Origin of the sequence: Burkholderia sp. AU18528 (assembly GCF_002223215.2) — a bacterium.
Lineage (GTDB): Bacteria > Pseudomonadota > Gammaproteobacteria > Burkholderiales > Burkholderiaceae > Burkholderia > Burkholderia semiarida.
Map to the genome: position 1 here is coordinate 2,000,365 of NZ_NKFC02000006.1, position 115,343 is coordinate 2,115,707.

Genomic DNA, 115,343 nt, shown 5'->3' on the forward strand with positions numbered 1-115,343 from the left:
CCGACGTGAACACCGGGCCCGCGCTCGTGTACGACAGCGTCGCCTGCTTGACGTCGCCGTTCTGCTTGAACACGAGCGTCTTGCCGTCCGTGCTGAACTTCGGATCCTCGTTGCGCGTGGCGCCCGTGCTGTGCGTCATGTTGACGGGCGGCGTGCCCGCGCCGAGCTGCAGCATGAACACGTTCCATGCGCCGTTGCTGATGCCCATGAACGCGAGCCACTTGCCGTCAGGGCTGAACACGCCGTTCATCGGATCGGTGATGCCCCACGCGCTCTTGCTGAGCTGCGTCAGCGTATGGGCCGAGAAGTCGTAGAGGAAAAGCTGGCTCGTGCCGTCGCCGTACTTGACGTAGCTGTGATAGACGAGCTTGCCGGTGAGCGCGGCGGGGAACGTCGCGTTCGGCTGGGCGGCGGGATTGTTGACGCAGGCTGCGGCTGCGACGCCGCCGAACAGGTTGAGGGCGATGCCGGCCACGAGGCCGGCGACGAGGGTCTTCAGTTTCACGCTGGATGCTTTCGGGTAAGGTAAGGACGCCGCAGAAAAGGACTCGCGCGACACGCGCGGGCGTCACGGATTCGCGGTCGGGCAGCGTGAATTCCGTATCGGTCGGACAGCGGGAACAAAGCTTGCGAGAGGATGCCCGCTTGTCAGACGAAAGAACAGGATCAGAGCGCTCACAAAACATGCGGATCAGCGATATGGGGCGCGCTTGCACGTGACGGCTGCCGTACTACTCTTTGTCATCGAGGTCCAACGGCCGGAGGGCACGCATGAAGCGCTATGCGGTGCTGGCAAAGACGATCGCCGACGCCATCCGGCGCGGCGACCTGGCGGCCGGCGCGCGCATCCCTACCGTGCGCGCGGCATGCCGCGCATATCGGGTGAGCCCGTCCACGGTGTTTCGTGCGTACTACGCGCTCGAAAGCGAGGGCCTGATCGTCGCGCGGGCGCGCTCCGGCTATTTCGTCGCGAATCTCGCGGACAAGCACGTACGGTTCGGCCGCGATCCGCCGCGCAAGCCGGCCGCCGTGCAAGCCGACGACGATGACGCGCTGCCCCGCCTGCTCGATTCGCTCAAGTGCGACGACATCGTGCCGCTCGGCTCGGCATTCGCGAGCTATTCGCTGTTTCCGATGAGCAGCCTGTGGCGTCACGTGGCGTCGGCCGCCCGCCACATGGATCGCACGAAACTGCTGGAGGGCCTGCCGCCCGGCTACGACCCGCTGCGCCGTCAGATCGCGTTGCGCTACCTGAACGCGGGTGCGTCGCTGCCGCTGGAGGAAATCGTCATCACGACGGGGGCGATCGAAGCGCTGACGCTCAGTCTGCAGGCGCTGACACGTCCGGGCGACATCGTCGCGATCGAGCGGCCGGCATTCCACGCGGTGTTGCAGGCCGTCCAGTGCCTGCACCTGAAGGCCGTCGAGATTCCGGTCGACCCGCGCACGGGCCTCGACCTGGACGCGCTCGCCGAGGCGCTCGATACGCATCCGGTGCGCGCGTGCTGGTTCATGACGTCGCTCCACAATCCCACCGGCGCGACGCTGACCGACGAGCGCAAGCGCGCGCTGATCGACCTGCTCGCGTCGCGCGGCGTGCCGCTGATCGAGGACGACGTGTATGGCGAACTGCAGTTCGGCACGGCGCCCACACGCCCCGCGAAACTGTATGACGATAACGGGCTCGTCCTGCATTGCGGGTCGTTCTCGAAGTGCCTCGCGCCCGGCTTCCGGATCGGCTGGGTCGCGGCCGGTCGCTTCGTGGGGCAGATCCGGCAGGCCAAAGGCGCGAGCGCGCCGGCCGCCGACGTCCCCGCGCAGATGGCGATTTCGAGCTACCTGCGCGACGGCGCATACGACCGGTTCCTGCGCAAGCTGCGGCGCAATCTCGCCGCGCACCAGGCGCAGATGTTGTCGGCCGTGCGCGCGTATTTTCCGGCGGACACCGAAGTGTTCGCGCCGCGCGGCGGGTATTTCCTGTGGATCGAGTTGCCGCCGCACGTGGATGCGATGCACCTGTTCGGCGATGCGATGGAAAGCGGCGTCAGCATCGCGCCCGGGCCGCTTTTCTCCGCGACCGGCGGCTTTCGCCGCTATGTGCGACTCAACTACGGACGACCGTGGACGCCGGGCGTCGAGCGCGCACTGGAGACGCTCGGCACGCTCGCGGCGCGGCAGCGGCACGGCGGTTAGCACGAAACGAGCGGCACGCGACGCGCGAGAAGCGCCTTGCGTTTCGCGCGCGAGCGACAAACAATGAAGCGGAAGGCAGCCGCGGACGAACGGTTCCAAGCGTCCGATGTTATGGAGAATCTCATGAACGCCGCATGCGAACGACCGTCGATGTGCAGCCTGACGATAGCGTTCATCGGTTGCTGACGATGCGCGTCCTGCCCAATCGAAGCGTCCGCGCGCGCGATGCGTGGCGTGCCGTGCTGAATGCGCGCGCCGAATCGCGGCACGCGACGTGCTGCCGCTGCCGCGAATGCGGCTTCGTCGCGTTCCGCGCACTCGAGCACTGCCCCGTCTGCGGTCAATGGAACGGGCCGTTCGAGCCGATCGATCGCCGACCGGCCGACGCACACGCCGCGCATGCGCCGCGGTCATTCCACACGTGGTCGTCGCGCGTCGCCCGCGCGCTGCGCAACGCGGCTTTCCAGCGGCCGCGCGCGTCGAGCGCGCCGATCCTGAGCATCCTCACGCTCGTGCTGCTCGTCGGCGGCTATGTGACGGTCGACCAGACCTGCAAGGCCGATCCCGTTTGTCGCGGGTCCGGTGCGCCGGCCGCCGTCGCGACCGAAACCGGGTTGCCCGCGTCGAGCGATCCGTTCCTGCCCGTCTTGCCCGCACCCGTCTACCCGTTCCATTCGCCTGATGCAACGCAAGTGGCGGCCGATCCGCAACACGGCGCCCCGGTCGCCGTCAAACCCACTCGCCCGATGGCGGTTGCGCAAGCCGCGCCGTCGTTGCGCGTGCCTGACCGGACGCGCACCGGCGCAGTCCGCGAGGCCGACTGGAAAGGCAACCGCGACACCGCCCATCGCACGCGCGCGATCCGCCGCGTCAGCGCGCACACCGGGCGTGCACGTCGCGCCGCGGCCAGCCACACCGAAATCGCGAAGCTCTATCGCGGTCACTGAGCGTGGCCCGGGCCCGCGCGCGACGATTCGCTTTTCCCGGCCGCTCTTCATACAACGGCGTTCGTGACCTGAGCGTGTGCGCGCGGATCCGGCCGCACGGTAATGAACGGTTCGTCAGCGGGCGACGACGATCGCCGCGACGCCGCACGATCGGGGTCGCCGGTCGCCGCGTTGCGCTGCCCTTCGCTCCCGCAACGAAAAACGGGCGGTCCGTTTCCGGAGCCGCCCGTTCTCGCGTCACGCGTCGCGTGTCGAACGCCAGCGCATCACGCCGCCAGCAACCCGTGCGGATCGATCACGAATTTGCGCGGCGCGCCGCCGTCGAACTTCTTGTAGCCTTCCGGCGCCTGGTCGAGCGAAATCACTTCGACGTTGACGATCTTCGCGATCGGCAGCCGGTCGAACAGGATCGCCTGCATCAGGTTGCGGTTGTACTTGAGCACCGGCGTCTGGCCCGTGAAGAACGAATGCGACTTCGCCCAGCCGAGGCCGAAGCGGATGCTCAGGCTGCCGTGCTGCGCAGCCTTGTCCTTCGCGCCCGGATCGTCCGTCACGTACAGGCCCGGGATGCCGATCGCGCCGGCCGGGCGCGTGATCTCCATCAGCGAGTTCAGCACCGTCGCGGGCGCTTCCTCCGAATGGCCCGACGAACCGTGGCCGTGCGCCTCGAAGCCGACGCAATCGACCGCGCAGTCGATCTCGGGCACGCCGAGGATCTGCTCGATCTGCTCGCCGAGCGACGCGTCCTTCGACAGGTCGACCGTCTCGAACCCCATCGCCCGTGCGTGCGCGAGGCGTTCCGCATTCATGTCGCCGACGATCGTCACGGCCGCGCCGAGCAGGCGCGCCGATGCGGCCGCCGCCATCCCGACCGGGCCCGCGCCCGCGATATAGACCGTCGAACCGGGCTTCACGCCCGCGCTCACCGCACCGTGATAACCGGTCGGCAGAATGTCGGACAGGCAGGTCAGATCGCGGATCTTCGCCATCGCCTGGTCACGATCCGGGAATTTCAGCAGGTTGAAATCGGCATACGGCACGAGCACGTATTCGGCCTGGCCGCCGATCCAGCCGCCCATGTCGACGTAGCCGTACGCGCCGCCCGCACGCGACGGGTTCACGTTCAGGCACACGCCCGTATGCGTGTCCTTGCACATCGCGCAGCGGCCGCACGCGACGTTGAACGGCACCGACACGAGATCGCCGATCTTCAGCGTCTCGACGTCGCGGCCCACTTCGACCACTTCGCCGGTGATCTCGTGACCGAGCACGAGGCCGATCGGCGCGGTCGTGCGGCCGCGCACCATGTGCTGGTCGGAGCCGCAGATGTTCGTGCTGACCACCTTCAGGATCACGCCGTGGCCGATCGCGCGGCCGGTCGGGTCGACCATCTTCGGATAATCGATTTTCTGGACTTCGACCTTGCCCGGCCCAAGATAGACGACACCTCGATTGCTGCTCATCGTATTGTCTCCATGTCTCGTTGGATGGCGCGGCGGCGCGCCGGCTCATGCGGCGCACACGCAACGTGCTGTTCGAGAGTAGTCCGGGAGGCAGGGGCGCCGATGTCTCAAACGCGACACGCGTTTGATCGGCGCCGACATCGATGGCGGAAATACGAAAGTCGGGCGGGAAACGACGGGGACGCCCCAGGTGAGAAACGCACCGGGGTCGGACCAGCCCTCGCGGCCGGCTGCCGCCGCGACGGCGGGCGCTACCCGCGCTGATTCTCGCGGATGATCGCGGCGGCGGCGGCCTCCGCGTCGCTCGCGACGCCGTCGTGCACGCGCGTGCTGACGGCCGGCGTCGGCGGCTCGCTGTCGAGCGCGTGGCCGTTGCGGTCGTGCGTGTCGACCGTCACGCGCATCGACAGCCCGACGCGCAGCGGATGCGCGGCGAGGTCGCGCGGATCGAGCGCGATCACGACCGGCACGCGCTGCACGACCTTGATCCAGTTGCCGGCCGCGTTCTGCGACGGCAGCATCGAGAACGCGCTGCCCGTGCCCGCCGAGAAGCCCTGCACGCGGCCGCGGTAGGCGACGCGCGAGCCGTAGAGATCCGACACGACCTCGACCGGCTGTCCGACGCGCATGTGGCGAATCTGCCCTTCCTTGAAATTCGCCTCGACCCACAGCCGGTCGAGCTGCACGATCGACATCAGCGGGACGCCGGGCCCGACCTGCTGGCCGACCTGCACCGAGCGCTGCCCGATCGTGCCGTCGACCGGCGCGACGATCGTCGTGCGCTTCAGGTTCCGGTACGCGAGCTTGAATTGCGCGGCCGCCTGCACGACGGCCGGGCTTTCGTCGACGGGAAGCTTGCTGCCGAGCGCGCGCGCCGCGTCGAGCTGCGCCTGCGCGGCCGCGAGGTTCGCCTGCGCGCCGGCCACCGCCGCGCGGGCCCGCGCCAGTTCTTCCGGCGCGACGATTTCGACCGATGCGCCCGAGCGCGCGGCCAGCGCGCGCTGCGCCAGCGACAGGTCGGCGCGGCGCGCATTCACGGCCTCGACGTACATCGTGTTCGAGATTTTCGCGTTCGCGACCTGCCGCACCGCCTGCGCGAGCTGCGCCTTCGCCTGCGCGAACGCGACGGACGCCTCGGTGTCATCGAGCTTCACGAGCGTCTGCCCCGCGCGCACGGCCTGCGTATCGGCGACCTGCACGTCGGTCACGGTGCCCGGAATCTGCGCGGCGACCTGCACGATGCTGCCCGCGACGTACGCGTCGTCGGTGTCTTCGTCATAGCGGGCGCTCGACAGCCAGTACGCGACCCACGCGATCGCGGCCAGCAGCACGATCGCGACGGACACGGTGAAGCGCTTGCGGCGCGTCGCGCGGCGTGCATCGAGGGCCGGGTCGTTCAGCGCGGCCGGCGGCGCGGCGGAATGAAGGTTGTCGTGGTGCATCAGTTCATCAGTCGCTCTGCGTGACGATCAGACGATCGTGCTGGAACACGGGAATCGCGGGCATCGGCGCGGGGTCCGGCATCGGGCTCGCCGATGCCGTACGTGCGAGAACGGGGGTGCCACGCGGCGTCGCGTCGGAGTGGGTCGCACCGACCGTGGACGGGCGCGTGGTGTCGTCGCGTCGTGCGGATTCAGGCGTGGACACGGCCCTCGTCGTGGCGGCGGCCGGTGAAACCGTGGCGCTCCGCGCGGGCGAGTCGTTCGACGGGCCGGCTACCGCTACCCGGTTCGCGGCCACGGCGGCCGGCGCGCCGCGTCCGGCCGCCGCCCCGCTGCGCGCCCGCCGCACGGCCGGCGCTTGCGCCTGCGCGACCGTTGCGCCCGCATCGAACCCGCCGCCCAGCGCGCCGATCAGCCCAACGCGCAGCGTCCGCTGCTTGCCGAGCAACGCGATCATCTGCGCGCGCTCGTCGATCAGCGTGAGATCCGCGACATCGACGTCCTTCTGCATCAGCACGCCGCGCCGATGCCGGTCCGCCGCGATCTGCACGATCTTCTGCGCGGCCGCGACCGCATCCTGCTGCTGCGCGACGAGCGTCTGCGACGTCTGCAGCGACGTGACGAGTTGCGCGACCTGCCCGAGCGCGTCGTCGACGGTCTTGTTGTACAGCCCGATCGCGACGTCGGCCTGCGCGACGTCCGCGCCGAGCTTCGCCTTCAGCCGGCCGCGATCGAAGATCGGCAGCGAGATCGCGGGGCCGACGGAGCCGGCGAGCGAATCGCGCGAGAACAGCGACGCGGGCGTCAGCGCGAACACGCCGCCGAGCGCGACGAGGTTCACATCCGGATAGAACTGCGCGCGCGTCGAATCGGCGTTCGCGAACGCGGCCTCGACCCGCAGCCGCGCGGCGACGATGTCGGGCCGGCGGCCGAGCAGATCGGCCGGCAGCCGGGCGGGCAGCGCGCCGCCCGCGAACGCGCCCACGCGCGGCCGCTGCAGCGCGAGCCCGCGCTCCGGGCCGCGGCCCGACAGCACGCCGAGTTGCAGTTGCGCGAGCTTGATCTGCTCGTCGTTCAGCGCGATCTGTTCGAGCAGGCGGCTGCGCTTGATCGCCGCGTCGCTCGCGTCGTACGCATTGTCGAGGCCACGCGCGGTGCGCTCGCGCAGCACGGCCGTCACGCGCTGGCTGATCTTCAGCTTCTGCTGCAACAGGTCGCGCACCGCGTACGCCTGATCGAGCTGGCAATACACGGTGACGATCGCGACGGCCAGCGTGAGCCGCACCTGTTCGGCCTCGACGCCGGCGGCGTCGCGCAACGACATCAGGCTCTTCGTCGCCGCGCGGTTCTTGCCCCACAGGTCGAGCTGGTAGTTCAGTCCGACGAAGATCGACGACGGCGACACGTTCGGATCGCCGAAAATCTGCACCGGCACGCGATAGCCGCCGGCCGTCACGTCGGCGATGTCGCCGGGCTTCGGCATCCGCGCGCGGCTGATCGTCGCGCCGGCCGTGCCCGTCAGCCCGGTCAGCGAATCGAACTGCTGAAGCTGCGCCTGCGCGATGCGCAACCGCGCCTGTGCAACCTGCACATCGGGACTGTTCCGCGACGCCTCGGCCACCAGGTCGTCGAGCTGCGGATCCTGTAGCTGCTTCACCCAGTCGGGCGCCGGCCACGCGCCGTTTGGGCCGGGGCCGGCGGTATGCACGAGCGCATCGTCGGCCGGCGCGCGCAGCGACAGCGATGGCAGGAAGCCCGACGGCACGCATCCGCTCAACGCGAGCAATGCCGCGGCGGCCGCGATCATCGCGCCGCCCTTCACGCCACGCGGCGAACGCGCCGCTTGCTTCATCCGACGCATCGTCACCCCTGCCGAACGCGCTGCGCCCGCGCGGCCAGACGCGGCCGCGTGCGCTCGAGCGGACCGAGCCGGCCGAACAGGCCGTCCGCGACGCCGAACAGGATGCCGGCCAGCTTCGCGCGCTTGTCGCGCTCGACGAGCGCGATCTGCACCACCTGCCACACGGTCAGCAGGTTCGGCACGAGCGCCACCGGAAAACGCAGCCCGTACTGCATCCCGAGCTGCACCGCATTGCGCGCGCTGTAGTAGCGCCGTTGCCATGAATGGTTCATCGACGTCATTTCAAAAGGGCCGATCGCATGCCGCCGTTTCGCGCCGATCCGGTGCGACAGCACCAGCGACGGCACGACATAGAGCGGCACGTTGCGCGACAGCGCGCGGAAGCTGTATTCGGTATCGACGTGATCGATGAACAGCGTCTCGTCGAAGCGGCCAAGCACGTCGAACGCATCGCGCGACACGACGCAGCCCGACGAAATCAGGAACGCGCAGCGCTGCATCGGCGCGCCCGGTTCGATGCGCAGGCGGCGCAGGCCGATGCCGTTCGTCGCGAGTTCCGGCAGGAAGCTGCGCGCGTTCTCGTCGAAGATGCGCGGGCCGGCGAGGAACGCGCGCCCGCCAAGCCCCGCGCAGACCTCGCGCATCGTCGGGAAATACGCGGCCGGCACCGACGAATCCTGGTCGAACAGCGCGACCGCATCGACGCGGTCGCGAAACAGCGCCGCGAGCCCCGCGTTGTACGCGCCCGCGATGCCGCCGCGATTGCCGTGATGCAGCAGCGCGATGCCTTCACGCGCGCACAGGTCGCGCACCCGTGCATCGGCCTGCGGCGTGTTGTCGACGACGAGCAGCGCATCGCACGCGTGCCGCCACGCGCGCAGCGCGTCGAGCTGTGCGTCGCTAGGGTGATACAGGATCACGAGTGCACCGAGTGTCGTCATGGTCTCTTCTCAATGTCCGAACGATGCGGCCGCGCCGCGTTTCGGCCGCGTCAGCCACATCATCGCGGCGAGCGCGAGACACGTCATGCTCGCCATCCAGAACATGTCGTTGGTCGCCATCATGTAGGCCTGCTGCATCACGACGTGATGCAGCGTCGTCAGCTCGCGCACGCCGTCCACGCCCATCGCGTTCAGCGCATGCACGAAGCGGTGCGTGTTCGCCGACGCATGCGTGACCGATTGGGACACGACGTCGTAGTGATAGGTGGCGCGGTTGTCCCACAGCGTCACGCTCATCGCGGTGCCGAACGCGGCCGACAGCGTGCGCAGGAAATTCGACAGGCTCGACGCGGCGGCGAGCCGGTCGTCCGGAATGCGCGACAGCGTCGCGGCGGTCAGCGGAATGAAGAAGCACGGCAGCCCGATCCCCTGGATCAGCCCGGGTGCTGCGATCTGCGCGAACGTCATCTTCAGCGTGAAATGCGCGTCCCACGCGAGCACGGCCGCGAACACGAGAAAGCCGAACGTCGCGAGCACGCGAGCGTCGAAACGGTGCGCATGCAGCCCGACGAGGATCGAGAACACGAGCGCGAGCACGCCGAGCGACGCGGTCGCGAGCCCCGCATGAAACGCGTTGTAGCCCATCACGGCCTGCATCCACAGCGGAAACACCACGCCGACCACGGAGAAGCTCATCATGCCGAGCGAGATGATCAGCACGCAGAACGAGAACGTGCGGTCGCGAAACAGGCTCAGGTCGACCACCGGATGCGCTTCGCCCGCTTCCCAGATCAGCAGCGACACGATCGCGAGCGCCGCCACCACCGCGAGCGTGACGATCAGCGGCGAATCGAACCAGCCGCGGTCGTGGCCGAGATCGAGCATCGCCTGCAGCGAGCCGACGCCGATCACGAGCAGCACGATGCCCGGCACGTCGATCGGGCCGGCCGCGCCGCGCTGCGCGTCGGGGCGCAGCATCGCGGTGCACACCGCGAACGAGAACAACCCGATCGGCAAGTTGATCAGGAAGATCCACGGCCACGAAAAGTTGTCGACGATCCAGCCGCCGACCACCGGCCCGAAGATCGGCGCGAGCAGCACCGTCATCGCCCATAGTGCGAGCGCGATCGTACGTTTGGCCGGAGGAAAGGCGCGCAGCAGGATCGTCTGCGACAGCGGCACCATCGGCCCCGAACACAGGCCCTGCAGCGCGCGGCAGATCACGAGCACGTGCAGGTCGCGCGCGAGCCCGCACATCAGCGACGTCAGCGTGAACAGCAGCACCGCGCCGACGAACAGCCGCAGTTCGCCGACGCGGCGTGCGAGCCAGCCGGTGAGCGGCACGGCGATCGCGGCCGCGACCGAATACGAGCTGATCACCCACGTGCCCTGGCTGTTCGATACGCCGAGACTGCCGGAGATCGCCGGCACCGCGACGTTCGTCACGGTCGAGTCGAGCACTTCGATGAACGTCGCGAGCGACAGCGCGAACGTCAGCAGCGCGAGCCGGATGCCGCGCACCGGCTGCGTGGCCGGCTGCGCGGCCGTCGCGGGCGGCACGTCGAACGCCGGCGGCGCGGCGGCCCCGTCGTGAAGCGGCGACGCGGCGCTCATGCGCCGGCCACCGCGACATCGGCCCGCGCGGCCGCTCGTCCGCGCTTCGGCACGAACCGTTCGATGAAATCGGCGGCCGCGCCGCAGCCGTCCGGCGCGGCCGCGAGCAGCGCACGCGTGCGCTCCGCATGCACCGCGAACGCGGGTTCGTCGAGCACGCGCGCGAGCGCCGCGCCGAGCCGCGCGCCGTCGAGCGCGCCGTCGACACGCACGCCGCAGCCGTTCGCGACGACGCGTTGCGCGTTGTCGAACTGATCGTGCGCGAACGGCGTGACGACCTGCACGATGCCGGCTTCGCACGCGAGCGCCGCCGTGCCGATCCCGCCGTGATGCACGAGCGCGCGGCAACGCGGCAGCAGCGTGCGCATCGGCACGAAGCGGCGCACGAGCAGCCGGTCGCCGTCCTGCGCCGCATCGTGCGGCGTCAGCAGGATCCCGCGCGCGCCGGTCGCGCGCAGCGCCTGCGCCACCGCGCGCGCATAGGCCGCATGATCGACGAGCGTCGAACCGGCCGTGAACACGACCGGGGCTTCGCCGGCCGCGAGAAACGCATCGAGTGCCACATCGTCGTCGGGTGTCGCGATATCGTTGAACAGCGGAAAACCGCTTTGCAGATGATTCGACGGCCAGTCGGGCTGCGGCGGCGCGAACCAGCCGGGAAACAGACACAGCACGCCGTCGGTCGAATGCAGCCAGCGGCCGAGCACGCGCCGCGCGGGCGCCAGCCCGAGCCCGCGGCGCACCGCGTCGAGCGCCGGGCCGCACACGCGGTCCAGCACCTGGCGCTCGATCAGCGTCATCAGCGCCGATTTCACCGGCAACGGCCAGCGCGCGGGTATCGTCAGGCGCGGGTGGGTCGGCGGTGCATGCGCGGACAGCAGCGTCGACGGCGACACCTGCACCGACACGTACGGCGTGCCGTGCAGCTCCTGCATGAAGCGCGCGGAGAACGCCCACAGCGTGCCGACCAGCACCGTGTCGGCATCGGTCAGCGCGCGCAGCGTGTCGTAATGCGGGCGCAGCGTCGGCGCGATCACCTGCCACAGCGTGCGGAACGACGTCCGCGGATCCCACAGCGCCGGGTTCGCCATCGCCGCGTCGTAGTCGGCCGCGGTGCCGACCGGCACGAACGCGAAGCCGCAGCGGCGCACGGCTGCCTCGAACGGCGCATGCGTGCAGAACACGACCTCGTGGCCGCGCGCGGCGAGCGTGCGCGCGATGCCGAGCAGCGGATGCACGTCGCCCGCCGAACCGATCGCGGTCACGATCATCTTCGCCATCGCGCGCCTCGCGGGGTCAGTAGAAGCCGGGGATCAGCGCCGCGACCTCGCGGCGGTACTGCGTATAGGCCGGCCCGAAATGCCCGGTCAGCCAGCTCTCCTCGACGCGCACCTTGTACGCGAGCGACGCGAACACCAGCAGCACGCCGATCGCGCCGCGCCATTCGCCGCCGATCAACGCGGCGCCGACCAGCGCGATCAGGCAGCCGGTGTAGATCGGGTGACGCACGAGCGCATACGGCCCCGTACGGACGAGTTCGTGGTTTTCCTTCAGCGTGACCGACACGCTCCAGTTCGTGCCGAGGTGCAGCCGCGCCCACACCGAGAACAGCAGGCCGGCCACCAGCACCGCGAGCCCGCACTGCGCCTGCAGCCCGAAGCGCTGCCAGTCGGGCGTGAGCGCCTGCCACGACGGATCGGGCAGGATGATCAACGCGCCGCCCACGATCAGCGGAATCGACTGCAGCGTGCGCGAGCGCGACGCCTCCTTGCGCACGGTCGTCTTGACGCCCTGCGACGTGGCGATCCAGTACGCGAGCCACGCGGCCCACGGAACGACGATGGCGATGGTCTGAACGATATTCACGGCTGGCCTGCCTCGTTGGGATGGGAATTCGGATGCGCGGGACGCGCCCGCTGCACGACGGATGGCGTCACGACGAAAGCGCATGCATCGGCGCGGGCACGCACGCGTGCGCGGCGGCACGCGCGACGCCGGCCGCGGCAGATGCCTCGCCGCAGAAGAACTCGAGCAGCGCGGTACGGGTGGATTCGCGCTGCGCCCGGCCTTCGATGTCGAGGAAGTGGCCCGCGTCCGGCACCGTCGCGAACCGCGCGCGCGCCACGTGCGCGCCGAGTTGCCGCACGTCGGCCGGCGTCGTGTATTCGTCGCGCTCGCCGTTCAGGAACAGCAGCTCGCAGCCGATGTTCGCGAACTCGCTGAAATAGCGCTCGGGCTGCAGCGACAGGATCTGGTCGACGTGGAACGCGACCTGGTCCTGCTCGTCGCGCGGCAGGCGCGTGAGATACCGGTAGTTGTACAGCTTCATGATGCGCGGCAGATAGCGGCCGACGGTGTCGTTCAGCAACTGCGCGGCCTTCAGGTTCTCGCCCGCCGCGATGTGATCGCGGGCGCGCGTCACGTAGTCCACCATCGCGTCGTTCAGGAACGGCGAGAACGAACAGATCGCCGCGCGCCGCACGCTCGGGCAGCCGCGCGCGAGCGCGAACAGCGACGCGACGCCGCCCCACGACACCGACACGAGGAACGCCGGCGCGAAGCGCTCGACCAGGTACTGGAGGATCGCGGCTTCGTCGTCCTTGGTCAGGATGGAGCAGCCGGGGTTGTGCTGCCGCGACTGCCCCGCATACGGCAAATCGAAGCAGATCGTGTTCATCCGCTCGCCGAGATACTGGACGGTCTGGCCGAACGACGCGGTCGTCGCGAGCGCGCCGTTGACGAGCATCGCCGTGTCGAAGGCCGGGTCGAACACGTTCCGTTCGACGTAGACCTTCAGACCATTCGGCAGCGGGACCACGTGTTTTTCGGTCGGCATCGTCGTTCTCCGGTGAGTGCGGCGTCTCGACGTCGCGGCATGCTGCAGGTGCACAATGGCCGGCGCCGGGTCCGTGCGCGATCGATCGCCGCGCGCGATTGCCGACGCACCGCGGCAATCGCGCGCGGCGCCATTCATTCCTCGTGGTGCGGCGCCATACTAATACGGCCCACATTGCCCACTCAAGTCATTCCAAAAATCCCTCTACTCGGCCATGAAATACGCCGAATTCAAATTGATTTATCGATTTCTATGGTATGCGGAATCCATCCGAGGACGATCGCAATCGTTTGCGCGCAACCCTCGATAGCGCTAAAAACGCAACACTTTCCTTTATTTTTCAACTACTTATTGAGTTTAAATCGCCGAATTCAAACGGCTTTCACAAAACCGCACGCATTCACAATCCGATTTGGCAATTTCACATCGTGAATAATATTACAGACCTCGACATTCTTTCGCCCTGTAATGAAATCGAGCGCAGAAACGGTCCTCCGCATTGCGTCATTTTTTCACGGCGCGTTTTAAACAGATTCAAATTTAATTAACCTTCTTTCAATGCGTTTTTCCGCACCCGCACATGGTTCCGGGCGTGACGAGTCGTTCCGTTTGGAACACGGCCCGCCGTTCAGCCCCGATTTTTTGTTGATTGAACAATCAATAAAAAACCGCTAAGCTCTCGACTTCCATCAACGGCCCGTCCGGGCGAAGGGGAGTCGCGATGCCGAAAGTCGGAATGCGGGAGATACGCCGCGCCCAGTTGATCGATGCCACGCTGCGCTCGATCGACGAAGCGGGCCTGCCCGGCACGACGCTCGCATCGGTCGCGCAACGCGCGAACATCTCGACGGGCATCGTCAGCCATTACTTCGGCGACAAGGACGGCCTGCTCGAAGCGACGATGCGGCACGTGCTGCGCGACCTGTGGTCGGCCACCACGCGCCGCCGCGCCGCCGCACGCAAGGACCCGCGTTCCCGGTTGCGTGCCGTCGTCGCCGCGAACTTCGACGACACGCAGGTCAGCGCGCCGGTGATGAAGACATGGCTCGCGTTCTGGTCGCAGAGCATGCACGACCCGATGCTCAAGCGGCTGCAGCACGTCAACACGCGGCGCCTCCATTCGAACCTGTGCGCCGAATTCGCCAAGGCATTGCCGCGCACGAAAGCGCGCGAAGCCGCCAGCGGCCTCGCCGCGCTGATCGACGGCCTGTGGCTGCGCGGCGCGCTTGCCGGCGGCCCGATCGACACCCGAGCCACGTTGAAGCTCGCCCACGATTACATCGACCTGCTGCTCGCGTCCGACTGACGCGCCACGCAGTCGCCTACCAGGAGATCCTCATGTCCGTATACGGTTTGCAGCGCCTCTACATCGGCGGCGGTTACGTCGACGCCACCAGCGGCAAGACTTTCGACACCTTCGACCCGGCCACCGGCGAGCTGCTCGCGCAGGTGCAGCAGGCGAGCGCGGCCGACGTCGACCGCGCCGTTGCGTCCGCGCGGGAAGGCCAGCGCGAATGGGCGGCGATGACCGCGATGCAGCGCTCGCGCATCCTGCGCCGCGCGGTCGACCTGCTGCGCGAGCGCAACGACGAGCTCGCGGCCATCGAAACGCGCGACACCGGCAAGCCGATCGGCGAGACGCTCGCGGTCGACATCGTCACCGGCGCCGACGTGATCGAGTACTACGCGGGCCTCGCGACCGCGATCGAAGGGCTGCAGGTGCCGCTGCGCGCCGAGTCGTTCGTGTACACGCGCCGCGAACCGCTCGGCGTGTGCGCGGGCATCGGCGCATGGAACTACCCGATCCAGATCGCCTGCTGGAAGACGGCGCCCGCGCTCGCGGCCGGCAACGCGATGGTGTTCAAGCCCAGCGAAGTCACGCCGCTGACCGCGCTGAAGCTCGCGGAAATCTATACGGAAGCCGGCGTGCCGGCCGGCGTGTTCAACGTCGTGCAGGGCGACGGCTCGGTCGGCGCGCTGCTCACCGGCCATCCGGACATCGCGAAGGTGTCGTTCACCGGCGGCGTCGAAACCGGCAAGAAGGTGATGTCGCTCGCCGGCGCATCGTCGCTGAAGGAAGTGACGATGGAGCTCGGCGGCAAGTCGCCGCTGATCGTGTTCGACGATGCGGACCTCGACCGCGCGGCCGACATCGCGGTAACCGCCAACTTCTTCAGCTCGGGCCAGGTCTGCACGAACGGCACGCGCGTGTTCGTGCACCGCTCGATCAAGGACGCGTTCACGCAGAAGGTGCTCGAACGCGTGAAGCGCATCCGCGTCGGCAAGCCGACCGACGCCGACACCAACTTCGGCCCGCTCGTGTCGGCCGCGCAGCTCGACAAGGTGCTCGGCTTCATCGAAAGCGGCAAGGCCGAGGGCGCGAAGCTGCTCGCGGGCGGCACGCGTCTGACCGATGGCCACTTCGCGAACGGCCAGTACGTCGCGCCGACCGTGTTCGGCGACTGCCGCGACGACATGAAGATCGTGCGCGAAGAGATTTTCGGGCCGGTGATGAGCATCCTCGATTTCGAATCGGAGGACGAAGTGATCGCCCGTGCCAACGACACGCACTATGGCCTCGCGGCCGGTGTCGTGACCGAGAACCTGTCGCGCGCGCACCGCACGATCCATCGCCTCGAAGCGGGCATCTGCTGGATCAACACGTGGGGCGAATCGCCGGCCGAGATGCCGGTTGGCGGATACAAGCAATCGGGTGTCGGACGCGAGAACGGCATCACGACGCTCGAGCACTACACTCGAATCAAGTCGGTGCAGGTCGAGCTCGGCCGCTACAACCCGGTGTTCTAATACAAGGAGAGCCGTCATGACGACACGCGAATACGACTACATCATCTGCGGCGCAGGTTCCGCGGGCAACGTGCTCGCGACGCGCCTGACGGAAGATCCGAACGTCACGGTGCTGCTGCTCGAAGCGGGCGGCCCCGACTACCGCTTCGACTTCCGCACGCAGATGCCGGCCGCCCTCGCCTACCCGCTGCAGGGCCGCCGCTACAACTGGGCATACGAGACCGATCCCGAGCCGCACATGGACAACCGCCGGATGGAATGCGGCCGCGGCAAGGGGCTCGGCGGCTCGTCGCTGATCAACGGGATGTGCTACATCCGCGGCAACGCGCTCGACTACGACAACTGGTCGACACACAAGGGCCTCGAGAACTGGACGTATCTCGACTGCCTGCCGTACTTCAAGAAAGCCGAGACGCGCGACGTCGGCCCGAACGACTATCACGGCGGCAGCGGCCCCGTGTCGGTCACGACCAGCAAGCCGGGCGTGAACCCGCTGTTCGAAGCGATGGTCGACGCGGGCGTTCAGGCCGGCTATCCGCGCACCGACGACCTGAACGGCTATCAGCAGGAAGGCTTCGGGCCGATGGACCGCACCGTCACGCCGAAGGGCCGCCGCGCGAGCACCGCACGCGGCTACCTCGACCAGGCGAAGATGCGGCCGAACCTCGAGATCGTCACGCATGCGCTCGCCGACCGCATCCTGTTCGACGGCAAGCGCGCATCGGGCGTCACGTACCTGCGCGGCACCGAGCGCGCGACCGTGCATGCGCGCCGCGAAGTGCTCGTGTGCAGCGGCGCGATCGCGTCGCCGCAACTGCTGCAGCGCTCGGGCGTCGGCCCCGGCGCATGGCTGAAGGAACTCGACATTCCCGTCGTGCTCGATCTGCCCGGCGTCGGCCAGAATCTGCAGGACCACCTGGAGATGTACATCCAGTACGAGTGCAAGGAGCCGGTCTCGCTGTACCCGGCGCTCAAATGGTGGAACCAGCCGAAGATCGGCCTCGAATGGATGCTGAACGGCACGGGCCTCGGCGCGAGCAACCACTTCGAGGCGGGCGGCTTCATCCGCACGCGCGACGACGACCCGTGGCCGAACATCCAGTATCACTTCCTGCCGGTGGCGATCAACTACAACGGCTCGAACGCGATCGAGATGCACGGCTTCCAGGCGCACGTCGGCTCGATGCGCTCGCCGAGCCGCGGCCGCGTGAAGCTGCGCTCGCGCGACCCGAACGATCACCCGAGCATCCTGTTCAACTACATGGCCGAAGCGCTCGACTGGCGCGAGTTCCGCGATGCGATCCGCGCGACGCGCGAGATCATGCGGCAGCCCGCGCTCGACCGCTATCGCGGCCGCGAGCTGAACCCGGGCGCCGACTGCAAGAGCGACAAGGAACTCGACGCATTCGTGCGCGCCCGCGCGGAAACCGCGTTCCATCCGTCGTGCTCGTGCAAGATGGGGTACGACGACATGGCGGTGGTCGATGAAGAAGGCCGCGTGCACGGGCTCGACGGGCTGCGCGTCGTCGATGCGTCGATCATGCCGATCATCACGACCGGCAACCTGAACGCCCCGACGATCATGATCGCCGAGAAGATCGCCGACAAGATCCGCGGCCGCACGCCGCTCGCGCGGGTCGACGTGCCGTACTTCGTCGCGAACGGCGCACCGGCGCGCAATGTCGCGAAGGCCGTGCGGCAACCCGAGACCGTCTGATCGATCCAGCGCCCGCGCCGGGCGCCGCGATACCCTCCCCCGCGGCTCGCGGCGTTCTCGCCCCGAGCCGCGTTTCATTGCGTCTTCCCGCTTGCGCCGCCTGCCCGGGTTACGGAAACGCCCCGCATCCGTTTCGCACGCACGATCGGGTTCCTGCGCGACGTCAGGCTCATCGCGTCGCGCAGGTGCTCGAATGCCGTATCGTCCTTCGGCCCGAAGCGGCTGACCGCCGGCCACGCGAGCACGTGATCAAGCCATTCCTGCCAGGTGTCGCCATGGAAGCCGCGGCCGATTTCCCGCACCGTATCCGGCGCGGCGATCATGACGCCCGCCAGCAGGTAGTAGGCCCAGAAACTGCCGGCGCCTGTCAGTCGATCGAGCCGGCACACGGATAGCGCGGCGAACAGCCCGTCCACCGACGCAAGATCGGCGCGGTGCGTGCGGATCGCCCGCGCGACGAGGTTGTGCCGGCCGCCGTACGCCTGAACCGAAACGCCGTTGCCTGCGGCTAGTTCTGCCGAAAACATCGCGAATGCGGCCATCTCGTCGATGCGCGCCGCGTCGTCGCGCGGGCCGCATGCGCGCAGCACCATCGCGTCGATGACGGCGCCGGGACGAGTCGGCGCTTCCGTGCTCGTTGCCACGACCGCGGCGAGCCTGTCTCTCAGGTTCTTCGCATTGGGTGTCTCGCGCTGCCCGTCGGGTTCGCTCGCGAGGCGTGCGCCCGCGTCTTCGCCGCTGCATTCGACGCCATCGGCAATCCGTTCGAGCGCGGCCCAGCCGACGTCCGGATCGTCGAATGCGCAGGCATCGATCAGGCCGTGCGCGGTGTCGAATACGGCACGCGAGCCCGGGCAGCGACGTTCGGCTTCGGCGAGTTGCCGGACGGAAGGCACGTGCGAGCACGCGCCGAGCGGATCGGCCGGGTCGCATGCGCAGCCGCCGCCATCGGTCGCGATCCACGGGACGAGCCGGTGCAGGACCGCGGTCGCTTCGCGGGACAGGCTCGCGCCAGTTCCCGCACGTCGCGCGTGCGACGCGACGACGGGCGGGTCGCCGGCGTCGCTCGCGGTCATCGCGCAGGCCGCCGTGTCGAGATGGTCGATCAGGTACTGCAGCCACGCGGCCGTGCGCAGCCGGTCGGGCGTCGCGCCGTGGGCATCGCCATACTTTGCTGGATCGGTAAGCATGGTTCCGGCCAATTGGAATAGTCTCGTTTCAATCGAATCGGGAGGCGCGGTGCGTCACGCCTGCCCTGCAGGTCCGCCCGTGCCGGATCTCGACACGGGCGGCCAACCGGTCGTCACGCGGATAAGCGCGACGACGCGAATACATCGAGGAAGCGAAAGCGACAACCCGCGTGCGAACCGCCCGATCCTCACGCACGGCCCTCCCGCGCGGCGGGTCCCCGCTTCGGTCGCGCGCCGCTTACTGCACGTGGAACTTCGGCGACGTCAGGATCGTGCCGCCCACCGTGCAGTCCGGCGTCAGCGTGGCGTTGTTGAACGTCAGCGACGAGTTCGCGTCGCTCCACGCCATCACGACCTTGCTCGGCCCGCACGTGCCGAGCAGCGTGACGTTCACCTTCACGTTGTTGATCGACAGTTGCGTCGTGCTGTCGGCCTGCCCCGTCCACGGCGACGTGCTGCTCGCGCTGCCGCTGATCAGGCCGCACGTCGCGCCGCCCGTGAACGTCGTCGAGGTGATGTTGACGATACCGGTCGACGTGATGGTGCCGTTGAACGTCGCATTGCAGGATGCGGTAATCGATCCCTTGCTGAGGTTCGTGAGCCCCGTCGCCGAGAACGGCTCGCCGTTCGGATTCATCGGTTGGCCGTCGGCGCGCGACACGGTGACGGCGAAAGCAGGCGCGGCCGAAACCGCGGTGAAAGCCACTGCAGCAACAAGCGATACGATTTTGCGAATGCTCATTTGAACTGCCCCCTCTCTTCACAAATGGCGGCACGCCGCCAGGAACGCGACCTTCCGGCCGGAATGATCCGGCCGGTTGGTCACAGGAAGCCGCCGGCACGCGTCATGCGCGCCGGTCGGCTCAGAACTTGTAGGAAATCCCGACGAAGGTGATCAACGGGTCGGCCTTCAACCGCGTGCGCGTGGTCGCGAGCGTCGATCCGTCGGCCGCCTTGATCACGAGCGACGAGTAGGTCTTCAGCGGCATGTACGTCAGCGTCGCCGTGAGTCCCCAGTGCTTGTCGATCGCGTAGCTCGCGCCGACGTTGTAGACCGGCGTGAACGACGACGACGCCTTGCCCTCCACCGACGTCGCGCCCGGCTTGCCGGCGCCGGCCGCGAGCACGCTGCCGAGGTTCTCGTTGATGTCCTTCGCGAAGTTGCCGTTCAGTTCGATGTTGCTGAACCAGCTGTAGGCCACGCCGATCCCGACGAACGGGCGAAACCTCGCCGTCGGCGAATTGAAGTAGTACTGCAGGATGATCGTCGGGCTCCACTGCCGCGCGTTCTTCACGGCCGGCTGGTTCGCCGACTTGTCCATGTCGACGTTGCCGAGCGCGCCGGCCGGGCCCGGCGGCTTGATCACGCCGTGGCCCGTCAGCGTGAATTCGGGCGGCACGCCGAGCACCGACGTCACCGCGATGTGGTCGGTGAAGAAGTGCGTGAGCGTGAGGCCGACCGTATCGGCGTTGTTGACCGTCAGGCTCGTGCCCGGCGACGTGAACGAACCGGGCAGACGCAGCGGCCCGTTGATCGGCATGTTCGCGAGATTCGTCGTGAGCCCGTTGGTCGAATCCTGCGGCATGATGTGCAGCCAGCCCAGCGTCGCGACGTTGTCGCCCGCCTGCTGGGCCGATGCGAGCGTCGACGCGCCTGCGACGACACCCGCGACAATCAGCTTCTTCATGAAGTCTCCCCCTCGTTCCGTCGGGGCGCCGCGTAGTCGCGCGCGGCGCCGCCATGTCTCCATCCACACGCGGTCACTGCACGAACGCGCCGACCGTGAAGTACGGGTTGCGCGTATCGGCCATGTCGAGGAACCCGAACACGCCGCCGGTGAACACGAACTTGCCGGTCGCCGGCCCCGACGCCGCGTCCGCATGCACGGTCGTCACGACGCCCGGCACCTTCTGCGTGTAGTCGAGGTTCAGCGCGCGCGTGAGTGCGGCCTGCGACGCGTTGAACGGATCGAGCAGCGTCGCCTGCGCACCGACGAGCGCGGTCGCGCGGTAGTTGAACGCGCTGTCCACGCCCGTGTACTCGCCGTCCTGCGAACCCTGCGCGATCGCCGTCCGCGGGCTCAGGAACGAGATGCCCGATTCGTCGTCCGCGCTCGGCGGGCCCTGCGTGAGGTCCGCGTTCGCGGCGCCGGTGCGGATGAAGATCGGCACGAGCTGGTTGCGCAGCTTGCCGACGATCAGGATCCCCTTGCCGGCCTTCGCCGGATCGAGCGCGGCGAGCGTCGGCGGAATCTGCGGCTGGTAGTTCAACGACTGGAACGCCGGCGCATCGGGGCGCAGCGTGAACGGCTGGTTCACGGTCGCGCTCGACGCAAGCGGCTGCCCGCCGTTCTTCTTGCCGAAGTTGTCGGTTTCCGTATAGCTGCCGTCCGCGTTGATCGTCACCGTCTGGTCGAGCGCCACCGGCTGGAAGTTCTGCGACGGCACCTGGTGATAGCCGAGCTGGTTGTACGTGCCGGCGATCTTCGTCAGATCGGTTTCCAGCGACGAGAAGCTGATGAACGGGTAGTACGGGAACGTCGTCTTCGGAATCTTGCCGACGCCGATCACGCCGTCGAACTGGATCGTCGCGCCGGGGATCGCGCCGCCCAGCACGCCTTCGCCGAGGAACAGCCGCGCGGGCCGGCTCGGGTCGAGGCTCGCGTTCTGCATCCGGAACGTGCACTGGTTCAGCTTCACCGTCGGCAGCCCCGTCTCGTCGGCCAGCGTGCCGTCGACCACGTTCGCCGGTGCGGTGTCCCGCGTCGGCTGCACGGTACCCGTGGTGGTCGGCACCGGCGATGCGAGGTAGGTCATCCGGTACGTCATCTTCGTCGTGTCGAGCTGTACTTTCACGAGCTCGCCTGACCCGGAGCCGCCGACGAACACCGTGTTGTAATCGATCGTCTGCGGGCACAGCCGGACCACCGGCGCGGGCGGCGGGTCGCCGTCTCCGCCGCATGCGGCCAGCACGGGCGCGAGCGACGCCGCGGCCATCCACTGTTTCACATTCATAGGAATCCTCTTGAAATTCGATTCGCCGGCGGCGACGCGTGCGCCGCCGGTGCTACGTGTTCAATGTGGGGTTACTGGACGAACGCGCCCACCGTGAAGAACGGATTGACCTTGTTGTTGTTGACGACCATCGCGTAGACGTTTCCGGCCGTCACGAGCCAGCCCGTGTCGCCCTTGCTGAAGATCGCCACGTTGCCGTTCGCGCCCTTCGCGTTGAAGTCCTGCGTAGCGGTCACCTTGATCTTGCCGGGCGTGGCCTGCGCATAGTCCAGCGCGAACTGCGAGGTGACCGACGACGTCTGCGGATCGATGAACGCCGCGGTATTGCCCTGGAACAGCGTGGACGTATAGTTCGCGGCCAGCGTCGACACGGCGGTACCGTCGTTGCAGCTTCCGGCTTCCGACATGAACACGCCGTTGACGAACGCACCAGGAAGGTCCGGGTGCGGGACGGACGGATCGAAGCTCGGCCGCGCCAGCGCGATCGCGTTCGGCTGCCCGTTGGAGGTCACGATGCCGCATGCCGATGCGCTGGTCGCGCCGATGTAGCCGCCCTTCAGCGAATTCGCCGCGATCGCGCTGGCCGACGACAGCATCGAGATCCCGACTTCGGCATCCGCGACCGACGCGAGCAGGTTGGTCGGATCGACGTGCGTGTAGCCGACACGAATCACGATCGGCACGCGTACGCCGTTCAGCTTGCCGACGATCATGATGCCCTTCGCCTGACTCGGCGCAATCACGAGCGATGCGCCCTGCCCCGCGACCGGATACACGAGCGTGCCGAACTGGTCCGGGACCGCGTTGCTCACGAACACGTTGTCGGCCGACCCGTCCGCGTTCTTGCGCAGCACCCACGGCGACCCGGTCGTCTGGCACGAGTAGTCGCTGCCCTGGGTAATCGTGCATGAGCCGTCCGCATTGAGCGTCTGGTTCCAGTTGACGACGTCCGGCTCCCAGCCGACCGGCCCGCTCGAGCTCTGGCCATTGCCGCCGAGCGGCGACAGATGAATGCCGACCTCGTTGTAGTTCCCCGCGACCTTCGAGAAGTCGGTTTCCGTTTCGACGAAGCCGATGAACGGATAGAAGTCGAACGTGCGCGACGGCACGGTGCCGAGGAACAGACCCGGTACGATCTCGATGCCCGGGAACGCGATCGTCGCCCCCGGAATCCCGCCGCCCACCACGCCGTTGCCCACGAACAGCATCGGCGGATCCGCACGGTTGATCGTCACCGCATACGCGCCGTCGCTCGTCGCGCCGCTGTCGAGCACGAACGCGCAGCGGTTCTGCTCGGCCGTCGGAAGATTGGTCGGATGGTGGAACGCGCCGCTGATCGTCAGGCCCGCGCGCGTGTCGTTGACTTGCCCTGCCGAGGTCGGCACCGACGATTCGATGAACTGCATCTGATAGGTGAGCTTCGTCGTGTCGAACTTCACCTTCACGTACTCGCCGCTGCCGGCGCCGCCCGTGTACGTCGTCGTGTAGTCGAGCGCGTCCGGACACAACTTCGTCACGACGGGCGGCGTCGTGTCGGCGCCGCTCGGCCCGCATGCGCTGCCCGAGCACTGCGGCACGGTGATCGGCCCCGGATCGTCGCCGCCGCCGCAACCGGCGACGAACGGCAGCGCCAGCACAGCACACGACAGGATCGCCTTCCGCCATTCAGGAATGCAAATCATCAACCCCTCCTTTTCAGGTACGACAAGTCTCGTCCGGCCGGGCTGCATGGCCCGCCGGTTGGTATCGCGCCGCCGCACGGACGCGCGGCGCATGATGGTGCGCGCATCGCCGCCGCGATGCCGTTCACGCACATGCGGCACACGCCGCGGCGGCGGACAAGCGCGCTCCCGCGGCGCCGTCATGCGGCACGGCGCCGTCGGAACGATCGAAACGGAAAGTGGCTTGGCCGCTGCGGCTTTGCCGCTACACGGCGAGGCGACGATGCAGGCACGCGATCCGCGGCGCGCCTGCATTCGGCGAAAAATCGGGAAACGGCAGTCCGGCTGGCCCGGCGGATAGGCGTCTCATGATGTGGTCTCCATACGTACGCTTGATTCGTTATCGTGATGCGTCGTTCGTCGAGACTATGATCGGACCATTCCCACAAGTAAATGGATGCAGAGTTCCAAACGAATGAACCCGCGCAATCCTAGCGTTTGTACGGTATTTAACAGATTTTCAAACGGCCTTCATTTTATTTGCTCAGACAAATACCCGGCCCGTGGAACGCGCGTTTGAACGGCAGCCGCCAATCCTCGCCGAGCCAAGCCGGCCGGCCCTGGGCGGCACGCACGCATGCTGCGGCGCAACCTCACACGTCGATGATCGCGAGCGTGCCGTGGCTGCCGGGCAGCACCGCGTGGCGCGTGCCGGCGTGCGCGAGGTACATCTGCCCGGCCCCGACCACGACCGTTTCTCCGTCGACCTCGAGCATCAGCGTGCCGTCGAGCACCAGCAGCCCCTCGTTGTAGTCGTGCACTTCCGCTTGGTAAGGCTGCGCATCCATGCGCAATACCTTGATCCGGGCCGGCCCCACTTCGCCGACGATCGTGGATTTCCATGCGGCGGCCTGTGCGTCCGCCACGGATTTGAAATCGACCAAGGACATGCGCGCCGCTCCCTATCACGATGAAAGGAACGCATTATCGCGAGCGCCGCATGTGCCGTCCCGGTACGGCGCGAGGGCCGGCAGGCAGCACAGTCGGTCGGCATGTCGGGCAGCCACGCCGGGCGCGGCCCGATACACGGAAAAGAACCCCGATTGTTCGCATCTTTCAACTAAAACATCGAATCATTGGGAAATCCGCACGTAATCCACGCAAATCCAGCACCGCCGCTGCCCGACTTTTCCATCAGAATGCATTTCGATGTGCCGATTGCTAATATGGCGGTCCCGCGATCCCGCACCACCCTGCCGTTCGACATGACGCCCGTTCGCCATGCCGTTCCCGGTCCCGGCCGCTGCGCAGCGGCGGCGGCGCCGGGCACGCGCGGCGCCCGCCGTCGCACCGGGCGGCCGTGCCATCCGTGAGCATGCAACCGATCCTTTCCGTCTCCGACCTCTCCAAGACTTACGCGTCCGGCTTCCAGGCGCTGAAGCACGTGACCCTCGACATCCGCCCCGGCGAGATCTTCGCGCTGCTCGGGCCGAACGGCGCCGGCAAGACGACGCTGATCGGCTCGATCTGCGGCATCGTCACGCCGACCGAAGGCCGCGTGACGGTCGGCGGCCACGACATCCGCGATCAATACCGCGCGGCCCGCGAGATGATCGGCCTCGTGCCGCAGGAGCTGACCACCGACGCGTTCGAAAGCGTCTGGGCCACCGTGTCGTTCAGCCGCGGCCTGTTCGGCAAGGCGCCCGATCCCGCGTACATCGAGAAGACGCTGAAGGCGCTGTCGCTGTGGGACAAGCGCGACAACAAGCTGATGACGCTGTCGGGCGGCATGAAGCGCCGCGTGATGATCGCGAAGGCGCTGTCGCACGAGCCGCGCATCCTGTTCCTCGACGAACCGACGGCCGGCGTCGACGTCGAGCTGCGCCGCGACATGTGGAAGCTCGTCGATTCGCTGCGCGAAAGCGGCGTGACGATCCTGCTGACCACGCACTACATCGAGGAAGCCGAGGAGATGGCCGACCGGATCGGCATCATCCTCGGCGGCGAGCTCGTGCTCGTCGAGGAAAAGCGCGAGCTGATGCGCAAGCTCGGCAAGAAGCAGCTCACCGTGCAGCTCGAGCACCCACTCGCGGAGGTGCCGCCCGCGCTCGCGCCGTTCGGGCTCGAGCGCGCGGAAGACGGCGCCGCGCTCGTCTATACGTACGATTCGCAGCGTGACGACGCGAGCATCGCGACGCTCATCAACGCGCTCGGCTCGGCCGGCATCGGCTTTCGCGACCTGCATACGACGCAGAGCTCGCTCGAGGACATTTTTGTCAGCCTGATCGACAACCGCCGCAACGGCGTGCAAGGAGCCTGACGCATGAACTGGCATGGAATCCGCGCGATCTACCGCGCAGAAATGGCCCGCACGCGCCGCACGCTGATGCAGAGCATCATCGCGCCGGTGATCTCGACGTCGCTGTATTTCGTCGTGTTCGGCTCCGCGATCGGCTCGCGCATCAGCGACGTGAACGGCATCGGCTATGGGTCGTTCATCGTGCCGGGCCTCGTGATGCTGTCGCTGCTGTCGCAGAGCATCTCGAACGCGTCGTTCGGCATCTACTTCCCGCGCTTCACCGGCACGATCTACGAGATCCTGTCCGCGCCCGTGTCGTACTGGGAGATCGTGATCGCGTACGTCGGCGCGGCCGCGTCGAAGTCGATCCTGCTCGGCGTGATCATCCTCGCCACGGCCGGCCTGTTCGTGCCGCTGCACATCCTGCATCCGGTCTGGATGGTGCTGTTCCTCGTGCTGACGGCCGTCACCTTCAGCCTGTTCGGCTTCGTGATCGGCATCTGGGCCGACAGCTTCGAGAAGCTGCAGCTCGTGCCGCTCCTGATCATCACGCCGCTCACGTTCCTCGGCGGCAGCTTCTACTCGGTCGACATGCTGCCGCCCGCGTGGCGCGTCGTCACGCTGTTCAACCCGATCGTCTACCTGATCAGCGGTTTCCGCTGGTCGTTCTACGGGATCGCCGACGTGCACGTGTGGATCAGCCTCGCCGCGACCGCGCTGTTCCTCGTGATCCTCCTCGCGGTCGTCGCGTGGATGTTCCGCACCGGGTACAAGCTGAAGAACTGACGCACGCGTGCGTCGCGCGCGCCGCCCGCCGATGACGCATTTCGGCAAGCGGGCGGCGCTTTTCCTCTGATGCGGCAGTTTGTGGTCGCGTCTACTGAACGTGAAGCATCGGGGCCTCGAGCATGCGCTGCGCGGCCCCTTTTTCATTTCAGAGGACGCCATGCCCGCCGCCACCGCTCCCGCCTCCGCCGCCGCCCGGCTCGAACGCCTGCCGTTCTCCGGCTATCACAAGCGCATCTTCTTCATCATCGCGATCGCGTTCTTCTTCGACTCGGTCGACCTCGGCACGATGACGTTCGTGCTGGGCTCGATCCGCAAGGAGTTCGGGCTGTCGACGGCCGCCGCCGGCCTCGTCGCGAGCGCGAGCTTCTTCGGGATGGTGCTCGGCGCGGCCGTGGCCGGCCTGCTCGCCGACCGGTTCGGCCGCCGGCCCGTGTTCCAGTGGAGCATGGTGCTGTGGGGCGCCGCGTCGTACCTGTGCTCGACCGCGCAGAGCGTCGACGCGCTGATCGTCTATCGCGTGCTGCTCGGCATCGGGATGGGAATGGAGTTTCCGGTCGCGCAGACGCTGCTGTCCGAATTCGTGCCGACCGAGAAGCGCGGCCGCCTGATCGCGCTGATGGACGGCTTCTGGCCGCTCGGCTTCATCACGGCCGGCATCGTCGCGTACTTCGTGCTGCCGCAGTTCGGCTGGCGCACCGTGTTCGCGCTGCTCGCGATTCCGGCCGTGTTCGTGCTGGTCGTGCGCCGCATCGTGCCCGAATCGCCGCGCTGGCTCGAGCATGCGGGCCGGCACGCGCAAGCCGACGCGGTGATGCAGACGATCGAGGCGAAGGTGATGCGCTCGGCCGGCGTCACGACGCTGCCGCCGCCGTCGCGGCTCGCCGAGCCCGCCGCCGCACGCGGGCGCGGCGCGCTGCGCGAGATCTGGAGCGGCGTGTACCGTCGCCGCACGGTGATGGTGTGGCTGCTGTGGTTCTTCGCGCTGCTCGGCTTCTACGGCCTCACGTCATGGCTCGGCGCGCTGCTGCAGCAGGCCGGCTTCGAAGTCACGAAATCGGTGTTCTACACGGTGCTGATCTCGCTCGGCGGCGTGCCGGGCTTCCTGTGCGCCGCGTGGCTCGTCGAACGCTGGGGACGCAAGCCGACCTGCATCGCGTCGTTGATCGGCGGCGGCGCGATGGCGTATGCGTACGGCCAGAGCGCGCTGTACGGCGGCAGCACGACGCTGCTGATCGGCACGGGCCTCGCGATGCAGTTCTTCCTGTTCGGGATGTGGGCGGCGCTGTACACGTACACGCCCGAGCTGTACGGCACCGGCGCACGCGCGACGGGGTCGGGCTTCGCGTCGGCGATCGGCCGCATCGGCTCGCTGATCGGACCTTACGTGGTCGGTGTCGTGCTGCCGGTGTTCGGCCAGGGCGGCGTGTTCACGCTCGGCGCGCTGTCGTTCGTCGCGGCGGCAATCGCCGTGTGGACGCTCGGGATCGAGACGAAGGGCCTCGCATTGGAACAACTGGCGGCAGGCGACGAAGCCGGCGGCGGCAGCCGGTATCCGGCGGCGGCGGCGGACGAGGCGTCCTGATCGTCGCGCGGGCTCTCGGCCCGTTTGGGGGCGGGCGGGTGTTCGGCGCCGTGCCCGGCCGGGCCGGTCAGGCGCCCGAGACGACGAACTCTTCGGCCGCCTTGCGCTGGACCGCGGCCATCACGGCCAGCTCGCGCTTGCTGCGTGCGTCGCCGGACACGACGCCCGTCGCATGCTTCGCCTTCGCCCCGAGCGGGAAAAACACGAACGATGCGCCGGCCGGGGCCGCCGGCTCCGCGCGCAGGCGTTTGTTCAGGATTTTCAGGTACTTCTTCTTCGAGACTTCCTTGACAGCCATGGCGCCCTCCGCATGAACGTGGTGCGGACCAGCATACCAGCTTTGCCGAGGCGCTCCGTGACAGTGGTATGCGCCGCCGCGCGCGCTCGTGCCCGTGCATGCCCGCAACGGGCCTGCACCGGCCTCACTGCCGAACTTTCCAAACAAGGGCACGGGCGAAAGGCGCGCTGTTCCGGACGCCGAGGACAAGACTGTCCCGCTGGAAGGCACCGCGAGAAACCGAAAGCAACCCGTTCAAGCGTCGCTGCCACGGCGCCCTTTCCGATCGAGCGTCAAGCAATCAGTTCAAGGTGCTTGGCGCCATTCGGCACGGCGTCGACGACCAGACGCCGATCAAAATTCGCCAGTTTGCCTTTGTGCGCGCGAGCCAGCGCCAGCAGGTACGTATCGGTCAATTGCGCGGACGACAGCAAACGGGTGGCGTCGACGTGCTGTTCGTCCAGCAAGCTCACGTCGTCCGGCCAGAAAGTGTGGCCGGCATGCGACCGCAGTTGCGCGACGAGCGGAGCTACGGACATATACGAGCCCATCGTATTCGTGTATTTCGGATTGCAGATGATCCGAATAACGCCGTTCTCGGTGAGCGGGCAGGTAGACCATGCCGAATGACCTACCCGTCCAAACCATGCATGTGCAGGCTCATGCTGAACATGCGCAGGATTCAGCAAGGCGATGAGGACGTTGACGTCGAGCAGGTAGGTCATCCAAGTGAATCGTCGCGAAGTTGATTAACGATGTCGGGCGTGACGGGACGTGCCGTCCCGGAGACCGGTATCAACGGCAAGCCGTTGCGGTTCGACTGGTTCGTCGTCCGCTGCAGTGCCGCGCGGGCGAGATCGGAAATAACCTTGCCGATACTCACGCCCGGCTTCGCGCGCTCCCGTGCGAAGGCGAGGACGTCGTCATCAATGTCCAGAGTGGTGCGCATGTCTCTCTCCTGATAGGCATCCAACATCAAGCATCACTATCATATGGCAGACGCATCAGACATCAAGCATCCCGCATCAGTGTTGTTGTAAACGTGACGGCGCGCAGCGAGCTTGCCGATCGGATCCACAGCGTGCCTGGTGCGCGTGCCGCCCGCGGCAAGAGCGGCGGCCGGCATCGCCGTTTCCATCGCGGATGAAAACTTTTTCCCGCGATGTCGATTCGCGTCGCCGCCGCGCGTCGTGTTGTCGTAACCCTGCGTTTGCCGCCTCCGGCCGGCAGACACCCTCGTTCCCTTTCAAGGAGATACGACAATGCGCGTCATGGTCATCGTCAAAGCCACCGCCGATTCCGAATCCGACCGGATGCCCGACACCGACATGCTGGCCGCGATGGGCCAGTTCAACGAGGACTTGGCAAAAGCCGGCATCCTGCTCGCCGCCGACGGGTTGCGCCCGAGCAGCCACGGCAAGCGCGTGCACTTTTCCGGCAAGAACCGCACGGTCATCGACGGCCCGTTCGCCGAAACGAAGGAGCTCGTCGCGGGCTACTGGCTGTGGCAGGTGAAATCGATGGACGAGGCCGTCGAATGGGTGAAGCGTTGCCCGAACCCGATGCCCGGCGACTCCGACATCGAGATCCGCCCGCTGTACGAGCTCGAGGATTTCGGCGACGCATTCACGCCCGAGCTGCAGGAGCAGGAAGCGCGCATCCTCGCGGACATCGACGCGCGGCAGAAGCCCTGAGCGGGGCAGGCGGGCGGTGCGGGCGAGCCTCGCATGCGCCCGAATGAGCCGGTTGACGAAGCCGGGCATAGTAACGTATCGTTTTGCACCGTTACGATGCCGAGCTTCGTCATGCATTCCCGTTTCGACCGTTTCCGCTTGACCGCACTCGGCGCGCAGCTCGAAGCGCTGATCGAGCAGCCCGAACGCTATCTCGAGTTCGCGGCGCTGTCGCGCGTCGGCGTCGCCGCGATCGGCGCGATCCAGGACGAGATCGCGCGCAAATTCCCCGAAGTCGAAGCCGACACGACGGCCCGCCAGTTCTGCGGCGCGATGGTCGCCGACGTCATGCGTCGCCGCGGCCATGAGGTCGTGCAGGCGCGCGGGCGGCTCGGCGGTGCGCTGTTCAGTTATGGCGCGGTGTTCAGCGCGCACCCGCAACGGCTGCCGTTCGCCGACGTCGTCGCCGCGCTGGCCCGCATGCCGGCCCGACTCGCCGCCTGCGCGGCGCATGTGCCGGCGGCGCTGGCCACCTGCCGCCCGGCCGGCACCGGCTTCTCGCTCGTCGAACATGCGTGCCACCTGCGCGATCTCGATGCGGTGTTCGCCGCGCGTATCGAGGCCATACGCACGGCCGAGCTTCCCGTGATCGAATCCGTCGACGGCACCGCGCTGGCCGCGCAACGCGACTATCTCGCGCAGCCGCTCGGTCTCGCCGTCGCGGCGTTTCGCAGCGGCCGTGCCGCGCTGTGCGCCGCCGCGGCCGCGCTGGAACCGTCGCAACTCGCGCGCTGCGGGCTGCGCGACGGCATCCGCCGCATGTCGCTCGACGAACTCGTGCGCGAGTTGCTCGACCACGACCGCACGCACATGCTCGAACTCGACGAACTGCTCGCCGAGCTCGAATTGCCGCCCCTGCCTTCAGCACACGGCGCATGATCACGCCCACGCCCGTCGTCTTCATTCACGGCTTCATCGGCACGTTCGACGTGCGCGGCTGGAGCGGCCCGCACCTCTGCCCCGACCTGCTCGGCTACGGCGCGCATCGCACCACGCCGCCCGACGCGATCTCGCTTGCCGCGCAGGTCGAGCATGTGCGGCACACCGTCGATACGCACTTCGGCATGGAGCCGGTCGACGTCGTCGGCCATTCGGTCGGCGGCGCGATCGCCATGCTGTTCGCGCACGCGCACCCCGAACGCGTACGGCGCATCGTCAACGTCGAAGGCAATTTCACGCTGGACGATGCATTCTGGTCGGCCTCGGTCGGCCGCATGACGCCCGACGAAGCCGATGCGATGCTCGACGGCCTGCGCGCGGCCCCGCTCGACTGGCTGCGCGGCGCGATCGACGACCCGTCGCCGGGCCAGCTCGCCGACGCACGCCGCTGGCTTGCGCATCAGCCGGCATCGACGCTGCGCGCGATGGGCCGATCGGTGGTCGAGACGACGGGCGCGGCGGGCTACCTGCCGGCGCTCGCGCAGGTGTTCGAGCGTCATCCCGTCTGGCTGATCGCCGCCCACGCGCTCGCCCGCTGCGCCGGCTTCGACACCATCGCCGGCTGCGGGCACCTGATCGCGGCCGAGCGGCCCGACGCGTTTCGCGCCGCCATCGCACGCATCGTATGCGAGCCGCCCGCCTGACAACCCGTAGGATTCGCCGAAATATGGTTGAAAGGCACGGTTGCTAGAGTCGCCGGAACAGGGTTTTCCCGGCACCCGGCCGGACTGGATCGACACATGCGAGGATCGATGAACCTGGCACGTACCTTCTGGCTGCTCCTGCTGCTCGCCGTCACGAGCCCTGCCTTCGCATTTCATGCGCGGGTCGTCGCGATTCCGAGCGCCGCGATGAGCGAAACGCTGAAGGCCACCATCGTGCTGCCCGACGATTACGCGCGCGACCACCACGGCGAACGCTATCCCGTCGTCTATCTGCTGCACGGCTCGGGCGGCGACCATACCGACTGGACGTCGAACACGCACATCGCCGCGCTCGCCGACCGCTACCGCGTGATCCTCGTGATGCCCGACGGCGGACACGAAAGCTGGTACATCGACAGCCCGTTCGATTCGGGCAGCCGCTACGAAACCTTCGTCGGCGATGAAGTCGTGTCCTATGTCGACCTGCATTTCCGCACGATCGCGGCCCAGCACGCACGCGCGATCACCGGGCTCAGCATGGGCGGCTTCGGCGCGCTGCGCATCGCGCTCGACCGGCCCGACACGTTCGGCGCGGTCGGCAGCATCAGCGGCGCGGTCGACCCGCGCTGCTGCGCGAACGAGCCGGGCATCGACCACGTGTTCGGCGATCCCGGCCGCCATCCGTCGTTCTGGAACCGCAACGTGATCGTCGAAAACGCGCGGGCATTCGTGCGCGCGCATCTCGACCTGACGATCGATTGCGGCCGCGACGATGCCTTCGTCGACTCGAACCGCACGCTGCACGAACGGCTCGTCGCGCTCGGCGTGCCGCACGACTATGCGGAGCGCCCGGGCGGTCATACGTGGGATTACTGGGCGAATGCGATCCGCTACCAGATGCGGTTCTTCGCGACCTCGTTCCAGCATCGCGGCTACGCGTCGCGCGCCGCGCCGTCCGCGCCGTCCGCACCGGACATGACCCGTGCGGGCCGACGCACGGCAACCGCTCAAGGCGGCTATCCGGCCGAAGGCCGCAAGGCCTGACATCGAGAATCGAAACGGGGTGACGAACCGGCATGCCGCGCAACGCGCCCGGCAGGAAGATGAACGCGCGTCGCACGACGCGCGAAAAAGAGAAACGACGAAGCCGTCAGTTGCCGTGCGCGGTATCCGCGCCGACGACGCGATCGAAGAATTCCTGTGCACGCGCCAGCTCGTCGAGCGCGCGATCGAGACGCGACATCGCGCGTGCGTAGTGGGCCGACGAGCCGTCGTCGTCGCTTTCGCCGCGCACGGCGCGAAACGCCTGATCGACGTTGCGCGTCGCTTCGACGAAGCGTTGTGCGGCCCGCGCTTCCCGCGAACGGATATGGGTCGACATCGACACTCCTCCCTCAGGATTGCAGTGTGAAGCACGCCGACGCCCAGTGTGCGTGGTACGCATGTCGGCGGCGTGAACCACGACCCGTCGCATGTCGACGCATCGGCCGCCGCGCCGCGCGCTTCGTGCCGATTGTCGCGCCGCGCTCGCCGATCCGCTACGGCGAGATTGCAACAAATTCTTGCGCGAACGGCTTCGCGTGGGTCGTCACGCGCGCCCGATGCGCGGATGCGCCAGCCCCGCGAACGCGGCCGCCTCGCCCGGCGACAGGTCGAACAGATCGCCGGTGAGATCGCGCGGATGCTCGACCGCCGGCCGGTGGCGCATGCGCGCGACATGCGTGGGCGCCACATACGCGGCCGCCGTTTCGAGCGGCGGCACGTCGAACAGATCGCGCGTGACGCCGCGCACGGCGTCCGTCGGCGAACGGCCGCGCAAGCGCGCGACCAGCTCGACGAAGCGATCGAAATCGCCCGCGCGCGTGGCCTTGTTCACTTCAGCGAGATCGCGCGCCTTCAGCACGCACGGCTGCGCCAGCCGCACGAAATACGGCGCTTCGAGCTCGACCGACAGCGCGAGCGGATAGCTCTTGCCCGTCTGCTCCTTCGCACGCCCGACGCAGTCGACCACGGCCGCACCCTGTGCGGCGCCCAGCGGCTTGCCGGTGCTCACGCTGCGCAGGTGATCGGGAAACACGCGCAACTGCGTGCCGACCGTCAGCGCGGTGGACGACGCGCACACGAGCGCGTAGTGCTGCTCGCGACGCCGGCCCGACGGCAGCGTCGAGCGGCTGGCGATGAACGTATGCGGCGGCAACGGCCGCACCTGCCCGCCTGCGTCGACCCACGCATTCCACAGCAATGCGTCCTTGCGCTCGCCCGCGCGCGGACGCGACGCGACCGGCGAGAACAGTGCGAGCAGCGAACCGGTGCGATGCGCGGCGACTTGCGCGCTGTTGCCGAGCGGCTGGTTGATGCCCCACAGAAAACGCCCGCCTCCGAGCCGGCGCTCCCATTCCTTGCGGAGTACGACGGTCGGCAGCTCCTCGCCGGACTCGGTGCCGATCTTGGTCCAGCAGAACGTGGGAGGGAGGTGTTTCAGTGTCATCAACTTTCTCGGGATACAGCCTCGCTGCTGACAGCAAGCCCATTCAACAGCCGTAACTGTATAGGTATAATGCATCGCATGGAAGCCCCGGACCAAGATTTTCCCGTTCAAGACCTGTTGCGCCGCCTGATGGCGGATACACGCTCGTCCAGCGAAATCGCGCGGCTTTCCGGGGTCAGCCAGCCTACCGTGTCGCGCCTTCGGTTGTCGAACGGGCGCCGGCTGCGCCGCAGCGCGCCATTCAATAAGCTATGCAGTTTCTATGGTGTCGATACGGAGCCGTCGCGCCGCCGGTACAACGACCTGCTGCGCGACGCGATCGTCGACGCGTGGGACGGGTCGGACGAGCACGGGCGCGCGCTGCTGGTCGTGATTCAGGGGCTGAAGGATTTGCAGGCGAAGGCGGATGACGGGTGATGGCGCGCGCGTGCGCGGTCATTCATCGAGATCGAATGCGGTGGGTACGCGCGCCCGCATCGGCGGCGGCGCGCCGTTTTCTCCCTGCGCGGCGCGGCGGCGCGCGAGCACCGCGTCGCGCGCCGCCGCCTTCGTCCTGACCGCGCGCCTCAGCGCTCGCACGCCGCGTCGCATTGCGCGAGCGAATTCTCCTTGCTGCGAAACACCAACGGCTGTTCGGCGATCGGCGCGCGACGTCGCGCGAACTGCACGGCCTGTTCGACCTGGCCGTGATGGGCGGACTTCGCGCACACCGGGTCGGCCTCCTTCGGGTCGCCGGCCAGCAGGTAGGCCTGACACCGGCAGCCGCCGTGATCCGTATGCCGCTCGTCGCACGTGCGGCACGGCTCGCGCATCCAGTCGTCGCCGCGAAACGCGTTGAACGCGTCGCTGTCGTACCAGATTTCCCGCAGCGACCGGTCGCGCACATTCGGCAACGCGAGCCCCGGCAGCGACCGCGCGGCATGGCACGGCAGCGCGGTGCCGTCTGGCGCGACACCGAGAAACACCGAGCCCCAGCCGTTCATGCACGCTTTCGGGCGGCGCTCGAAATAGTCGGGCACGACGAACAGGATCTTGCAGCGCTCGCCGATCAGCTTGCGATAGCGGTTGACCGTGTCCTCGGCCTCGCGCACCTGCTCGACGGTCGGCATCAGTTGATCGCGATTGAGCATCGCCCAGCCGTAATACTGCGTGTTCGCGAGCTCCAGGTAATCGGCGCCGAGATCGAGCGCCATCTCGATGATCTGCCCCACGTGCGGCAGGTTGTAGCGATGCAGCACGCAGTTGAGCACCATCGGGTAGCCGTGCGCCTTGATCAGCCGCGCCACGTCGCGTTTCAGTTCGAACGTACGCGTGCTGGTCAGGAAATCGTTCAGCTCGCGCGTCGAATCCTGCAGCGACAACTGAATATGATCGAGCCCGGCGGCCTTGAGCCGCTCGATGCGCGCGACGTTCAGCCCGATGCCCGACGTGATCAGGTTCGTATAGAAGCCGAGCCCGCGCGCATGCGCGACGAGCGTCTCGAGGTCGCCGCGCTGCAGCGGCTCGCCGCCCGAGAAGCCGATTTGCGCGGCGCCGAGCGCGCGCGCGTCGCTGATGACCGTGCGCCACGCGTCGGTGTCCAGTTCCGCGCCGTGCGTCGCGAAATCGACCGGGTTGTAGCAGAACGCGCAATGCAGCGGGCAGCGGTACGTGAGTTCCGCGAGCAGCCACAGCGGCGCGGACGGACGGGAAGTGTCGGGCGCCATGTCAGTCGAGCCAGCCGCGCAGTCGCGCATGATCGAGGAAGCGGTAGACGTCGGTCGCGAGATCGGATTGCATGAACAGGCGCTCGAGCTCGCCGATGATGTCGTCCAGTTCGCGCGTGCCGTCGCAGCGCGCGAGTATCTCCCCCGCGCTCGGATTGAGCTTGACCATGCCCTCCGGATAGAGGAGCACGTACGCATCCTGGGCCGCCTCCCATTGGAGGCGGTACATGCCCCTGAGGCAGGGGCGCAGCGGCACGCCGCTGGCGGCTTCGATCGCGTTCATAGCGGATAGGCCTTTTCGACGGCGTCGAGCATCGACCACAGGATGTCGAGCTTGAATTGCAGGATGCCGAGCGCGCGCTGCTGCGCGTCCGGTGTCGTGAAATGCTCCAACGTGACCGCGAGCCCGTGCTCGACGTCGCGTTGCGCGAGCGGCACGCGGCTGCGGAAATAATGCAGCCCGGCCGGCTCGATCCACGGGTAATGCGACGGCCAGCCCGCGAGCCGGTCGAGATGGATCTGCGGCGCGAACATCTCGGTCAGCGACGAGCACACGGCTTCCTGCCACGGCGCGCGCCGCGCGAAGTTCACGTACGCATCCACCGCGAAACGCACGCCGGGCAGCACGTGTTCGAGCGACCATAGCTCGTCGCGCGTCAGACCGCATGCCTCGCCGAGCCGCACCCACGCCTCGATGCCGCCTTCGTTATCGCCCTGCCCGTCGTGGTCGATCAGCCGCTGGATCCAGCGGCGCCGCGTCTCGCGGTCGGGACAGTTCGACAGGATCGCCGCATCCTTGAGCGGAATGCAGATCTGGTAATAGAAGCGGTTCGCGACCCAGCCGCGGATCTGCGTGGGCGAACAGGCGCCGCTGTTGAGCCGCCGGTTGAACGGGTGATGGATGTGATAGCGCGATTCGAGCGCACGCAGGCGCGCCTCGAATTCGGTCGCGGTCCAGGGCGTCGCGTGCAACGCCGTAGCGGGGATCGGTGCGTTCATCGTCAGACCTGGAATTGCATGCCGTCGTGCGCAACGTCGATGCCGTGCGCGCGCAGGTGCGCATGCTCGACGGAATGCGGATCGAGAATCGGGTTCGTGTTGTTGATGTGCGTGAGCACCTTGCGCGTGCGCGCGGGCAGCCGGTCGAGCCAGTCGATCATGCCGGGCCGCCCGTGTTCCGCGCACTGCGCGAGATGCCCCATGTCGGCCGCGTGCTTGCCCGACAGGCCGAGATCGATCATCTCGGTCCCGGTCCAGAACGTGCCGTCCACCAGCACGAGATCGGCGCCGTCCATGGCCGCGCGCACGTCGTCGGTGACCGACGCGAGCCCCGGCGCATAGAACGCGCGCCGCCCGCTCGCGACGTCCTCGATCGACAGCGCGATGTTGTCGCCGGGCGCGGCCGAAGCACGCCGCGGCGAATAAGGCGGCGGCTTGCTGTCGACGGCGATCGCGGTGAAACGGATCCCGCGCGCCGCGGGCACTTCGAATGGCTCGCCGGGCACGATCGTGTGCGCGGCGACGCCGCAGTAATGGCCGAGCAGGGGCACGAGCGGCAAGCCGGTCGACAGGTCGTCGAGCACCGGCGCGCTCGCGTACAGCGGCAGCGGCGTCGAGCGCTCGCGCAGCATCAGCAGGCCCGTCACGTGATCGATCTGCGCGTCGCACAGCACGACGGCGGCGATGCCGCTGTCGCGGATCGCGCGCGCCGGTTGCAGGTCCGGATCCGCGCGCAACTGCGAAAGAATGTCGGGCGACGCATTGACGAGAACCCAGTCGATGCCGTCTTCGCTGACCGCGATCGACGACTGCGTGCGCGGCACCACGTGGCCGCTTCCGCTGCGCGCGCGGCGGCAGTTCGCGCAATTGCAGTTCCATTGCGGCAGGCCGCCGCCGGCTCCCGAGCCGAGTATCTTGATCTTCATGGGCGTCAGCTCCCGAGGCCGCCCGCGCCGACCACGGCGAAACGGGCGGCACGCGCGGCGATCAGCGGTTGGCGATGTACATCGTGATTTCGAAGCCGAAGCGCAGGTCGGTGTATGACGGTGTCGTCCACTGCATGGTGTGTCTCCTGTTGAGTTGATGAATCGATGAGTCGATGTGTTGCTGCGTGAGTCGAACAACCGCGGTGATCGAGCGGTCGCTTCCTCTTCAGCAAGGAGCGTGCCGATGCGTTGCCTTCACCGCCAGGCAGCGGCATACGGCCGTCATCCGGGCATCGGGACCCAATCCTTACGAATGGCCGACACGATTCGCGCGAATGCACCCGGCCGGCCGGACGGCGCGAGGCGCCCGGGCGGTGACAGGTGTTGAATCGTTGAACACCGGTGTTGCAACTTGACACACCGGCTGTGACACGTTGCGCACCCGGCGCACCGGCCGGTGCGCCGTGGCTCGCGTATCAGCTTTCTTCAGACGGGTGGCGCGCCGCGTCGGCCGCGGGCATCTTCCGGTAGATCGTGTTGCGCGACACGCCGAGCGCGCGCGCGGCGGCGGACACATTGCCGCCGTGACGGGCCAGCGCGGCCGCGATCGCGGATGCCGCGACATCCTGCAGACGCGTGTCGGCGGGCGGGAAGGCGTCCGCGCCGCAGGGTCCCGCGCCCGCCACGGCAGACCGGGCGGGTGCGGCTGACGACGCGCACGCCTCGGAGACGGCCTGCACGACCTGCGCATCGCCGCGCCGCAGGTCGTCGAAGAAGTCGTCCGGCAGGTGCTCGCGGCGGATTTCGCCGTCGTCGTCGACCATCGCGGCCGCCGTGCGCAGCAGGTTGCCGAGCTGCCGGAAGTTGCCCGGCCACGTGCAGCGCACGAACAGTTCCATCACGTCCGGCGCGACCGACAGCGGCGGCCGGCCCGGGCCCGCGAACGCTTCGCGCTGCAGCATCTTCTGCACGACGACCGCGAGATCCGTGCGGTCGCGCAGCGGCGGCAGGCGCACCACGAGGCCGTTCAGCCGGTAGTAGAGATCCTCGCGGAAACGGTTCTGCGCGATCATGTCGCGCAAATCGCGGTGCGTCGCGCAGATGATCGCGATATCCACGGGGATCGTCTTCGTCGAGCCGAGCGGGTTGACGAGGCGCTCCTGCAGCACGCGCAGCAGCCGCACCTGCAGCGGATACGGCATGTCGCCGATCTCGTCGAGGAACAGCGTGCCGCCGTTCGCCTGCAGCAGCTTGCCGATCGCCCCCTTGCGGCGCGCGCCGGTAAACGCGCCCTCCTCGTAGCCGAACAGTTCGGACTCGATCAGCGTCTCCGGAATCGACGCGCAGTTGACCGCGACGAACGGCGCGTCGCGGCGCGGCGAGTCGTTGTGGATCGCCTGCGCGAGCAGTTCCTTGCCGGTGCCGGTCTCGCCGGTGATCAGGATCGGGATGTCCTTGCCGATCACCTTGCGTACCTTCGCGATCACGCTGGCGACCTGCGCGTCGCCGGTGTCGAGATAGTTGAGCCGCGACAGGCCGGCCGACGTGCTCGCCGCCGGCGCGGGCGCCGCGTTCGCGCGCGCGGCCGGCGCCCCCGCATCGTGGACGTCCGTCGGCCGGCTGCCTTCGGCGAGCGTCGCGCGGCGAAAGTGCACGCGCGCGCACACCACCGCGCCGTTGCCGAGATTGAGCATCAGGTGCCGGTCGGTGCTCGCGCGCATGCGGTCGATCAGTTGCGCACTGGTGATGTCGAACAGCGACGACAGCGTGTGCGCGCGCAGCGCGGCGAGCGGCATGCCGAGCTGGAACTGCGCGCTGCGATTGGCCGACAGGAAGCGGCCGTCGGCGGTGAACGCGACGATCCCCTCCATCAGCGTGCCGAGAAATTCGGGGCGGCCATGGAACGACACCTGCAGCGTTTCCTGAAAGGTCGTCGTAAACAGGTGATTCTCGATCATCTGCACCGACATCTTCGCGAGCGCCATCGTGTGCTGGTGATAGCTGCGGTGGTCGCCCGTCACGTCGAGCACGCCGATCGCGTCGCCGTACGGATCGAGGATCGGCACGCTCGAACAGGTCAGGAAGCGGTTCGCGGCCAGGAAGTGCTGGTCGCCGTGGACGACCATCGGGCACAGCTCGGCCAGCGCCGTGCCGATCGCGTTGGTGCCCTGCCGGTTCTCCGCCCAGTTCGCGCCCGGGCGCAGCGCGACCTTCTCCGCGCGGCGCAGGAAATCGTCGTCGCCGATCGAATGCAGGATCAGCCCTTCCGCGTCGGTCAGCACGATCATGCTCTGCGTGTTGACGATCTGCTCGTGCAGCGTTTCCATCACCGGCATCGCGTGCACGCACAGCACCCGGCTCTGCTCGCGCTTGAGCACCAGCGCCGCGTTCGACAGCACGTCGTAATCGGGGCGTGCCGATACCTGCAGGCCGAACGTCTCCGAGCGCTCATGGGCCTTCTGGATCGACGGTGCGGGCCAGCCAGCGGGATGCGCGGCCCGTGTCCCGGCCGCCTGCTCTACGTCATCGCGCATTGTCTCCTCCGGGGGATCCTTCCGGTCAACTGCCGGACTCTTTGCCGTCATTGCAAGCAAGCATCGGGCCACGCTGGCGCCGCGCAACCCGATCGAAAGGAGGATGTAATGAATCGCCCGGGCGCGGTGGCGCGCATCGCGTCGCGCGACGGCCTGTCTGCGTGATACCGCGATTTCCCGGCGCGTGACTACCCGTGCGAATCCGGATCTTCGCGGCTGGCGCGCTTCTCGCTTTGTCGCAGGGCGGGCCGGGCGACCGTCCGGCCGCCGACGATTACGCCTCCCGATTCCGCCCGAACCCTATCGACATGACGCGTCGCCCGATTCAATCCACGCCGCCGCCCGCCATGCGGGTCTTGCCCGACACGCCGGCGCCGCCGCCCACGCCCGTTCGCCGACGCCTGCGCCGCGATGCGCAATCGATCGCCTTCACCGTGGCCGGCGCCGCGCGCGGCCATCCGGTCGTCGTGCTGCACGGCGGCCCCGGCAGCGGCAGCCAGGCCGGCATCCTGCGGCTGTTCGACCTCACCCGCGTGCGCGTCGTGCTCGTCGACCAGCGCGGCGCGGGCGCGTCGACACCGCGCGGCGGCACGCGTCACAACGACACCGCGCGGCTGATCGCGGATCTCGAGGCGGTGCGCGAACAGCTCGGCGTGACACGCTGGGGCGTCGTCGGCGGATCGTGGGGCGCCGCGCTCGCACTCGCGTATGCGGGCACGCATCCGGAACGGGTGACGGGCGTCGTGCTGCGCGGCCTGTTCCTGACGTCGCGCCGCGAAGTCCGCGGGCTCTTCATGACGTCCCGCACGCGTGCCCCGCGCGAATGGCGGCGCCTCAATGCAGCGGCCGGGGGTGGCCGGCCGGATCGCCTGCTGTCGCGCTGCGCGCAGCGATTGCGCCACGGCGCGAGCGCGGCCCGGCAGCGCGCGGTGGCGCTCGCGTGGCACGCATACGAAAGCGCGATCCTCGCATCGGCACGCACGCGCCGCTCGCCCATGCGCGCGATCCGTTCGAACGAGACCGTCCGCCGGCTGATCGACAAATACCGGATCCAGGCGCACTACCTGCAACACGATTGCTGGCTCGGCGAGCGCCGCGTGCTCGCGCTCGCGCGACGGGCCGCACGGGCCCACGTGCCGCTGTTCGCCGCGCACGGGATACACGATCCCGTTTGCCCGGTCGGCAACGTCGAGCGCCTCGCGCGAGCCGTGCCCGAAGCGCGAATCGAATGCGTGAAGGCCGGGCATCTGGCAAGCGAGCCGGCGCTGGCGCGCAGCATCGCACGCGCGGTGAACGCACTGTTCGCGACAGCGCCGTTCACGTGACGGCCCGCGCGCGTTGGTGTCATGACGCGGCGACACGCTCAATCCCACGCATAACGCGCGCCGACCCACGCGCCGCGCGGTGCGCCCGGCCCGACGAACGGTTCGTTCACCGGGTTGGCGCCGTCAAACGTGTGGTTCGGTCCGTTGAAGAAATTCTGGCCGAGTACGCCGAAGCTCGCGTAGCGCTTGTCGAGCAGGTTCGTCACGCTCGCGAATACCTCGAACCGCTTCGTGACCCGGTAACGCATGTCGAGATCGACGAGCACGTAGCCCGCGATCCTGCCGTTCACGTCGCCGTTGTTCTCGTCGCCGCGCGCGTACACGCCGCTGCGCCACGTGACGTTCGCGCCGATGTCCCATGCAGGCGTTGCCGCATAGTCGAGCCGCAACTTCACCGTATGCGCGGGAATGCCGGGGATGCGGTCGCCCGGCTTGACCGTCACGTTGCCGTTCGCGTCGGCCGCCGAATTCGCCGGGCTGTGTTCCGTCCACGACGAACGGTAGGTCGCATCGACATGGCTGTACGACAGCCCGACACCGAGCGGGCCGAGCCGCGTGCGGCCGGCGAGCTCGATACCCTGCCGCCGCGTATCGCCGACGTTGCGGAAATAGCCCTGCGCGCTGGCCGGGCTGCTGATGAACTGGATGTCGTCGGTCAATGTCGTGCGATAGGCCGCGGCGCTCCAGGTCGTCGCGGCGCCGATGCGCCCGCGCACGCCGGCCTCGAACGTCCTTGAGATCACGGGTTTGAGCGCCGGGTCGGCGATGAAGTCGTTCGGCAGCGAACACGGCGCCGCCGGGTCCGCGCACGCGAGTTCGATCGCGGTCGGCGAACGCATGCCTTCGTTGTACGTCGCATACGCGGTAAAACCCGGAACCGGGTTCCAGTTGAGCCCGACCGCCGGGTTGAAGCGCGAGAACACGTGGTTGCCGTCGAGCAGCGGCTGCACGCCGCTCTCGTCGCCGATCTGCGCTTTCGACCAGTCGTAGCGGCCCGACAGCGTGAGCGTCCAGTGCGGCGTCAGCGACAGCGCGTCGCTCAGGTACACGCCGAAATTCGTGTTGCGCGTCTTGGCGCGGGTCTGCTGCACGAAATCGCCGATGCCGAGCGCCGCGCGCGCATCGGTGAAAGACGCGTCCTGCGACGACGCGACGTAGCTCGAGTTCGCGATATCGGCCGAGACGCCCGCGACCAGCCGGTTCGCCATCCCGCCGAGCTTGCCGAGCAGCGTGAGCTGCACGCTGCCGCCGTAGCTGTCGGTGACGATCGTCGATTGCGCGTTGCTGCCCTGCACCGTGTCGACCGTACCGTCCTCGTCCACCGATCCGTAATCCGTATTGTTGTTGCTGCTCGTGTTCGTGTTGCGCAGGTGCCGGTAGTACGCGTTGCCGCTCAATTCGACGTTTTCCCCGAAGAAGCGGTCGCCCGACAGCGTCAGGTAGCCGGCGCTGTTGCGGTTCCGGTCCGGATACGTATACGCCTGCTTGCGGTTGTCGAGGAACGAGCGCGGGATCGTCTGGGAGCCGGACAGCGTGTTGTCCGCGCCGCCCGCCGCGATCGACAGCGTCGTGTCCGCATCGGTGTAGCGCAGCTTGCCGAACGCCTGCCGCACGCGGCTCGCGTTATGGTCGGCCCAGCCGCCGTCGTTCGCGACGTTCGCGGTCGCGTAGTAGTCGAGGTTCGGGCCGATCGTGCCGCCCTGCTCGACGCTGGCGCTCTTGCGGCCCCACGCACCGCCCGACACCTCCGCTTCGCCGCCCGGATTCGACCTGCCGTCCTTCGTCGTGATCGCGAGCGCACCGCCGAGCGTGTTGAGCCCGTACACCGGATTGGAGCCCGGAATCAATTGCACGCGGTCGATCGCCTGCATGGGCAGGATGTCCCAGTTCACGACGTCGCCGAACGGCTCGTTCACGCGCACGCCGTCGACGAACACCGACAGCCCCTGCGGCGTGCCGAGCAGCGGCGACGCGGTGAAGCCGCGATAGTTGACGTCCGTCTGATACGGGTTGCCCTGCGCATCCGAGATCGTTACGCTCGGCAGGTTCGCCGCGAAGAAATCGGCGAGCGTCGCGCGGTGCTGCGCGTCGAGTTCCGCCGCACGCACCGTCTGCACGTTCGCCGGCACCTTCGACAGCGGCGTGCCGATCCCGAGCAGCGGCGTGGTGCCGACGACGACCACCGCGGGCAGCACGACGTCCGGCTCGAGCGCGGCCCCGTCCGCCTGCGGCTGCGCGCACACGCTGCCGGCCGGCAAGCCGACCAGCGCGAGCGCGCCGAGGGCCGTGCCGACGCATCGCGCACGCCGGCCGCGCCGCATCGCGGCGTCGCGCGCGGCGGCCTTTGGTCTCCTGATCATCTACGTTGTCTCCGCATTCATGTTCCGACGGCGCGTGCGAGGCATCGCGCGGCGACGGGTTGTCGCGAAGCCGGCGTGCGAGAACCGTGCCAGCGCCGCGAGCACGCGTGGCGCGCGCTGCGCCGCACATCGCGTCGGTACCCAATGTGGGCGACCGACTCGCCGCTGTTGCGCGGGCTGCGCCACCTGTCATGTTTGGCAACACTTCGCGCGCGACGGTGTACCTGAATGCAACACCTGCGTCGACGCGATGGCGCGAACCGCCCGTGCGTGCTTCCCCTGCGATACGCCGGTATGCCGCGTCATACCGGCATGCGACACCGATGGCATGCGACTTGCGTAACGGACAGTGCACTCGGCCCGGAAACCCCAACCGTGCCGGCGCGACGAATCGTTCGCGGCGGTGCGACCACAATGACTCAGGAGACAACCATGAAGAAACTCTCGGCTTCAGCGAGCCGGCTGGCGACGATCGGCATCGCGGCGGCGGCGGCCGTCGCGCTGAACCCCGGCCTCGTCGAAGCGGCCGCGGACTACCCGGCCGTGACCTACCAGCGCCTGACCGATGCGCACGGCGATCCGGGCTGGCTGACCTACTACCGCACCTACGACGGCCGCTCGCACTCGCCGCTCAAGCAGATCGACACGTCGAACGCGAAGGATCTCAAGCAGGTGTGGGCGTACAAGTTCCCCGCCGACCTGAAGCAGGGCTTCGAGGCCACGCCGATCGTCAACGGCAACTATCTGTTCGTGACGACGCCGAAGGACAACGTCTACGCGTTCGATGCGAAAACCGGCAAGCAGCTGTGGAAATACGAGCCGAAGCTCGGCGCGGCCTCGTTCAAGACCGCGTGCTGCGACGTAGTGAACCGCGGCGTCGCGCTGTACGGCAAGAACGTCTATATCGCGATGCTGAACGGCGAAGTCGCGGCGCTCGACGCGCAGACCGGCAATCTCGTGTGGAAGAAGCAGATGTTCGAGCCGGGCCTCGGCTACGCGTTCTCGCTCGCGCCGCTCGCGATCGACGGCGCGATCGTCGTCGGCACGTCCGGCGGCGAATACGGCATTCGCGGCTACATCGCCGCGCTGAATCCGGAGGACGGCTCGCAGGTCTGGAAACGCTACACGATCCCCGCCGCCGGCGAAAAGGGCGCGGAAACCTGGCCCGACGGCATGCAAAGCCATGGCGGCGGCGCCGCGTGGCTCACCGGCACGTACGACGCCGCGTCCCGCACGCTGTACTGGGGCGTCGGCAACCCCGGCCCGTGGCTCGCCGCGCTGCGTCCCGGCGACAACCTGTATTCCGACTCGCTGCTGGCGCTCGATGCGAAGAGCGGCAACCTGAAGTGGCACTACCAGTACACGAACAACGACACGTGGGACTACGACGGCGTGAACGCGGCCGTCCTCGCGGACATCAAGTACAAGGGCAAGGACTACGACGCGATCATCCACGCGGACCGCAACGGCTTCTTCCATGCGATCGACCGCACGACCGGCAAGCTGATCTACGCGACGCCGTTCGTGAAGGCGCTGTCGGTCACCGGCTACACGGCCGACGGCAAGCCGATCCAGGACGCATCGAAGTTCCCGAAGGCCGGCACGACGATCGAGACGTGCCCGAGCTTCCTCGGCGGCAAGAACTGGTGGTCGATCTCGTACGACCAGGAACGCAACATCGCGGTCGTGCCCGCGCTGCATGCGTGCATGAGCCTGACCGGCAAGTCGGTCAGCTACATGGAAGGCCTGCCGTATCTCGGCGAAGGCTTCGAGATCAAGCCCGAACCGGGCAGCGAAGGCTACGGCGAACTGACGGCCATCGACGTGAACACCGGCAAGAAGCTGTGGAGCCACTGGTCGAAGAAGCCGTGGAACGGCGGCGTCGCGACCACGGCGAGCGGCCTCGCGTTCAGCGGCTCGCTCGACGGCCACCTGTACGCGTTCGATACGGCGACCGGCAAGGTGCTGTGGGAAAGCCCGCAACTGGCGAGCGGCATCATTTCCCAACCGTCGGTGTACGAAGTCGACGGCAAGGAATATGTCGCCGTGCTCGCCGGCTATGGCGGCGCGAACCCGATCTGGGGCGGCCCGATGGCCGACATCGCGAAGGACGTTCCGCGCGGCGGCACGCTGTACGTGTTCGCGCTGAACTGAACACGCGCCACGCCCGAGTCGCGCCCGCATGCGCCCGATGCGGGCGCGACGTCCCACCTGCTTCAACCGGACATACGATCATGAATACTCGCCTCACTTCCGTTACCGTCGCCAGTCTGCTCGCCGTGGGCGTGGCGCTGACACCGGCAGCCGCGTCGGCCGGCGTGCGCGTCTGCACGCTGCCCGGCAGCCCGACCACCGCGCTCGACCGCTCCGTTGCGCGCGAAGTGTTCCGCGCCGCGGGCATCGCCGCGACCTTCAACAAACACGGCGTGGACGACAACGGCGACGACGACGGCATCTCCGCCAGCGAGCTGACGAAATCGCTCGAACGCGACTGCGACGTGATCGCCGGCTTCCCGCGTTCGGCGATCGCCGATGCGTCGGGATCCAGGATGACGTTCTCGCAGGGCTATCTGCGCTCCGGCTACGTCAGCGTGTCGCTGCGCGACGCGCCAGCGCCGACCGGCGCCAAGGAAACGATCGCGGCCACGTACGGCAGCCCGTCGCAACTGATCGCCGCGCAGCAGACCAACGCCCGCTTCGACCTCGAGAACACCAGCGAGAAAACGATCGGCGCGCTCGCCGCGGGCCGTGCACAGCGCGCGATCGTCTGGTATCCGAGCGTCGTCGCGTACGAGCGAGCCCATCCGAAACAACGGTTCCAGGTCGCGGCGACGTCGTCGCCGTACTCCGACTGGCAACTGTCGTTCGCGTTCGGGCCGGGCAAGGATGCGCTGCAAAAGCGCATCGACGCCACGCTGTCGCAGATGAGCGGCAACGGTCGTCTCGCGTCGCTCACGCGCGGCTGGACGCTGCCCGACGGCATCGCGCAAGCCGCCACGCGCGTGCCCGGCCGGTTTCTCGACGGCGCGCTCGCGTCCGCACAGCGGCCGGCAAGGAGCGGCTTCATCAAGGTGTCGACGAGCGAAGGCGGCGGCGTCCCGTCGTTCGATCAGGCGCAGGTGCAGCACGGCAAGAAGCTCTACGGCGATGCGTGCGCGAAATGCCACGGCGATCAGCTCGAGGGCAATACCGCGCCCGCGCTGAGCGGAGAATCGTTCGCGCCCGAGGGCAAGTCGCATATCACGGTCGGCGGCATCTTCCTGTACATGTCGAGCAACATGCCCGCCGATCGCCCCGGCAAGATGACCGCACAGGAGTACGAGGACCTGATGGCGTTCCTGCTTTACTCGAACGGCTACGACGCGTCGAAGAGCAAGCTGACCGCCGAGATCGCCAACGCATCGAAGGCGCCGCTCATCGCCGGACCGCGCAAGTAATCCGCCCGCCCACCTTCGTTTCGATCGACCGCCGCGCCGGGCAGTTTGCCCGGCGCGCGAGCCCGACTTTTCTTTTCATTTCATTCAGGATCCCATCATGATCTCCCGTCATCGCAGAACCTTCTTCGTTCAGGCCGCCGGCCTGTGCGCCGCGCTCGCGGCCGGCCCCCGTGCATTCGCGGCCGCCCCGCCCGTCGACGAAAACGATGCGACGGCGAAGACGCTCGGCTACCGCGCCAAGGCGGCCGCCGTCGACGCAGGCAAGTTCCCGAAGTATCAGGCTGGCCAGACGTGTTCGAACTGCCGCTTCTACAAGGCTGCCGCGGGCGAATCCTTCGGTACGTGCCCGATGTTCGCGGGCAAGACGGTTGCCGCCGAAGGCTGGTGCAACGTCTATGCAAAGCTCGCCTGACGCCGGGCCCGCTCGCGAGCGCGACGGCGTGTCGCGTCGCGGCGCGGCCCCCGATCGCGCCGCGCATCTGCATGCGCTGATCGCGCTGGGCATCGATCGCGGCTACGTGACGCACGGTGAAATCGCCGACGCGCTGCCCGACGATGCCGCCGACGGCGCGGATTTCGACGCAGCGGCGTCGATGCTGCGCGAGTTCGGCATCGACGTACGCGAGCATGCCGGCGCGCGCACCGCGTGGACGCTCGACGGCCATTTTGCGCAGGTGACGGAAGTCGCGTCGACGCTGGCCGACGCGTCGACGCCGCTCGCGGCCGACGACCTGCTCGCGGGCCGGACCAACGACCCGGTCCGGCTCTATCTGCGGGAAATGAGCGCGACGCCGTTGCTCGAACGCGACGAGGAAATCGCGCTCGCGCTTCGTCTGGAAAGCGGCCGCGCCGCATGCGTCGACGCATTGAGCCGCGATCCGGCGGCACTCGCCGCCGTCGCGGCGATCGCGGACGACGTCCGCGCCGGCAAGGTGGCGGCATCGGCTTACGTGACGGGGTTCGCCGGTGAAGCCGAGCCGCCCGCGAATGCGGCGACGATGTCGTCCGACGAGCCGATCATGGCACCGCCCGCGCCCGACGACGACGCCGGTCTTTCCCTCGACAGCCCGGCGTGGCGCGATACGGTCGTCGGGGCGCTCGAGCGTGCCGGTGCGTTGGCATCGGCGATGCAGCACGCATTGCGAGCGGACGGTTTCGAGTCGGCGACTTACCGCGCGCTGCTGCGCGACGCTGCCGCGTTGACCGGCAGCATCCGCTTCACCTCGCGCGCGATCGAACGCATCGGACAGACGAACCGCGAGCGCGCGACGCAAGCCCGCACGTTCGAAAAACGGCTCGTCGACACGCTGGCCGCCGCGGGCATACGCGTCGATTCCACGCGCCACGATCTATTCACGCGGTGCGACGACGTACGCGCGTGGCTACACGCATACAGCGCCGCGCACCCCGATTGCGCGCCGGCCCTCGCCCGCCACGCGCCGGCGTTGATCGACGCGCGCACCGCGCTCGCGCGCCTGGCCGCCGAGTCTCCGCTGCCGCTCGACATCGCGATTGCGCTCGATGCGCGGCTCTCGCGTATCGAGCGTGCGATGCAACCCGCGAGAACGAAGCTGTTCCAGAGCAATCTACGGCTCGTCGTGTCGGTCGCCAAGCGCTATGCCGATCGCGGCCTGCCGTTCCCCGATCTGATCCAGGAAGGCAATATCGGCCTGATGAAGGCCGTCGATCGCTACGACCACCGGCGCGGCTTCAAATTCTCGACGTATGCGACATGGTGGATCCGGCAGGCGATCACGCATGCGCTCGCCGATCTGGGGCGCACGATACGCGTACCCGCGCATACGGTCGATACGCTCAACAAGTTGTCGCGGCTCGCGCGAATCCACCGGCAACGGACTGGCGACGTCGCCGACGCGCGGGTGCTCTCCACGCAGATGCGGCTGCCGGTCGACAAGGTGCGCGAGCTGATGAGCATCGTGCGCGAGCCGATCTCCGCCGATTTGCCGGTTTCGCCCGATCACGATCTGACGCTGTGCGACGTCACGATCGACCCCGACGCGCCGACGCCCGAAGAAGCGGCGAGCGCCGGTCAGTTGCGCACGGCGGTCGCCGAACTGATCGACCGCCTCCCCGCACGCGAAGCGTGGATTCTCCGCCTGAGGTACGGCATCGATGTCGACAACGAGTATTCGCTGCGCGAGATCGGCCGGCAACTGAACCTGTCGGCCGAGCGCGTCCGCCAGCTCGAGGTAGCGGCGCTCGAACGCATCCGGCAATTCCGGCACGCGCCGGCGCTGCGTTCACTGCTCGCCTGACACGGCCATGCCGGGGCGACCGCCTGCCGGCTCGCCCATCCACTGCTCAGGACTGCAACACGACTTGCTGCATTTCTGAACGCCGCGCCGCCTCGCGCCGTCATTCGCAACACCGCAGGGCCGATCGGATCGGGCGCCACCCGCCCGACTGCCGCGGTTTTCGCCGCAGTCGCGCCCCGGTCGCGCAACTGGCATGCATGTTGCGTTTTCTCGGGCGCAGCAGGAATCACACGAACGCATGGAGACACGCTTGTCCAAGATCGAATCGGTTCTTCACGAAACCCGTCAGTTCGCGCCGCCCGCGGCGCTCGAGAAGACGGCGACCATTTCCGGCATGCCGGCCTATCGCGCGCTCGTCGCCGAGGCCGAGCAGGATTACGAAGGCTTCTGGGCGCGGCTCGCGCGCGAGGGCCTCACGTGGCACAAGCCGTTCACCAAGGTGCTCGACGAGCGTAACGCGCCGTTCTACACATGGTTCGACGACGGCGAGCTCAACGCGTCGTACAACTGTCTCGACCGTCACGTCGAAGCGGGCCACGGCGAGCGCGTCGCGGTGATCTTCGAGGCCGACGACGGCACCGTCACCCGCGTCACCTATGCGGACCTCCTCGCACGCGTGTCGCGCTTCGCCAATGCGCTGAAGAAACGCGGGATCGGCAAGGGCGATCGCGTCGTCATCTACATCCCGATGTCGATCGAAGGCATCGTCGCGATGCAGGCCTGCGCGCGTATCGGCGCGACGCACTCGGTCGTGTTCGGCGGCTTCTCCGCGAAATCGCTCAACGAGCGGCTCGTCGACGTCGGCGCCGTGGCACTCATCACCGCCGACGAACAGGCGCGCGGCGGCAAGACGCTGCCGCTCAAGAGCATCGCCGACGAGGCGATCGCGCTGGGCGGCTGCGAAGCGGTCAAGAGCGTGATCGTCTATCGCCGCACCGGCGGCAAGATCGACTGGCATGCGGGCCGCGACCTGTGGATGCACGAGCTGACCGACGGCGAATCCGACCGCTGCGAGCCGACCTGGGTCGGCGCCGAGCATCCGCTGTTCATCCTGTATACGTCGGGCTCGACCGGCAAGCCGAAGGGCGTGCAGCACAGCACGGGCGGCTACCTGCTGTGGGCCGCGCAGACGATGAAGTGGACCTTCGACTGGAAACCCGACGACGTGTTCTGGTGCACGGCCGACATCGGCTGGGTCACGGGCCATACGTACATCACGTACGGGCCGCTCGCGTGCGGCGGCACGCAGGTCGTGTTCGAGGGCGTGCCGACGTATCCGGACGCCGGGCGCTTCTGGAAGATGATCGGCGACCACAAGGTGACCGTGTTCTACACCGCGCCGACCGCGATCCGTTCGCTGATCAAGGCGGCCGAAGCCGACGACAAGGTTCATCCGAAGAGCTATGACCTGTCGAGCCTGCGCATCATCGGCACGGTCGGCGAGCCGATCAATCCGGAAGCGTGGATGTGGTATCACAAGCACGTCGGCCACGAGCGCTGCCCGATCGTCGATACGTGGTGGCAGACCGAAACCGGCGGCCACATGATCACGCCGCTGCCGGGCGCGACGCCGACCGTGCCGGGTTCGTGCACGCTGCCGTTGCCGGGCATCATGGCCGCGGTGGTCGACGAGACCGGCCAGGACGTGCCGAACGGGCAAGGCGGGATTCTCGTCGTCAAGCGCCCGTGGCCCGCGATGATCCGCACGATCTGGGGCGACCCGGAGCGCTTCAAGAAGAGTTATTACCCGGAAGAACTCGGCGGCACGCTCTATCTGGCTGGCGACGGCACCGTGCGCGACAAGGAGACCGGCTACTTCACGATCATGGGCCGGATCGACGACGTGCTGAACGTGTCGGGCCACCGGCTCGGCACGATGGAGATCGAATCGGCGCTGGTGTCGCACGAACTCGTGGCGGAGGCGGCGGTGGTCGGCCGCCCGGACGACACGACGGGCGAGGCGGTCGTGGCGTTCGTGGTGCTGAAGCGTTCGCGCCCGGAAGGCGACGAAGCCGCGGCGCTCGCGAAGGCGCTGCGCGACTGGGTCGGCAAGCAGATCGGGCCGATCGCGAAGCCGAAGGACATCCGCTTCGGCGACAACCTGCCGAAGACGCGCTCGGGCAAGATCATGCGGCGCCTCTTGCGCTCGCTCGCGAAGGGCGAGGCGATCACGCAGGATACGTCCACGCTCGAGAATCCGGCCATCCTCGAGCAGTTGAACCGCTCGATGTGACATCGCCCGCCACGGCGGGCGTATCGCTTCAACGCGGCGCCGCGGCACGGCCGCGATCCCGTTTCCCACGCCGGGCTCGCGGCCGCCTTCGCGCCGGCGACAGGCATCGCCGTGCGTTCCCCGACGGTACGGCATGCAGGCGGCTCGCATCGCTTTCGCCGCCTTTTCAATTAGTTGTACGTATTACAACACTCACAAAACGGAGACAGACGATGAAGAGCAGGACATGGACGATTTGCGCGGCGCTGTTCGGTGCGGCCACCAGCACGAGCAGTTTCGCGCAGAGCAGCGTCACGCTGTACGGCGACCTCGACGCCGCGTTGCTCTATACGAGTCGATCGCTCGATTCGGCAACCGGCGGCAACGCCGGACGTCAATTCGCGCTGACCGACACGGGCATGACGCCGACCAACTTCGGCATCACGGGTACCGAGGATCTCGGCGGCGGGCTGCACGCGAGATTCAAGCTGGAGAGCGGCTTCAACATCACGGACGGCGCGTTCGGCCATTCGAACGGCAACTTCTTCGGCCGCCAGGCGTGGGTCGGGATCGACGGCGGCTTCGGCGAAACGAAGGTCGGCCTGCAGTTCTCGCCATTCGTGCTCGCGATACTCGGATCGGATCCGCGCAACGTCTCGCACTTCGGCGCCGCGCTGGTGCCGTACGTCGACAACGTACTCGTCACGGGCCTCTTCAACCCGAACGCGATTTCGTACACGAGCCCGACGATCGCCGGGCTGACGGCCAGCGCGATGTTCGGCTTCGGCGGCAAGGCCGGCGACTTCCAGGCGGGACGCCAGTATTCCGGCAGCCTCACCTATACGAACGGCGGCTTCATGCTCAACGCGGCGCTCTACGACGGCAACGGCGGCACGTCCCCGACGCCGGTGCCGAGCACGGTCGCGTTCGTCGGCCGCACGATCGGCGCCGCCTACACGTTCGGGCCGGTGACCGGCAAGGCGTCGTTCACGAGCTACAAGGTCGCCGGCTCGTTCAGCAACAACGTATACAGCGCCGGCCTCGACTATCGCGTCACGCCGGCGCTCGACCTGAACACCGGCGCGTGGTACACGACCGACCGCAACGATTCGCACAATCATTCGCTGCTTGCCGCGGTCGGCGCCGACTACAGCCTGTCGAAACGAACGGGCCTGTATGCGCAGGTCGGCGTGGTCAACAACCACGGCGCGATGAACACGGGCCTCGGCATCACGGGCGGCGCGTTGTATGGGTTGCCCGGCACGACGGTCGGCGTCAACGCCGGCATCCACCACGTGTTCTGACGCAACGTCTGTACACGGGCGGCCGCCGCGCGCCGCCCGTTCGGCGCCGGATCTCGGCGCGGCCGCGACGGCAACGCGGCGCAAACGCGTCCTGGACGGCGCCCGCCCGGCCGTCCCGCATGCCGATCTCGATGTTTACCCGGCCTCAAGTCCGCGGCCGTGCTGCCGTCAAGTCAGGAACGCACGCCCAAATCCGCCGGGAGCCCGGCGCGCATGCCTCAAGGAGACCCACCAACGTGAACTTCTTCGGAATCGGCCGCGGCCGCCGTTCGTCGCGCGCGCTCGTCGGCGACATCGCCGAGCAGGCTGGCCGGCTCGGCATCGAGATCTGCGACGTATCGGGCCACGTCGAGGAAGTCGCGGCCCGCGTCGCCCGGCAGGCGGAGGTCTGCCACACGCTGCGCGAATCGGCCGCCCTCACGCTGCGCGGCAACCACCGGATCGCCGAGGCCGCGCAGCAGGTGCGCGACGTCAGCGCCAACGCATCGAACGCGGTCCGGCAGTCGCAGCAGACGATCGAGGCGTCGCTCGCCGACATTCACGGCCTCGTCGAGGGCGTCACCACGATCAGCGACCAGATGGGCGCGCTGCGCGACGCGCTCGATCACGTGCGGGCCGTCTCCGAGGAGATCTCGGTGATCGCCCGACAGACTCACCTGCTCGCGCTGAACGCCGCGATCGAGGCCGCGCGCGCCGGCGAATCCGGCCGCAGCTTCGCGGTCGTCGCGGCCGAGGTCAAGAACCTGTCCGCGAAGACCGGGCAGGCCACGGCCCAGATCGAGACGACGCTCGCGCGGCTCGCCGAGCAGACCGAGCACCTGCTCGCGGAAGGCACCGACAACGCCGCCCGCGCGCACCGCGTGCGCGAGGGCACCCGCACGATCGGCGAGGTCGTGCACGCGACCGGGCACGCGATCACCGAGCTCGCGGGCGAAGCCGAACAGATCGCATCGCTGACGGACGAGATCGAGGCACAGTGCCACCGTCTCGACGAGCAGGTGGGCGAGATGGCGTCCGGCGTCGAGAACTCGGCCGACAATTTCTCGCAGGCCAAGGACCGGCTCGGCAACCTGCTCTCCGTTTCCGAAACGCTGATCGAGCTCACGGCCGCGACCGGCATCGAATCGCCCGACACGCGCCTGATCGACACCGCGCGGAGCACGGCCGCCGCGATCAGCAAGCTCTTCGAGGACGCGGTCGGCCGCGGCGATATCGCGCTCGACGCGCTCTTCGACACGCACTACGAACCGATTCCGGGTACCGACCCGCAGCAGTTCATGACGCGCTTCACGGCGTTCACCGATCGCGTGCTGCCGGCCATCCAGGAACCGGTGCTCGATCTCGACGAACGGATCGTCTACTGCGCGAGCTTCGACCGGCAGTGCTACCTGCCGACCCACAACCGGAAGTTTTCGCTGCCCCAGCGCGCGGACGCCGCCTGGAACGCGGCGAACTCGCGGAACCGCCGGATCTACACGGACCGGACGGCGCGCATGTCCGTGTCGCACGACAAGCCGTTCCTGTTGCAGACCTATCGGCGCGACATGGGCAACGGCCAGTTCGCGCTGATGAAGGACGTGTCCGCGCCGATCGTCGTCGGCGGACGGCCATGGGGCGTCCTGCGGATCGGCTACAGCGTCTGAACCGGCGCGGGCCGGCCGACACGCTGCGCGACGAGTAGCCGCGAGCGGCTCGATTGGCGCGGCGTTACGCGATCTCGTGGAAACCGACGCTGTTGCCGCCGTCCGGCGCGTAGGCGGCGAGCACGTCGAAGCCGACGTTGACGAGTTCCGCGCGCATCCCGTAGGACTTCTTGCCGGATGAGTCGACGAAGATCGCCGCGCCCGACGACAACTGGCGCGCGGTATTCAGCAGCGCGAGCGTGCCGCGCGCGGTGCCGGCCGACGGCTCGATCCGCAGCGTCGTGCCGTCCTGCGTGGTGAAGTGCCCGCCCGGCGGCACGGGCGGCGGATTGTCCGCGACCGACCGGTTGAGCAGGCTCATGAAATGAAAGCGCGCATCGGCGCCCTGACTGGCCGCCGCGCGCTCGCTGTCCGCGAACGTGTCGCCGCGCACGGCCGCGCCTTGCGCGGCGATATCGACCGCCTGCTCGTGAAAATCGCGCGTCGCGAGCACGAGGCCGGCGTTCGCGTTCAGCGTCGATTCGACCCACGCGCGATCGCTGTCGGTCAGCGTCTTCGATACGACCTTGATCCGGCCGTCGTCGGTCACGAAGTCGAATGGCGCGTCGGCCAGATCGGGGCGCTTCGCGACGATGTCCTGCAGGCTCGTCGCGAGCGCGTCGGTGACGCCGCGCAGCTTCATCGTCAGGTCGCCCACCATCGACAACTGTTTCGCCAGCGCCGCCTGCATCGCCTGCGGATCGACTGCCCGGACGCCGATCGGCTCGTCTGGCGACGCGCCGGACGCGGTCGTGTCCGATGCCTGGCGCCCGTCGAGCACCGCCTGCGCCATTTGCGCGAGCGACAGGTCGCCCGCCGCCGTGACTGGAATCGTCATTGCCCTCTCTCTCTCGTTTTCAGCCTGTTTTTTGCTGTTTACGGACGGATTCCATGGAAGTTGAGGTCGCCGGCCACACGCATACAGAAACTTTGTTTGACTTAAGCTAAAAAAGTTTGACACGCGCATTTCACTGAGATAACTTTTGCGCAAGCTTCCGGAAAGCAATCCCGGCCAACAGCGTGCCGGATCGCGTCGCGCTTTCCTGCCGTTGCAGCACCGCCGTTCGCGACATTTCCGCCTCTTCGCATCGTGCCGTTCCGTTTCATCCGAAACCTGAAGGGAGCTCGGGCATGCTTCTGTTTGATTCGCACTCCTGCTTTCGTATCGAACCGCCGCACTGACGCATTCCGCTCGGGGCGATGCGCTCGCCTCGACGCCGGCCGGATGCGCGCCGCCTGACGCACGCCGGCATCGGGCGAGATCCCCTTCCGTCTCGCCCGCCGTTTTTGATGGTGCAGTTCCGCTTCATCCGATGCAGTACCCGGCCAGGCCGCAGGGGGCGTATCGCGAGCCGACCGGTTCCACACAATCACAAGAGACGAGGTCGCTGCAATGAACATTCATCGAACCGGATTCCGGCGCGCGTGGCTGCCCGCGCTCGTGGCGGCCGCGACGCTCGCCGCGTGCGGCGGCGACGACGGCGGTAGCGTGGCGGGCGTGTCAGCGCTCGCACAGGGCCAACAGGAGGGGGCCGCCGCCGCGGCCGATCAGTCCAATACGCAATCGCTCGCGTCGCGCTTTTCACCGTCCGGCGTCCCGTACGCGAATCCGGCGAGCGGCGGACGCTACAAGCCGGTGATCAGCAACGGCCAGGTGCAGCCGTCGCTGTCGGGCGGCACGATCGAGGAGAACGCGTGGGTCGACACGCCGGTCGATTCCGACGGCGACGGCACGCGCGACCGCATCCACGTGCGCATCGTGCGGCCGGCCGAGACTGCGAACGGCGCGCGCACGCCGGTCATCGTGCTCGCGAGCCCGTATTACGCGGGGCTCGCCGACAGCCCCAACCACGACGTCGACGTCGAACTCGACGGCACCCCGCATCCGGCCGCGACCGCCGGCGCCGCGGCATCGGCGTCCACGCGCATCCTGGCCGCCGCACCGCAAACCCGGATGCTGCAGCAAGTCGAGGCGGCGGCCGCCGGCCGCTCGTGGATCGAGAGCTACTTCGTGCCGCGCGGCTTCACGATCGTCTATGCGGATTCGCTCGGCACCGCCGGCTCGGACGGCTGCCCGACGATCCTCACGCGCGACGAATCGGTCGCGATGGCGTCGGTGATCCGCTGGCTCGGCCGCGACGCGACCGCGAAGGACGCGAACGGCAAGACGGTCGTCGCGAACTGGTCGACCGGCCACGTCGGCATGTACGGCGTGTCGTACGACGGCACGCTGCCGAAGATGGTCGCGAGCCTGCGCACGCGCGGGCTCGACGCGATCGTGCCGATCGCCGGGCTGTCGAACATGTACGGCTACTACCGCTCGGGCGGCCTCGTGCGCGCGCCGGAAGGCTATCAGGGCGAGGATGTCGACGTGTACATCAAGGCGCTGCTGACGAACGCGCATCCGGAGCGCTGCACGCACCTGATCGACGAAGCGCTGCAGCAGGAAGACCGCAAGACCGGCGACTATTCGCCGTTCTGGGCCGCGCGCGACATTCCGACCGCGTTCGCGGTCGCGCCGGCGCTCGTCGCGCAAGGGCTGACCGACGACAACGTGCGCGTAGACCAGTCGACGTCGTGGTATCTGGCGATGCGGCGCCAGGGCGTGCCGACCCAGCTGTGGCTGCATCGACTGAAGCACACCGATCCGACCCGCGTGCCGGGGATGGCCGATGCGTGGACCGCCGAGGTGAACCGCTGGTTCACGCGCTACCTGATCGGCTACGACAACGGCGTCGAGCACGATCCGCGCGCGGTGATCGCGCAGGCCGACGGCTCGCTGCTGAAGGAAGCCGACTGGGCCGCGCGTCGCGCCACGCCGGTCACGTACTTCGCCGGCGGCGACGGCGCAACCACCGGCACGCTGCTGCGGCAGCCGACCGGCGGCCCGCTCGCGCGCTTCACCGACGATGCGCGCATTCCCGCGCTGACGCTGGCGAACACGGCGACGGGCGAAAACCGCAGCCGCTTCGAGACGGCCCCGCTGACGGCCGCGGCACGCCTGTCCGGCACGGCGACCGCGCGCGTCAGGCTGACCTTCACGGGCGTGGCGAACGTGACGGCGCTGCTGGTCGACCGCGCGCCGGACGGCACGGCGACGATCGTCACACGCGCATGGACCGACCCGCGCAACCGGCTGTCCGAGTGGGTGTCGCAGCCCGTGCTGCCCGGCATGCCGTACGACCTGAAGCTGACGTTCATGCCGCGCGACTACAAGCTGGAAGCCGGCCACCGGCTGGGGCTCGTGGTTCTTTCCAGCGACTATGAGGCGACGCTGCGGCCGACGCCGGGCACGGGGCTGACGCTCGATCCGGCCGGCACGTCGGTGACGGTGCCGCTCGCGGCTTCCTGAGCCGCGGCAGCCCGCGGTACCCCCTCGACACGATCCGGGATGCCGGTACCTCCGCATCCCGGATCGTTTCCCATCGTCCGGCTCGATTTTCTGTTTCTTTAAAAAGGCCGCCCCGTCGGAATGATCATTCCGCATTTCGTGAATCAAGCGATTGTTTAAATCGGGAAATGAAACAGCATTCTGTCGCTTGACATCGAAACCCGATCGACTAGATTGGGAATTCAATAATCCGGAAATTCGTAACCGGTTGCCCCCGGGGATTCCCTTCGCCTGTATGCCGTTTCCAGCCCGACCGGCGGCCGCCGAGTCGCGGCCCACGGTAATCGCTCGTCTTTTTTGAATCGGGTGCCGCTGATTTTCTGTCCTGGTCGAGGAAAGGGGATGTCGCCCGCTTCGATCATGCAACCGTGATTCGGCAGCAACCGCGCTCGCCGGACACGGAAGTCCGGCTATCCCGTGCATGGCGTCGTACCCCCGCCTCGGAGAATGGCTATGAGCAATATCGGCACGGACACCGCCGTCGGATCGGGATCGCCATTGAATGGCCGGACCGTCAAGCCGTTCGCTTCGATACGGGGCCGGGAACGAAACGATTACGAGTCGCGGGTCGCACTGGCTTACCAGGACGACCCGGAAAGCTGGAGCAGCGTGATCGGCGATCGCCTCTGGTTCCAGTTCGGTATCTATGACCCGGCCCGATCGCCGGAGCCGATCGGCCTCGACGAATCCGGCCTCAGGTATTTCGAGCGGCAACTCGAGCTCGCCGGCCTGGATAGGCCCGGCCGCCAGCCCGTCGAGCGGATACTCGATATTGGCTGCGGCTGGGGAACGGTGCTGCGGGATCTGTCCGAGCGGTTTCCCGACTGTCATCGCCTGGACGGCATCAACATCAGCGAACGCCAGCTCGAATACTGCGCCGAAGTCAATGCCGCGCGAGCCTTGTCGGACCGCATCAACCTGTTCCGTTGCAATGCGCTCGATATCGATTTGCTGCCGGATTTCGGGCAACCCTACGACCTTGCGATCATGCGCGGGGTGATTTCCCACTTCCCCTACGATCTTTTCGAAATCGTGATGGCCAAATTGCGGCAACGGCTGTCCGCGAACGGAACGGTCATCGTTTCGGACAACCTGTATAACGTCGACCTGCAGGACTACCGGTCCGATACGCCCGATCTGGTCGACAGGCTGGCATGCAAGTATCGCAAGACGCCGGCGTACCTGCGCCAGGTGTTCGAGCAGAGCGGCTTTGTCGTCCACGACATGAGAATCCTGCCGGACCGGATGGACGCGACGCGCTGGCTGCTGAGCGTGCAGGAGAACATCGAGCGTCATTTTCCGCGCGGTGCGGTCGGCGCGCTGGAAGAACTCCGCGTGATGTGCGAGAGCCTGGCCGTCGCCATCGTGAAGCGCCAGGTTTCCATCTACAGCTTCGTGCTCAGGCGCGATCGCTGAAGGCCGCCGTTTCCGGCCCCCGACCTCGAGCCGAGAATCCGCCATGAAAGAGATTCCCAACTTCGTTCGCGATCTCCCCGGCCTGCCGAAACCGGGGGAAAAAATCTTCCACCCGGACTTCCATCTGCAGTTGAAGCCCATGTGGCATCCGCGCCACGACGAGGCGGAACGCCGAATCGCGCTCACCGACAGCCCGTACATCCTCGCGTACTACGGCAGCCAGAAGGCGGTCGAACATTATCTGGCGCAAAGCATGCCGTCATTCGGCGGCCTGTGCTACCCGCACACGCGAGACGACCGGATCTACGATCTCGAACGGATGATGAGCATCACCACGCTGATCGACGACACCATCACCAACCCCGACATGCTGGACCAGGCACCCAGGCGCGCGACGTTGCGGCAGCATTACTTCGACGCGATCGCCGGCGTGCGCCCGCCGGACAGCGCCCCGATCGCGCAGTTGCTGTACGAGGGGCTGCTGCCCGTCAAGGCACAGTTGGCGTCGAAGCCCCGCGTCTGGCAACGGCTGGAGGAATCGCTGCATACCTTGATCGTCAGGCAGACGGATCCGTTGGCCTTGAAGATGGACGAGCTCACGTTCGACGCCTATCTGGAGATGCGCCGCATCGACAATTACGGGGAATGGGCAGCCATCATGACGGAATACGCGATCGACGTGGACATGACCGATCACCTGGCTGCCGACCGGTCGCTGGCGGAAATGAGAACGGCCGCCATCGATTCGATCACGCTGGTCAACGACCCGTATTCATTCCGGAAAGAGATTCATATCGCCGATTCGGTCAATTCCGTCTGGCTGCTGATGTACCGCGACGGCCTGACGCTCCAGGACGCGCTGAACAAGCTGGCCACGCTGGTTGCCGAGAACGAACGCAAGCTGATCGCCGCGCGCGACCGCGTCCTCGCCGGCCCGCTCGGAGACGACGCGGATGTGCGCGCCTACGTGACCGAACTCGAGCATCTGGCGTCCGGCAATGCCGAATTTCACGCGATCAGCACGCGTTACCACGGCAGGGATTTCAAAGGAAAACGGTTCATTTCGGGCGAGGTGACCATTCGGCCGCTACCGTCCACCGATGAAGTGGCGGCCGCGGATCTCGCGGGCGGCCGCCCCGCAAGCTGATTCGATCGATGACGGTGCCGGGTTCGGTTCACGAGGGCCTGCAAGGCGTGCAAGCGGTCCGAACCGCCCCGTCTCGCGACCGGCGCGACCGCGTTTCGCACCGGCAACACCGATCGCCGCCTACACCGGCGTCAATACCGGCTGCCCTGCGAAATGCCGCGCCGCGTTGTCGAGAAACTGCCGCACCGAACGATCGAGCGCCTCGGGCGACCAGCCGCCCATGTGCGGCGTGAGCACGACGCTGTCGAGATCGGTCAGCGCACGCGGCGGCGCCGGTTCGCCTTCATACACGTCGAGCCCCGCGCCCGCGATGCGCCGTTCGCGCAGCGCGTCCGCCAAAGCAGCGGTATCGACAACGCTGCCGCGCGACACGTTCACGAGGAAACCGCCCGGGCCGAGCGCGTCGAGCACCGCGCGATCGATCAGATGTCGCGTGCCTGCACCGCCCGGCGTCGCGACGATCAGGAAATCGGCCCACTGCGCGAGTGCGTCGACCCGGTCGAAATAGCGGTACGGCACCGGCTTCTCCGAGCGGTTGTGATAACCGATCTCGATGTCGAAGCCGGCCGCGCGACGCGCGCACTTCTCGCCGATCTTGCCTAGCCCGACGATGCCGAGCTTCTTGCCCGACACGTTCGGCGGCATCGACAGCCCGTCGCGCCACACGCCCGCGCGGGTTTTCGCATCGAGCTGCACGACGTTGCGCACCGCCGCCAGCAGCAGTGCGAACGCGTGATCGGCGACGCAATCGTCGTTGGTGCCGGCGCCCGTCACCACCGTGATGCCGCGCGCCTTCGCATGCACGACGTCGATGTGTTCGTAGCCCGCGCCGAGCGCGCTGACGAACGTCACGCGCGGCAGCCGGTCGATCTCGGCGGCGCTCAACCCCGTGCTGCCGTTGGTCAGCACCGCTCGGATCGTGCTGCCGTGCTCGGCGATCGCGCGTTCGCGCGCATCGGGAGTCGGCGCGTAACGCACGTCGAACGACGCGGCGATCTCGCGATGCGCGTCGCCGCGCAGCGCGATGAGGACCAGCAGCTCGGGCTTCATGTCAGCAAATGTCCGCAGGCGGGAGTGAATTTCAGTGTAACAAGCCCGCACGATGGATGCGGGTTATCCCCACACCGTCTGTGGACACGCGGCCGCACGCGGTTTGCCAAAGCCGGCTCAGTCAAGTAACTTTCGGCGTACGCCCCCGTCCTGGAGATTGGCCCCGATGAAGCTCGCCCTGCCCGCCCGGATCCTGGGCCTCGCGTTCGCCGCCGCGATCGTCGCGCCCGGCGCGCATGCCGACACGCCCGTCGTGGTGTCGTCGAAGATCGACACCGAAGGCAACCTGCTCGGCAACCTCATTTCACAGGTGCTGAAGGCCCACGGCGTTCCCGTCACCGAAAAGATCGCGCTCGGCACGACGCCGATCGTGCGCAAGGCGCTCACGAGCGGCGAGATCGACATCTACCCCGAATACACGGGCAACGCCGCGTTCTTCTTCAACAAGGCCGACGACCCGGTATGGAAGAACGCGAGCCAAGGCTACGACACCGCCAGGAAGCTCGACTACGCGGCGAACCATCTCGTGTGGCTCGCACCGGCGCCCGCGAACAACACGTGGGGCGTCGCGCTGCTCGCGCCCGTCGCGCAGTCGCAGCACCTGAAGACCTTCTCCGACTTCGGCAAGTGGGTGGCAGGCGGCGGCAAGGTGAAGCTCGCGGCCTCGGCCGAGTTCGTGAACAGCGCGTCGGCGCTGCCGTCGTTCGAGAAGGCGTACGGCTTCAAGCTGAAGCCGGAGCAGCTCGTCGTGCTGTCCGGCGGCGACACGGCCGCGACGATCAAGGCCGCCGCGAACCAGACCGATGGCGTGAACGCCGCGATGGTCTACGGCACCGACGGCGGCATCGCGTCGAGCGGCCTCGCGGTGCTCGACGACGACAAGCACGTGCAGCCCGTCTACGCGCCGGCGCCGGTGATCCGGGAAGCCGCGCTGAAAGCGCATCCGCAGATCGCCGACTTGCTGAAGCCCGTGTTCGCGAGCCTCGACCTGAAGACGCTGCAATCGCTGAACGCCCGCATCCAGCTCAACGGCGAGCCGGCCGCCGGCGTCGCGAAAAGCTATCTGAAAGCGAAGGGTTTCGTGAAATGACGGGCCGCGCGGCGGCGTCCGCGCGGCGCATCACGCTCGACAAGGTCGGTGTCCTGATCGGTGTACTCACGCTCGTCGCGGTGTTCGGCCTGTCGTTCGCGGTGCTGCGGCCGAACCGGATCGCGGCCGGCACCGGGCTGTCGGTGTTCGCCGCGCTGCCCGCCATGCAGGGCGCCGCGCTCGCCGCGCTGTGGACCGTCGGCGCGCTGTGGGTGATGACGGCGAGCCGTCCCGCGTGGCGGCTCGCGGCCGGCTGCGCGGGGCTCGCGACGCTCGCGTACGCGATCGGCGCGGCCGCGGCGCACGTCGTCGCGCCCGACGACATGCTGGCCCGCGTGTCGCCCGACGCCGGCGTCTGGCTGCTGCTGTTCGCGTGGGCCGTGCTCATCGCCGACGCGCTCGCGCGCCTCGCGTTCGGCCCGTGGCGGCGGCTCGCCGCGCTCGCCGTCGCGATCGCGGCGGTTTCGGTGCCGCTCGCGAGCGGCTGGTGGGACGGCCTCTCGGTGATGCGCGAATACGCGGTGCGCAGCGACGACTTCTGGCGCGAAGCGATCCGTCACGTGTCGCTCGCCGGCGGCTCGGTCGCCGCCGCGCTCGTCGCGGGCGTGCCGCTCGGCATCGCCTGCGCGCGCATCGCGACGGTGCGCACGATCGCGATGCCCGTGCTCAATGTCGTGCAGACGATCCCCAGCATCGCGATGTACGGGCTGATGATGGCGCCGCTCGGCCTGCTCGCCGCGCACGTGCCGCTCGCGGCCGCGCTCGGCATCCGCGGCATCGGCGTCGCGCCGGCCGTGCTCGCGCTGTTCCTCTACTCGCTGCTGCCGATCGCATCGAGCGTCGTGGTCGGGCTCGAACAGGTGCCGCCGCACGTGACCGAAGCCGCGCGCGCGATGGGCATGACGCGTGCGCAGCGGCTGCTGCGCGTCGATCTCGTGCTCGCGCTGCCGGTGATCCTCAGCGGCGTGCGGATCGTGCTCGTGCAGAACATCGGCCTGACCGCGGTGGCCGCGCTGATCGGCGGCGGCGGATTCGGCACCTTCATCTTCCAGGGGATCGGGCAATCGGCCGCCGATCTCGTGCTGCTCGGCGCGATCCCGACGATCGCGCTCGCACTGGCGGCCGCCGTCGTGTTCGAAGCCGCGACGTCGCTCGCGAAGGGACGTGCAGAATGATCGAGATAGAGCGGGTCGGCAAACGCTTCGGCGACGTGGTCGCCGTCGACGACGTATCGCTGACGGTGCAGCGCGGCACGATCACCGCGCTCGTCGGCGCATCGGGCAGCGGCAAGTCGACGCTCCTGCGCATGATCAACCGGCTGATCGCGCCGACCAGCGGCACGATCCGCATCGACGGCGTCGATACGGCGAGCGTCGCGCCCGAACAGTTGCGGCGCGGCATCGGCTACGCGATCCAGGGGCACGGGCTGTTTCCGCACTGGAGCGTCGCGCGCAACATCGCGACCGTGCCGCGCCTGCTCGGCTGGCCGGCCGAGCGCATCGACGCGCGCGTGAACGAACTGCTCGATCTGTTCCATCTCGCGCCGGCCGAGTTCGCAGGCAAGCTGCCGCATGAACTGTCGGGCGGCCAGCAGCAACGCGTCGGCGTGGCGCGCGCACTCGCCGCCGAGCCCGCGATGCTGCTGATGGACGAACCGTTCGGCGCGCTCGATCCGATCATCCGCAACAAGGCGCAGGACGACCTGTTCGCGCTGCAGCGCCGCCTCGGCATCACGGTCGTGATCGTCACGCACGATATCGAGGAAGCGCTGAAGCTCGGCGACACGATCGCGGTGATGGACGGCGGCCGGCTGCTGCAGGTCGCGACGCCGGCCGAGATTCTCGGCAAGCCGGCGGCGGGTGTCGTCGAACAGCTCGTCGCGGGCGTCGATCGGCCGCTGCGCCTGCTCGCGCTGACGCCGATCGACGCCGTTGCCGAAGCCGGTCATGCCGACGGCGAACCGATCGCCGCGACGCGCACGCTGCGCGATGCGGTATCCGAATTGTTGTGGCGCGGTGTCGATGCGCTGCCCGTCGACGATACGGCCGACGGCAACCGTCACGCACACGGCCCTCGCCGCATCACGCTCGACGCGATCCGCTCGCACGCGAGGAAGCCCGCATGACGACGCGCAGCAGCGTGCGGCCCAAGCGGTCTTCGCTCCCCGCGTACGTCGCCCGTGCGGCCGCGCTCGCGCTGCTGCTCGTGCTGCTGTTGCGCCCCGCGTGGCTGCAGGGTCTGTTCGCGCCGTTCGCGGACAACGGCGCGCCGGTGATCTACGATCGCGCGAGCCTGCTCGATCTCACGCTCGCGCATCTCGGCACGGTCGCGCTGTCGAGCTTGATCGGCACGATCGTCGCGGTCGCGGCCGGCATCGCGGTCACGCGGCCGTTCGGCGCGGATTTCCTGCCGGTCGCGCGCAGCGTCGTCGACATCGGCCAGACCTTCCCGCCGGTCGCCGTGCTCGCGCTGGCCGTGCCGGCCGTCGGCTTCGGCTTGAAACCCGTGCTGATCGCGCTCGTGCTGTACGGGCTCCTGCCGGTTTTCGAAAGCACGATCGCGGGGCTCGAGGACGTGCCGCGCGACGTCGTCGACGCCGCGCGCGGAATGGGAATGAGCGGGTGGCAGCAACTGGTGTCCGTCGAGCTGCCGCTCGCGTTCCCGGTGATCGTCAACGGCATCCGGCTCGCGGTCGTGATCAATCTCGGCACCGCGACGATCGGCTCGACGGTCGCCGCGCGCGGGCTCGGCGACGTGATCATCGCGGGCCTGCAGACGTCGAACACCGCGTTCGTGCTGCAAGGCGGCGTGATCGTCGGCTTGCTCGCGGTGCTCGTCAGCGATGCGATCGGCGCGATTGCGCGGGCGGCGAGCGCGCGGCGCGCCTAGAAACCGTTGCGGAATGTTTCGAAGGAGAAGCGATGACTGCATTAGACACCGGCCCGTTTTTTCATGGCACGAAAGCGGATTTGCAGATCGGCGACTTGCTGACGGCAGGCTTCAGATCGAATTATCGCGATGACGTCGTGATGAATCACATTTATTTCACGGCGCTGCGCAAAGGCGCCGGCCTGGCGGCGGAAATGGCCAAAGGCGAAGGCCGGCCGCGGGTCTACATCGTCGAGCCTACCGGCGAATTCGAAAACGACCCGAACGTCACGGACAAGAAATTCCCCGGCAATCCGACGCGATCGTATCGAAGCACATCGCCGTTGAAGATCGTTGGCGAACTCGATAGCTGGGAACCCTACGATCCGGAGTTCATTCAGCAGCTCAGAAGCCGCATCGAAACCGGCATCGGCGAGATCATCAACTAGCGTTCGTGCGGACTGCGATGCGTGTCCGCGCAACGATCGGCTTGCCGGCCCGCCCGAATCGACACAAGCCTACAGCGTGCTTTCATTCGAACCGGCGCTCGAACATCGGTGGCAATTGGCCGATATACTATGCGCCTCCCATTTCCCCGCACTCCACCATGCGACGACGGTTTTTCTGGCTGATCGTGCTCTCGCTCGGCATTGCGCAACAGGCCGCGGCGCAGCAGGCGCCCGCAGTGCCTGCGTCCGCGCCCGACGCGCTGGCATCGGCGCCGACCGTCGCCTCCGCGCCGCTCGCGAACGCCAACGATCAGCCCAACGAAGCAAACCGCCGCATTACCACCTACCTGACGAAGAAATTCGGCGTCGCAAGAGAAAAGGCCGCGAAGCTCGCGGATATCGTGAGCGTGACTGCGACGAAATATTCGCTGCCGCCGGCACTCGTTTACGCGATTATTTCGATCGAATCGCGCTTCCAGGAAAAGGCGCGCGGCCAGCATGGCGCGACCGGATTGATGCAGGTCGTGCCGTCCGCGCACCGCGGCATGCTGCGCGACGTGAAGGATCTCACCGAGCCGAATGCGAACGTCGAGGTCGGCTCGCGGATCCTGTCGGGCTACGTGAAAGCGGCCGGCGGCAACGTGCTGGCCGGGCTGAAGAGCTACAGCGGCGGATCCAGTGCATATGCGGCGAAGGTGATGCAGCGGGTCGATTCGTTCCGGTTCGTGCTCGAACCCGATGACGACGCGAAAAGTCCCAATACCGTGAACGACGGGAAGGCGCACATGGTGCCGGTCAGCGATCCGTCCGGCCCTGCGCCCGCCGCGAACCGCAACGCGAAGTAAGCAATGGGCACCCGCGTTCACACTGCTCCGGCCCGACGCCGCGCGGCCCGGCTGCTCGCCATCGTCGCGCTGTCGGCCAGCCCTGTATCGGCTTTCGCTGTCGTCGACTGCGAACAGGCGGGGCCGACGATGGAAGCCGTGAGGCGCTGCGTGCTCGATCAGCAGCAGAAGCAAGTCGACAGCGCGTACCGGTCGCTTGCTCGCAAGCTCCGCCAACGCAACCCCGACGCTGCCTCCCAGCTGGCGAAATCGCAAACGAGTTGGGCCGACTTTGCCGGCGATACTTGTGACTACGTGAAGACCGCCAATCTGCAGCAGACGATTCCGAGTGACGCCTGGCTGAATTGTTGGGTGGATTTCAGTCAGGCACGCGTGCGCATCCTGAAGAAGTGGGAAGCCCAATTGACGCAGCCGAACTGAACTGCCGCCCGCCCCGTGTCACCCGTCATTCCTGCACGCAACGCGCGCGCCAGCGATCGCTGCCGATGCAGCATCGGCTCTCACGCACCTGAAAGCAATACGGCGGATAGCGTTAGTCAGGCCGGTTTTTGCGACGCGCGCGCAAACGGGGCGTGCCGATGGTTGATGAAGCACACGCTCAGAGTAGCGTAACGTCGACCTTGGGCACCATGGGCGCAATACGCATGACGCGTTCCGCCTGCGCTCGCACGTACTCGGCGATACGGTGCACCCACGCACGCTCGTCGCCCATATAGACGCCCGACTCCGCCAGCCCGGGAGCCAGTTCCGCCGCCAGCGTCGCCATCCGCGTCATTTCACGCGCAACGAGTGCCGGCCGGATCTGCACGCGATGCGCGAAGTCCGCGAGCGCGAAAGCGGTCAGTTCCTCGGTGCGGAATACATCTCCGTACGCCATCGCCATGTCCTGCACATAAGCGTCGCCGTACACGTTCACGCATACCAGATCGTAAAACGGCGCCGGCTCGAGCCCGCTGCTGCTGACAAAAAACGAAATGTTCTTGCCATGCGCGTCGCTGTTGCCGATCAGCAGTTGCAGCAACGCCCAGCGCAGCATGACCGTGCGCGCGGCGACCGGTGTCTCCAGAGACGATGTCAGCGAAAACAGCTTCTCGAAGCTCACGCCTTCGCGAATATTGCGCACGTCCGCGTTGTTGCCGAGATTGCGTTCGTATTTGAGCGTCGCCGGCAAGTCGAGGGCCTGGCATCCATCAATGACATGAAGCCGCTGCACAGCGCTCGCGCGCTGCGGGTCGTCCGGATCGGTCGTCACGAGCCGGTCGAATCGCTCGATCAGCAGAATGGGCTCGGGGATGCGTCGAATCTCGACATGCGCGACCGGCAACCCCATGCGGGCCGCCAACGTCATGCAGAAATGCTCGTTGGCGACCATGAACGGCGCGTTCGCGCTGCGCGACTCGGGCTTCAGAATATGCGAGCTGCTCAGCGCCCCGTCCACTAGGGCCAACTGCTCGCCTTCGACCAGCACCTGCAGCTTGTCCTGATGGCCGGCGATCGACAGGCGCACCCGATCGTCCCAGACGGGAAACGGAATCGCATCGCGCTTGTGAATACGGTCGGCCAGTTCTTCCGCGGAGATCGGTCGGCGCACGGGTTCGAGAGGTTCGGACGCCCGCCCGGCCTCATCGTCGTCCGGAATGAAGCTCAACGCACCAACGGGCTCCTTGCCAAGCATCCGGATCAGACCGAAGACGTTGTCCTTCGATATCTGATACATCGATGCGGCCACGTCGAGTGCGCGGCCCTCGGGAAGCAGATTGCCCACGAAGCGCTGGATCGCGCCCGCCGGCGGCTTGCCGCCATCGAGCGGAATGCACGGCGACAACGCAAACGCGTCTGCCCGCGCGAGCCACGCCGGATCGTAGGAAAAACCGTAGTCGTCGCGGCGGGCATCATAGGTCAGTTGTCCGACCGGCGAGCCGTCAGCCGAAATCCGCAGGCGATGGATCATCACCCCCCCTCGGACGAACGGGACGTGCCAGGCGAAGCGGCACGTATCGTCGCATGATCGCGCACTGCCTTGCGCGCCACCTGGACGTCGCGTTTCGGCACGACGAGCAAATTCAGGCCAAAGCCGTCCAACACCTTGAACAACTTGTCGAGACTCACCGCGCGCCCGTTTTCGAGGCGTGACAGGACGTCCTTGGAGACGCCAAGCATGTCGGCTGCATCGTCGATCCGCATCTGGTTCTGCGCGCGCCGGTTGCGCACGAGCGCCCCCAAGGCGGTGAGATCCAGTGCGAGCGGGTCAGGTATCGCGACGGGTTGCGGTAAGGTGCGGGCCATAATTCCGGAATTTCAGGAACAAAGCGCCATCGAAGTCGATCGACAGCATAGTTACGAGAATATCGGAATTATAGTGAATCGTCCGCCAGATCGCCAATTGTTCCGATATTTCAGGAACAAAAACACCAAAGGCGGGCGGCGGGCCGTTGTTCTCATATTTCAGGAACTATAAACGAGTGCGGCGGCGCATTCGCGCCGCCGCCCCATGGAGTCACCGGATCACCTCCCTCGTGCCTTGATCCAGCCCCCTTCGATCAAAGCTGCCCCGCCGCTCCCGTCCACCGCAGGTAATCGCCGCGCGTCCAGTCCAGCGACACGCCGACGCGTTTCGTCCCCGGCCGGATCTTCGGCTTGTACACCGACAGCGTCAGCGATTCCAGCGCCGGCCATTCGCGAAACGACAGCACCGCGATATCCGCAACGAGCGTCTCCAGCAGCCGCGTATGCGGCTTGTGCGACAGGAACGACGCGACGCGCGCGCAGTAGCCGTCGTAGTCAATCCACTCGCCCTGCTCGCTCGGCTCGCAGCGATACCCGAGCCGCGCATCGATCACGATCGGCTGCGGCGCCTCGTGCTCGTGCGCATGGATGCCGATCCGCGCGGGCACCTTCAGTTCGTCGACGAACACGCTCCAGCCGCGCCCGCGCAGGCGCGGCGCGTCGATCGCCACGAACGGTTCGTCGAACGGCTTCATGATGCGAGCGGCGCCGCGGCGTCGAGCATGATGCGCACGAAATAGTCGGCGAAGCTGCGACGCAGGACGATCTCGAACGAGTCGTCGCCGGTCGGGATCAGCGTGATCGGCGACTTGAAGTAGTGCGACTGCGCGCACTGGCCCGGCTTGAACACGCGCGGATGCACGTCGAGCGGGCAGCCGCGCGCGATCACGTCGCGCACGCGTTCGCCGCTGATCTCGACCACCGTGTAGCCGCTGCCGACGTCGACGGCCGCCGCGTACAAGCCCTGCACGGCTTCCGCCAGCGTGGCCTCGAGCACGCCGGCCTGAACCGGCCCGTTCGACCGCACGAGCCATTCGTCGGGCCCGAGCCACAGCACGTCGTACTCGGCGCCGCGCGCGACCGTGTTCGGCGTCGCGGGCGGCCGGCAGCCGACCACGCGCTCGAACGCGGCGACGAATGCCGGGTCGCTCAACTCGCCGCGCACGTTGACGAGATCGAGGAACGGCCGCTCGCGCAGCGTGAACTTCTTCGATGCGCGCGCCTGGTGCGCCTTCAGCACGTCGGCCGCGCCGACGAACGGCGATTCAAGCGTCACGCCGGCCGCGCCCGCCACCGGCGCCTGGTTTCTCGTTTCATTCCACATGCTGACGCACCCCTTCGGTATCGTAGAAAACCGGGCTCGAGATCTTCGCGGTGACGCGGCGGCCGTTGGCCAGCGGGATCACGACGCTCTCGCCCATCTTGTTCAGGCCGCCCTTCACCACCGCGAGCGCGATCGAGCGCTTCAGGATCGGGCTGTAGTAGCTCGACGTCACGTGGCCGATCATCGGCGTCGGATCGGTTGCCGACACCTGCGTGTCCTTCGCGATGATCTGCGCGCCTTCCGGCAGCACGAACTGTTCGTCTTCGGTCAGCAGGCCGACGAACTGCTTGCGGCCTTCCTTCGCGGTATCCGAGCGCGTCAGCGAGCGCTTGCCGAGGAAGTCCTTCGACTTCGCGACGAGCCCGCCCATCCCGAGGTCGTACGGCGTGATCGAGCCGTCGGTGTCCTGCCCGACGATGATGTAACCCTTCTCGGCGCGCAGCACGTGCATCGTCTCGGTGCCGTACGGCGTGATGTCGAACTCGGCACCGGCCGCCATCAGCGCTTCCCACACCGCGCGGCCCGCATTCGCCGGCACGTTCACTTCGTAGGCCAGCTCGCCCGAGAAGCTGATCCGCATCACGCGCGCCTTCGCGCCGGCAACCGTGCCGTTGCGGTAGCTCATGAACGGGAACGCTTCATTGCCGAAGTCGATGTCCTGGCACACCTTCTGCACGACCTTGCGGCTCTTCGGGCCGACCACCGCGAACGTCGCCCAGTGATCGGTGACGGACGCGAGCCGCACCTTCATGTCGGGCCATTCGGTCTGCAGCCAGCGCTCGAGCCACGTCAGCACGCGCGCGGCGCCGCCGGTGGTGGTCGTCATCATGAAATGCTGGTCGGCGAGGCGCACGGTCACGCCGTCGTCGAACACCATCCCGTTTTCGTCGAGCATCAGCCCGTAGCGGCACTTGCCGATTTCGAGCTTGTTCCACGGGTTCGTGTACATCCAGTTCAGCAGCTTCACCGCGTCCGGGCCCTGGATGTCGATCTTGCCGAGCGTCGACGCATCGAGAATGCCGACGCCGTTGCGCACCGCGAGGCATTCGCGCTTCACGGCCGCATGGAGATCCTCGCCGTTCTTCGGGAAATACCATGGCCGCTTCCAGTTGCCGACGTCCTCGAACATCGCGCCGTGCTCGACGTGCCATTCATGCACGGCCGTCTTGCGGATCGGGTCGAGGAAATCGCCCGTCTCGCGGCCCGCGAACGTGCCGAACGACACGGGCGTGTAGTTCGGGCGGAACGTCGTCGTGCCCGTTTCCGGAATCGTCTTGCCGAGCGCACCCGCGAGGATCGCCATCCCGTTGATGTTGCCGAGCTTGCCCTGGTCGGTGCCGAAACCCATCGCCGTGTAGCGCTTCACATGCTCGACCGACTCGAAGCCTTCGCGCGCGGCGAGCAGGATGTCGGCCGCCGCGACGTCGTTCTGGAAATCGACGAACTGCTTCGGCCCACGCGCGGCCGCCTCGCGGCTGCCGACGAGCCACAACGGCTGCAGCGCGCCTTCGACGGTTTCGGCGACCTGCGGTGCGGCCGGACGCTGCGCGGCCGCGAAGCCCGCGGCCTTCGCCGCTTCCACGCCCGCATCGACCGCGAGCCGCAGCGCACGGGCGAGCCCGAATTCGCCGGCCGCCGCACCGATGCTGGTTTCCGCCTGCACCGGCTTGCCCGGCAGGAAACACGCCTTTTCGTCGTTCCAGCACGCCTTGCCGCCCGATTGCGCGAACAGGTGCAGCACCGGGCTGAAGCCGCCCGACATCGCGACGAGGTCGCACGGCAGCGTCTGCATCTTGCCGCCCGTCTGGCCGTTCGAGTAGGACGCGACGTCGACCGACGATACGCGCCACTTGCCCGATGCGGCCGTGACGACCGCGCCGCTCATCACCGTCACGCCCTGCCGCTTCGCGGCGGCCGGCAGCGCGCCGTTCGACGACGCGCGCGAATCGACGACCGTCACCTTCGCGCCGCACGCCTTCAGGTCGAGCGCGGTCTGGTAGGCACGGTCGTTGTTCGTGAACACCACCACGTTGCGGCCCGGCAGCACGCCGAAGCGGTGCACGTAGGTGGAGACCGCACCCGCCAGCATCACGCCCGGCAGGTCGTTGTTGCCGAACACGATCGGCCGCTCGTGCGCGCCGGTCGCGAGGATCACGCGCTTCGCGCGGACCTTCCACAGCAGTTCGCGCGTGCCCTTGCGCATCGATACCGGCAGGTGATCGGTCAGGCGCTGCGTGACCGTCACGAGGTTGTGGTCCTGGTAACCGAACGCGGTGCTGCGCGACAGGATCGTCACGTCGGGCAGCTTGCGCAGCTCGGCTTCGATCTTCTCGACCCATTGCATCGCGGGCTTCGCGTCGATCTCCGCGCGGCACGACAGCAGGCTGCCGCCGAGTTCGCGCTGATCGTCGACGAGGATCACGCGCGCGCCGGCCGTGGCGGCCGCATGCGCGGCGGCGAGGCCCGACGGGCCACCGCCGACCACGAGCACGTCGCAGTGCGCGTAGCACTTGTCGTATCGATCGGCGTCGAGCACCTCGGGCGCCTTGCCGAGGCCGGCCGCTTCGCGGATCTTCTCTTCGTACTTCGGCCACATGTTGCGCGGCCACATGAACGTCTTGTAGTAGAACCCGGCCGGCATGAAACGCGACAGCTTCTGGTTGATCGCGTACTTGTCGTTCTCGAGCGACGGCTCCGCGTTCACGCTCGTCGCGACGAGGCCCTGGTACAGCTCGATTTCGGTCGCGCGCGCGTTCGGCACCGTGTACGGGCCGGTTTCGAGCTGCACGACGGCATTCGGTTCCGCGACGTCGGCCGTCACGATCCCGCGCGGACGGTGGTACTTGAAGCTGCGCGCGACGAAGTGCACGCCGTTCGCGAGCAGCGCGGACGCGAGCGTGTCGCCCTGGAAGCCCTGGTACGTGCGGCCGTTGAACGTGAACGTCAACGGAATCGCGCGATTGATGCGGCCACCGGTGCCGAGGCGGTCTTTCTGGCTCATTTGCTCGTGCCCTCTTCGTGTGCGTTGCCGGCAGATGCGCCGCCGAACTTTTCGTAGCCCTTGATATCGTAGGTGACCGTGTCGCGCGTGACCTTGAACCAGCGGCGGCAGCCCTGCGTGTGCAGCCATTGCTCCTTGTGCAGCCCGCGCTTGTTCTCGCGCATGAACACGTATTCGCCCCATTCGCGGTCGGTCATGGTCTCGTTCGCCACCGGGCGCACGATGTCGGCTTCACCGCCGCACGTGAACTCGGATTCGGCGCGCGGCCCGCACCACGGACATTCGATCAGCAACATGTTTCCTTCTCCTTCAGTGCGGTGGTTAGTGCGCGACGGCGGCTGCGCCGTGCTCGTCGATCAGGTGGCCCGTATAGAAGCGGTCGAGCGCGAACGGCGCGTTCAGCGGATGCGGTTCGTCGCGGGCGATCGTGTGAGCGAACACCCAGCCCGAGCCCGGCGTCGCCTTGAAGCCGCCGGTGCCCCAGCCGCAGTTGAAATAGAGGCCCTTCACGTCGGTCTTGGTGATGATCGGGCACGCGTCCGGCGACACGTCGACGATGCCGCCCCACTGGCGGTTCATCCGCACGCGCGAGAACACCGGGAACATCTCGATGATCGCCTGCAGCGTGCTTTCGATGATGTGGAAGCTGCCGCGCTGGCCGAAGCCCGTGTACTGGTCGATACCCGCGCCGATCACGAGGTCGCCCTTGTCGGACTGGCTGATGTATGCGTGCACCGCGTTCGACATGATCACCGAGTTGACCACCGGCTTGATCGGCTCGGACACGAGCGCCTGCAGCGGGTGGCTTTCGATCGGCAGGCGGATGCCGGCCATGTCGGCGAGCGTCGTCGTGTTGCCGGCCGCGACCACCGCGACCTTCTTCGCCTTGATGAAACCCTTCACCGTATCGACGCCGACCACCGCGCCGCCTTCGCGGCGAATGCCCGTCACCTGGCAGTTCTGGATGATGTCGACGCCGGCGCGGTCCGCGCCGCGCGCGAAGCCCCAGGCCACCGCGTCGTGGCGTGCGACGCCCGCACGGCGCTGGATCGATGCGCCGAGCACCGGGTAGCGGCTGTTCAGGTTGATCGTCGGCTCGATTTCCTTGATCTGCGCGGGCGTCAGGAATTCGGCGTCTACGCCGTTCAGCCGGTTCGCGTTCACGCGGCGCTCGGTGTCGCGCACGTCCTGCAGCGTGTGGGCCAGGTTCATCACGCCGCGCTGGCTGAACATCACGTTGTAGTTCAGATCCTGCGACAGCCCTTCCCACAGCTTCATCGCCTTCTCGTACAGCGCGGCCGACTCGTCCCACAGATAGTTCGAGCGCACGATCGTCGTGTTGCGCGCGGTGTTGCCGCCGCCGATCCAGCCCTTCTCGAGGATCGCGACGTTGGTGATGCCGTGCTCCTTCGCGAGGTAGTAGGCGGTCGCGAGGCCGTGGCCGCCGCCGCCGACGATCACGACGTCGTATTCCTTCTTCGGCTCCGGGCTCTTCCACTGCTTTTCCCAGTTCTCGTGATACGAGAGGCCGTTGCGGAACAGGCTGAATATCGAGTAGCGGCTCATGTTAGTGATCCTTCGTTAGCATTCGATGACGTTCACGGCAAGACCGCCGCGCGACGTTTCCTTGTATTTCGTCTTCATGTCGGCACCCGTCTCGCGCATCGTCTTGATGACCGAATCGAGCGACACGTAGTGCTGGCCGTTACCCTTGAGCGCCATGCGCGACGCGTTCAGCGCCTTGATCGCGCCCATCGCGTTGCGCTCGATGCACGGGATCTGCACGAGCCCGCCCACGGGGTCGCAGGTCATCCCGAGGTTGTGCTCCATGCCGATCTCTGCCGCGTTCTCGACCTGGTCCGGCGTGCCGCCCATCACGGCGGCGAGCGCGGCCGCGGCCATCGAGCACGCGACGCCCACTTCGCCCTGGCAGCCGACTTCCGCGCCGGAGATCGACGCGGTTTCCTTGTAGATGATCCCGATCGCCGCGGCCGTCAGCAGGAATTCGACGATGCCGGCTTCGTTCGAGCCCGGCACGAACTTCACGTAGTAGTGCAGCACCGCGGGGATCACGCCGGCCGCGCCGTTGGTCGGCGCGGTGACGACCCGGCCGCCGGCCGCGTTCTCTTCGTTGACGGCCATCGCATACAGGTTGACCCAGTCGAGCATCGACAGCGGGTCGCGCAGCGACTCTTCCGAACGCGCGCGCAGGCGGCCGTACAGTTCGGCCGCACGGCGCTTCACGCGCATCGGGCCCGGCAGGTCGCCCTCGACCTTGCAGCCGCGTTCGACACAAGCGGCCATCGTGCGCCAGATCGCGAGCAGCCCGGCGCGCACTTCGTCGGCAGGGCGCAGCGCGCATTCGTTGCGCAGCATCAGCTCGGCGATCGACAGCCCGTGTTCGCGGCACTGGCGCATCAGGTCGTCACCGGTGCGGAACGGATACGGCACTTCGACGGCCGCGCGCACGCCGTTCACGCGGTCGCCGTCGCGGTTCACGACGAAGCCGCCGCCGACCGAGTAATACTCCTTCTCGACGAGCAGTTGGCCGTGCTCGTCGAATGCCTGGAAGCGCATCCCGTTCGGATGCACGATGCTCGTGCCGCTCATCAGCTTGCGATAGAAGCCGATGTGTTCCTTCTCGTCGAAGCGCACCGTCTGCTTGCCGAGCAGCGACAGCGACTTCTCCGCGCGGATCGCGGCGAGCCGCGGCTCGATCAGGTCAGGATCGATCGTGTCGGGCAGGTGGCCCTCGAGGCCGAGCAGCACGGCCTTGTCGGTGCCGTGGCCCTTGCCGGTCGCGCCGAGCGAGCCGTACAGCTCGACCCGCACGCGGCGCACGAAGCCGAGCAGGTTCGCGTCCTCGACGTGCGACGCGAATCGGCACGCGGCGATCATCGGGCCGACCGTATGCGAACTGGACGGGCCGATGCCGATCTTGAACAAGTCGAACGCGCTGACGTTCATCTGGCTTCCTTTGGGTTGCATGCGTGAAATGTCGTTGGGCCCCAGTACATCAAAGCGTAAAATCGGCCGATAGAACAAAAACGGCATCGGCGTGGGATAGCGCCGCCAAGCGGCGCGCCGGCCGCCCGGAAAGTGCGTTTTGGCGATGGTTCGCGACGGAAAACCACAAGTCCGGCCGCGGCCGATCGGCGACGCTGGCTGCATCCGCGCCGCCTCCGGCAGCCGCAACCCGCAAACAGACTGAAACGAGTGAGACCGCCTGCCCGGCGTGACGAGATTGGCCGCGATGACCCCCGACGTACCCGCTTCCCCCCTCGCAGAACCCGCGCCGCGGCGCATCCGCTTCGGCATCGTGCTGCTGCCGAACTTCACGCTGACGGCCTTCTCCGGCTTCGTCGACATGCTGCGGCTGTCGGCCGACGACGGCGACTACAGCAAGCCCGTGCGCTGCGCATGGAGCGTGATCGGCGAGACGCTCGCGCCGGTGCGCGCGAGCTGCGGGATCCAGATCACGCCGTGGGAGACGTTCGACGCGGCCGAGCCGTTCGACTACGTGGTGGTGGTCGGCGGCTTGCTGCATTCGGGGCCGCAGGCCGGCCCTGAAACGCTCGACTTCATCCGCCGCGCGGCGACGGGCGGCGCGACGGTCGTCGGCATCTGCACCGGCGTGTTCGCGCTGATGCGCGCCGGCGTGCTCGACGGCTACCGCACCTGCGTGAGCTGGTTCCATTACTGGGATTTCATCGAACGCTTCCCGTCCGCCGATCCCGACCTGCTGATCGCCGACCGCCTGTTCGTGATCGACCGGCGCCGGATCACGTGCTCGGGCGGCCGCGCATCGATCGACGTCGCCGCCGCGATCCTGCTGCGCCATTTCGATCACGCGACCGTGCAGAAGGCGCTGCGCATCCTGCTCGTCGGCGAGATGCAGAAAGGCAATGCGCCGCAACCGCATCCGCCGGGCCTCGAGCCGGCGACACACCCGAAGGTCAAGCGCGCGATTCTTCTGATGGAACAGCACGTCGGGCGCGCGCTGCCGCTCGAGGAACTCGCGTGCAAGCTCGACCTGTCGACGCGGCAGCTCGAGCGGCTGTTCAAGGCCGAGACCGGCAAGAGCCCGCAGGCCTTCGCGAAGCAGGTACGGCTGCGCACGGCCGCGTGGCTGCTGACGAGCTCGGACCGCACCGTCGCCGATATCGCATCGAGCTGCGGATTCGCCGATGCGTCGCACCTCGGGCGCGAATTCCGCAAGCAGTTCGGCGTGCCGCCGGCGACCTATCGCGAGCGCGGCGGCGACGTGGCCGAAGTGGCCGCGATGCCCGATGCATCGGCCGACCCGGTCGAGGACATCGCCGACTGACCGCTCCAAGGGTGCGCGCCCTTTCCTGACCGATGCGGAACCGCGCACGTTCGCATCGGTTTAAGCGCGATTTGGAACCGGTTCCAATCAATTTGGCCGACGTTACCCGCTGCAAAGCGCGGGTTATCCCGGATGCTGATGCTCGCTCAAATTTGTATGATGACCACATCACCTTACAAACCAGAGCATCATGTTCGAGAAAATTCCGGCCCGCGCGATGAGCGACCATGTCGCGCAGCAACTGCTCAAGCAGATCGAAGTGGGCAGCTTCTCGGCCACCGGCAAGCTGCCGACCGAGGCCGTGCTCGCGCAGGAATTCGGCGTGAGCCGCACCGTGATCCGCGAGGCGATCTCGCGGCTGAAGAACGAAGGCGTGGTCGAGCCGCGCCAGGGCAGCGGCGTGTTCGTGAACCAGCACGGCGCGATCCGGCCGCTGCGGATCGACTACGCGGAAGCCGTCGAGGCGAGCTCGCTGCCGCACCTGCTCGCGGTGCGCCGCGCGATCGAGGCCGAAGTCGCGGCCGAAGCCGCGCTGCACCACACCGACGACGACATGGCCGACATCGACGACGCGCTGCGCAAGATCGACGAAGCGGTGGCCGAAGGGCGTGACGGCGTCGCGGAAGACGTCGCGTTCCACCGCACGATCGCGGCCGTCACCGGCAATCCGTATTTCCTGAAGACGCTGCAGTTCCTGAACCAGTATCTCGAAGCCGGCGTGAAGGTCACGCGCAGCAACGAAGCGACGCGCGAGGATTTCTCGCGCCAGGTGCGCGACGAACACGCGGCGATCGCCGACGCGATCCGCGCGCGCGACCCGATGGCCGCCCGCAACGCGGCGCGCACGCACATGTACAACGCCGCCCGCCGTCTCGCGGAAGCCGGCATCTGCTGAAGCCGGCGGCGCCCGCCGCCGTTGTCCAGAACCTCTACCGAATCGATCAAGGTTGACCATGTCACGAAATGTTGGAGTCATCGGCCTCGGCGCGATGGGCCTCGGCGTCGCCCGCTCGCTGTTGCGCGCCGGCCTGCGCGTGCACGCATGCGACGTGCGCGACACCGTGCTGCAGGCGTTCGCCGCCGAAGGCGGCATCGCGTGCGCGACGCCGGCCGAACTGGGTGCGCGGTGCGACGTCGTCGTCACGCTCGTCGTCAATGCCGCGCAAACGGAAACGGTGCTGTTCGGCGAACACGGCGCGGTCGCGGCGATGAAGCCGGGCGGCGTCGTGATCGCGAGCGCGACCGTCGCGCCCGAATTCGCGGTCGCGCTCGGCGCACGCATCGAGGCCGCCGGCCTGCAGATGCTCGACGCGCCGGTGTCCGGCGGCGCCGCGCGCGCGGCCTCAGGCGAAATGACGATGATGACGTCGGGCCCGGCCGCCGCTTATGCGGGCTGCGAGGACGTGCTCGCCGCGATCGCCGGCAAGGTGTACCGCCTCGGCGATGCGCACGGCATCGGCTCGAAAGTGAAGATCATCAACCAGTTGCTGGCCGGCGTGCATATCGCGGCCGCCGCCGAGGCGATGGCGCTGGGCCTGCGCGAAGGCGTCGATGCCGACGCGCTGTACGACGTGATCACGCACAGCGCCGGCAATTCGTGGATGTTCGAGAACCGCGTGCCGCACATCCTGAACGGCGACTACACGCCGCTGTCGGCCGTCGACATCTTCGTGAAGGATCTCGGCCTCGTGCTCGACACCGCGCGCCGCAGCAAATTCCCGCTGCCGCTGTCGGCCACCGCGCACCAGATGTTCATGAGCGCGTCGAGCGCCGGCCACGGCGGCGAGGACGATTCCGCCGTGATCAAGACTTTCCCCGGCATCACGCTGCCGCCCGCCCGCTGATTCGAACGACGTGCCTGCCATGACCGCTTCCGCTTCCCGTCCCCTGCTCGGCTGCATCGCCGACGATTTCACCGGCGCGACCGATCTCGCGAACATGCTCGTCAAGAGCGGCATGCGCACCGTGCAGACGATCGGCGTGCCCGCCGACGGCGCCGCCGCCGACACGATCGTCGACGCCGACGCGATCGTCGTCGCGCTGAAGTCGCGCACGATCCCCGCCGCCGACGCCGTCGCGCAATCGCTCACCGCGTACGAATGGTTGCGCGCGCAAGGGTGCCGCCAGTTCTTCTTCAAGTACTGCTCGACGTTCGATTCGACCGACGCGGGCAACATCGGGCCGGTGGCCGACGCGCTGCTCGATGCGGCCGGCAGCGACTTCACGATCGCGTGCCCGGCGTTCCCGGAGAACGGCCGCACGATCTATCGCGGCCACCTGTTCGTCGGCGACGTGCTGCTGAACGAATCGGGGATGGAAAATCATCCGCTCACGCCGATGACGGACGCGAACCTCGTACGCGTGCTGCAACGGCAGACGCAGTCCGCGGTCGGCCTGATCCGCTACGACACGATCGCGCTCGGCGCGGCCGCCGTGCGCGCGCGGATCGACCAGTTGCGCGCGGAAGGCGCGCGTTTCGCGATCGCCGACGCGCTGTCGGACCGCGATCTCTACGTGCTCGGCGAAGCGTGCGCCGGTCTGCCGCTCGTCACCGGCGGCTCGGGCATCGCGCTCGGCCTGCCCGCGAATTTCCGCCGCGCGGAGCAACTGCCCGAGCGCGACAACGCGGCGTCGCTGCCGCGCATCGAAGGCCCGTCGGCCGTACTCGCCGGCAGCGCATCGAAAGCCACCAACGCGCAGGTCGCCGCATGGCGCGCGACGCGGCCGAGCTTCCGCATCGATCCGCTCGCGGCATCGCGCGGCGAGCCCGTCGTCGACCAGGCGCTCGCCTTTGCGCGCTCGCACCTGCCGCAGCCCGTGCTAATCTACGCGACCGCGACGCCCGACGAAGTGAAGGCCGTACAGCAAACGCTCGGCGTCGAAGCGGCCGGCCATCTCGTCGAAAGCACGCTCGCGGCGATCGCGCGCGGGCTGCGCGAACTCGGCGTGCGCAAGTTCGTCGTCGCCGGCGGCGAGACGTCCGGCGCGGTCGTGCAGGCGCTCGACGTGAAGTCGCTGCAGATCGGCGCGCAGATCGATCCGGGCGTACCGGCCACCGCCACCATCGATGCGCAGCCGCTCGGCCTCGCGCTGAAATCCGGCAATTTCGGCACGACGGACTTTTTCGACAAGGCGCTGCGCGCGCTCGACGGAGCCGCATGATGAGCGACGAAGCAAAACTGCGCGAAGAGATCTGCGTGATCGGCGCGAGCCTGTATGCGCGCGGCCATGCGGTCGGCAGCGCCGGCAACATCAGCGCGCGTCTGGATGACGGCTGGCTGATCACGCCGACCGACGCGTGCCTCGGGCGGCTCGACCCGAACGACATCGCGAAGGTCGGCACCGACGGTCAGCCCGTATCGGGCGGCAAGCCGTCGAAGACGCTCGCGCTGCATCGCGGCATCTACGCGCGCAATGCCGAAGCGAACGGCGTCGTCCACACGCATTCGACACATCTCGTCGCGTTGACGCTCGCGGGCGTGTGGCGCGACACCGACGTGCTGCCGCCGATCACGCCGTACTACGTGATGAAGGTCGGCCACATTCCGCTGATCCGTTACCGTCGCCCGGGCGACCCGGCCGTCGCGGCCGAAGTCGCGGCGCTGGCCGACCGGGTGCGCGGCGTGCTGCTCGACCGCCTCGGCCCGGTGATGTGGGGGCCGTCGGTGTCGCACGCGTCATATGCGCTCGAGGAGCTGGAGGAAACGGCGCGGCTGTGGCTGATGACGCAGCCGAAACCCGAGCCGCTGTCCGACGCCGCGCTCGACGAACTGCGCGAGACCTTCGGCGCGCGCTGGTAACGCGCCGCCGCACGGATCACGCACTGCTTCCCATACCCGCCGTGTGCGCGGGCCCTTCCGTCAGCACACACACGATCCGGCGGCGTACGCGCCGCCGGCACACAATAGTCCAGGAGACGACGATGACTGCTCTCGACGCGGCCGCAAGCCGCTCGCCCGCCGCGGCCGCCCAATCGGGCGAACTCGACCGCACCTACAAGAAAGTGTTCTGGCGCATCGTGCCGTTCCTGATGCTCTGCTACGTGGTCGCGTATCTCGACCGCGTGAACGTCGGCTTCGCCAAGCTGCAGATGTCGCAGGATCTCGCGTTCAGCGAAACCGTGTTCGGGCTAGGCGCGGGAATTTTCTTTCTTGGCTACTTTCTATTCGAACTGCCAAGCAACCTGCTGATGCACCGCATCGGCGCGCGCATCTGGATCGCGCGGATCATGATCACGTGGGGCCTGCTGTCCGCGCTGTTCGCGTTCGTGAAGACGCCGACGCAGTTCTACGTGCTGCGCTTCCTGCTCGGCCTCGCGGAAGCCGGCTTCTATCCGGGCGTGATCCTGTACCTCACCTACTGGTTCCCGTCGCATCGCCGCGCGAAGATCATCGCGGTGTTCATGTCCGCGATTCCGGTGTCGGGCATCTTCGGCAATCCGTTGTCGGGCTGGATCATGGAGCGCTTCCACGGCGGCTCGGGTTTCCACGGCTGGCAATGGATGTTCATGATCGAAGCCGTGCCGGCCGTGCTCGTCGGCATCGCGACGATCCTGTATCTCGACAACAGCATCCGCGGCGCGAAGTGGCTCGACGAGCGCGAGAAGCAATTGCTCGAAGACGAAATCGCCGCGCAGCCGCAGGAACAGCAGCAGCACGGCCATTCGCTGAAGGCCGTATTCTCGGACCCGCGCATGTGGTGGATGTCGCTGATCTACTTCGCGTTCGTCACCGGCCAGTACGGGCTCACGTTCTGGATGCCGACGCTCGTGAAATCGACCGGCATCACCGACACGCTGCAGATCGGCCTGCTGTCGGCGATTCCGTTCGTCGTCGCGATCGTCGTGATGAACCTGTTCGGCCACAGCGCGGACAAGCGCCGCGAACGCCGCTGGCACCTGATCGTGCCGGCGCTGATGGGTGCGATCGGGTTTGCGGTCGCCGCGTCGTACTCGCACAATACGGCGGTGTCGATCGTGTTCCTGTCGCTCGCGGCGGGCGGCGTGCTGACCTGCGCGCCGCTGTTCTGGTCGCTGCCGACCGCGTTCCTCGCGGGCTCCGCGGCCGCGGCCGGGATCGCGATCATCAACTCGGTCGGCAACCTCGCCGGTTTCGCGAGCCCGTACGTGATCGGCTACCTGAAGGACGTCACGCACAGCACCGCCTCCGGCATGTACGTGCTCGCGGCGATGCTCGTGATCGGCGCGATCGCCGTGTGGCTCACGCCGCCCAAGCTCGTGAACCGCTGATCCGCCGCTGGCCGATTCATCATTCGACGCGGGGCGCACGGCGCCCCGCCCCATTCATACACAGGACCCGCCGCCATGCCACGCTTCGCCGCCAACCTCTCGATGATGTACACCGAGCATGCGTTTCTCGAACGCTTCGCCGCTGCCGCCCACGACGGCTTCAAGGCCGTCGAGTACCTGTTCCCGTACGACTTCGCGGCCGACGACATCCGCGCGCGCCTCGACGCGCATGGCCTCGAACAGGCGCTGTTCAACGCGCCGCCGGGCGACTGGGCCGCGGGCGAACGCGGCATTGCATCGCTGCCGGGCCGCGAGGACGAATTCCGACGCGGCATCGACCAGGCGCTCGACTATGCGCGCGTAATCGGCAACAAGAAGCTACACGTGATGGCCGGCATGGTGCCGCAGGGCGCCGACCGCGCGCGCCATCGCGACACCTATCTGGCGAACCTGCGCCATGCGGCGCAGGCCGCCGCCGCGCACGGCATCACGATCCTGATCGAGCCGATCAACCAGCGCGACATGCCGGGCTATTTCCTGAGCCGCCAGGACGACGCGCAGGCGATCCGCGCGGAAGTCGGCGCGCCGAACCTGAAGGTGCAGTTCGACTGCTACCACTGCCAGATCGTCGAAGGCGATCTCGCGATGAAGCTCAAGCGCGATTTCGCGGGCATCGGCCATATCCAGATCGCGGGCGTGCCGGAACGCCACGAGCCGGATGTCGGCGAACTCAACTACCCGTATCTGTTCGCGCTGATCGACGCGCTCGGCTACGACGGCTGGATCGGCTGCGAGTATCGGCCGAAGGCCGGCACGTCCGAAGGTCTCGGCTGGATCAAGCCGTACCTGTGATTCCCGTATTCCACATAGGGCAACGAACATGAAAGTACTGATTACCGGGGGCGCCGGCTTTCTCGGCCAGCGTCTCGCGCGCAAGCTGCTCGAGCGCGGCGAACTCACCGGCCCCGACGGCCGTATCGAGAAGATCGACGAACTGGTGCTGCTCGACGTCGTCAAGGGCAGCGATTTCGGCGACGCGCGCGTGACGTCGATCGTCGGCGACATCGCCGATCGCGCGGTGCTCGACAGCGCGATCGACACGCAGACGGGCGCGATCTTCCACCTCGCGGCGATCGTCAGCGGGCAGGCCGAAGCCGACTTCGATCTCGGCATGCGAATCAACCTCGACGCGTCGCGCACGCTGCTCGAAGTGTGCCGCGCACGCGGCCACCGGCCGCGCGTCGTGTTCACGAGCTCCGTCGCGGTATACGGCGGCACGCTGCCCGACGTCGTGCAGGACGACACCGCGCTGAATCCGCAATCGTCGTACGGCGCAGAGAAGGCGATCGCCGAACTGCTGCTGTGCGACTACGCGCGGCGCGGCTTCGTCGACGGCCGCGTGCTGCGGCTGCCGACGATCAGCGTACGGCCCGGCCGCCCGAACGCGGCCGCGTCGTCGTTCGCGAGCGGCATCATCCGCGAGCCGCTGAACGGCGAGGAAAGCGTGTGCCCGGTGCCGGGCTCGACGCGGTTGTGGCTGCTGTCGCCGCGCGGCGCGATCGACGCGCTCGTCGCCGGTTGCGAGATCGACGGCGCGCAGCTCGGCAACAAGCGCGTGATCAACCTGCCGGGACTGTCGGTGTCGGTCGACGAGATGATCGCGGCGCTGCGCGAAGTCGCGGGCGACGAGGTCGTGAAGCTGATCCGCCACGTGCCCGACGAACGCGTCGAGAAGATCGTCGGCAGTTGGCCGGGCCGCTGGGATACGTCCCGCGCGCAAGCGCTCGGGCTGAAGGGTGACACGTCGTTCGCGGACGTGATCCGCAGCCATATCGCGGACGAACGGGGCTGATTTGCGGCGCGCCGGGCCGCATTAATGCGGCCCGGGCGTTTTTTCGACGCGCGACGACGCGCGTCGCACCCCGCCCGCCTGCATGAAGCGCGCATCGGCGCCGCGACGACGCCGCACCACCGCTCCCCACGATTCGTCTCCGCGCGACACGCTTCGCACGTGCCTCGTTCTGTCGCGACGCCGACGGCATCACGCAACACAGGTCCATGTCGGCACCTAGTTGCCGATCGGCGCCGGCATGCCGGGTTCGGCCGCCCGCGTAATCGACGCCGCCATCCGCGCGCGATCCTGCTCGGCGAGCTTCGCTTCAGCGGCCTGGATGTCGGCCGGATACTCGCCTTCGTCGCCCTTCGCCGGGTCGTACCCGGCCGCTTCGAGGCGAATCAGTTCGTCGCGAACCTGCGCACGCGTCAGCGGCGCGGCCGATTGCGCGAATGCCGATTGACCGACGATCGCACCGATCATCGTCAGTAGTGCGATATAGGTTTTCATCATGAACTCCTTCAATGTGACGTATCGATCAACCACGGGACATGCGTGACCTGCGGAGGCAGGCGGATGGATCAGCTTCCGAAATAGATCGCGCAGAAGCTCGCGGGGCCGACGCATGCGGCGGCGCCTCGACGCGGCGACGTCGCCGCCGGCTTGCCCGCTTCGGACGACGTGGCCGGATCGCCGCCCACGGCCGTGCTGGCCTGACGCTCCGGCATCCGTTCGGCCTGCTGCTGGAACAGCGGGCTCACGTCCGGATACGACGTATCGGTCACGAAGCGCAGCCCGTTGTTTTCGGCATCGATCAGTTCCTGCCGGACCTGCTCGCGCGTGAGCGCCTGTGCCGACGCTTGCGTCGCGACACCTGCGAGAGAAATCGCCGCCACCGTGGCGGCCACCAGCCAGTGCGTGTTCATGTTCCACTCCTTCATCAGTCAATGAGACGACGTGCTACACGCGTATGACGACGGAGGAACGCGGTTTATTCCCGGCCTTTCCATTCGCGCCTGCCGGACCTTCATCGAACTGTCATTCATTCGTCAGCCGGCGTAACCTGACGTAACGCAATGCCCGCCGTGCTTCGGGCAGACTGATCACCTCTTCATCCGGGCCACCCGTCGATCGACCATGTCCGCCGCTTACGACCATGCAGCCGCCCTGCTGCGCACGCTGTACGACCGCCATATCGACAGCGGCGCGGTGCTCGACGCGGCCGCATTCCCGGATGCCGAGCGTTTCGTGCGCGCATGGCCCGCGATCCGCGCTGAGGCGCTCGACGTCGCACGCGACATGCCGCGCATCCCGCGCTTTCACGAAATCATGCGCGAGCAGTACGACATCTCGGCCAACGACGCACGCGACTGGCGCATGTTCATCATGCAGGCGTACGGCCAGCCGTTCGCGCGCAACCTGTCGCGCTGCCCGACCGTCGCATCGCTCGTCGCGGCGTCCCCGGACGTGTTGTCAGCATCGCTGTCGTTCCTCGCGCCCGGCAAACACATCCCGCCGCATCGCGGGCCGTTTCGCGGCATCCTGCGCGGTTATCTCGTGCTGTCGATGCCGCAGCGCGCGGACGGCACGCCGGCCGCCGTGCTGAAGGTCGACGGCCACGAATACCGGCTCGACGAAGGCCGCTTCCTGCTGTGGGACGACACGTTCACGCACGAGGTGTGGAACGACAGCGACGCCGTGCGGATCGTGCTGCTGCTCGATATCCGCCGGCGCGGGATGCCGCGCTGGCTCACGTGGCTGTCGAATGCGGTGATCGGCGTCGTGCGGCTCGGGATCCGGATCAGGGGGCGGTCGATTCCGGTTTAGCGAGGACTTTAGCGACGACACCCCGCACGCCTCGCACGGCGGCTCCGTTCCGCCTTTCGACACCCGCCGAATCGCCTAAACTACAAGCCGTCCCTTCGTGCGGCTCCTGCCAGCTACCGCCATGGCGCACCTCTTCTTCGCCGCGTCGATCCAGCGGCATGTCGAAACGCCCGAGCGCGACATCGACGCGCATACGGTCGGCGAAGCATTCGACACCATTTTCAGCGAGCAGCCGCGGCTGCGCGGCTACATCGTCGACGACCAGGGCGCGCTGCGAAAACACCTGTCGGTATTCATCGACGGCCAGCCGATCCGCGACCGGCAGCGCCTGTCCGATGCGCTCGGCGACGCCAGCCGCGTGTACGTCGTGCAGGCGCTGACGGGCGGATAAAGGGACCGATGTACGGGCGCATCCCCGATACCAAACGCCGTCGCGCCAAGACGGACCATCCGGAGACACTGCACATGAACGATCGACTGCTCGTCGCCACCCGCAAGGGCCTGTTCGTCCTGCAACCCGACGGTCATGGCGGCTGGACGCTCGGCGAACCGCATTTCATCGGCGAGCCCGTCAGCATGGCGCTCGCCGACCCGCGCGACGGTACGCTGTATGCGGCGCTCAATCTGGGGCATTTCGGCGTGAAGCTGCATCGGCTGCGCGCAGGCGCCACCGAATGGGAGGAATGCGCGGTCCCGGTTTATCCGCCGCAGCACGCCGACGCGTCACCTCCCCGCGCCGATGCGCATGCCGGCAACGGCGCCATGGACGACGAGCCGCCCGGGCCGCCACAGCCGCAACCGCCGTGGACCCTTCAGCAAATCTGGTCGCTCGAAACCGGCGGCACGGACGAACCCGGCGTGCTGTGGGCCGGCACGATTCCCGGCGGCCTGTTCCGTTCCGACGATCACGGCGATTCGTGGGCACTCAACCGCTCGCTGTGGGATCGCCCCGAGCGCGCCGAATGGGGCGGCGGCGGGTACGACGCGCCGGGCATCCATTCGGTGATGGTCGATCCGCGCGACAGCCGGCACGTTGCCGTCGGCATCTCGTGCGGCGGCGTGTGGCAGACCGCGGACGGCGGCGGGACGTGGCGCGTGACCGCGGAAGGCATGGAAGCCGACTACATGCCGCCCGAGCGACGCGGCGAACCGAACATGCAGGACCCGCACCGCGTCGTGCAGTGCGCGGCCAATCCGGACGTGCTGTGGACGCAGCATCACTGCGCGATCTTCCGCTCGACCGACGGCGGCGAACACTGGCGGCGGATCGAAGCACAACCGTCGAGCTTCGGTTTCGCGGTGGCCGTGCATCCGCACGAACCGGATACCGCGTGGTTCGTGCCGGCCGTGAAGGATGCATGCCGGATCCCGGTGAACGGCCGGTTCGTCGTCACGCGTACGCGTGACGGCGGCCGCAGTTTCGAGAGCCTGTCGAACGGATTGCCGGCCGCGCCCGCGTACGACCTCGTGTACCGGCACGGGCTCGCGGTGGACGATTCCGGCATGCGCCTCGCGATGGCGTCGACGACCGGCGGGCTATGGACGTCCGATGATGGCGGCGAGCGCTGGCAGCAGGTATCGGCGCATTTGCCGCCGGTGTATTGCGTCAGGTTCGGGTAGCGGCGCGGTGCTGGTCCGGCGCCATCCGCGCCACCGCGTCGTGCGTCCGTGCGATTTCGGCTTCGAGCCAGTCGAGAAACCGCCTGACCTGCGGCTCGCGCTCGCGCCCCGGCCGGCACAACGCGACGAAGCGCGCACCGTCGAGCCGCACCGTGGGCTCGACCGGCATCAACGCGCCGCGCTCGACATGCTCGGCGGCCAGCACCGAGCTGAGCAGCGCGATACCCTGCCCGTGCAGCACGGCCTGCAACGCGTAATGCTCGTCGTCGTAATGGCGAAACACCGCGCGTTCGAGCCACGCTTCTCGCCCCGCCGCACGACACCACGACGCCCAGTCGACCGACACCGGCAGCGGCGTATCCCACACGGTCTCGATCAGGTCGAGCGTCCCGTCCGAGCGATGCGCGTCGAACCCGACGGCCGCATACGCGCCGAAATATTCGTCGATCAGCGCAATCTCGTGCAACGCGGGAAACTGCCGCGACGTCGCGCGAATCGCGAGATCGATCCGGGCATCGCGTTCGAGATCGACGAGCGCGTTGCCGGTTTCGACCTTGATGTGCAGATGCGGATCGATGCGGCGAAACGCACCGAGACGCGGAATCAGCCACATCGCCGCAAACGCGGGCGTGGTGGTCAGCACGAGCGGGCGCTCGTCGGCCGCATCGGGACGCACCGCATCGAGCCCGCGGCTCAATGCCAGCAACGCATCGTGACTCGCGCGAAACAGCCGCTCGCCTTCTTCCGTCAGCCGCACGCCGCCTGCGCCGCGCTCGAACAGCAGCACGCCGACGCGGCTCTCGAGCGACTTGATCTGGTGCGACACGGCAGCCGGCGTCACGGACAGCTCGTCCGCGGCGGCCTTGAACGTGCCGAGCCGCGCCGACGATTCGAATACACGCAATGCGGTCAGGGGAATTTTCGAGAACACGGGGCCTCGCGGGCCGGATGCGGCCGGGTTGAATTCGATTCAATCGGGGTGAGATTAGGTGAATTGAAGCGGCTGCGCAACGCGACTAGCCTTGCGAGACGTCGCGGCATGGTGCCGCCGTCGAACCGGAGGAACCCCGTGCAAGGCCTACCGCGCAGGATCACGCAGGCGGTGCTCTACGAAGCGATCGCCATTTCCTGCATCGCGCCCGTGATCGCGACGCTCTTCAAGCAGAACCTCGTCTATTCGGGCGCGCTGTCGGCGACGATGTCGGCGATCGCGATGCTGTGGAACATGATCTTCAACGCGCTGTTCGAGCGCTGGGAAGCATCGCGCCGGCAGCCGGCACGTACGCTCGGGCGGCGGATTCTGCACGCGACCGGATTCGAGGGCGGGCTGATCTTCATCCTCGTGCCGGTCGTATCGTGGTGGCTCGACATCTCGTGGTTCGACGCGTTCGTCGTCGATATCGGGCTGTTCGCGTTCTTCTTCTGCTACGCGTTCGTGTTCCAGTGGGCGTTCGATCGCGTGTTCGACGTGCCGGCGGCGACGAAGGGGTCGTGAGCCGGGGCCTACGCCCCCGCGGCGATTTTCGGCAACTGCCAGCCGAAACGCACCGCCGCCATCCGCAGCGCGAAGCACGCTAGCCCGCCCAGCAAGGCCGCGACGACAGGCGGGCAACCGAGCCGCCGGCACAGCACGACGACGACCGCGCCGAGCAGCGCCGCGCTCGCGTAGATGTCCGTGACCAGCACGACCGGTATCCGTGCGAGCAGCAGATCGCGCACGACGCCGCCCCCGCAGCCGGTCACCGCGCCCATCAGCGTGGCAATGAACGGCGGCACGCGGAATTCGAGCGCCTTCACGGCGCCCGCGACCGCGAACAGCGCGAGGCCGGCCGCATCGAGCATCGTCAGCAGCGACGGCGAAAACGACGCGACCCGCGCATGAAACACGAAGGCGAACAGTCCTGCGGCGAACGCGAGCGCCGGATAACGCCAGTCGCTCACGGCGCTCGGCGGGCGAGCGCCGATCAGCAGGTCGCGAATCACGCCGCCGCCAAGCGCGACGACGAGCGACAGCACCATCACCCCGAACAGGTCGAGTCCGGCGCCGATCGCCGCATTGGCGCCCTCGATCGCGAACACCGCCGTGCCCGCGAGATCGGCCGCGAGCACGACTTGCTCGATGCGTTTCATGCGAAGGTTTGGCCGCGGTACGGCAGCGCGCGGTGACAGCCTGCGTCGGCCGAAGCGGTCGCGCTATTCAGCCGCGTGCCGGCCGCGTGTTGCCGTCCGGATGCATCAAGCGGGTTGCGGGTCATTGCCGTCTCCTCGATCGGGGATCGAGCAGTCTAGCGCATCGTCCGGCGACCGTCGGGCGGAGCATGAAGCGGGCAGCAAAAAGCCGGCGCAAGCAGGTCACCCCGCTTACGCCGGCTCAACATTCAGGTCAGGCTTCGCGCCGCGGCCGCCCAACCCGACACGTCACCGTCAATGCGCGCCGAGATACGCCTTCACCGCCGGCAGGCCCGGCTTGCCGTCGATCGTCGTCACGCCGGCCAGCCACTTGTCGAGCGCCTCCGGGTTCGCCTTCAGCCACGCGGCGGCGGCCTTGTTCGGGTCCTGCTTGTTCATGATCGGCACCATCACGTGGTTCTCGATCGCCGTCGTGAACTGCAGGTTCGACACGAACTTCGCGACGTTCGGGCAGCGCTGCGCGTAGTCGGGCGGCGTCGCCGTCAGCACCTTCGCTTCGCCGTAGTTCGGGCCGAACACGTCGTCGCCGCCGGTCAGGTAGTCGATCTTCATCTGCACGTTCATCGGATGCGGTTCCCAGCCGAGGAACACGATCCACTGCTTGTCGCGGATCGCGCGATTCACCTCGACCAGCATCCCGGCCTCGCTCGACTCGACCAGCTTGAACTTGCCGAGGCCGAACTGGTTGCCGTCGATCATCTTCTTGATCAGCGCATTGCCGTCGTTGCCCGGTTCGATCCCGTAGATCTTGCCGTTGAGCTTGTCCGCGTACTTCTGGATGTCCGCGAACGACTTCAGGCCGCCCTGGTACACGTAGTCGGGCACCGCGAGCGTGTATTTCGCGCCGGTCAGGTTCGGCGTCGCGAGCACCTTGATCGTGCCGGCCTTCGTGAACGGCTGGATGATCGGGTCCATCGTCGGCGACCAGTAGCCGAGGAACACGTCGATCTGCTTGCTCTTGATCCCCGCGAACGTGATCGGCACCGACGCGATCGTCTTCGTCGGGTTGTAGCCGAGCCCCTGCAGCATCGTCGACGCGAGGCCCGTGGTCGCCGCGATGTCGGACCAACCGACATCCGCGAAGCGCACGTTCTTGCACACGGGCGGATCGGCCGCATAAACGGCCGACATCGGCGCGGTCATCCCGATTCCGCACACCGCTGCGATCAATAGGCGCTTCATCTTGCTTCTCCTCAAAGTGATGTCGTTTGCTTGAATGCGGGATCGTTTGTTGAAGCCGCGCGCCGCGATCCCGGCGACGTCGCGGACCGTCCGATTGCCCCGGCTCAGCGCCCCGGCAGCCGGCGCTCGTAGCTCGGCGCATGGCCGAACTGCGCGCGGTATGCCTTGCTGAAATGACACGGCGAATGAAAGCCGCAGACCGCCGTCACGCGTGCGATCGACGCATCGGTCGTGCGCAGCAGGTCGCGTGCGCGCTTCAGGCGCAGCGTCAGGTAATAGTGGGTCGGCGACACGTTCAGGTACACCTTGAACATGCGCTGCAGATGCCGCTGCGACAACCGCACGAGCCGCGCGAGCTCCTCGAGCGACAGCGGCTCCTCGATGTTCGCCTCCATCAGCCGCACGACCTCGATCAGCTCCGCACGCGAGAAGCCGACCCGCGCATCGACGGGAATCGGCTGCGTATCGGTCGAGCTGCGGATGCGCTCGAGGATGAACTGCTCGGAGACCTGCGCGGCCAGTTGCTGGCCGAACCGCATGCCGACGAGGTTCAGCATCAGGTCGAGCGGCGCGGTGCCGCCGGTGCAGGTCAGGCGGTCGCGATCGACGACGAACAACTCGTCGGCGAAACCCACCTGCGGGAATTCGGAATGCAGCGCGGACAGGTTCTCCCAGTGCACGGTGCAGCGATAGCCGTCGAGCAGCCCGCTCGACATCAGCGCGTACGCACCCGTGCAGATTCCGCCGAGCGGCAGCCCGCGTTCGGCGAGTGCCGTGAGCGTATCTCGCGCGCCGTCGTCGACCACGTCGCGGATGCGGATGCCGCCGCACACGATCATCACGTCGGGCAGGTTGTCGTAGTCGAGCGCCTGCGTGGGCCGCACCGCGATGCCGTTGCTGGCATGCGCGGGGGCGCCGTCGAGCGAGTAGATCGACCACTTGTAGTGATCCGCCCGCCCGACGTAGTTCGCCATCCGAAGCACTTCGACCGCGCTCGAGAACGCGATCATCGAGAAGTTCGGCAGCGTCAGAAAGCCGAAATGGGCGAGGGACGAAACCGGTGAAACGCAGGCGGCGGGCGCGACAGCGACGGCGGACGTCACATCGGTCTCCTGGCGAGGAGGTTGCGGGGAGCCAGCCCCGCGGCCGAAGCCGCGGGAGCCGTTATCCATTCAGGGTGAGCGGCCGGCGCGTTGCCGGCCGCCGGAGATCAGGCCTGCGCGGGCGAAGCCTTCACCCGAAAGAGCTGCTTGAGGCCCGAGAACAGCGGCGCCTTCGCAGTGCCCGGCGCGCGGCCGAAGCTCTCGGTGATGCGGTCGAGAATGATCGCGAGCAGCACGACCGACAGACCGCTTTCGAAGCCGAGACCGATGTCGAGGCGCTGGATACTCGCGAGCACGTCGTTGCCGAGGCCGCCCGCGCCGACCATCGACGCGATGATCACCATCGACAGCGCCATCATGATCGTCTGGTTCACACCCTGCATGATCGACGGCAGCGCGTTCGGGAACTGCACCTTGTACAGCAGTTGCCACGGCGTGCAGCCGAATGCCTGACCGGCTTCGACGATCTCGCGGTTCACGTGGCGGATGCCGAGGCTCGTGAGGCGCACGGCCGGCGGCATCGCGAAGATCACCGTCGACAGGATCCCCGGCACGCGGCCGAGACCGAACAGCATCGCGGCCGGAATCAGGTAGACGAAGGCCGGCATCGTCTGCATCAGGTCGAGGATCGGCCGCACGATCGCGGCCACCCACTTGCTCTTCGCGGCCCAGATCCCGAGCGGGATGCCGAGCACGAGGCTGATGATCGTCGACGACAGCGTGAGGCCGAGCGTGATGACCGTCTGGTCCCAGAAGCCCGTCGCGAAGATCAGCAGCAGCGACGCGGTCGTGAACAGCGCGAAGCGCCAGCCCACCCGCCACAGCCCGACGCCGATGAAGATCGCCATCATCAGCCACATCGGGATCGCCTGCAGGCCATGCTCGACGAATGCGGCGAGCCCTTCGATCGCTTGACCGATCGCGTCGAACGTCTTCGCGTCGTGGTCGAGCAGGTAGTGAACGGACTGGTCGACCCAGGTACCGAGCGGAATCATTTCAGACATGGGAGCCTCGCGAACGCGTGATGGCCTTCAGGATGAGCGCACGATCGACCGAGCCGCAGTAGCAGCCGTCGTCGTCGACGACGGGCAATGCATTCGGGCTCGCGACGACGCGCGCGACGACATGTTCGAGCGACGCATCGCGCCGGATGCTTTCGATCGGCCGCACCGACGGCGTGTCCTGACCGAGCGCCTCGCGCGTGACGAAGCCGCGAATCTTGCGTGCGGCATCGAGCACGAACGCGTATTCGGCGCTGCCGTTCAGCGACGCCGCGACGTTCGCGGCATCGCACTTCGACACGAGCGGCACGGCGCCCGTCTGCATCAAGTCGCCGGCGGTGAGGTAGCGGCTCGTGTCGATGCCGTCGAAGAACGCGCGCACGTAGTCGTCCGCCGGATTCGCGATGATGTCCTGCGGCGTGCCGACCTGCACGAGGCGGCCGCCTTCCATGATCGCGATGCGGTTGCCGATGCGCAGCGCTTCCTCCAGATCGTGCGACACGAACATGATCGTGCGGCGCTGCTCCTTCTGCAGTTGCAGCAGCACGTCCTGCATTTCGCGGCGCTTGAGCGGATCGAGTGCGGAGAACGCCTCGTCCATGATCATCAGCGACGGGTTCACGGCGAGCGCGCGGGCGAGGCCGACGCGCTGCTGCATGCCGCCCGACAGCTCGGACGGCAGCTTGTGTGAAAACGGCGCGAGGCCGACCTGCTCGAGCACTTCCATCGCACGGCGCTCGCGCTCCTTCTTGCCCATGCCCGCGACTTCGAGGCCGAACGCGGCATTCGACACGACGGTGCGATGCGGCATCAGCGCGAACGACTGGAACACCATGCTCATGTCCTTGCGGCGCAGCGCGGTCAGCGCCGAGCGGCGCGCCGACGCGACGTCGAGCCCGTCGATCAGCACCTTGCCGGCGCTTGGATCGACCAGCCGGTTCACGAGGCGGATCAGCGTGGACTTGCCGGAGCCGGACAGGCCCATCAGCACGAAAATTTCGCCTTCCTGCACATCGAAGGAGACGTTGTGCACGCCGACGACCTGACCGGTGCGCTTGAGCACATCGTCCTTCGTCGCGCCGGCGGCGAGCATGTCGAGCGCCTGCTGGGGATTGCTTCCAAACACCTTGCACAGACCTTCGACCACAACCTTGGGGGCATCCATCGAAACCTTCTCCTCGTGTAGCGGGGACTCGCGCTTGTCATAGCGTGCCTACATAGTTGCCAGAAAAAACCCCGACCTGCCGACGAATTACGACAAACGCTTGCGCAAATACGACACGGCCCGCAGCCCCGCCCGGCGGGCCGCGCAGCCGATTGCGGCGGCGCAATACGCGCACGGCCCGCAACGGCGGGCATTCCGCGCCGGACTTGTGCGCAGCAACGCGGCGCGCATCACATGAGGTTTTGCGCCAGCGCGCATCGGGCACGCGTCGTTTTGCGACAAGTTCACGTCCGTTCAGGCGTCGATTCGCTCAGACGAAAACGCGCACTGCATTCGTCAGTAAAAAGCATGACCGTGCAGAAAGCCGGATGGCGACACCGGACGGCGCACGCCGCGATACCGCGTCAACCCCGCAAATCGCAGCATGCGCGCTGTGATACATTCCCCGCAAACACGCCAATCGCGACGCCGTCGCGGGCCTTTCGCACGAGGGCCCGGCCGTACGACGCGCGCATGCCGGTTCGCCTGCCGGCCGTGCTGAAACCGCCTCGAGCCGGTGCGATCCGCGATCGAAGGACGATAACGATAGTGAGAGGGAGCAAGGCGTTGAACTGGGCATTCGCCGTAATCGGCTTCATCGTGGGCGGCATCGCCGCCTTGATCGGGGATTTCTCGGCCGGAAGCGGCTCGCTGCTCGGGGCCGCCGTCGGGTTCTGCGTCGGGCACGCGCTGCGGCAAAGCAAGCTCCGTCACGCGCCCGCCGCGCCCGATTCATTCGCGATCTCCACGGCGCCGCCTCCCACCCCGTTACCGCTCGCCGATCGCGTCGCGCGCCTCGAAGCCACCGTCGACACGCTCACGCGCGAACTCGATTCGCTGCGCGCGCAACTGGCGGGCGCGAAGGCCGGCGCGGCGACCTCCGGCGGCCTCGCGCAAACGGCGTCGGCCGGCGCCTCCGCGCCGCTACCGGCCCACGTTCCGGCCACGCCCGCCCAACGATCTGCCGCCGCACCGGTCGACACACCGGCATCGGCTTCGACGCCGGCACCCGCAGCGGCACCCGCACCGGCAACCACGGCACGCACCGCCACGGCGTCCGCTCACGCCCACACCACCGCCAGCGCGCCCGCCACCGCGAGCCGCGCGGCCCCGCCCGTACCGCCTGCGCCGCGCGAACCCGGCCTCGCCGAACGCGCGTTCGGCGCCGCACGCGACTGGCTGCTCGGCGGCAACACGGTGGTGCGTGTCGGGATCATCGTGCTGTTCTTCGGCGTCGCGTTCCTGCTCAAGTACGCGGCCGACAACGACATGCTGCCGATCGAATTCCGCCTCGCGGGCACGGCGCTCGCCGCGGCCGCGCTGCTCGCGATCGGCTGGCGCGTGCGAGCGCGCCGCGCCGCATACGGTCTCGTGCTGCAAGGCGGCGGCGTCGGCATCCTGTACCTGACGATCTTCGCCGCGACCAAGCTTTATGCGCTGCTGCCCGTCGGCGCCGCGTTCCCGCTGATGGTCGCGATCTGCGCGCTGAGCGCGTTCCTCGCGGTGCGGCAGAACGCGCTGCCGCTCGCGTTCATGGGCAGCGCGGGCGGCTTCCTCGCACCGATCCTGCTGTCGACCGGCCAGGGCAACCATGTCGCGCTGTTCAGCTACTACGCACTGCTGAACGCGGGCATTTTCGCGATCGCGTGGTTCAAGGCCTGGCGCCCGCTGAACCTGCTCGGCTTCGTGTTCACGTTCACGATCGGCTCCGCGTGGGGCGTGACGGCCTATCGCCCCGCGCTGTTCGCGAGCACCGAGCCGTTCCTCGTCCTGTTCTTCCTGATGTATGTCGGTATCGCGCTGCTGTATGCGGTGAAACGCGAACTCGCGCTGCGGCACTACGTGGACGGCACGCTCGTGTTCGGCACGCCGATCGTCGCGACCGCGCTGCAGGCGTCGCTCGTGAAAGGCATGCCGTTCGCGCTCGCGTGGAGCGCGGTCGCGCTGTCGGCGTTCTACGTCGCGGTCGCCGCATGGCTCGCGCGGCGCCGCGACCGCCTCGGGCTGCTGTTCGAATCGATGCTCGCGCTCGCGGTCATCTTCGCGACGCTCGCGGTGCCGCTCGCGTTCTCGGGGCCGACGACCAGCGCCGCGTGGGCCATCGAAGGCGCGGCCGTCGTGTGGCTCGGCGTGCGCCAGAAGCGCCTGCTCGCATTCGGCTTCGGGCTGCTGATGCAGCTCGCCGCGGCAGGCGCGTTCTTCACGAGCCTGCTCGCGCCGGCCGACGCGACCGCGCTGCCGGTGCTCAACGGCCCGACCATCGCGATGCTGCTGATCGCGCTCGCCGGCCTGTTCACCGGCTGGTGGCTGCACGGGCGCGGCGAAGCGCGCGCATGGCACGCATGGATGCCCGAGATCGGCGTCGCGGCCGCTGCGTGGGGGCTGCTGTGGTGGGTCAGCGGCGGGCTGCACGAGATCCTGGTCCATGCAAGCCGCCACGTCGACCTGCATGCCGATCGCTTCGTCGTCGATACGACCGCACTGTTCGCGGCCGGTACCGCGTGGCTCGCGCACGCCACGCGCCGCCGGCTCGCATGGCCGCTCGCCGAATGGCCCGCGCTCGCGCTCACGCCGGTGCTGGCGCTGCTCGCGCTGCGCGCGTTCGATGCGCACGAAGCGCCGCTGTCGGGCATGGGTGCGTTCGCGTGGCCGGTGGCCGCCGGTGCGGGGCTCGCGCTGCTGTGGCGCCAGTCGCGCGACACGGGCCGCGCCGCTGCCGCGAACGACGCGGCGCCGGCCGTTGCAGCAGGCATCCTCGCGCCGCTGCATACGCTGACGTTCTGGACCCTGTGCGGGCTGCTCTCGCTCGAAGGCTTCTGGCGCCTGCACGCGTTCGTCCCCGAAGGCGCGTGGAGCTGGAGCGCATGGGCATACGGATTCGGCGCGCTGCTCCTGCTCGTGTCGGGCCCCGGCTCGCGCCTGCGCTGGCCCGTCGCGGCGTTCCCGCGCGCGTATCAGGTGTGGGGGGCCGCGCCGCTCGCCGCGCTGCTGTGGCTGTGGAGCCTCGCCAGCACGGTCAGCGACGGCGACGCAGCGCCGCTCTTCTGGGTGCCGCTGCTCAATCCGCTCGACGTCGCGCAGGGTCTCGTGTTCGTCGCCTTCGCCGCGTGGCTGCGCCGCCTGAAAACGCTCGGCATCGCGTGGCATCCGCGCGTCGTCGACTATGCGGCGATCGCGACCGTGTTCCTGTGGTTCAACGCGCTGATGCTGCGCACGCTGCATCACCGCTTCCACCTGGGCTACGACATCGACACCGTGGTCTCGTCGTTCGGCGTCCAGCAGGTGTTCATGGTCGGCTGGAGCCTGTTCGCGTTCGCCGGGATGTGGCTCACACGCCGCGACGGCATCGCCCGTCTCTGCGCGTTCGCGTCGCTGCCGCTGATCGTCGTGATGTGGGCGTGGACGTTCTACGCGAACTTCACGCAGGACGGCGGAAGCTGGGCGCGCGTGCCGCTGTTCAATCCGCTCGATCTCGTGCTCGCGGTCGTCTACGCGCTCGCCGCGTCGTGGTTCGTGCGCGCGCGCAAGCTCGGCTGGTCGTTCGGCAGGTACCGCGTCGAGCTGCTGGGTGCGGCCGGCGCGACCGGCTTCCTGTGGCTGAACGCGATCCTGCTGCGCACGCTGCATCACTGGGCCGGCGTGCCGTATGAATTCCGCGCGATGGCCGAATCGACGCTCGTGCAGGCGTCGGTATCCGTGTACTGGACGGTCTGCGCGCTCGCGATCGCGATCTGGGCCACGCGCCGCGGGTTGCGGCCGCTGTGGTTCGTCGGCGCCGCGCTGCTCGCGCTCACGGTCGTCAAGCTGTTCCTGTTCGACCTGTCGCATGTCACCGGCATCGAGCGCATCGTGTCGTTCATCGGCATCGGCGTGCTGCTGCTGTTGATCGGCTATTTCTCGCCGCTGCCGCCGAAGGCAGCCGCGCAACAGGACGGCCGGCCATGAAACGATTCGCCGCCCTGCTCGGGCTGAGCCTGTTCGCGTCGTTCGCGGCGGCCGGCGATGCCCCGAATGCAGCCCGCGTCGCGCAGCGCTTCGCGCTCGACCTCGACGGCAGCGCCGCGTACTACCAGCTCACCGTGCCGCAGCCCGTGTATGCGGCGAGCCGGCGCGACGATCTCGGCGACGTGCGCATCTTCAACGGCGCGGGCGAGCCAGTGCCGTACTCGCTCGACGCGCCCGCCGCCGCGCCTGCCGTGCCGCCGTCCCGCACGCCGGTGCACTGGTTCCCGCTGCCGCCCGCCCGCGCCGGGAACGGCAACGCGCCGCTCGGCGTGACGGTCGGCCCGGACGGCGCGCTGCGCGCGGCCGTCGCGACGCCTTCGCGCACCACGCACGGCGCGGACCTCGTCGACCTGTCGCATACCGACGGCAGCATCGATGCGCTGCTCGTGCACGTGAGCGACGACAGCTACCAGGGGCGTGTGTCCGTCGAAGCCAGCGACGACCTGCGCAGTTGGCGGCCGCTCGGCAGCACGCAGTTGCTGAAGGTCGGCCGCGGCAGCGACATGCTGGTGCAGGAGCGCATCGCGCTCGACGGCGCCGCGCCGCGCTACCTGCGGCTGGACTGGCTCGACGACGCGCCTGCGATCGCGTCGATCGACGTCGAGACGCATCCGCGCGACGCTCGCGGCGCCGATACGGCATCCGCGCCGCGTCAGTGGCGCGACGCCGTGCGGGTACGCGCCGGCCGTGCGCCGGGCGAGTATCTGTTCGACACCGATGGCGCGTATCCGGTCGACCGCGTGCGCATCGGCCTGCCGCAACCGAACACTGTTGCACGCGCGGCGCTGCAAAGCCGTGCCGACGCACAGGCGCCGTGGCGCGACGTCGCGGGCGCCGTGCTGTTCCGGCTGCAGGGCAAGGGCGGCGAGCAGCGCAATCCGCCGCTCGAGTTCGTCGCGAATACGGACCGCACATGGCGAATCGTCGTCGACATGCGCAACGGGGGGCTCGGCGGCGGGCAGCCGGCCGTCGCGATCGGCTGGCATCCGGCCGCGCTGACCTTCGTCGCGCGCGGCGCGCCGCCGTTTACGCTCGGCGTCGGCGACGCGTCGCTCGGGTCGTCGGCCGTGAGCCGCGACGCACTGCTGGTCGGCATGGCGCCCGAAGTACGGCCCGCGCGCGTCGGCGCGGCGCTGGCGGCGGCGTCGGTCGCGCCGGTGGCCGCCGCCGACACGGACGCCGCGCGCCGCTACGTGCTGTGGGGCGCGCTGGTGGTGGCGGTCGGCATGCTCGGCACGATCGCGTGGCGCCTTGCGAAAGGCGGCGGCGACGCCCGCGGCCGCGACGAGTGACATACGCAAGCAGTTGCGTGCCGCCCGGCGCGCCGTTCGTCGAGCCGGCTCGTTCTCCTGGCCATCGGAACGCGTGATTGCGCCGATTGGTCGAGTGGCCCGCGTCCCGTCCTCGCGTGAAGCCCACGCGACGGGCGAACGGCACGAACCGGAGTCCGCCCGCCGCTATCGGGCCACGAAACGGCCGTGCTGACGCGGCCGCCACGGCGACGACCGGCAACTGGCCGCACCGGCCGCGCGGCGCGCCGCGAAACGTCCGGCGCGACGCAAACCCGCCTCGCGCCGGGCCAACACGACAATGCGCGGCGCCCACGCATGCAGGACACGCCGCACGGCCGCCACACGCGCAGCCAGCCGCGACGCCGACGACACCCGGCGCACGGGGCGTGCAACGGGCCGCTTGCACAGGATCGCGCTGTCGTAGCGCTTGCCGGCGAAGCGCATCACGTCGACCACCTCGAAGCCCTGCGCGCCGTAGAACGCCAGCAGGTGCGCGGCGGGATGCGGCGTATCCAGCGCGAGCAGCGCATAGCCGCGCGACGCGGCCCACTGCTCGGCGAACGACAGCAGCAACGCGCCGATCCCGCGGCTCTGGCAAGCCGGGTCCACCGCCACCTGGCGCACGCTCGCGACGCCTTCACGGCGGTATAGCGAACAGGCCGACGACGGATCGGTCGCGTACAGCGTGGCCGTGCCGACGACGCGCCCGCCGCACACGGCGACGTAGCACTCGCCCGCTTCCGCACGGTGGCGCGTGACGTCTTCGTCCTGATCGACGCACGTGCAGTTGAGCCCCATCGCACCGAGCCGCGCGAACGCACGGTGCAGCATCGGCGTGAGTTGTGCGTAGCTGTCGATTGCCGGATCGAAGCGCCGGACGATCACCCGATCGGCGCCCACGGAAAGCGGCGCGGCAGGGGCGGGTTCGGCGATCGCGTTCCAGGGTATCGACATGGCCATGCTCCGTGGTGAAGATGCCCGAAGTCTAGGAGCGCGCCGGTCGCCGTCGCAAGAAAAAATGTCGTAAAAATCCACGGGTAGCGCGGCTGGCGGAGGTGACGAGTACGGCGTATTTCGACGCTGTGCGCACGTCATGGCGAACACATCGAAGTGCCGATCGTTGCTCGCGCAAGCAACGCATCAAGCAACGAAACCGACGCCGGCGTGCACGCCGTTGACACGTGCCGCCCCGCGCTCCAGACTCGCGGCTCCGCCACTGCATCGCGAGCGCCCATGATCACCTGCTTCCTTCGCTACGTCGTCGACCCGTACAAACTCGTCGAATTCGAGACCTACGGCAAGATGTGGATTCCGCTCGTCGAACGGTTCGGCGGCACGCATCACGGCTATTTCCTGCCATCCGAAGGCGCGAGCAACATCGCGCTGGCAATGTTCTCGTTCCCGAGCCTCGCCGACTACGAGCGCTACCGCGAACGCTCGAAGGACGATCCGGCCTGCCAGGCCGCGTTCCGCTACGCGGAGGACACGCGTTGCATCGTCAGCTACGAGCGCAGCTTCTTCCGGCCGGTGTTCGCGTAACGGGCCACGCCGCGGCACGCATCGGGCCCCGTTTTCCGGCCGAGGACGAAAAAAAGCCCCGCCGCATCCGCGTGGCGGGGCCAACCCATGTCAGTAGAGACATCATGGAGGAGACGCACCCATCTTATCGACCGTGGTGCACCGTCCCAACCAAGCATTTCTGCTATCGATCTGCGCGGCCGCGCACACGATTGCCCCGGCGCGCGGCATATCGATAGAACGAAAAGTCGTTTTCAGAGTGGCGACGCGGTCGTTACCATCTGGTTTTAAGCCTGTGCTTAGCCGGGCAAGCCACTCCCAGGAGCGCCCCTTGACTGCATTCGATCAACACCGCCGCCCGTTCGTCGTCGGCATCGGCGGTACCACCCGGGCCGCGTCGTCCACCGAACGCGCGCTGTCATTCGCCCTGCGCGGCGCGCAGGCCGCCGGCGCGCGTACGCGCCTGTTCGACGGCCCGTTCCTGCACACGCTGCCGCACTACGCCCCCGAACACAAAACGCTGACCGACGCGCAGCGCGAGCTGATCGACGCGGTGCGCCAGGCCGACGCGATCATCATCGCGACGCCCGGCTATCACGGCGGCGTGTCCGGCCTCGTGAAGAACGCACTCGACACGCTCGAGGAGCTGCGCGCGGACGAACGCCCGTATCTCGACGGCCGCGCGGTCGGCCTGATCGTCACCGCCTACGGCTGGCAGGCGGCCGGCACCGTGCTGACGTCGCTGCGCTCGATCGTCCATGCGCTGCGCGGCTGGCCGACGCCGTTCGGCGCCACCGTCAACACGCTGGAAACGCGTTTCGACAGCGCCGACAGCTGCTCGGATCCGAAGGTCGTCGCGCAACTCGAGACGGTCGGCGCGCAAGCGGCCGAATTCGCGCTCGCGTTCGCGTCGCATCGGGCGGCCTCGCACGCGGCGTCGGTCGATGCGCTCGCCCCCGTGCTGAAGGTCGCCAACCAGTAACCCCCCGCATTCCGCCGCGCGCCCTCGATCGACAGGATTCGACGAGGGCGCGCGGCGCGTCTTCCGACGCGTGCGACATGCGGGCGCGTCGTCCCGGCTCCCGACAACACCGTTCCGCGTCCCGCCCCGATAACGATTCAGCCCGCCGCGTCATTTGCATTGGCCGAAAGATTGGTTCACCCGACCGGCGGGTTTGCGTACGCTGAAAGTCCGAACTTTTTCCGCGCATGCCATGAACCGTACGATCCGCTACAAGGGCTACGAAGTCGCTCCCGCTGCCGCCCGGTTGCCGAACGGGCTGTTCGCCGCCAACCTGACGATCGAACGCGCGAGCGGCGGCCCGTCGCCGCGCTCCGTGTCGTTCGACGCAATCGATTTCTTCTTCGAGGAAGAGCACGCCCTCGCGTACGCATCGCGCTGGGGCCGCCTCTGGGTCGACACGAACGCGTGACATGCGCGGGGCCGGCGTGCACATGGCCGCTCGAAAATACGCGATGACGGAAGCTGTGCAAGAATCTTTCGATCCGTAATCGCATAACAATAGCCATGACCGACACGCTGCAGGAAGAGCATGCAGCCGCAGATCACGCAATGCGCAACTGGACCTTCGAGGCCCAAGGCCCGGTCCGGATCGGTTCCGATGCGCACAAGCAGATGTTCTGTCGGATGCTGCTCGACACACACAACCCGTACAAGCCGGCCGTGATCGACTGGCCGGCGCTCCAGCCGGCCGAGCTGAGGCGGCTCACGTCGCTGCCGATCTGGGACATCGCGGTGCAAACCGAAGGCCGCGCGTCGATCCGCGTGGCGACCTACGCCGCGACAGTCGACGATCCGCTGCTGCGCCGCGCGCTCGAGATGGACGGCGGCGAGGAAGCCCGCCACAAGGTCGTGCTGTCGAAGCTCGTCGAGGCGTACGGCATCCGCCTCGCGCCCGAGCCGGCCTACCCCGCGCCGAAAGATCCCGAATGGTCGTGGATGATGACGGGCTTCAGCGAGTGCATCGACAGCTTTTTCGCGTTCGGCCTGTTCCGCTCCGCGCAGCGCTCCGGCTATTTCCCGCCCGAACTGGTCGAGACTTTCGAGCCCGTGATCCAGGAAGAAGGCCGCCACATCCTGTTCTTCGTCAACTGGTACGCATGGTACTGGCGCACGATGCCGTGGTGGCGCCGGCCGTGGTTCTTCGCACGCGTCGCAGCCGTGTGGGTGCAGCTGATCCGCGACCGCATGAGCATCGCGCGCGGCATCGATGCCGACGGCGCCGCGCGTGACGCGAATTTTCCGGCGACGGGCACCGCCGATATCGGCGATGCGTTGAACCCGCGCGAGCTGATCGAGCTGTGTCTCGTGGAAAACGACCGGCGGATGGCCGGTTACGACAAGCGCCTGCTGCGCCCGATGTTCGTGCCTCGGATGGCGCGGTTCGCGCTGCGGTTTCTGAAGAAGTAAAGCCGGAAGTTTGCCGCGGGTCATGCGGCAGGCTGGCCCATTCGGCCCACGCTCGTGGGCCGAATGTGGCGCGCCCGATACATTCGATCCCCCCTCTTTTTATTCGCCACGCCGAGGCGGCGGCGGCGTGGCGGACAAATTGCGGCTCTCGAGCCTGACATTTCGCCCCCCCTCCGACGCGACGCCGACCCGTGGGCGTTGGCGCCCCGTCGACACCACGCCAAACACCCGCCACGAGCCCACCTGCTCGACTTCCGGCATATGCGCCGATTCCGCCCTAACAGCGATATCAATGCGATCGTCAATAGGACAAATCCGATAAATCGACGCGGAGTGTTTCATTTGGGCGCTCTGTAGCAATTTTTTACAACTTCGACGGCCGGGCGGCCCGGAGCGCCCGTCACACGGGCCCCAGCGCCGGGCGGGATGCGCACATCAGCACAATCAAATACACTTCGAATCCGATTAATTGGGCCATCAGATAATCCCCATACGCAAACAAAAAAATTCAATACAAGCCGAATTATTAACAAGTTAATAATTCGACAAAAGCGTTATCTCATCGCAATCCCCATAACATTACAAACATGAAAGAATTTGGCGCCACGCAAACGTTTGCTATTTCATTTGTCTTACTTTTAAGTCCGCCCAGTGTGTCATCTACCGCACAAAACAACAACAACTATTTGATTTTTAAAAGAAAACAGACATCTACGCAGAAGAATTCAAACCATACTTCAAGCATTCTTGAATCTTTCAAATTCATTCCAACTCCCCGCGTCAAAACACGTCGCATTAACCATTCTTTAACTTTAAAAACACTTCATTTATCACTGTTTGTCAATCTTAAAAATGCACCTCCAATAAACTCCGCCCATCAATTTTGAGATTCGCGCGAGCGCACGGAGCAATCCTCTAACAAAAGAGACCGGTGTGTGGCGTGCACATTTGGAGGTAGTAGGACATGAACCGCACATACCGCTCGATCTGGAACGAAGCTCTTGGCGCCTGGGTCGCGGCATCGGAAATCGATTCGGCACGGGGCAAGCCGAACAAGTCGGCCGTCGTGGTCGCCGCCGTCGCGGCGCTGGCGATCAGCCTGCCCGGATTGGCCGAAGCCAATACGCTCAACACACAGCAAACCTGCCTGACGGGAAGCAGCGGCGCGGTCGGCCGCGTCAACCCCGGCGGCACGCAAAACCAGGCCGGCGACGGTTCCGGAACGTATTCGGTCGTAGCCGGGTGTAACTCCAACGGCAACGGCTGGACCGGTGTCACGGTATATGGCGCATTCGCACAGGCGACCGGCAACGGCGCGGTCGCCACCGGCATACAGTCGTCGGCGGGTCTGTGGGGCGTCGCTGCCGGCCTCGAAACCACCGCCAGCGGTGCCGGCGCGACCGCACTCGGCTTCGGCTCGACTGCGAACGCACTGAACTCCGTCGCGATCGGCGGCGCGGGCGGCAACGGAACGACGCCGCTGTCGCAGGCGAACTCGACCATCGCTTCGGGCGCGGGCGCAGTCGCCATCGGCAGCAACGCAACGAAGGGCGCGCAGTCGGCCGCGGCGGACGGTATCGCGATCGGCGGGCAGTCGTCCGTCGCATCGACCGCCACGTCGGGTATCGCGCTCGGCCGCGGTGCGACCGTCAACGGTGCGTATGGCATCGCGCAGGGCGACGGCGCCACGGCAAGCGGCTCCGCGGTTGCATTGGGTCAATCGGCGACGGCCGGTGCGAACGCTGGCACGGGCGGCGGCATCGCGATCGGCAGCGGCGCGAACGCGGGCAACGCTACGTCGGGTTCCACGATCGCGATCGGGGCCGGTGCTGTAGCAACGTCTCCGACGGGTTCCGGCGATTCGCTCGCCATCGGCACGAGTGCATCGGCTACGGGTCAGGATTCGACGGCGATCGGCGCCCAAACTACCGCCAACGGCACGAACTCGATCGCCATCGGCAACAATGGCACGCTCGCCACCGGAACCGGCGCACAGGTAATCGGCGTCGGCGCAACGGCATCCGGCACGAACGCCACGACATTCGGCACCGGCGCGACGGCCTCGGGCACCGGTGCGATGGCGCTCGGCGCAAGCAGCACGGCCAGATACGCATCCAGCGTCGCGCTCGGCACCGGAAGCGTGACGGGCGCCGCAGCGCCGACGGGCACGGGTTATCTGACGGGCAGCGCCGCGCCTCTGTCGGAAGTTTCGGTCGGCAGCTCGACGGCCCTGCGCCGCATCACGAACGTCGCGGACGGCTCGGCGCCGCAGGACGCCGTCACCGTCGCCCAGCTCAGCACCGGCATGAGCACGACGACGAGCGCAATCGGCAGCCTGTCGACGTCGGCGTCGACCGGTCTTTCGTCGGCGAATAGCGCGATCACTTCGCTGTCGACCTCGACTTCGACGGGCATCAACTCGCTGTCCACGGGCCTTAGTTCAGCTAACAGCGCTGTTACGTCGCTTTCGTCGTCCACGTCGACCGGCCTCTCGTCGGCCAACAGCTCGATCACCTCGCTGTCGACCTCGACTTCGACCAGCATCAATTCGCTGTCCACCGGCCTTAGTACAACTAACAGCTCCGTTACGTCTCTTTCGTCGTCCACGTCGACCGGCCTCTCGTCGGCCAACAGCTCGATCACCTCGTTGTCGACGTCGACTTCGACAGGTATCAATTCGCTGTCCACCGGCCTCAGCTCGGCAAACAGCTCGGTTACGTCGCTTTCGACTTCCACGTCGACGGGCCTGTCGTCGGCCAACAGCTCGATCGGTTCCCTGTCGACCTCGACTTCGACCGGCATCAACTCGCTGTCCACTGGCCTCAGCTCGGCTAACAGCTCTGTGACGTCGCTGTCGACCTCCACGTCGACGGGCCTCTCGTCGGCCAACAGCTCGATCACCTCGTTGTCGACGTCGACTTCGACAGGTATCAATTCGCTGTCCACCGGCCTCAGCTCGGCAAACAGCTCGGTTACGTCGCTTTCGACTTCCACGTCGACGGGCCTGTCGTCGGCCAACAGCTCGATCGGTTCCCTGTCGACCTCGACTTCGACCGGCATCAACTCGCTGTCCACTGGCCTCAGCTCGGCGAACAGCTCTGTGACGTCGCTGTCGACCTCCACGTCGACGGGCCTCTCGTCGGCCAACAGCTCGATCACCTCGCTGTCAACCTCGACTTCGACCGGCATCAATTCGCTGTCTACCGGCCTGAGCACGGTCTCGACGAAGACCGACAACCTGGGTAGCAGCACCGCGTCGGCACTTGGCGGTAGTTCGACGTACGACCCGACGACGGGCAAGGTCTCGGCTCCGGCGTACACCACGTACAACGCGAACGGCACGACATCGACGGCCAATAGCGTGGGCTCGGCGATCAACAACATCAACAGTCAGGGCATCAAGTACTTCCACGCGAACTCGACCGGCGCCGATAGCACCGCAACGGGCACCGACGCCGTCGCCATCGGCACCGGCGCCGTCGCCGGCACGAACAACTCCGTCGCGCTCGGCGCGAACTCGGCGACCGCCGCGGCCACCCCGACGAGCAGCGCGACCGTCAACGGCGTTACGTTCGGCGGATTCGCCGGCGCCACGCCGGTCGGCACCGTCAGCGTCGGCGACCTCAACAAGGAACGGCAGATCACCAACGTCGCTGCCGGCCAAGTGACCCAGACCAGTACCGACGCGATCAACGGCAGCCAGCTTTATTCCGTCGCCCAACAAGTCGGTACCGCGACCAGTGCCATTTCGTCGCTGTCGACGTCGACTTCGACCAGTCTGTCGTCCGCGAACAGCTCCATCACGTCGCTCTCGACCTCGACTTCGACGGGCCTCTCGTCGGCTAACAGCTCCATCACGTCGCTCTCGACTTCGACCTCGACGGGCCTGTCGTCCGCGAACAGCTCGATCACTTCGCTCTCGACCTCGACTTCGACGGGTCTCTCGTCGGCTAACAGCTCAATCACCTCGTTGTCGACCTCGACTTCGATGGGTCTTTCGTCGGCTAACAGCTCGATCACCTCGCTCTCGACTTCGACTTCGACAGGTCTTTCGTCGGCCAACAGCTCGATCACTTCGCTGTCCACGTCGACCTCGACGGGTATCAATTCGCTGTCGACGGGCCTCAGTTCGACCAATAGCTCGGTGACGTCGCTGTCCACCTCCACGTCGACCGGCTTGTCGTCGGCCAACAGCTCGATCACCTCGCTGTCGACCTCGACATCGACGGGTATCAATTCGCTGTCGACGGGACTCAGCTCGGCCAATAGCTCGGTGACGTCGCTGTCCACCTCCACGTCGACCGGCTTGTCATCGGCGAACAGCTCCATCACGTCGCTGTCGACTTCGACTTCGACCGGCATCAACTCGTTGTCGACCGGCCTCAGCTCGACCGATAGCTCGGTGATGTCGCTGTCGACTTCTACGTCCACCGGTCTCTCGTCGGCTAACAGCTCGATCACCTCGCTGTCCACTTCGACTTCGACAGGTCTTTCGTCGGCCAACAGCTCGATCACGTCGCTGTCCACGTCGACATCGACGGGTATCAATTCGCTGTCGACGGGCCTCAGCTCGACCAATAGCTCGGTGACGTCTCTGTCGACCTCCACGTCGACCGGTTTGTCATCGGCGAACAGCTCCATCACGTCGCTGTCGACCTCGACTTCGACCGGCATCAACTCGTTGTCGACCGGCCTCAGCTCGACCGATAGCTCGGTGATGTCGCTGTCGACTTCTACGTCCACCGGTCTCTCGTCGGCTAACAGCTCGATCACCTCGCTGTCGACCTCGACCTCGACGGGTATCAATTCGTTGTCGACCGGCCTCAGCTCGACCGATAGCTCGGTGATGTCGCTGTCGACTTCTACGTCCACCGGTCTCTCGTCGGCCAACAGCTCGATCACCTCGCTCTCGACCTCGACCTCGACTGGCCTGTCCTCGGCCAATAGCTCAATCGATTCGCTGTCCACGTCGACCTCGACTGGCCTCTCGTCGGCAAACAGCTCGATCACGTCCCTGTCGACTTCGACCTCGACCGGTATCAACTCGCTGTCCACCGGCCTGAGCTCGACCAACAGCTCGGTGACGTCGCTGTCGACCTCCACGTCGACTGGCTTGTCGTCCGCGAACAGCTCGATCACGTCGCTCTCGACTTCGACCTCGACGGGCCTCTCGTCGGCAAACAGCTCGATCACGTCCCTGTCGACCTCGACCTCGACCGGCATCAACTCGTTGTCAACGGGTCTCAGCTCGACCAATAGCTCGGTGACGTCGCTGTCGACCTCCACGTCGACCGGCCTGTCGTCCGCGAACAGCTCGATCACATCCCTCTCGACCTCCACGTCGACGGGCCTGTCGTCCGCGAACAGCTCCATCACGTCGCTCTCGACCTCGACTTCGACGGGCCTGTCGTCGGCCAACAGCTCGATCACGTCGCTCTCGACCTCGACGTCGACCGGTCTGTCGTCGGCTAACAGCTCCATCACGTCGCTGTCCACGTCGACCTCGACCGGCCTGTCCTCCGCAAACAGTTCGATCACCTCGCTGTCCACGTCGACCTCGACTGGCATCAACTCGCTGTCCACCGGCCTGAGCTCGACCAACAGCTCGGTGACGTCGCTGTCGACCTCCACGTCGACCGGCCTGTCCTCGGCTAACAGCTCGATCACGTCCCTCTCGACCTCGACGTCGACTGGCCTCTCGTCGGCAAACAGCTCGATCACGTCCCTGTCGACTTCGACTTCGACCGGCCTGTCCTCCGCAAACAGTTCAATCACCTCGCTGTCCACGTCGACCTCGACTGGCATCAACTCGCTGTCCACCGGCCTGAGCTCGACCAACAGCTCGGTGACGTCGCTGTCGACCTCGACGTCGACCGGCCTGTCCTCGGCTAACAGCTCGATCACGTCCCTCTCGACCTCGACGTCGACTGGCCTCTCGTCGGCAAACAGCTCGATCACGTCCCTGTCGACTTCGACTTCGACCGGCCTGTCCTCCGCAAACAGTTCAATCACCTCGCTGTCCACGTCGACCTCGACTGGCATCAACTCGCTGTCCACCGGCCTGAGCTCGACCAACAGCTCGGTGACGTCGCTGTCGACCTCCACGTCGACGGGCCTGTCGTCGGCCAACAGCTCCATCAGTTCCCTGTCGACTTCGACGTCGACCGGCCTGTCGTCCGCGACCAGCTCCATCACGTCCCTGTCGACCTCGACCTCGACCGGCATCAGCTCGTTGTCCACCGGCCTGAGCAGCACGGACAGCACGATCACGTCCCTGTCGACCTCGACCTCGACCGGCATCGGCTCGCTGTCCACCGGCCTGAGCAGCACGAACAGCGCGGTGTCGTCGCTGTCGACCTCCACTTCGACCGCGATCAACGCCGCGAAGACGCACTACTACAGCGTCAACGACAACGGCGTGCAGCAAGCCAACTACGCGAACGACGGCGCCACGGGCACCAACGCCCTCGCCGCCGGCGTGAACGCCAGCGCGGCGGGCGCCAGCAGCGTGGCAGTCGGCGACGGCTCGAACGCGCAGACGGCAGGCGCGGTTGCGATCGGCCAGAACGCCTCGGCAACGGGCGGCAAGGCCGTGTCGATCGGCTCCGGCAACACGGCGTCCGGCGATGGCGCGGTCGCGATCGGCGATCCGAACGTGGCGACGGGCGCCGGCGCAGTGGCGATGGGCGCGAACAACACGGCGACCGGCGACGGCGCGGTGTCGCTCGGCAACCAGAACACGGCAACCGGCGCCAGCGCGCTCGCCCTCGGCAGCGCGAACCAGGCCACCGCGGACAACACGATCGCGCTGGGCAGCCAGGCCACGGCCAGCGCCACCGGCGCCCAGGCCTACGGCTCGGCCGCCAAGGCCACGGCCGCCGACGCACTCGCCTTCGGCACGAACGCGCAAGCGAACGTCGCGAACTCGATCGCACTCGGCGCGAACTCGGTCACGGCGGCAGCCGTCGGCACGTCGAGCGCCACGATCGGCGGCGTCACGTACCCGTTCGCGGGCGGCTCGCCGGTCGGCGTGGTGAGCGTCGGCGCACCGGGCCAGGAACGCCAGATCACGAACGTCGCCGCGGGCCGCATCTCGGCCACGAGCACGGATGCGATCAACGGCAGCCAGCTCAACGCGACGAACACGGCGCTCAACACGCTGTCGACGTCCACCGCGTCGAACGTCGCGTCGCTGTCCACCGGCATCAACTCGCTGTCCACCGGGCTGAGCACGACCAACAGCAACGTGGCCTCGCTGTCCACGTCGACCTCGACCGCGATCAGCTCGCTGTCGACGGGCCTGAGCACGACGAACAGCACCGTCACCTCGCTGTCGACGTCGACGTCGACCGGTATCGGTTCGCTGTCGACCGGCCTGAGCACGACGAACAGCAACGTGGCGTCGCTGTCGACCGGCGTGACGAACATCAACAACCAGTTGAACCAGTTGTCAACGACGATCAACAACAACACGACGCGTGCAGTGAACAACAACGGCATCGCCGCCGACATGAACGGCACCGGCAGCGATCACCCGACCGTCACCGCCGGCTCGAACTCGGTGGCGATCGGCGCGAATTCGACGGACGGCGGCCGCTCGAACGTGGTGTCGGTCGGCAGCGACCAGCAGCAGCGCCAGATCACGAACGTCGCGCCGGGTACGCAAGGCACCGACGCGGTGAACGTGAACCAGCTGACGCAGGTGCAGACGACGCTGTCGACGGCGCTGTCGGGCCAGCAGGCGCAGATCAACTCGCTGGGTTCGCAACTGCAGCAGACCGACCAGATGGCGAAGCAAGGTATCGCGGCTGTCGGCGCGATGGCCTCGATCCCGCAGCTCGATCGCGACGCCAACTTCGGGATGGGCGTGGGCACGTCGACCTTCCTCGGCCAGAAGGCGATGGCGGTCAACATGCAGGCGCGCATCACGGAGAACCTGAAGGCGTCGATCAACGGCGGTTTCAGCGGCGGTCAGAAGGTGATCGGCGCCGGCGTGCTGTACCAGTGGAAGTAATGCGTCGCGCCGCCAGGCCGCCCAGCTCGCCAGCCGTGCGGCCCGTGGCGGCCCCGACGGCCAGACGAGCCCGCCGCGCAACCCGTGGCGGGCTTCAGTCAACCCAAGCATTGAGGATGTAACCGTGAACAAACTCGCTCTTGCGCTCGCGCTTTCCGCAACGGCCCTCGCCGCATGCTCGACCGCATCCGGTCCGACCTTCAGCGCCTCCGAACTGCAGCCGCGCGACGGCGTGCGCACCTTCCAGGTGGACTGCCACGGCCTGCTGTCGGGCCCGCAGACCTGCATGAAGGCCGCCCGCAAGATCTGCGGCGACGAGCCCGTGCGCGCCGTCGATTCGGCCCGCGCGCTGCGCGACCAATCCGATCCAGCCACGCTGGTCTTCCAGTGCGGCGTCGCACAGGCCGAAGCGGCCTCGGCCGCCACACCCGCACCCGCTGCCGCCGTCGTCGAGCGCGTGAACCTGTCGGGCGACGCGCTGTTCGCGACCGACCACGCGACGCTCGCACCGACCGCGCGCGAATCGCTGGACCGGCTGCTGAGCGAGCGCGCCGACCGCACGTACTCCCAAGTGACGGTCACCGGCTTCACCGATTCGGTGGGCAGCGACGACTATAACCTCGCACTGTCGAAGCGCCGCGCCGAATCGGTCGCCGCCTATCTGAAGACGCACGGGCTGAAGACCGATTCGATGACGGTCTCGGGCCGCGGCAAGGCCGATCCGGTCGCGTCCAACGCGACGCCGGAAGGCCGCGCCAGCAACCGCCGCGTCGAAATCCGGCTGCAGCACTGAGCCGCCTGCGGCCGCCCATGCGGCCGCGCTATCCGACGGGTCGCACCCGCCGGCGCGGGAATTCCGCCGGACCACCGGGCGCCGCTTCGCCGGCGCCCGTCCCCGTTGGCCATCGGCTATGTCAAAGTTCGTCACGCCCTGCCAAAAACGGCGGTTTCCATGCCACAATCGCCGCAGACAGTCGCCGGGGCAGCCTGCCCGACGCGCGCCGTGCGGGGCGTGCCCGGCGACACGCCGGAATCCGGCTGCCGCCTTCGCGAATCTCGTCGCCCGATTCGCACACCGCGGCGCACCGGCGCGAATCCAACCATGACAACCCACGGCGCGCCGCTGCCGGCCAGACGCTCGACGCGATGCCCGGACGCACGACGCCGCAGAGGAAACCAACCGGTGACGGACATCAATGAAGCCGCCGCGGGCGGCACCCGCAAGCAACGGCCGGCGGTCGGCATCTCGCTGTTTGCGCGCGACGGCCAGGCGATCTGGGAAAACGGCATCCACCAGAACATCGCGTTCCTCGCGATGATGCTCAAGCGCTCGGACCGCGTCGGCCCCGTCTATTTCCTGAACGGCGGCGACGCCACTGCACTGCCGGCCGGGCTCGAACTCGACGGCCTCGACATCCCGCTCGTGAAACCCGCCGACGTCACGCACGAACTCGACGTCGTGATCGAAATGGGCGCGCAGCTGCCGGTCGAATGGCTGCGGCACATGAAGGCGCTCGGCAAGAAGATCGCCGCGTTCTTCTGCGGGCACGTGTATGCGGGCCTGTGCGAGACGCCGATCTTCGGGAAACCGTCGGGGCACGTGTTCAACGGCGCGCCGTTCGACGAAGTATGGCTGCTGCCGCAATACGACAAGACCGCCGCGCCGATGCTGCGAACGATCCTGCGCGCCCCCGTTCACCTGATGCCGCACATCTGGTCGCCGTACTTCCTCGAGCGCCGCGTGGCCACGCTCGCCGACGAAGGCGCGACGTTCGGCTATCGGCCCGGCCAGCGGCCGTGGAGGCTCGCGACGCTCGAGCCGAACATCTCGGTCGCGAAGTCCTGTCACTACCCGATGCTCGCGTGCGACGCGTTCTACCGCACGCGGCCTGATGCGGTGCAACACATGTTCGTCGTCAACTCGATGCACATGAAGGAACATCCGACCTTCCTGCACTTCGCGAACAGCCTCGATCTCGTGCGCCAGCACAAGGCGACGTTCGAACCGCGGCTCGACCTGCCGGGCTTCATGGCGCGCCACGCGGATGCGGTCGTGTCGCACCATTGGGAAAACGGGCAGAACTATCTGTATTACGACGTGCTGTACGGCGGCTATCCGCTGATCCACAACTCGACGCTCATTGGCGACGCCGGCTATTACTACCCGGACTTCGATTCGGCCGCCGGCGGCCGCGCGCTGCTCGAAGCGTGGCTGCATCACGACGAACGCCTCGACGACTACCGCGCGAAAGCCGGCCGGCTGCTGCAGTCGGTCTCGATCGACAACCCCGCGAACCTCGACGCGTTCGTCTCGCGTCTGGTCGCCTGAACCGGAGCATACGCATGTCGGACTCCAATGCCCGTCAAGCGCCCGGCGAGGGCAAGCGCGTCGTCGTCGGCGTGTCGCTGTTCGTGCGCGGCGCCGGCCAGTCGCTGTGGGAAAACGGCATTTTCCAGAACTGCCTGCTGCTGATCCTGCT

General features: G+C 67.6%; 100 protein-coding genes and 1 pseudogene (2 of these 101 only partly in view). 54 read left to right on the top strand and 47 right to left on the bottom strand.

What is annotated here, in order from left to right:
• On the bottom strand, positions 1-505 hold the beginning of the coding sequence (locus CFB52_RS25800; protein ID WP_060011969.1) for a discoidin domain-containing protein. It extends 905 nt beyond the left edge of the window; only the first 505 of its 1,410 coding nucleotides appear in the window; the start codon lies at positions 503-505; its stop codon lies beyond the left edge, outside the window.
• 266 nt (positions 506-771) lie between these two features.
• Between CFB52_RS25800 and CFB52_RS25805 the strand changes: the two genes are divergently transcribed.
• Together CFB52_RS25805 and CFB52_RS25810 are read left to right on the top strand one after the other, a co-directional pair.
• Complete coding sequence (locus tag CFB52_RS25805) at positions 772-2,193, top strand: PLP-dependent aminotransferase family protein (protein WP_099317783.1); 1,422 nt, start codon at positions 772-774, stop codon at positions 2,191-2,193.
• 188 nt (positions 2,194-2,381) lie between these two features.
• On the top strand, positions 2,382-3,140 hold the full coding sequence (locus CFB52_RS25810; RefSeq protein ID WP_060011973.1) for a hypothetical protein: 759 nt from the start codon (positions 2,382-2,384) through the stop codon (positions 3,138-3,140).
• A 266-nt stretch (positions 3,141-3,406) separates the two neighbouring features.
• Here CFB52_RS25810 and fdhA read toward each other — a convergent pair whose 3' ends face one another.
• The 8 genes from fdhA to CFB52_RS25855 form a co-directional block, all read right to left on the bottom strand.
• Positions 3,407-4,603 carry a formaldehyde dehydrogenase, glutathione-independent gene (gene fdhA, locus CFB52_RS25815; protein ID WP_044844368.1) on the bottom strand — a complete coding sequence of 399 codons (1,197 nt, stop codon included), beginning with the start codon at positions 4,601-4,603 and terminating at the stop codon, positions 3,407-3,409.
• A 251-nt stretch (positions 4,604-4,854) separates the two neighbouring features.
• A complete protein-coding gene (locus tag CFB52_RS25825) occupies positions 4,855-6,045 on the bottom strand; it encodes an HlyD family efflux transporter periplasmic adaptor subunit (protein ID WP_099317784.1) in 1,191 nt (396 codons plus the stop codon).
• 7 nt (positions 6,046-6,052) lie between these two features.
• Entirely contained in the window at positions 6,053-7,906 is a 1,854-nt protein-coding gene (locus tag CFB52_RS25830; protein WP_180278260.1) for an efflux transporter outer membrane subunit, read from the bottom strand.
• Positions 7,907-7,908: 2 nt separating this feature from the next.
• Positions 7,909-8,847 carry a glycosyltransferase family 2 protein gene (locus CFB52_RS25835; protein WP_059583216.1) on the bottom strand — a complete coding sequence of 313 codons (939 nt, stop codon included), beginning with the start codon at positions 8,845-8,847 and terminating at the stop codon, positions 7,909-7,911.
• A 9-nt stretch (positions 8,848-8,856) separates the two neighbouring features.
• Positions 8,857-10,461: a DHA2 family efflux MFS transporter permease subunit gene (locus tag CFB52_RS25840; protein ID WP_060011976.1), complete on the bottom strand. Its 1,605-nt coding sequence runs from the start codon at positions 10,459-10,461 to the stop codon at positions 8,857-8,859.
• A complete protein-coding gene (locus tag CFB52_RS25845) occupies positions 10,458-11,741 on the bottom strand; it encodes a glycosyltransferase (RefSeq protein WP_099317785.1) in 1,284 nt (427 codons plus the stop codon). Before CFB52_RS25845 ends, CFB52_RS25840 begins: the two co-directional genes overlap by 4 nt.
• 16 nt (positions 11,742-11,757) lie before the next feature.
• A complete protein-coding gene (locus CFB52_RS25850; protein ID WP_060011980.1) occupies positions 11,758-12,327 on the bottom strand; it encodes an isoprenylcysteine carboxylmethyltransferase family protein in 570 nt (189 codons plus the stop codon).
• Positions 12,328-12,394: 67 nt separating this feature from the next.
• A complete protein-coding gene (locus tag CFB52_RS25855; protein WP_059642388.1) occupies positions 12,395-13,297 on the bottom strand; it encodes an alpha/beta fold hydrolase in 903 nt (300 codons plus the stop codon).
• Between the two features lie 721 nt (positions 13,298-14,018).
• Here CFB52_RS25855 and betI point away from each other — a divergent pair.
• From betI to betA, 3 genes are read left to right on the top strand one after another with little or no spacing between them, the layout of a single operon-like run.
• Complete coding sequence (gene betI / locus CFB52_RS25865) at positions 14,019-14,603, top strand: transcriptional regulator BetI (RefSeq protein WP_059583223.1); 585 nt, start codon at positions 14,019-14,021, stop codon at positions 14,601-14,603.
• A 32-nt stretch (positions 14,604-14,635) separates the two neighbouring features.
• Positions 14,636-16,105, top strand: coding sequence for a betaine-aldehyde dehydrogenase (gene betB, locus CFB52_RS25870; protein ID WP_059583225.1), 1,470 nt, complete (start codon positions 14,636-14,638; stop codon positions 16,103-16,105).
• A gap of 16 nt (positions 16,106-16,121) precedes the next feature.
• Positions 16,122-17,822, top strand: a complete 1,701-nt coding sequence (gene betA / locus CFB52_RS25875) for a choline dehydrogenase (protein WP_059583226.1) — start codon at positions 16,122-16,124, stop codon at positions 17,820-17,822.
• 74 nt (positions 17,823-17,896) lie between these two features.
• Here the strand turns inward: betA and CFB52_RS25880 are convergent, their stop codons facing one another.
• The 6 genes from CFB52_RS25880 to CFB52_RS25905 all read right to left on the bottom strand — a co-directional run bounded on the left by CFB52_RS25880 (position 17,897) and on the right by CFB52_RS25905 (position 24,638).
• Complete coding sequence (locus CFB52_RS25880; RefSeq protein ID WP_099317786.1) at positions 17,897-19,012, bottom strand: hypothetical protein; 1,116 nt, start codon at positions 19,010-19,012, stop codon at positions 17,897-17,899.
• A gap of 238 nt (positions 19,013-19,250) precedes the next feature.
• The gene (locus CFB52_RS25885) at positions 19,251-19,754 is read right to left on the bottom strand and encodes a hypothetical protein (protein ID WP_059642351.1); all 504 of its coding nucleotides are present in this window, start codon (positions 19,752-19,754) and stop codon (positions 19,251-19,253) included.
• Positions 19,755-19,875: 121 nt separating this feature from the next.
• Positions 19,876-20,700, bottom strand: coding sequence for an OmpW family protein (locus CFB52_RS25890; RefSeq protein WP_059583231.1), 825 nt, complete (start codon positions 20,698-20,700; stop codon positions 19,876-19,878).
• Between the two features lie 73 nt (positions 20,701-20,773).
• Entirely contained in the window at positions 20,774-22,027 is a 1,254-nt protein-coding gene (locus tag CFB52_RS25895; RefSeq protein WP_099317787.1) for a DUF2957 domain-containing protein, read from the bottom strand.
• 71 nt (positions 22,028-22,098) lie between these two features.
• The gene (locus tag CFB52_RS25900) at positions 22,099-23,709 is read right to left on the bottom strand and encodes a DUF2957 domain-containing protein (protein ID WP_060011985.1); all 1,611 of its coding nucleotides are present in this window, start codon (positions 23,707-23,709) and stop codon (positions 22,099-22,101) included.
• 632 nt (positions 23,710-24,341) lie between these two features.
• Positions 24,342-24,638: a cupin domain-containing protein gene (locus CFB52_RS25905; RefSeq protein ID WP_059583237.1), complete on the bottom strand. Its 297-nt coding sequence runs from the start codon at positions 24,636-24,638 to the stop codon at positions 24,342-24,344.
• Between the two features lie 425 nt (positions 24,639-25,063).
• On the opposite strand from CFB52_RS25905, the gene CFB52_RS25915 reads away from it, so the two are divergent.
• The 3 genes from CFB52_RS25915 (at position 25,064) to CFB52_RS25925 (ending at position 28,358) form a co-directional block, all read left to right on the top strand.
• On the top strand, positions 25,064-26,008 hold the full coding sequence (locus CFB52_RS25915; protein ID WP_059642345.1) for an ABC transporter ATP-binding protein: 945 nt from the start codon (positions 25,064-25,066) through the stop codon (positions 26,006-26,008).
• A gap of 3 nt (positions 26,009-26,011) precedes the next feature.
• The gene (locus CFB52_RS25920; protein ID WP_059583240.1) at positions 26,012-26,773 is read left to right on the top strand and encodes an ABC transporter permease; all 762 of its coding nucleotides are present in this window, start codon (positions 26,012-26,014) and stop codon (positions 26,771-26,773) included.
• Between the two features lie 160 nt (positions 26,774-26,933).
• The gene (locus tag CFB52_RS25925) at positions 26,934-28,358 is read left to right on the top strand and encodes an MFS transporter (RefSeq protein WP_060011987.1); all 1,425 of its coding nucleotides are present in this window, start codon (positions 26,934-26,936) and stop codon (positions 28,356-28,358) included.
• A gap of 67 nt (positions 28,359-28,425) precedes the next feature.
• Here CFB52_RS25925 and CFB52_RS25930 read toward each other — a convergent pair whose 3' ends face one another.
• The 3 genes from CFB52_RS25930 to CFB52_RS25940 all read right to left on the bottom strand — a co-directional run bounded on the left by CFB52_RS25930 (position 28,426) and on the right by CFB52_RS25940 (position 29,584).
• Positions 28,426-28,656 carry a hypothetical protein gene (locus tag CFB52_RS25930; RefSeq protein ID WP_059583243.1) on the bottom strand — a complete coding sequence of 77 codons (231 nt, stop codon included), beginning with the start codon at positions 28,654-28,656 and terminating at the stop codon, positions 28,426-28,428.
• Positions 28,657-28,928: 272 nt separating this feature from the next.
• A complete protein-coding gene (locus CFB52_RS25935; protein ID WP_059583245.1) occupies positions 28,929-29,360 on the bottom strand; it encodes a TA system VapC family ribonuclease toxin in 432 nt (143 codons plus the stop codon).
• A complete protein-coding gene (locus CFB52_RS25940) occupies positions 29,357-29,584 on the bottom strand; it encodes a CopG family transcriptional regulator (protein ID WP_179231791.1) in 228 nt (75 codons plus the stop codon). Before CFB52_RS25940 ends, CFB52_RS25935 begins: the two co-directional genes overlap by 4 nt.
• Positions 29,585-29,897: 313 nt before the next feature.
• On the opposite strand from CFB52_RS25940, the gene CFB52_RS25945 reads away from it, so the two are divergent.
• The 4 genes from CFB52_RS25945 (at position 29,898) to CFB52_RS25960 (ending at position 32,995) form a co-directional block, all read left to right on the top strand.
• Positions 29,898-30,329, top strand: coding sequence for a YciI family protein (locus CFB52_RS25945; protein ID WP_060011989.1), 432 nt, complete (start codon positions 29,898-29,900; stop codon positions 30,327-30,329).
• A gap of 111 nt (positions 30,330-30,440) precedes the next feature.
• Positions 30,441-31,247, top strand: a complete 807-nt coding sequence (locus tag CFB52_RS25950) for a DinB family protein (protein ID WP_060012032.1) — start codon at positions 30,441-30,443, stop codon at positions 31,245-31,247.
• A complete protein-coding gene (locus tag CFB52_RS25955) occupies positions 31,244-31,951 on the top strand; it encodes an alpha/beta fold hydrolase (RefSeq protein ID WP_060011991.1) in 708 nt (235 codons plus the stop codon). The genes CFB52_RS25950 and CFB52_RS25955 overlap by 4 nt, the downstream gene beginning before the upstream one ends.
• Positions 31,952-32,059: 108 nt before the next feature.
• On the top strand, positions 32,060-32,995 hold the full coding sequence (locus tag CFB52_RS25960) for an alpha/beta hydrolase family protein (RefSeq protein ID WP_226094016.1): 936 nt from the start codon (positions 32,060-32,062) through the stop codon (positions 32,993-32,995).
• A 106-nt stretch (positions 32,996-33,101) separates the two neighbouring features.
• Here CFB52_RS25960 and CFB52_RS25965 read toward each other — a convergent pair whose 3' ends face one another.
• Positions 33,102-33,332: a hypothetical protein gene (locus CFB52_RS25965; protein ID WP_059583251.1), complete on the bottom strand. Its 231-nt coding sequence runs from the start codon at positions 33,330-33,332 to the stop codon at positions 33,102-33,104.
• A 207-nt stretch (positions 33,333-33,539) separates the two neighbouring features.
• Complete coding sequence (locus CFB52_RS25970; RefSeq protein WP_060011993.1) at positions 33,540-34,439, bottom strand: hypothetical protein; 900 nt, start codon at positions 34,437-34,439, stop codon at positions 33,540-33,542.
• Between the two features lie 78 nt (positions 34,440-34,517).
• Here CFB52_RS25970 and CFB52_RS25975 point away from each other — a divergent pair, with 78 nt between their 5' ends.
• Entirely contained in the window at positions 34,518-34,856 is a 339-nt protein-coding gene (locus CFB52_RS25975) for a helix-turn-helix transcriptional regulator (protein WP_012339501.1), read from the top strand.
• An 18-nt stretch (positions 34,857-34,874) separates the two neighbouring features.
• Here CFB52_RS25975 and CFB52_RS34800 read toward each other — a convergent pair whose 3' ends face one another.
• The 7 genes from CFB52_RS34800 to CFB52_RS26010 all read right to left on the bottom strand — a co-directional run bounded on the left by CFB52_RS34800 (position 34,875) and on the right by CFB52_RS26010 (position 40,604).
• On the bottom strand, positions 34,875-35,018 hold the full coding sequence (locus CFB52_RS34800; protein ID WP_180278261.1) for a hypothetical protein: 144 nt from the start codon (positions 35,016-35,018) through the stop codon (positions 34,875-34,877).
• Positions 35,006-36,145 carry a pyrroloquinoline quinone biosynthesis protein PqqE gene (gene pqqE, locus CFB52_RS25980; protein WP_089465741.1) on the bottom strand — a complete coding sequence of 380 codons (1,140 nt, stop codon included), beginning with the start codon at positions 36,143-36,145 and terminating at the stop codon, positions 35,006-35,008. Before pqqE ends, CFB52_RS34800 begins: the two co-directional genes overlap by 13 nt.
• A gap of 1 nt (position 36,146) precedes the next feature.
• Positions 36,147-36,428: a pyrroloquinoline quinone biosynthesis peptide chaperone PqqD gene (gene pqqD / locus CFB52_RS25985; RefSeq protein WP_006480620.1), complete on the bottom strand. Its 282-nt coding sequence runs from the start codon at positions 36,426-36,428 to the stop codon at positions 36,147-36,149.
• A complete protein-coding gene (gene pqqC / locus CFB52_RS25990; RefSeq protein ID WP_059583257.1) occupies positions 36,425-37,144 on the bottom strand; it encodes a pyrroloquinoline-quinone synthase PqqC in 720 nt (239 codons plus the stop codon). The genes pqqD and pqqC overlap by 4 nt, the downstream gene beginning before the upstream one ends.
• A 2-nt stretch (positions 37,145-37,146) precedes the next feature.
• Positions 37,147-38,070: a pyrroloquinoline quinone biosynthesis protein PqqB gene (gene pqqB / locus CFB52_RS25995; RefSeq protein ID WP_059583258.1), complete on the bottom strand. Its 924-nt coding sequence runs from the start codon at positions 38,068-38,070 to the stop codon at positions 37,147-37,149.
• Positions 38,071-38,131: 61 nt separating this feature from the next.
• Complete coding sequence (gene pqqA, locus CFB52_RS26000) at positions 38,132-38,206, bottom strand: pyrroloquinoline quinone precursor peptide PqqA (RefSeq protein ID WP_006485436.1); 75 nt, start codon at positions 38,204-38,206, stop codon at positions 38,132-38,134.
• Positions 38,207-38,546: 340 nt separating this feature from the next.
• Positions 38,547-40,604, bottom strand: a complete 2,058-nt coding sequence (locus tag CFB52_RS26010) for a sigma-54-dependent Fis family transcriptional regulator (protein ID WP_099317788.1) — start codon at positions 40,602-40,604, stop codon at positions 38,547-38,549.
• Between the two features lie 347 nt (positions 40,605-40,951).
• Here CFB52_RS26010 and CFB52_RS26015 point away from each other — a divergent pair, with 347 nt between their 5' ends.
• Positions 40,952-41,929 (top strand): alpha/beta fold hydrolase, encoded by a 978-nt coding sequence (locus CFB52_RS26015; RefSeq protein WP_257220634.1) that lies wholly within the window; start codon positions 40,952-40,954, stop codon positions 41,927-41,929.
• Between the two features lie 38 nt (positions 41,930-41,967).
• Here CFB52_RS26015 and CFB52_RS26020 read toward each other — a convergent pair whose 3' ends face one another.
• Positions 41,968-44,289 carry a TonB-dependent receptor gene (locus CFB52_RS26020; protein WP_099317790.1) on the bottom strand — a complete coding sequence of 774 codons (2,322 nt, stop codon included), beginning with the start codon at positions 44,287-44,289 and terminating at the stop codon, positions 41,968-41,970.
• Positions 44,290-44,721: 432 nt separating this feature from the next.
• Between CFB52_RS26020 and CFB52_RS26025 the strand changes: the two genes are divergently transcribed.
• From CFB52_RS26025 to CFB52_RS26055, 7 genes are all read left to right on the top strand, one after another.
• Positions 44,722-46,443 (top strand): methanol/ethanol family PQQ-dependent dehydrogenase, encoded by a 1,722-nt coding sequence (locus tag CFB52_RS26025; protein WP_059583265.1) that lies wholly within the window; start codon positions 44,722-44,724, stop codon positions 46,441-46,443.
• An 80-nt stretch (positions 46,444-46,523) separates the two neighbouring features.
• Positions 46,524-47,726 (top strand): c-type cytochrome, encoded by a 1,203-nt coding sequence (locus tag CFB52_RS26030; protein ID WP_099317791.1) that lies wholly within the window; start codon positions 46,524-46,526, stop codon positions 47,724-47,726.
• A 97-nt stretch (positions 47,727-47,823) separates the two neighbouring features.
• Positions 47,824-48,138: a high-potential iron-sulfur protein gene (locus CFB52_RS26035; protein WP_059583268.1), complete on the top strand. Its 315-nt coding sequence runs from the start codon at positions 47,824-47,826 to the stop codon at positions 48,136-48,138.
• Positions 48,122-50,002, top strand: a complete 1,881-nt coding sequence (locus tag CFB52_RS26040) for a sigma-70 family RNA polymerase sigma factor (RefSeq protein WP_099317792.1) — start codon at positions 48,122-48,124, stop codon at positions 50,000-50,002. Before CFB52_RS26035 ends, CFB52_RS26040 begins: the two co-directional genes overlap by 17 nt.
• A gap of 250 nt (positions 50,003-50,252) precedes the next feature.
• Positions 50,253-52,235, top strand: coding sequence for an acetate--CoA ligase (acs, locus tag CFB52_RS26045; RefSeq protein ID WP_060968616.1), 1,983 nt, complete (start codon positions 50,253-50,255; stop codon positions 52,233-52,235).
• A 212-nt stretch (positions 52,236-52,447) separates the two neighbouring features.
• The gene (locus CFB52_RS26050) at positions 52,448-53,518 is read left to right on the top strand and encodes a porin (protein ID WP_099317793.1); all 1,071 of its coding nucleotides are present in this window, start codon (positions 52,448-52,450) and stop codon (positions 53,516-53,518) included.
• 236 nt (positions 53,519-53,754) lie between these two features.
• On the top strand, positions 53,755-55,161 hold the full coding sequence (locus CFB52_RS26055) for a methyl-accepting chemotaxis protein (protein ID WP_059575353.1): 1,407 nt from the start codon (positions 53,755-53,757) through the stop codon (positions 55,159-55,161).
• 64 nt (positions 55,162-55,225) lie between these two features.
• On the opposite strand, the gene CFB52_RS26060 is transcribed toward CFB52_RS26055, so the two are convergent.
• Positions 55,226-56,038, bottom strand: a complete 813-nt coding sequence (locus tag CFB52_RS26060; RefSeq protein WP_099317794.1) for a hypothetical protein — start codon at positions 56,036-56,038, stop codon at positions 55,226-55,228.
• 555 nt (positions 56,039-56,593) lie between these two features.
• On the opposite strand from CFB52_RS26060, the gene CFB52_RS26065 reads away from it, so the two are divergent.
• From CFB52_RS26065 to CFB52_RS26075, 3 genes are all read left to right on the top strand, one after another.
• Positions 56,594-58,552, top strand: a complete 1,959-nt coding sequence (locus CFB52_RS26065; RefSeq protein WP_099317795.1) for a Xaa-Pro dipeptidyl-peptidase — start codon at positions 56,594-56,596, stop codon at positions 58,550-58,552.
• A 492-nt stretch (positions 58,553-59,044) separates the two neighbouring features.
• Positions 59,045-60,007, top strand: coding sequence for a cyclopropane-fatty-acyl-phospholipid synthase family protein (locus CFB52_RS26070; protein ID WP_099317796.1), 963 nt, complete (start codon positions 59,045-59,047; stop codon positions 60,005-60,007).
• A 43-nt stretch (positions 60,008-60,050) separates the two neighbouring features.
• Positions 60,051-61,154, top strand: coding sequence for a methyltransferase type 12 (locus tag CFB52_RS26075; protein ID WP_099317797.1), 1,104 nt, complete (start codon positions 60,051-60,053; stop codon positions 61,152-61,154).
• Between the two features lie 120 nt (positions 61,155-61,274).
• Here CFB52_RS26075 and CFB52_RS26080 read toward each other — a convergent pair whose 3' ends face one another.
• Positions 61,275-62,204, bottom strand: coding sequence for a 2-hydroxyacid dehydrogenase (locus CFB52_RS26080; protein WP_059643829.1), 930 nt, complete (start codon positions 62,202-62,204; stop codon positions 61,275-61,277).
• Between the two features lie 166 nt (positions 62,205-62,370).
• Here CFB52_RS26080 and CFB52_RS26085 point away from each other — a divergent pair, with 166 nt between their 5' ends.
• The 7 genes from CFB52_RS26085 to CFB52_RS26115 all read left to right on the top strand — a co-directional run bounded on the left by CFB52_RS26085 (position 62,371) and on the right by CFB52_RS26115 (position 67,876).
• Positions 62,371-63,294, top strand: coding sequence for an ABC transporter substrate-binding protein (locus CFB52_RS26085; RefSeq protein WP_059575367.1), 924 nt, complete (start codon positions 62,371-62,373; stop codon positions 63,292-63,294).
• Positions 63,291-64,469 carry an ABC transporter permease gene (locus CFB52_RS26090; protein WP_099317798.1) on the top strand — a complete coding sequence of 393 codons (1,179 nt, stop codon included), beginning with the start codon at positions 63,291-63,293 and terminating at the stop codon, positions 64,467-64,469. Before CFB52_RS26085 ends, CFB52_RS26090 begins: the two co-directional genes overlap by 4 nt.
• Positions 64,466-65,419: an ABC transporter ATP-binding protein gene (locus CFB52_RS26095; protein ID WP_099317799.1), complete on the top strand. Its 954-nt coding sequence runs from the start codon at positions 64,466-64,468 to the stop codon at positions 65,417-65,419. The genes CFB52_RS26090 and CFB52_RS26095 overlap by 4 nt, the downstream gene beginning before the upstream one ends.
• The gene (locus CFB52_RS26100) at positions 65,416-66,183 is read left to right on the top strand and encodes an ABC transporter permease (RefSeq protein WP_099317800.1); all 768 of its coding nucleotides are present in this window, start codon (positions 65,416-65,418) and stop codon (positions 66,181-66,183) included. The genes CFB52_RS26095 and CFB52_RS26100 overlap by 4 nt, the downstream gene beginning before the upstream one ends.
• 32 nt (positions 66,184-66,215) lie before the next feature.
• On the top strand, positions 66,216-66,611 hold the full coding sequence (gene arr, locus CFB52_RS26105; protein ID WP_099317801.1) for an NAD(+)--rifampin ADP-ribosyltransferase: 396 nt from the start codon (positions 66,216-66,218) through the stop codon (positions 66,609-66,611).
• 158 nt (positions 66,612-66,769) lie between these two features.
• Positions 66,770-67,456: a lytic transglycosylase domain-containing protein gene (locus CFB52_RS26110; protein WP_099317802.1), complete on the top strand. Its 687-nt coding sequence runs from the start codon at positions 66,770-66,772 to the stop codon at positions 67,454-67,456.
• A 3-nt stretch (positions 67,457-67,459) separates the two neighbouring features.
• Positions 67,460-67,876, top strand: coding sequence for a lysozyme inhibitor LprI family protein (locus CFB52_RS26115; protein ID WP_099317803.1), 417 nt, complete (start codon positions 67,460-67,462; stop codon positions 67,874-67,876).
• A gap of 178 nt (positions 67,877-68,054) precedes the next feature.
• Here CFB52_RS26115 and CFB52_RS26120 read toward each other — a convergent pair whose 3' ends face one another.
• From CFB52_RS26120 to CFB52_RS26155, 8 genes are all read right to left on the bottom strand, one after another.
• Positions 68,055-69,407 (bottom strand): HipA domain-containing protein, encoded by a 1,353-nt coding sequence (locus CFB52_RS26120; RefSeq protein WP_099317804.1) that lies wholly within the window; start codon positions 69,405-69,407, stop codon positions 68,055-68,057.
• The gene (locus CFB52_RS26125) at positions 69,407-69,742 is read right to left on the bottom strand and encodes a helix-turn-helix domain-containing protein (RefSeq protein WP_059575384.1); all 336 of its coding nucleotides are present in this window, start codon (positions 69,740-69,742) and stop codon (positions 69,407-69,409) included. Before CFB52_RS26125 ends, CFB52_RS26120 begins: the two co-directional genes overlap by 1 nt.
• 254 nt (positions 69,743-69,996) lie before the next feature.
• Positions 69,997-70,437: a dihydroneopterin aldolase gene (locus CFB52_RS26130; RefSeq protein WP_034186032.1), complete on the bottom strand. Its 441-nt coding sequence runs from the start codon at positions 70,435-70,437 to the stop codon at positions 69,997-69,999.
• Complete coding sequence (locus CFB52_RS26135; RefSeq protein ID WP_060314087.1) at positions 70,434-71,066, bottom strand: sarcosine oxidase subunit gamma; 633 nt, start codon at positions 71,064-71,066, stop codon at positions 70,434-70,436. Before CFB52_RS26135 ends, CFB52_RS26130 begins: the two co-directional genes overlap by 4 nt.
• The gene (locus CFB52_RS26140; RefSeq protein WP_059575391.1) at positions 71,056-74,067 is read right to left on the bottom strand and encodes a sarcosine oxidase subunit alpha family protein; all 3,012 of its coding nucleotides are present in this window, start codon (positions 74,065-74,067) and stop codon (positions 71,056-71,058) included. The genes CFB52_RS26135 and CFB52_RS26140 overlap by 11 nt, the downstream gene beginning before the upstream one ends.
• Positions 74,064-74,363 (bottom strand): sarcosine oxidase subunit delta, encoded by a 300-nt coding sequence (locus tag CFB52_RS26145; protein ID WP_011547035.1) that lies wholly within the window; start codon positions 74,361-74,363, stop codon positions 74,064-74,066. Before CFB52_RS26145 ends, CFB52_RS26140 begins: the two co-directional genes overlap by 4 nt.
• Before the next feature lie 25 nt (positions 74,364-74,388).
• Entirely contained in the window at positions 74,389-75,633 is a 1,245-nt protein-coding gene (locus CFB52_RS26150; protein ID WP_034204196.1) for a sarcosine oxidase subunit beta family protein, read from the bottom strand.
• Between the two features lie 15 nt (positions 75,634-75,648).
• Complete coding sequence (locus tag CFB52_RS26155) at positions 75,649-77,034, bottom strand: L-serine ammonia-lyase (protein WP_059575392.1); 1,386 nt, start codon at positions 77,032-77,034, stop codon at positions 75,649-75,651.
• Positions 77,035-77,320: 286 nt separating this feature from the next.
• On the opposite strand from CFB52_RS26155, the gene CFB52_RS26160 reads away from it, so the two are divergent.
• The 8 genes from CFB52_RS26160 (at position 77,321) to denD (ending at position 85,494) form a co-directional block, all read left to right on the top strand.
• A complete protein-coding gene (locus CFB52_RS26160; protein ID WP_059643859.1) occupies positions 77,321-78,394 on the top strand; it encodes a GlxA family transcriptional regulator in 1,074 nt (357 codons plus the stop codon).
• A 190-nt stretch (positions 78,395-78,584) separates the two neighbouring features.
• A complete protein-coding gene (locus CFB52_RS26165; protein ID WP_059575396.1) occupies positions 78,585-79,289 on the top strand; it encodes a FadR/GntR family transcriptional regulator in 705 nt (234 codons plus the stop codon).
• A gap of 58 nt (positions 79,290-79,347) precedes the next feature.
• Positions 79,348-80,238, top strand: coding sequence for an L-threonate dehydrogenase (gene ltnD / locus CFB52_RS26170; protein ID WP_059575397.1), 891 nt, complete (start codon positions 79,348-79,350; stop codon positions 80,236-80,238).
• Between the two features lie 19 nt (positions 80,239-80,257).
• Positions 80,258-81,556, top strand: a complete 1,299-nt coding sequence (gene otnK, locus CFB52_RS26175; RefSeq protein ID WP_099317805.1) for a 3-oxo-tetronate kinase — start codon at positions 80,258-80,260, stop codon at positions 81,554-81,556.
• Positions 81,553-82,194, top strand: a complete 642-nt coding sequence (locus CFB52_RS26180) for an aldolase (protein WP_060314079.1) — start codon at positions 81,553-81,555, stop codon at positions 82,192-82,194. The genes otnK and CFB52_RS26180 overlap by 4 nt, the downstream gene beginning before the upstream one ends.
• 122 nt (positions 82,195-82,316) lie before the next feature.
• On the top strand, positions 82,317-83,642 hold the full coding sequence (locus CFB52_RS26185; RefSeq protein WP_059575404.1) for an MFS transporter: 1,326 nt from the start codon (positions 82,317-82,319) through the stop codon (positions 83,640-83,642).
• A gap of 75 nt (positions 83,643-83,717) precedes the next feature.
• Positions 83,718-84,494 carry a 2-oxo-tetronate isomerase gene (gene otnI, locus CFB52_RS26190; protein WP_059643791.1) on the top strand — a complete coding sequence of 259 codons (777 nt, stop codon included), beginning with the start codon at positions 83,718-83,720 and terminating at the stop codon, positions 84,492-84,494.
• 28 nt (positions 84,495-84,522) lie between these two features.
• On the top strand, positions 84,523-85,494 hold the full coding sequence (gene denD, locus CFB52_RS26195; protein ID WP_099317806.1) for a D-erythronate dehydrogenase: 972 nt from the start codon (positions 84,523-84,525) through the stop codon (positions 85,492-85,494).
• A 216-nt stretch (positions 85,495-85,710) separates the two neighbouring features.
• Here denD and CFB52_RS26200 read toward each other — a convergent pair whose 3' ends face one another.
• Both CFB52_RS26200 and CFB52_RS26205 read right to left on the bottom strand, forming a co-directional pair.
• Positions 85,711-85,986: a DUF4148 domain-containing protein gene (locus CFB52_RS26200; RefSeq protein WP_099317945.1), complete on the bottom strand. Its 276-nt coding sequence runs from the start codon at positions 85,984-85,986 to the stop codon at positions 85,711-85,713.
• Between the two features lie 71 nt (positions 85,987-86,057).
• On the bottom strand, positions 86,058-86,402 hold the full coding sequence (locus tag CFB52_RS26205; protein WP_059575591.1) for a DUF4148 domain-containing protein: 345 nt from the start codon (positions 86,400-86,402) through the stop codon (positions 86,058-86,060).
• Positions 86,403-86,613: 211 nt separating this feature from the next.
• Here CFB52_RS26205 and CFB52_RS26210 point away from each other — a divergent pair, with 211 nt between their 5' ends.
• The 3 genes from CFB52_RS26210 to CFB52_RS26220 all read left to right on the top strand — a co-directional run bounded on the left by CFB52_RS26210 (position 86,614) and on the right by CFB52_RS26220 (position 88,923).
• The gene (locus tag CFB52_RS26210) at positions 86,614-87,303 is read left to right on the top strand and encodes an aspartyl/asparaginyl beta-hydroxylase domain-containing protein (RefSeq protein WP_059575410.1); all 690 of its coding nucleotides are present in this window, start codon (positions 86,614-86,616) and stop codon (positions 87,301-87,303) included.
• A 121-nt stretch (positions 87,304-87,424) separates the two neighbouring features.
• Positions 87,425-87,694, top strand: a complete 270-nt coding sequence (locus CFB52_RS26215) for a MoaD/ThiS family protein (protein WP_089500577.1) — start codon at positions 87,425-87,427, stop codon at positions 87,692-87,694.
• A 74-nt stretch (positions 87,695-87,768) separates the two neighbouring features.
• Positions 87,769-88,923: a sialidase gene (locus tag CFB52_RS26220; RefSeq protein ID WP_099317946.1), complete on the top strand. Its 1,155-nt coding sequence runs from the start codon at positions 87,769-87,771 to the stop codon at positions 88,921-88,923.
• Here CFB52_RS26220 and CFB52_RS26225 read toward each other — a convergent pair.
• The gene (locus CFB52_RS26225) at positions 88,910-89,854 is read right to left on the bottom strand and encodes a LysR substrate-binding domain-containing protein (protein ID WP_099317807.1); all 945 of its coding nucleotides are present in this window, start codon (positions 89,852-89,854) and stop codon (positions 88,910-88,912) included. The two genes, CFB52_RS26220 and CFB52_RS26225, sit on opposite strands and share 14 nt — an antisense overlap.
• Before the next feature lie 138 nt (positions 89,855-89,992).
• On the opposite strand from CFB52_RS26225, the gene CFB52_RS26230 reads away from it, so the two are divergent.
• The gene (locus CFB52_RS26230; protein WP_099317947.1) at positions 89,993-90,418 is read left to right on the top strand and encodes a PACE efflux transporter; all 426 of its coding nucleotides are present in this window, start codon (positions 89,993-89,995) and stop codon (positions 90,416-90,418) included.
• Between the two features lie 8 nt (positions 90,419-90,426).
• Here the strand turns inward: CFB52_RS26230 and CFB52_RS26235 are convergent, their stop codons facing one another.
• The 5 genes and pseudogenes from CFB52_RS26235 to CFB52_RS26255 form a co-directional block, all read right to left on the bottom strand.
• A complete protein-coding gene (locus CFB52_RS26235; RefSeq protein WP_059575420.1) occupies positions 90,427-91,053 on the bottom strand; it encodes a trimeric intracellular cation channel family protein in 627 nt (208 codons plus the stop codon).
• Between the two features lie 294 nt (positions 91,054-91,347).
• Entirely contained in the window at positions 91,348-92,295 is a 948-nt protein-coding gene (locus CFB52_RS26240) for a choline ABC transporter substrate-binding protein (RefSeq protein ID WP_060314054.1), read from the bottom strand.
• 104 nt (positions 92,296-92,399) lie between these two features.
• Positions 92,400-93,398, bottom strand: coding sequence for a GlxA family transcriptional regulator (locus tag CFB52_RS26245; RefSeq protein WP_059575422.1), 999 nt, complete (start codon positions 93,396-93,398; stop codon positions 92,400-92,402).
• A 107-nt stretch (positions 93,399-93,505) separates the two neighbouring features.
• Entirely contained in the window at positions 93,506-94,402 is an 897-nt protein-coding gene (gene choW, locus CFB52_RS26250; protein WP_059575424.1) for a choline ABC transporter permease subunit, read from the bottom strand.
• Positions 94,395-95,841: pseudogene (locus CFB52_RS26255) on the bottom strand (glycine betaine/L-proline ABC transporter ATP-binding protein); the annotation flags it as partial. The gene choW and the pseudogene CFB52_RS26255, both read right to left, overlap by 8 nt.
• 329 nt (positions 95,842-96,170) lie before the next feature.
• Here CFB52_RS26255 and CFB52_RS26265 point away from each other — a divergent pair.
• Together CFB52_RS26265 and CFB52_RS26270 are read left to right on the top strand one after the other, a co-directional pair.
• Positions 96,171-99,548 carry a DUF2339 domain-containing protein gene (locus tag CFB52_RS26265; protein WP_099317808.1) on the top strand — a complete coding sequence of 1,126 codons (3,378 nt, stop codon included), beginning with the start codon at positions 96,171-96,173 and terminating at the stop codon, positions 99,546-99,548.
• A complete protein-coding gene (locus CFB52_RS26270) occupies positions 99,545-100,900 on the top strand; it encodes a DUF3999 domain-containing protein (protein WP_099317809.1) in 1,356 nt (451 codons plus the stop codon). Before CFB52_RS26265 ends, CFB52_RS26270 begins: the two co-directional genes overlap by 4 nt.
• A 165-nt stretch (positions 100,901-101,065) precedes the next feature.
• Here the strand turns inward: CFB52_RS26270 and CFB52_RS26275 are convergent, their stop codons facing one another.
• Positions 101,066-101,854 carry a GNAT family N-acetyltransferase gene (locus CFB52_RS26275; protein ID WP_099317810.1) on the bottom strand — a complete coding sequence of 263 codons (789 nt, stop codon included), beginning with the start codon at positions 101,852-101,854 and terminating at the stop codon, positions 101,066-101,068.
• A gap of 279 nt (positions 101,855-102,133) precedes the next feature.
• Between CFB52_RS26275 and CFB52_RS26280 the strand changes: the two genes are divergently transcribed.
• The 9 genes from CFB52_RS26280 to CFB52_RS26315 form a co-directional block, all read left to right on the top strand.
• The gene (locus tag CFB52_RS26280; RefSeq protein WP_059575435.1) at positions 102,134-102,439 is read left to right on the top strand and encodes an NIPSNAP family protein; all 306 of its coding nucleotides are present in this window, start codon (positions 102,134-102,136) and stop codon (positions 102,437-102,439) included.
• A gap of 310 nt (positions 102,440-102,749) precedes the next feature.
• Entirely contained in the window at positions 102,750-103,400 is a 651-nt protein-coding gene (locus CFB52_RS26285) for an NADPH-dependent FMN reductase (protein ID WP_060968372.1), read from the top strand.
• A gap of 232 nt (positions 103,401-103,632) precedes the next feature.
• Positions 103,633-103,851 (top strand): hypothetical protein, encoded by a 219-nt coding sequence (locus CFB52_RS26290; protein ID WP_006480563.1) that lies wholly within the window; start codon positions 103,633-103,635, stop codon positions 103,849-103,851.
• A 95-nt stretch (positions 103,852-103,946) separates the two neighbouring features.
• Positions 103,947-104,849, top strand: coding sequence for a hypothetical protein (locus CFB52_RS26295; protein WP_059575437.1), 903 nt, complete (start codon positions 103,947-103,949; stop codon positions 104,847-104,849).
• 587 nt (positions 104,850-105,436) lie between these two features.
• Complete coding sequence (locus CFB52_RS34380; protein ID WP_144029761.1) at positions 105,437-105,736, top strand: hypothetical protein; 300 nt, start codon at positions 105,437-105,439, stop codon at positions 105,734-105,736.
• Between the two features lie 77 nt (positions 105,737-105,813).
• Positions 105,814-112,863, top strand: coding sequence for an ESPR-type extended signal peptide-containing protein (locus CFB52_RS26300; RefSeq protein ID WP_099317948.1), 7,050 nt, complete (start codon positions 105,814-105,816; stop codon positions 112,861-112,863).
• A 124-nt stretch (positions 112,864-112,987) separates the two neighbouring features.
• Positions 112,988-113,656 (top strand): OmpA family protein, encoded by a 669-nt coding sequence (locus CFB52_RS26305; protein WP_099317811.1) that lies wholly within the window; start codon positions 112,988-112,990, stop codon positions 113,654-113,656.
• A 390-nt stretch (positions 113,657-114,046) separates the two neighbouring features.
• Positions 114,047-115,192, top strand: a complete 1,146-nt coding sequence (locus CFB52_RS26310) for a DUF2827 domain-containing protein (RefSeq protein WP_099317812.1) — start codon at positions 114,047-114,049, stop codon at positions 115,190-115,192.
• Positions 115,193-115,206: 14 nt separating this feature from the next.
• Positions 115,207-115,343: the beginning of a DUF2827 domain-containing protein gene (locus tag CFB52_RS26315; RefSeq protein ID WP_099317813.1), read on the top strand. The gene runs 1,018 nt beyond the window's last position; 137 of the gene's 1,155 nt are visible here — the first part of the coding sequence; the start codon lies at positions 115,207-115,209; its stop codon lies off the right edge, out of view.

Coding starts and splice junctions, on each gene's coding strand:
- CFB52_RS26240 (WP_060314054.1), bottom strand. CDS start 92,295: ATGAAGCGCCTATTGATCGCAGCGGTGTGCGGAATCGGGATGACCGCG.
- CFB52_RS25935 (WP_059583245.1), bottom strand. CDS start 29,360: ATGACCTACCTGCTCGACGTCAACGTCCTCATCGCCTTGCTGAATCCT.
- CFB52_RS25900 (WP_060011985.1), bottom strand. CDS start 23,709: ATGATTTGCATTCCTGAATGGCGGAAGGCGATCCTGTCGTGTGCTGTG.
- CFB52_RS26040 (WP_099317792.1), top strand. CDS start 48,122: ATGCAAAGCTCGCCTGACGCCGGGCCCGCTCGCGAGCGCGACGGCGTG.
- CFB52_RS26180 (WP_060314079.1), top strand. CDS start 81,553: ATGATGAGCGACGAAGCAAAACTGCGCGAAGAGATCTGCGTGATCGGC.
- CFB52_RS26125 (WP_059575384.1), bottom strand. CDS start 69,742: ATGGCCCGCACCTTACCGCAACCCGTCGCGATACCTGACCCGCTCGCA.
- CFB52_RS25950 (WP_060012032.1), top strand. CDS start 30,441: ATGCATTCCCGTTTCGACCGTTTCCGCTTGACCGCACTCGGCGCGCAG.
- CFB52_RS25920 (WP_059583240.1), top strand. CDS start 26,012: ATGAACTGGCATGGAATCCGCGCGATCTACCGCGCAGAAATGGCCCGC.
- CFB52_RS26015 (WP_257220634.1), top strand. CDS start 40,952: ATGCGGGTCTTGCCCGACACGCCGGCGCCGCCGCCCACGCCCGTTCGC.
- CFB52_RS25840 (WP_060011976.1), bottom strand. CDS start 10,461: ATGAGCGCCGCGTCGCCGCTTCACGACGGGGCCGCCGCGCCGCCGGCG.
- CFB52_RS26160 (WP_059643859.1), top strand. CDS start 77,321: ATGACCCCCGACGTACCCGCTTCCCCCCTCGCAGAACCCGCGCCGCGG.
- CFB52_RS26200 (WP_099317945.1), bottom strand. CDS start 85,986: ATGAAAACCTATATCGCACTACTGACGATGATCGGTGCGATCGTCGGT.
- CFB52_RS26145 (WP_011547035.1), bottom strand. CDS start 74,363: ATGTTGCTGATCGAATGTCCGTGGTGCGGGCCGCGCGCCGAATCCGAG.
- CFB52_RS26270 (WP_099317809.1), top strand. CDS start 99,545: ATGAAACGATTCGCCGCCCTGCTCGGGCTGAGCCTGTTCGCGTCGTTC.
- CFB52_RS25880 (WP_099317786.1), bottom strand. CDS start 19,012: ATGCTTACCGATCCAGCAAAGTATGGCGATGCCCACGGCGCGACGCCC.
- CFB52_RS26210 (WP_059575410.1), top strand. CDS start 86,614: ATGTCCGCCGCTTACGACCATGCAGCCGCCCTGCTGCGCACGCTGTAC.
- CFB52_RS26290 (WP_006480563.1), top strand. CDS start 103,633: ATGAACCGTACGATCCGCTACAAGGGCTACGAAGTCGCTCCCGCTGCC.
- CFB52_RS26110 (WP_099317802.1), top strand. CDS start 66,770: ATGCGACGACGGTTTTTCTGGCTGATCGTGCTCTCGCTCGGCATTGCG.
- CFB52_RS26150 (WP_034204196.1), bottom strand. CDS start 75,633: ATGAGCCGCTACTCGATATTCAGCCTGTTCCGCAACGGCCTCTCGTAT.
- CFB52_RS26135 (WP_060314087.1), bottom strand. CDS start 71,066: ATGTGGAATGAAACGAGAAACCAGGCGCCGGTGGCGGGCGCGGCCGGC.
- CFB52_RS25970 (WP_060011993.1), bottom strand. CDS start 34,439: ATGACACTGAAACACCTCCCTCCCACGTTCTGCTGGACCAAGATCGGC.
- CFB52_RS25965 (WP_059583251.1), bottom strand. CDS start 33,332: ATGTCGACCCATATCCGTTCGCGGGAAGCGCGGGCCGCACAACGCTTC.
- CFB52_RS26080 (WP_059643829.1), bottom strand. CDS start 62,204: ATGAAGCCCGAGCTGCTGGTCCTCATCGCGCTGCGCGGCGACGCGCAT.
- CFB52_RS26115 (WP_099317803.1), top strand. CDS start 67,460: ATGGGCACCCGCGTTCACACTGCTCCGGCCCGACGCCGCGCGGCCCGG.
- CFB52_RS26010 (WP_099317788.1), bottom strand. CDS start 40,604: ATGCGCGATGACGTAGAGCAGGCGGCCGGGACACGGGCCGCGCATCCC.
- CFB52_RS26035 (WP_059583268.1), top strand. CDS start 47,824: ATGATCTCCCGTCATCGCAGAACCTTCTTCGTTCAGGCCGCCGGCCTG.
- CFB52_RS25915 (WP_059642345.1), top strand. CDS start 25,064: ATGCAACCGATCCTTTCCGTCTCCGACCTCTCCAAGACTTACGCGTCC.
- CFB52_RS25925 (WP_060011987.1), top strand. CDS start 26,934: ATGCCCGCCGCCACCGCTCCCGCCTCCGCCGCCGCCCGGCTCGAACGC.
- CFB52_RS26235 (WP_059575420.1), bottom strand. CDS start 91,053: ATGAAACGCATCGAGCAAGTCGTGCTCGCGGCCGATCTCGCGGGCACG.
- CFB52_RS26185 (WP_059575404.1), top strand. CDS start 82,317: ATGACTGCTCTCGACGCGGCCGCAAGCCGCTCGCCCGCCGCGGCCGCC.
- CFB52_RS25805 (WP_099317783.1), top strand. CDS start 772: ATGAAGCGCTATGCGGTGCTGGCAAAGACGATCGCCGACGCCATCCGG.
- CFB52_RS26100 (WP_099317800.1), top strand. CDS start 65,416: ATGACGACGCGCAGCAGCGTGCGGCCCAAGCGGTCTTCGCTCCCCGCG.
- CFB52_RS26300 (WP_099317948.1), top strand. CDS start 105,814: ATGAACCGCACATACCGCTCGATCTGGAACGAAGCTCTTGGCGCCTGG.
- CFB52_RS26085 (WP_059575367.1), top strand. CDS start 62,371: ATGAAGCTCGCCCTGCCCGCCCGGATCCTGGGCCTCGCGTTCGCCGCC.
- CFB52_RS25945 (WP_060011989.1), top strand. CDS start 29,898: ATGCGCGTCATGGTCATCGTCAAAGCCACCGCCGATTCCGAATCCGAC.
- CFB52_RS26020 (WP_099317790.1), bottom strand. CDS start 44,289: ATGATCAGGAGACCAAAGGCCGCCGCGCGCGACGCCGCGATGCGGCGC.
- betA (WP_059583226.1), top strand. CDS start 16,122: ATGACGACACGCGAATACGACTACATCATCTGCGGCGCAGGTTCCGCG.
- pqqC (WP_059583257.1), bottom strand. CDS start 37,144: ATGAACGCACCGATCCCCGCTACGGCGTTGCACGCGACGCCCTGGACC.
- CFB52_RS26070 (WP_099317796.1), top strand. CDS start 59,045: ATGAGCAATATCGGCACGGACACCGCCGTCGGATCGGGATCGCCATTG.
- CFB52_RS25855 (WP_059642388.1), bottom strand. CDS start 13,297: ATGCCGACCGAAAAACACGTGGTCCCGCTGCCGAATGGTCTGAAGGTC.
- CFB52_RS26165 (WP_059575396.1), top strand. CDS start 78,585: ATGTTCGAGAAAATTCCGGCCCGCGCGATGAGCGACCATGTCGCGCAG.
- CFB52_RS25930 (WP_059583243.1), bottom strand. CDS start 28,656: ATGGCTGTCAAGGAAGTCTCGAAGAAGAAGTACCTGAAAATCCTGAAC.
- CFB52_RS26060 (WP_099317794.1), bottom strand. CDS start 56,038: ATGACGATTCCAGTCACGGCGGCGGGCGACCTGTCGCTCGCGCAAATG.
- CFB52_RS25955 (WP_060011991.1), top strand. CDS start 31,244: ATGATCACGCCCACGCCCGTCGTCTTCATTCACGGCTTCATCGGCACG.
- CFB52_RS26205 (WP_059575591.1), bottom strand. CDS start 86,402: ATGAACACGCACTGGCTGGTGGCCGCCACGGTGGCGGCGATTTCTCTC.
- CFB52_RS26095 (WP_099317799.1), top strand. CDS start 64,466: ATGATCGAGATAGAGCGGGTCGGCAAACGCTTCGGCGACGTGGTCGCC.
- CFB52_RS25895 (WP_099317787.1), bottom strand. CDS start 22,027: ATGAATGTGAAACAGTGGATGGCCGCGGCGTCGCTCGCGCCCGTGCTG.
- CFB52_RS26025 (WP_059583265.1), top strand. CDS start 44,722: ATGAAGAAACTCTCGGCTTCAGCGAGCCGGCTGGCGACGATCGGCATC.
- CFB52_RS25940 (WP_179231791.1), bottom strand. CDS start 29,584: ATGCGCACCACTCTGGACATTGATGACGACGTCCTCGCCTTCGCACGG.
- CFB52_RS25835 (WP_059583216.1), bottom strand. CDS start 8,847: ATGACGACACTCGGTGCACTCGTGATCCTGTATCACCCTAGCGACGCA.
- CFB52_RS26280 (WP_059575435.1), top strand. CDS start 102,134: ATGATCACCTGCTTCCTTCGCTACGTCGTCGACCCGTACAAACTCGTC.
- CFB52_RS26275 (WP_099317810.1), bottom strand. CDS start 101,854: ATGTCGATACCCTGGAACGCGATCGCCGAACCCGCCCCTGCCGCGCCG.
- otnK (WP_099317805.1), top strand. CDS start 80,258: ATGACCGCTTCCGCTTCCCGTCCCCTGCTCGGCTGCATCGCCGACGAT.
- CFB52_RS25885 (WP_059642351.1), bottom strand. CDS start 19,754: ATGAGCATTCGCAAAATCGTATCGCTTGTTGCTGCAGTGGCTTTCACC.
- CFB52_RS34380 (WP_144029761.1), top strand. CDS start 105,437: ATGAAAGAATTTGGCGCCACGCAAACGTTTGCTATTTCATTTGTCTTA.
- CFB52_RS25905 (WP_059583237.1), bottom strand. CDS start 24,638: ATGTCCTTGGTCGATTTCAAATCCGTGGCGGACGCACAGGCCGCCGCA.
- CFB52_RS26065 (WP_099317795.1), top strand. CDS start 56,594: ATGAACATTCATCGAACCGGATTCCGGCGCGCGTGGCTGCCCGCGCTC.
- CFB52_RS25960 (WP_226094016.1), top strand. CDS start 32,060: ATGAACCTGGCACGTACCTTCTGGCTGCTCCTGCTGCTCGCCGTCACG.
- CFB52_RS26215 (WP_089500577.1), top strand. CDS start 87,425: ATGGCGCACCTCTTCTTCGCCGCGTCGATCCAGCGGCATGTCGAAACG.
- fdhA (WP_044844368.1), bottom strand. CDS start 4,603: ATGAGCAGCAATCGAGGTGTCGTCTATCTTGGGCCGGGCAAGGTCGAA.
- betI (WP_059583223.1), top strand. CDS start 14,019: ATGCCGAAAGTCGGAATGCGGGAGATACGCCGCGCCCAGTTGATCGAT.
- denD (WP_099317806.1), top strand. CDS start 84,523: ATGAAAGTACTGATTACCGGGGGCGCCGGCTTTCTCGGCCAGCGTCTC.
- CFB52_RS26050 (WP_099317793.1), top strand. CDS start 52,448: ATGAAGAGCAGGACATGGACGATTTGCGCGGCGCTGTTCGGTGCGGCC.
- CFB52_RS25830 (WP_180278260.1), bottom strand. CDS start 7,906: ATGCGTCGGATGAAGCAAGCGGCGCGTTCGCCGCGTGGCGTGAAGGGC.
- CFB52_RS26295 (WP_059575437.1), top strand. CDS start 103,947: ATGACCGACACGCTGCAGGAAGAGCATGCAGCCGCAGATCACGCAATG.
- CFB52_RS25825 (WP_099317784.1), bottom strand. CDS start 6,045: ATGCACCACGACAACCTTCATTCCGCCGCGCCGCCGGCCGCGCTGAAC.
- CFB52_RS26120 (WP_099317804.1), bottom strand. CDS start 69,407: ATGATCCATCGCCTGCGGATTTCGGCTGACGGCTCGCCGGTCGGACAA.
- CFB52_RS26155 (WP_059575392.1), bottom strand. CDS start 77,034: ATGAACGTCAGCGCGTTCGACTTGTTCAAGATCGGCATCGGCCCGTCC.
- arr (WP_099317801.1), top strand. CDS start 66,216: ATGACTGCATTAGACACCGGCCCGTTTTTTCATGGCACGAAAGCGGAT.
- ltnD (WP_059575397.1), top strand. CDS start 79,348: ATGTCACGAAATGTTGGAGTCATCGGCCTCGGCGCGATGGGCCTCGGC.
- pqqD (WP_006480620.1), bottom strand. CDS start 36,428: ATGAACGCGATCGAAGCCGCCAGCGGCGTGCCGCTGCGCCCCTGCCTC.
- CFB52_RS26220 (WP_099317946.1), top strand. CDS start 87,769: ATGAACGATCGACTGCTCGTCGCCACCCGCAAGGGCCTGTTCGTCCTG.
- betB (WP_059583225.1), top strand. CDS start 14,636: ATGTCCGTATACGGTTTGCAGCGCCTCTACATCGGCGGCGGTTACGTC.
- CFB52_RS25810 (WP_060011973.1), top strand. CDS start 2,382: ATGCGCGTCCTGCCCAATCGAAGCGTCCGCGCGCGCGATGCGTGGCGT.
- otnI (WP_059643791.1), top strand. CDS start 83,718: ATGCCACGCTTCGCCGCCAACCTCTCGATGATGTACACCGAGCATGCG.
- CFB52_RS26030 (WP_099317791.1), top strand. CDS start 46,524: ATGAATACTCGCCTCACTTCCGTTACCGTCGCCAGTCTGCTCGCCGTG.
- pqqE (WP_089465741.1), bottom strand. CDS start 36,145: ATGGCGCCCGACACTTCCCGTCCGTCCGCGCCGCTGTGGCTGCTCGCG.
- CFB52_RS25845 (WP_099317785.1), bottom strand. CDS start 11,741: ATGGCGAAGATGATCGTGACCGCGATCGGTTCGGCGGGCGACGTGCAT.
- CFB52_RS26090 (WP_099317798.1), top strand. CDS start 63,291: ATGACGGGCCGCGCGGCGGCGTCCGCGCGGCGCATCACGCTCGACAAG.
- CFB52_RS26130 (WP_034186032.1), bottom strand. CDS start 70,437: ATGAAGCCGTTCGACGAACCGTTCGTGGCGATCGACGCGCCGCGCCTG.
- CFB52_RS25890 (WP_059583231.1), bottom strand. CDS start 20,700: ATGAAGAAGCTGATTGTCGCGGGTGTCGTCGCAGGCGCGTCGACGCTC.
- pqqB (WP_059583258.1), bottom strand. CDS start 38,070: ATGAAGATCAAGATACTCGGCTCGGGAGCCGGCGGCGGCCTGCCGCAA.
- CFB52_RS25975 (WP_012339501.1), top strand. CDS start 34,518: ATGGAAGCCCCGGACCAAGATTTTCCCGTTCAAGACCTGTTGCGCCGC.
- CFB52_RS26140 (WP_059575391.1), bottom strand. CDS start 74,067: ATGAGCCAGAAAGACCGCCTCGGCACCGGTGGCCGCATCAATCGCGCG.
- CFB52_RS26075 (WP_099317797.1), top strand. CDS start 60,051: ATGAAAGAGATTCCCAACTTCGTTCGCGATCTCCCCGGCCTGCCGAAA.
- choW (WP_059575424.1), bottom strand. CDS start 94,402: ATGTCTGAAATGATTCCGCTCGGTACCTGGGTCGACCAGTCCGTTCAC.